Origin of the sequence: Actinomadura sp. NPDC023710 (assembly GCF_040639875.1) — a bacterium.
GTDB lineage: Bacteria > Actinomycetota > Actinomycetes > Streptosporangiales > Streptosporangiaceae > Spirillospora > Spirillospora citrea.
This window is the reverse complement of the sequence record NZ_JBFAGB010000010.1, coordinates 57,672-173,014: the sequence shown is the minus strand read 5'-3', so window position 1 is coordinate 173,014 and position 115,343 is coordinate 57,672. Positions and strand designations below refer to the sequence as shown.

The 115,343-nt window shown below is 72.2% G+C and carries 88 protein-coding genes (2 of these 88 cut by a window edge); 47 read left to right on the top strand and 41 right to left on the bottom strand.

Going from position 1 to position 115,343, the window contains the following annotated elements; translation table 11 throughout:
- The 3 genes from AB0H37_RS14205 to AB0H37_RS14195 all read left to right on the top strand — a co-directional run.
- A protein-coding gene (locus AB0H37_RS14205) for a DEAD/DEAH box helicase (protein ID WP_360612895.1) crosses the window boundary here: on the top strand, nt 1–5,948 show its 3' portion. The gene continues 661 nt to the left of window position 1, outside the view; only the last 5,948 of its 6,609 coding nucleotides appear in the window; its start codon lies beyond the left edge, outside the window; its stop codon occupies nt 5,946–5,948.
- The gene (locus AB0H37_RS14200) at nt 5,945–8,182 is read left to right on the top strand and encodes a UvrD-helicase domain-containing protein (RefSeq protein ID WP_360612893.1); all 2,238 of its coding nucleotides are present in this window, start codon (nt 5,945–5,947) and stop codon (nt 8,180–8,182) included. Before AB0H37_RS14205 ends, AB0H37_RS14200 begins: the two co-directional genes overlap by 4 nt.
- Before the next feature lie 120 nt (nt 8,183–8,302).
- Nucleotides 8,303–9,106 carry an abortive infection family protein gene (locus AB0H37_RS14195; protein WP_360612891.1) on the top strand — a complete coding sequence of 268 codons (804 nt, stop codon included), beginning with the start codon at nt 8,303–8,305 and terminating at the stop codon, nt 9,104–9,106.
- On the opposite strand, the gene AB0H37_RS14190 is transcribed toward AB0H37_RS14195, so the two are convergent.
- Complete coding sequence (locus AB0H37_RS14190; RefSeq protein ID WP_360612889.1) at nt 9,091–11,169, bottom strand: DUF262 domain-containing protein; 2,079 nt, start codon at nt 11,167–11,169, stop codon at nt 9,091–9,093. The two genes, AB0H37_RS14195 and AB0H37_RS14190, sit on opposite strands and share 16 nt — an antisense overlap.
- 306 nt (nt 11,170–11,475) lie before the next feature.
- Between AB0H37_RS14190 and AB0H37_RS14185 the strand changes: the two genes are divergently transcribed.
- Genes AB0H37_RS14185 through AB0H37_RS14175 form a run of 3 tightly spaced genes read left to right on the top strand, consistent with a single transcriptional unit; the run spans nt 11,476 to nt 16,729 of the window.
- On the top strand, nt 11,476–12,615 hold the full coding sequence (locus AB0H37_RS14185; protein WP_360612887.1) for a hypothetical protein: 1,140 nt from the start codon (nt 11,476–11,478) through the stop codon (nt 12,613–12,615).
- A 35-nt stretch (nt 12,616–12,650) separates the two neighbouring features.
- Nucleotides 12,651–15,578 (top strand): AAA domain-containing protein, encoded by a 2,928-nt coding sequence (locus AB0H37_RS14180; RefSeq protein WP_360612885.1) that lies wholly within the window; start codon nt 12,651–12,653, stop codon nt 15,576–15,578.
- Nucleotides 15,575–16,729, top strand: a complete 1,155-nt coding sequence (locus AB0H37_RS14175; RefSeq protein WP_360612883.1) for a hypothetical protein — start codon at nt 15,575–15,577, stop codon at nt 16,727–16,729. The genes AB0H37_RS14180 and AB0H37_RS14175 overlap by 4 nt, the downstream gene beginning before the upstream one ends.
- 422 nt (nt 16,730–17,151) lie before the next feature.
- On the opposite strand, the gene AB0H37_RS14170 is transcribed toward AB0H37_RS14175, so the two are convergent.
- Complete coding sequence (locus AB0H37_RS14170) at nt 17,152–17,796, bottom strand: helix-turn-helix domain-containing protein (RefSeq protein ID WP_360612881.1); 645 nt, start codon at nt 17,794–17,796, stop codon at nt 17,152–17,154.
- Nucleotides 17,797–17,964: 168 nt separating this feature from the next.
- On the opposite strand from AB0H37_RS14170, the gene AB0H37_RS14165 reads away from it, so the two are divergent.
- Both AB0H37_RS14165 and AB0H37_RS14160 read left to right on the top strand, forming a co-directional pair.
- Nucleotides 17,965–18,930, top strand: a complete 966-nt coding sequence (locus tag AB0H37_RS14165) for a zinc-dependent alcohol dehydrogenase family protein (protein WP_360612879.1) — start codon at nt 17,965–17,967, stop codon at nt 18,928–18,930.
- 106 nt (nt 18,931–19,036) lie between these two features.
- The gene (locus AB0H37_RS14160; protein ID WP_360612877.1) at nt 19,037–19,516 is read left to right on the top strand and encodes a GNAT family N-acetyltransferase; all 480 of its coding nucleotides are present in this window, start codon (nt 19,037–19,039) and stop codon (nt 19,514–19,516) included.
- A gap of 138 nt (nt 19,517–19,654) precedes the next feature.
- Here the strand turns inward: AB0H37_RS14160 and AB0H37_RS14155 are convergent, their stop codons facing one another.
- From AB0H37_RS14155 to AB0H37_RS14110, 10 genes are all read right to left on the bottom strand, one after another.
- Nucleotides 19,655–20,527: a hypothetical protein gene (locus AB0H37_RS14155; protein WP_360612875.1), complete on the bottom strand. Its 873-nt coding sequence runs from the start codon at nt 20,525–20,527 to the stop codon at nt 19,655–19,657.
- Entirely contained in the window at nt 20,524–20,868 is a 345-nt protein-coding gene (locus AB0H37_RS14150) for a PadR family transcriptional regulator (RefSeq protein WP_329088689.1), read from the bottom strand. Before AB0H37_RS14150 ends, AB0H37_RS14155 begins: the two co-directional genes overlap by 4 nt.
- Nucleotides 20,869–20,965: 97 nt before the next feature.
- A complete protein-coding gene (locus AB0H37_RS14145; protein WP_360612873.1) occupies nt 20,966–21,493 on the bottom strand; it encodes a hypothetical protein in 528 nt (175 codons plus the stop codon).
- 10 nt (nt 21,494–21,503) lie between these two features.
- A complete protein-coding gene (locus AB0H37_RS14140) occupies nt 21,504–22,064 on the bottom strand; it encodes a hypothetical protein (RefSeq protein WP_360612871.1) in 561 nt (186 codons plus the stop codon).
- Nucleotides 22,065–22,251: 187 nt separating this feature from the next.
- On the bottom strand, nt 22,252–23,043 hold the full coding sequence (locus AB0H37_RS14135) for a methyltransferase domain-containing protein (RefSeq protein WP_360612869.1): 792 nt from the start codon (nt 23,041–23,043) through the stop codon (nt 22,252–22,254).
- Nucleotides 23,044–23,546: 503 nt separating this feature from the next.
- The gene (locus tag AB0H37_RS14130) at nt 23,547–23,834 is read right to left on the bottom strand and encodes a hypothetical protein (protein WP_360612867.1); all 288 of its coding nucleotides are present in this window, start codon (nt 23,832–23,834) and stop codon (nt 23,547–23,549) included.
- A gap of 560 nt (nt 23,835–24,394) precedes the next feature.
- Entirely contained in the window at nt 24,395–26,611 is a 2,217-nt protein-coding gene (locus AB0H37_RS14125; RefSeq protein WP_360612865.1) for a hypothetical protein, read from the bottom strand.
- A gap of 651 nt (nt 26,612–27,262) precedes the next feature.
- Nucleotides 27,263–27,457, bottom strand: a complete 195-nt coding sequence (locus tag AB0H37_RS14120; protein ID WP_360612863.1) for a DUF397 domain-containing protein — start codon at nt 27,455–27,457, stop codon at nt 27,263–27,265.
- Nucleotides 27,454–28,335, bottom strand: coding sequence for a helix-turn-helix transcriptional regulator (locus AB0H37_RS14115; RefSeq protein WP_360612861.1), 882 nt, complete (start codon nt 28,333–28,335; stop codon nt 27,454–27,456). Before AB0H37_RS14115 ends, AB0H37_RS14120 begins: the two co-directional genes overlap by 4 nt.
- A gap of 310 nt (nt 28,336–28,645) precedes the next feature.
- Nucleotides 28,646–29,011 carry an MTH938/NDUFAF3 family protein gene (locus AB0H37_RS14110; protein WP_179835974.1) on the bottom strand — a complete coding sequence of 122 codons (366 nt, stop codon included), beginning with the start codon at nt 29,009–29,011 and terminating at the stop codon, nt 28,646–28,648.
- Nucleotides 29,012–29,044: 33 nt separating this feature from the next.
- Here AB0H37_RS14110 and AB0H37_RS14105 point away from each other — a divergent pair, with 33 nt between their 5' ends.
- On the top strand, nt 29,045–29,236 hold the full coding sequence (locus tag AB0H37_RS14105) for a hypothetical protein (RefSeq protein ID WP_179835973.1): 192 nt from the start codon (nt 29,045–29,047) through the stop codon (nt 29,234–29,236).
- A 178-nt stretch (nt 29,237–29,414) separates the two neighbouring features.
- Here the strand turns inward: AB0H37_RS14105 and AB0H37_RS14100 are convergent, their stop codons facing one another.
- From AB0H37_RS14100 to AB0H37_RS14090, 3 genes are read right to left on the bottom strand one after another with little or no spacing between them, the layout of a single operon-like run.
- Nucleotides 29,415–29,915: a hypothetical protein gene (locus AB0H37_RS14100; RefSeq protein WP_360612859.1), complete on the bottom strand. Its 501-nt coding sequence runs from the start codon at nt 29,913–29,915 to the stop codon at nt 29,415–29,417.
- Nucleotides 29,915–30,361 carry a hypothetical protein gene (locus AB0H37_RS14095; protein WP_360612857.1) on the bottom strand — a complete coding sequence of 149 codons (447 nt, stop codon included), beginning with the start codon at nt 30,359–30,361 and terminating at the stop codon, nt 29,915–29,917. The genes AB0H37_RS14100 and AB0H37_RS14095 overlap by 1 nt, the downstream gene beginning before the upstream one ends.
- Nucleotides 30,348–32,306, bottom strand: coding sequence for a hypothetical protein (locus AB0H37_RS14090; protein WP_360612855.1), 1,959 nt, complete (start codon nt 32,304–32,306; stop codon nt 30,348–30,350). Before AB0H37_RS14090 ends, AB0H37_RS14095 begins: the two co-directional genes overlap by 14 nt.
- Before the next feature lie 687 nt (nt 32,307–32,993).
- Between AB0H37_RS14090 and AB0H37_RS14085 the strand changes: the two genes are divergently transcribed.
- Both AB0H37_RS14085 and AB0H37_RS14080 read left to right on the top strand, forming a co-directional pair.
- Nucleotides 32,994–33,419, top strand: coding sequence for an ATP-binding protein (locus AB0H37_RS14085; protein WP_360612853.1), 426 nt, complete (start codon nt 32,994–32,996; stop codon nt 33,417–33,419).
- Nucleotides 33,416–33,982 (top strand): hypothetical protein, encoded by a 567-nt coding sequence (locus AB0H37_RS14080; protein ID WP_360612851.1) that lies wholly within the window; start codon nt 33,416–33,418, stop codon nt 33,980–33,982. Before AB0H37_RS14085 ends, AB0H37_RS14080 begins: the two co-directional genes overlap by 4 nt.
- Nucleotides 33,983–34,213: 231 nt before the next feature.
- On the opposite strand, the gene AB0H37_RS14075 is transcribed toward AB0H37_RS14080, so the two are convergent.
- Nucleotides 34,214–35,638, bottom strand: coding sequence for an alpha/beta hydrolase (locus tag AB0H37_RS14075; RefSeq protein ID WP_360612849.1), 1,425 nt, complete (start codon nt 35,636–35,638; stop codon nt 34,214–34,216).
- A gap of 61 nt (nt 35,639–35,699) precedes the next feature.
- On the opposite strand from AB0H37_RS14075, the gene AB0H37_RS14070 reads away from it, so the two are divergent.
- Nucleotides 35,700–36,065 (top strand): hypothetical protein, encoded by a 366-nt coding sequence (locus AB0H37_RS14070; protein ID WP_360612847.1) that lies wholly within the window; start codon nt 35,700–35,702, stop codon nt 36,063–36,065.
- Between the two features lie 36 nt (nt 36,066–36,101).
- Here AB0H37_RS14070 and AB0H37_RS14065 read toward each other — a convergent pair whose 3' ends face one another.
- Nucleotides 36,102–37,040 (bottom strand): hypothetical protein, encoded by a 939-nt coding sequence (locus AB0H37_RS14065; RefSeq protein ID WP_360612845.1) that lies wholly within the window; start codon nt 37,038–37,040, stop codon nt 36,102–36,104.
- A gap of 644 nt (nt 37,041–37,684) precedes the next feature.
- On the opposite strand from AB0H37_RS14065, the gene AB0H37_RS14060 reads away from it, so the two are divergent.
- Entirely contained in the window at nt 37,685–37,987 is a 303-nt protein-coding gene (locus AB0H37_RS14060; protein WP_179835964.1) for a trypco2 family protein, read from the top strand.
- Between the two features lies 1 nt (nt 37,988).
- Complete coding sequence (locus AB0H37_RS14055; protein WP_360612843.1) at nt 37,989–40,628, top strand: tetratricopeptide repeat protein; 2,640 nt, start codon at nt 37,989–37,991, stop codon at nt 40,626–40,628.
- A 132-nt stretch (nt 40,629–40,760) separates the two neighbouring features.
- Here the strand turns inward: AB0H37_RS14055 and AB0H37_RS14050 are convergent, their stop codons facing one another.
- Both AB0H37_RS14050 and AB0H37_RS14045 read right to left on the bottom strand, forming a co-directional pair.
- A complete protein-coding gene (locus AB0H37_RS14050) occupies nt 40,761–41,153 on the bottom strand; it encodes a PPOX class F420-dependent oxidoreductase (protein ID WP_360612841.1) in 393 nt (130 codons plus the stop codon).
- 18 nt (nt 41,154–41,171) lie between these two features.
- Nucleotides 41,172–41,666 carry an NUDIX domain-containing protein gene (locus tag AB0H37_RS14045; RefSeq protein WP_329088736.1) on the bottom strand — a complete coding sequence of 165 codons (495 nt, stop codon included), beginning with the start codon at nt 41,664–41,666 and terminating at the stop codon, nt 41,172–41,174.
- 146 nt (nt 41,667–41,812) lie between these two features.
- Here AB0H37_RS14045 and AB0H37_RS14040 point away from each other — a divergent pair, with 146 nt between their 5' ends.
- Complete coding sequence (locus AB0H37_RS14040) at nt 41,813–42,118, top strand: PGPGW domain-containing protein (RefSeq protein WP_360612838.1); 306 nt, start codon at nt 41,813–41,815, stop codon at nt 42,116–42,118.
- 412 nt (nt 42,119–42,530) lie between these two features.
- On the top strand, nt 42,531–43,346 hold the full coding sequence (locus tag AB0H37_RS14035; protein WP_329088740.1) for an SGNH/GDSL hydrolase family protein: 816 nt from the start codon (nt 42,531–42,533) through the stop codon (nt 43,344–43,346).
- Here AB0H37_RS14035 and AB0H37_RS14030 read toward each other — a convergent pair.
- The gene (locus AB0H37_RS14030; RefSeq protein WP_360612836.1) at nt 43,292–44,461 is read right to left on the bottom strand and encodes a Cmx/CmrA family chloramphenicol efflux MFS transporter; all 1,170 of its coding nucleotides are present in this window, start codon (nt 44,459–44,461) and stop codon (nt 43,292–43,294) included. The two genes, AB0H37_RS14035 and AB0H37_RS14030, sit on opposite strands and share 55 nt — an antisense overlap.
- Nucleotides 44,462–44,730: 269 nt before the next feature.
- Here AB0H37_RS14030 and AB0H37_RS14025 point away from each other — a divergent pair, with 269 nt between their 5' ends.
- Nucleotides 44,731–45,303 carry a TetR/AcrR family transcriptional regulator gene (locus tag AB0H37_RS14025; protein WP_179835958.1) on the top strand — a complete coding sequence of 191 codons (573 nt, stop codon included), beginning with the start codon at nt 44,731–44,733 and terminating at the stop codon, nt 45,301–45,303.
- Nucleotides 45,293–46,102 (top strand): amidohydrolase family protein, encoded by an 810-nt coding sequence (locus AB0H37_RS14020; RefSeq protein WP_360612833.1) that lies wholly within the window; start codon nt 45,293–45,295, stop codon nt 46,100–46,102. Before AB0H37_RS14025 ends, AB0H37_RS14020 begins: the two co-directional genes overlap by 11 nt.
- 19 nt (nt 46,103–46,121) lie before the next feature.
- Here AB0H37_RS14020 and AB0H37_RS14015 read toward each other — a convergent pair whose 3' ends face one another.
- From AB0H37_RS14015 to AB0H37_RS13995, 5 genes are all read right to left on the bottom strand, one after another.
- Nucleotides 46,122–47,168, bottom strand: a complete 1,047-nt coding sequence (locus AB0H37_RS14015; protein ID WP_360612831.1) for a lysylphosphatidylglycerol synthase domain-containing protein — start codon at nt 47,166–47,168, stop codon at nt 46,122–46,124.
- A 103-nt stretch (nt 47,169–47,271) separates the two neighbouring features.
- Entirely contained in the window at nt 47,272–48,192 is a 921-nt protein-coding gene (locus AB0H37_RS14010) for an oxygenase MpaB family protein (protein ID WP_360612829.1), read from the bottom strand.
- Between the two features lie 190 nt (nt 48,193–48,382).
- On the bottom strand, nt 48,383–49,576 hold the full coding sequence (locus tag AB0H37_RS14005) for a beta-ketoacyl synthase N-terminal-like domain-containing protein (RefSeq protein ID WP_360612827.1): 1,194 nt from the start codon (nt 49,574–49,576) through the stop codon (nt 48,383–48,385).
- A 100-nt stretch (nt 49,577–49,676) separates the two neighbouring features.
- On the bottom strand, nt 49,677–50,735 hold the full coding sequence (locus tag AB0H37_RS14000; RefSeq protein WP_329088754.1) for a low specificity L-threonine aldolase: 1,059 nt from the start codon (nt 50,733–50,735) through the stop codon (nt 49,677–49,679).
- Nucleotides 50,736–50,768: 33 nt separating this feature from the next.
- Nucleotides 50,769–51,332 carry a hypothetical protein gene (locus tag AB0H37_RS13995; protein WP_329088756.1) on the bottom strand — a complete coding sequence of 188 codons (564 nt, stop codon included), beginning with the start codon at nt 51,330–51,332 and terminating at the stop codon, nt 50,769–50,771.
- A 519-nt stretch (nt 51,333–51,851) separates the two neighbouring features.
- On the opposite strand from AB0H37_RS13995, the gene AB0H37_RS13990 reads away from it, so the two are divergent.
- Nucleotides 51,852–53,300 carry a GAF domain-containing protein gene (locus tag AB0H37_RS13990; protein ID WP_360612824.1) on the top strand — a complete coding sequence of 483 codons (1,449 nt, stop codon included), beginning with the start codon at nt 51,852–51,854 and terminating at the stop codon, nt 53,298–53,300.
- Here the strand turns inward: AB0H37_RS13990 and AB0H37_RS13985 are convergent.
- On the bottom strand, nt 53,284–54,009 hold the full coding sequence (locus tag AB0H37_RS13985; protein WP_360612822.1) for a histidine phosphatase family protein: 726 nt from the start codon (nt 54,007–54,009) through the stop codon (nt 53,284–53,286). The two genes, AB0H37_RS13990 and AB0H37_RS13985, sit on opposite strands and share 17 nt — an antisense overlap.
- Nucleotides 54,010–54,112: 103 nt before the next feature.
- Between AB0H37_RS13985 and AB0H37_RS13980 the strand changes: the two genes are divergently transcribed.
- Together AB0H37_RS13980 and AB0H37_RS13975 are read left to right on the top strand one after the other, a co-directional pair.
- Complete coding sequence (locus AB0H37_RS13980) at nt 54,113–54,478, top strand: hypothetical protein (RefSeq protein ID WP_179835949.1); 366 nt, start codon at nt 54,113–54,115, stop codon at nt 54,476–54,478.
- Between the two features lie 172 nt (nt 54,479–54,650).
- Entirely contained in the window at nt 54,651–55,058 is a 408-nt protein-coding gene (locus AB0H37_RS13975) for a hypothetical protein (protein WP_179838855.1), read from the top strand.
- Nucleotides 55,059–55,112: 54 nt separating this feature from the next.
- Here the strand turns inward: AB0H37_RS13975 and AB0H37_RS13970 are convergent, their stop codons facing one another.
- Complete coding sequence (locus AB0H37_RS13970) at nt 55,113–55,880, bottom strand: nuclease-related domain-containing protein (RefSeq protein WP_360612819.1); 768 nt, start codon at nt 55,878–55,880, stop codon at nt 55,113–55,115.
- A gap of 287 nt (nt 55,881–56,167) precedes the next feature.
- Here AB0H37_RS13970 and hrpB point away from each other — a divergent pair, with 287 nt between their 5' ends.
- On the top strand, nt 56,168–58,663 hold the full coding sequence (gene hrpB / locus AB0H37_RS13965) for an ATP-dependent helicase HrpB (RefSeq protein ID WP_360612817.1): 2,496 nt from the start codon (nt 56,168–56,170) through the stop codon (nt 58,661–58,663).
- Here hrpB and AB0H37_RS13960 read toward each other — a convergent pair.
- Nucleotides 58,650–59,399: a TetR/AcrR family transcriptional regulator gene (locus AB0H37_RS13960; protein WP_179835946.1), complete on the bottom strand. Its 750-nt coding sequence runs from the start codon at nt 59,397–59,399 to the stop codon at nt 58,650–58,652. The genes hrpB and AB0H37_RS13960 overlap by 14 nt on opposite strands.
- Before the next feature lie 93 nt (nt 59,400–59,492).
- Here AB0H37_RS13960 and AB0H37_RS13955 point away from each other — a divergent pair, with 93 nt between their 5' ends.
- Nucleotides 59,493–60,449, top strand: coding sequence for an ATP-binding cassette domain-containing protein (locus AB0H37_RS13955; RefSeq protein WP_329088768.1), 957 nt, complete (start codon nt 59,493–59,495; stop codon nt 60,447–60,449).
- Nucleotides 60,446–61,288, top strand: coding sequence for an ABC transporter permease (locus AB0H37_RS13950; RefSeq protein ID WP_360612815.1), 843 nt, complete (start codon nt 60,446–60,448; stop codon nt 61,286–61,288). Before AB0H37_RS13955 ends, AB0H37_RS13950 begins: the two co-directional genes overlap by 4 nt.
- Here AB0H37_RS13950 and AB0H37_RS13945 read toward each other — a convergent pair.
- The 3 genes from AB0H37_RS13945 to AB0H37_RS13935 form a co-directional block, all read right to left on the bottom strand.
- Nucleotides 61,285–62,001, bottom strand: a complete 717-nt coding sequence (locus AB0H37_RS13945) for a hypothetical protein (protein ID WP_229810515.1) — start codon at nt 61,999–62,001, stop codon at nt 61,285–61,287. The two genes, AB0H37_RS13950 and AB0H37_RS13945, sit on opposite strands and share 4 nt — an antisense overlap.
- 73 nt (nt 62,002–62,074) lie before the next feature.
- A complete protein-coding gene (locus tag AB0H37_RS13940; RefSeq protein WP_360612812.1) occupies nt 62,075–62,800 on the bottom strand; it encodes a zf-HC2 domain-containing protein in 726 nt (241 codons plus the stop codon).
- The gene (locus AB0H37_RS13935) at nt 62,797–63,285 is read right to left on the bottom strand and encodes a sigma-70 family RNA polymerase sigma factor (RefSeq protein ID WP_218826319.1); all 489 of its coding nucleotides are present in this window, start codon (nt 63,283–63,285) and stop codon (nt 62,797–62,799) included. Before AB0H37_RS13935 ends, AB0H37_RS13940 begins: the two co-directional genes overlap by 4 nt.
- Nucleotides 63,286–63,723: 438 nt before the next feature.
- Here AB0H37_RS13935 and AB0H37_RS13930 point away from each other — a divergent pair, with 438 nt between their 5' ends.
- On the top strand, nt 63,724–64,404 hold the full coding sequence (locus tag AB0H37_RS13930) for a hypothetical protein (protein ID WP_360612810.1): 681 nt from the start codon (nt 63,724–63,726) through the stop codon (nt 64,402–64,404).
- A gap of 64 nt (nt 64,405–64,468) precedes the next feature.
- Nucleotides 64,469–64,894, top strand: coding sequence for a PPOX class F420-dependent oxidoreductase (locus AB0H37_RS13925; RefSeq protein WP_360612808.1), 426 nt, complete (start codon nt 64,469–64,471; stop codon nt 64,892–64,894).
- Nucleotides 64,895–64,912: 18 nt separating this feature from the next.
- Here the strand turns inward: AB0H37_RS13925 and AB0H37_RS13920 are convergent, their stop codons facing one another.
- Nucleotides 64,913–65,689 carry a class I SAM-dependent methyltransferase gene (locus tag AB0H37_RS13920; protein WP_329088778.1) on the bottom strand — a complete coding sequence of 259 codons (777 nt, stop codon included), beginning with the start codon at nt 65,687–65,689 and terminating at the stop codon, nt 64,913–64,915.
- Between the two features lie 70 nt (nt 65,690–65,759).
- On the opposite strand from AB0H37_RS13920, the gene AB0H37_RS13915 reads away from it, so the two are divergent.
- Complete coding sequence (locus AB0H37_RS13915; protein ID WP_179835941.1) at nt 65,760–66,323, top strand: CGNR zinc finger domain-containing protein; 564 nt, start codon at nt 65,760–65,762, stop codon at nt 66,321–66,323.
- A 55-nt stretch (nt 66,324–66,378) separates the two neighbouring features.
- The gene (locus AB0H37_RS13910; RefSeq protein WP_329088781.1) at nt 66,379–66,828 is read left to right on the top strand and encodes an SRPBCC family protein; all 450 of its coding nucleotides are present in this window, start codon (nt 66,379–66,381) and stop codon (nt 66,826–66,828) included.
- 131 nt (nt 66,829–66,959) lie between these two features.
- On the opposite strand, the gene AB0H37_RS13905 is transcribed toward AB0H37_RS13910, so the two are convergent.
- From AB0H37_RS13905 to AB0H37_RS13870, 8 genes are all read right to left on the bottom strand, one after another.
- On the bottom strand, nt 66,960–69,407 hold the full coding sequence (locus AB0H37_RS13905) for a GMC family oxidoreductase (RefSeq protein ID WP_360612805.1): 2,448 nt from the start codon (nt 69,405–69,407) through the stop codon (nt 66,960–66,962).
- 3 nt (nt 69,408–69,410) lie between these two features.
- Nucleotides 69,411–70,505: an alpha/beta hydrolase gene (locus tag AB0H37_RS13900; protein WP_360612803.1), complete on the bottom strand. Its 1,095-nt coding sequence runs from the start codon at nt 70,503–70,505 to the stop codon at nt 69,411–69,413.
- 134 nt (nt 70,506–70,639) lie between these two features.
- Nucleotides 70,640–73,573 carry an AAA family ATPase gene (locus AB0H37_RS13895; RefSeq protein ID WP_329088787.1) on the bottom strand — a complete coding sequence of 978 codons (2,934 nt, stop codon included), beginning with the start codon at nt 73,571–73,573 and terminating at the stop codon, nt 70,640–70,642.
- Nucleotides 73,574–73,825: 252 nt separating this feature from the next.
- Nucleotides 73,826–75,259, bottom strand: a complete 1,434-nt coding sequence (locus AB0H37_RS13890) for a rhamnulokinase family protein (protein ID WP_360612801.1) — start codon at nt 75,257–75,259, stop codon at nt 73,826–73,828.
- A 50-nt stretch (nt 75,260–75,309) separates the two neighbouring features.
- Nucleotides 75,310–75,930, bottom strand: a complete 621-nt coding sequence (locus AB0H37_RS13885; protein WP_329088791.1) for an LUD domain-containing protein — start codon at nt 75,928–75,930, stop codon at nt 75,310–75,312.
- Nucleotides 75,927–77,381: a LutB/LldF family L-lactate oxidation iron-sulfur protein gene (locus AB0H37_RS13880; protein WP_329088793.1), complete on the bottom strand. Its 1,455-nt coding sequence runs from the start codon at nt 77,379–77,381 to the stop codon at nt 75,927–75,929. Before AB0H37_RS13880 ends, AB0H37_RS13885 begins: the two co-directional genes overlap by 4 nt.
- Nucleotides 77,378–78,091, bottom strand: a complete 714-nt coding sequence (locus AB0H37_RS13875) for a (Fe-S)-binding protein (RefSeq protein ID WP_329088795.1) — start codon at nt 78,089–78,091, stop codon at nt 77,378–77,380. The genes AB0H37_RS13880 and AB0H37_RS13875 overlap by 4 nt, the downstream gene beginning before the upstream one ends.
- Complete coding sequence (locus AB0H37_RS13870; RefSeq protein WP_329088796.1) at nt 78,088–79,170, bottom strand: substrate-binding domain-containing protein; 1,083 nt, start codon at nt 79,168–79,170, stop codon at nt 78,088–78,090. The genes AB0H37_RS13875 and AB0H37_RS13870 overlap by 4 nt, the downstream gene beginning before the upstream one ends.
- Nucleotides 79,171–79,471: 301 nt before the next feature.
- Here AB0H37_RS13870 and AB0H37_RS13865 point away from each other — a divergent pair, with 301 nt between their 5' ends.
- The 17 genes from AB0H37_RS13865 (at nt 79,472) to AB0H37_RS13785 (ending at nt 113,315) form a co-directional block, all read left to right on the top strand.
- Nucleotides 79,472–81,010: a sugar ABC transporter ATP-binding protein gene (locus tag AB0H37_RS13865; protein WP_329088799.1), complete on the top strand. Its 1,539-nt coding sequence runs from the start codon at nt 79,472–79,474 to the stop codon at nt 81,008–81,010.
- A 4-nt stretch (nt 81,011–81,014) separates the two neighbouring features.
- Entirely contained in the window at nt 81,015–82,103 is a 1,089-nt protein-coding gene (locus tag AB0H37_RS13860) for an ABC transporter permease (protein ID WP_179835930.1), read from the top strand.
- The gene (locus AB0H37_RS13855; RefSeq protein ID WP_360612797.1) at nt 82,100–83,089 is read left to right on the top strand and encodes an ABC transporter permease; all 990 of its coding nucleotides are present in this window, start codon (nt 82,100–82,102) and stop codon (nt 83,087–83,089) included. Before AB0H37_RS13860 ends, AB0H37_RS13855 begins: the two co-directional genes overlap by 4 nt.
- A 104-nt stretch (nt 83,090–83,193) precedes the next feature.
- Nucleotides 83,194–84,279 carry a rhamnose ABC transporter substrate-binding protein gene (gene rhaS / locus AB0H37_RS13850; RefSeq protein WP_179835928.1) on the top strand — a complete coding sequence of 362 codons (1,086 nt, stop codon included), beginning with the start codon at nt 83,194–83,196 and terminating at the stop codon, nt 84,277–84,279.
- Nucleotides 84,280–84,338: 59 nt separating this feature from the next.
- Entirely contained in the window at nt 84,339–84,668 is a 330-nt protein-coding gene (locus AB0H37_RS13845; protein WP_179835927.1) for an L-rhamnose mutarotase, read from the top strand.
- A gap of 28 nt (nt 84,669–84,696) precedes the next feature.
- Nucleotides 84,697–85,863: an L-rhamnose isomerase gene (gene rhaI, locus AB0H37_RS13840; RefSeq protein ID WP_329088806.1), complete on the top strand. Its 1,167-nt coding sequence runs from the start codon at nt 84,697–84,699 to the stop codon at nt 85,861–85,863.
- Nucleotides 85,864–85,917: 54 nt separating this feature from the next.
- Nucleotides 85,918–87,969, top strand: a complete 2,052-nt coding sequence (locus tag AB0H37_RS13835; protein WP_360612795.1) for a bifunctional aldolase/short-chain dehydrogenase — start codon at nt 85,918–85,920, stop codon at nt 87,967–87,969.
- Between the two features lie 308 nt (nt 87,970–88,277).
- Nucleotides 88,278–89,693: an L-fucose/L-arabinose isomerase family protein gene (locus tag AB0H37_RS13830; RefSeq protein ID WP_329088812.1), complete on the top strand. Its 1,416-nt coding sequence runs from the start codon at nt 88,278–88,280 to the stop codon at nt 89,691–89,693.
- Nucleotides 89,694–89,760: 67 nt separating this feature from the next.
- Nucleotides 89,761–93,723 (top strand): family 78 glycoside hydrolase catalytic domain, encoded by a 3,963-nt coding sequence (locus AB0H37_RS13825; protein ID WP_360612792.1) that lies wholly within the window; start codon nt 89,761–89,763, stop codon nt 93,721–93,723.
- Nucleotides 93,720–97,442, top strand: a complete 3,723-nt coding sequence (locus AB0H37_RS13820; RefSeq protein ID WP_360612790.1) for a glycosyl hydrolase — start codon at nt 93,720–93,722, stop codon at nt 97,440–97,442. The genes AB0H37_RS13825 and AB0H37_RS13820 overlap by 4 nt, the downstream gene beginning before the upstream one ends.
- Before the next feature lie 103 nt (nt 97,443–97,545).
- The gene (locus AB0H37_RS13815; RefSeq protein WP_360612788.1) at nt 97,546–100,290 is read left to right on the top strand and encodes a family 78 glycoside hydrolase catalytic domain; all 2,745 of its coding nucleotides are present in this window, start codon (nt 97,546–97,548) and stop codon (nt 100,288–100,290) included.
- An 11-nt stretch (nt 100,291–100,301) separates the two neighbouring features.
- Nucleotides 100,302–103,481, top strand: coding sequence for a family 78 glycoside hydrolase catalytic domain (locus AB0H37_RS13810; RefSeq protein WP_360612787.1), 3,180 nt, complete (start codon nt 100,302–100,304; stop codon nt 103,479–103,481).
- Complete coding sequence (locus AB0H37_RS13805) at nt 103,478–106,432, top strand: glycosyl hydrolase (RefSeq protein WP_360612785.1); 2,955 nt, start codon at nt 103,478–103,480, stop codon at nt 106,430–106,432. The genes AB0H37_RS13810 and AB0H37_RS13805 overlap by 4 nt, the downstream gene beginning before the upstream one ends.
- A 91-nt stretch (nt 106,433–106,523) precedes the next feature.
- A complete protein-coding gene (locus tag AB0H37_RS13800) occupies nt 106,524–108,566 on the top strand; it encodes a trehalase family glycosidase (protein ID WP_360612783.1) in 2,043 nt (680 codons plus the stop codon).
- 75 nt (nt 108,567–108,641) lie between these two features.
- A complete protein-coding gene (locus AB0H37_RS13795) occupies nt 108,642–111,836 on the top strand; it encodes a family 78 glycoside hydrolase catalytic domain (RefSeq protein WP_360612781.1) in 3,195 nt (1,064 codons plus the stop codon).
- Between the two features lie 95 nt (nt 111,837–111,931).
- Nucleotides 111,932–112,384 carry a MarR family transcriptional regulator gene (locus AB0H37_RS13790; RefSeq protein ID WP_360612779.1) on the top strand — a complete coding sequence of 151 codons (453 nt, stop codon included), beginning with the start codon at nt 111,932–111,934 and terminating at the stop codon, nt 112,382–112,384.
- 139 nt (nt 112,385–112,523) lie between these two features.
- Nucleotides 112,524–113,315, top strand: coding sequence for an aldo/keto reductase (locus AB0H37_RS13785; protein WP_179838851.1), 792 nt, complete (start codon nt 112,524–112,526; stop codon nt 113,313–113,315).
- A gap of 12 nt (nt 113,316–113,327) precedes the next feature.
- Here the strand turns inward: AB0H37_RS13785 and AB0H37_RS13780 are convergent, their stop codons facing one another.
- Nucleotides 113,328–114,131: an SAM-dependent methyltransferase gene (locus AB0H37_RS13780; RefSeq protein WP_329088830.1), complete on the bottom strand. Its 804-nt coding sequence runs from the start codon at nt 114,129–114,131 to the stop codon at nt 113,328–113,330.
- A 117-nt stretch (nt 114,132–114,248) separates the two neighbouring features.
- Here AB0H37_RS13780 and AB0H37_RS13775 point away from each other — a divergent pair, with 117 nt between their 5' ends.
- Nucleotides 114,249–114,467: a hypothetical protein gene (locus tag AB0H37_RS13775; protein ID WP_360612776.1), complete on the top strand. Its 219-nt coding sequence runs from the start codon at nt 114,249–114,251 to the stop codon at nt 114,465–114,467.
- Nucleotides 114,468–114,506: 39 nt separating this feature from the next.
- Nucleotides 114,507–115,343, top strand: partial view of a ribokinase gene (locus tag AB0H37_RS13770; protein WP_360612774.1) — the 5' portion only. Its footprint extends 69 nt past the window's final position; 837 of the gene's 906 nt are visible here — the first part of the coding sequence; its start codon is at nt 114,507–114,509; its stop codon lies beyond the right edge, outside the window.

The window sequence follows — 115,343 nt, the reverse complement described above, 5'->3', positions numbered from 1 at the left end:
TGGTCGTGGACGAGTTCCACACCTACGACGGCGCGCAGGGCACCGACGTGGCGATGCTGCTCCGTCGGCTGGCGGCGGCGCTCGGGCACAGCGAGCCGGGCAGGCCGCTCGGGGGCATCTGCCCGGTCGCGACGAGCGCGACGCTGGGGGAGGGCGGCGACGGGGCCGCGATCCGGCGCGTCGCCGAGACGGTGTTCGGGACGCCCTTCGGCCCCGACTCGGTGATCGGGGAAGACCGGCAGAGCACCGACGAGTTCATCGAGCAGGACGGGATCGACTACACGCTCCCCCTCCCCGACCCGCAGGAACTCGCGCTCCTCGCCGACCCGCACGAGGACGGCGGCGCGATGGCGCAGATCATGCAGGCCGTGACCGGGCGGGACGCGCTCACCCCGCAGGAGCTCGGCGCGGTGCTGCGGCGGCACATCCTCACCAGCGCCGTCCTCGAAGTGCTGGACGGAAAGCCGCACACCCTCGGGGAGATCCTCGAACTCCTCCCGCGCAAGGGCGCCTACAGCTGGGGCAACGCGATCCGCCTCTCGCCCAAGCACGCCGCGACCGCCCTCGCGCGGTTTGTCGCCCTGCTGTCCGAGGCCCGCGACCCGGACGACGCGGACCGCCCCTTCCTCCACGTCGAAACGCACCTGTGGGTCCGGTCGGTGACGCGGCTGCTGCGCGCGGTCGCCCCCCGGCCCGGGTTCGCCTGGTACGGGGAGGCCCCGCCCCCCATGGACGCGGAGACCACCCTCACTGGCGGTGGCCGCGAGGCCCTGCCCGCCGTGTACTGCCGCCACTGCGGGCGGTCAGGATGGGCGGCGATCTCACCGGAGCGCGACCCACACGACCTGGTCAGCGACGCCGTCCGGATCTACCGGTCTGGCATCTCGGAGAAACGCCTCGTCCGACCGCTCATGACCGCGACGCGGCGCGAGGTCGAGGCGCGGGCGGCGGGGGGGCAGGGCGGCCCGAACGTCCTGGTCCTGGCGGCGAACGGCCGGCACGTCCGGCCGCTCGACCCCGGCAAGGACCTGGAGAACTCCACCAGGAGCGACTTCCGGGACGTGTTCGTCCTCGCCGACGTCAGCCACTCCAAGGAGAGCAACCGCGACGCCGAGAACGACCGGTGTCCCGCCTGCGGCATGGAGCAGGGGACGCGGTTCCTCGGCTCCGGGCTGGCGGCGCTGGCGTCCGTCGCGGTGACGGAGCTGTTCACCGGCGGCCAGCTCGAACAGCGGGAACGCAAGACACTCCTGTTCAACGACTCCGTGCAGGACGCCGCGCACCGGGCCGGGTTCGTCGCCAACCGGTCGTACGGCTTCTCGCTGCGGCTCCTGCTGGCGTCCCAGCTCGACGGTGCTGACGGGCCCAAGCCACTGCACGAGTTGATCTCCGAGACGGTCAAGGAGGCCAGCGACCCGCGCCACCTCCCCTCGGTGGTGCCGCCCGACCTGCACGACCGCGACGACGTGGACGCCCTGCTCGCGGGTGAGACCGAAGGGTCCGCGCGCACCTGGACGCTGATCGGAGAGCGGCTCGCGTTCGCGTCCGTCATGGAGTTCGGCCTGCGCTCCCGGCAGGGCCGCACCCTGGAACTCACCCGGACCGCCGCCGCCGAGGTCGCCGTCCGCGACATCGACCGGATCGCCGGACTGGCCCGCGACCTCCAACTCGCCGGACCCGCCGCGCTGACCGGCCTGCCCGGCCACGACACCTACGTCGCGTACGTGCGGGGGCTGCTGGAACGCATGCGCATGCGCGGCGCCGTCAAGCACCACTGGCTGGACGCGTGGATCGACGGCGCCGGCACCAAGCGGTACATGACCATCTGGGGCAAGCGCCCGGATGGGATGCCGGCGTTCCCACGCGGGCTGTCCGCGCCGCGGTTCGTGCTGGGCGCGCCGAAGAACCGCAGCGAGTTCGACGGGATCACCGGGCGGCAGTCCTGGTTCCAGGACTGGACCGCCCGCTGCCTCGGCATCGAGCCCGGCGCGTCCGGCCACTACCTGTCCCGGCTGCTGGACGTCCTCACCGGTGAGGACGTGATCGCGCGGCGCACCGCCGGTGACGGCGCCACCCCGGTGTACGGGCTGCTGCCCGGCCACGTCCAGGTATGGAGGCTCGAAGACGACCAGGTCGAGGACGCCGGAGTGTACTGCCCTGTCTGCAACGGGCAGCAGACCGTCCACCCCGACAGTCTGCGCGAATGGGTCGAGGCCCCCTGCCCGCGCTACCGGTGCACCGGGCGGCTCGACACCGACACCCGCCGCGGCGACCGCTACGAGCACGACTACTACCGCGGCCTCTACCGCAGCGCCCGCCCCTTCAGCGTCATCACCGCCGAGCACACCGGCGCCCTCACCCGCGAGCAGCGCGAGACCGTCGAGCGGCAGTTCCGCGACGGCACCCGCTACAGCGACCCCAACGTCCTGGCGTGCACGCCGACGCTGGAACTCGGCATCGACATCGGCGACCTGTCCGCCGTCGTCCTGGCGTCGCTGCCGCGTTCCCCCGCCAACTACGTCCAGCGGGCGGGACGGGCCGGACGCAGGACCGGCAACGCCTTCCTGCTCACGCTCATCGGGCGCAACCCGCGCGACAGGTACTACCTGACCGATCCCACCGGCATGATCGCGGGCGACATCGTCCCGCCCGGCTGCCACCTGTCCGCCGTCGAGATCCTCCAACGCCAGTACGTCGCGCACCTCGCCGACCTCGCCGCCCGCGGCCGCTTCGAGGGACTGCCGCCGATGCCGCGGGTCGCGTCCGCGCTGTTCGGCGACTCCGGTTGGCTGAGCGCCTTCCAGGACGCCGTCCTCACCCGGGGTGGCAACCTGGCCGGCGGCTTCCTCGCCCTGTTCGCCCAGGGTGACCCCGAGACCGGCGTCACCGAAGACGCCGCCCAGCGGCTGCGCGACTTCGCCGCCACCGGGCTCAAAGAGAGCATCGACGCCGCCGCCCGTACCTGGGACGAGCGGCTCGCCGACCTGCGAGCCCGGCTGGAGGTCATCGACGCCGCGATCGCCGAGATGATCGACTCCGACCGGGAGCAGCGCGACCGCCGCAACGAGCTGCGCGCCGAGCGCCGCGCCGTCCAGGCCCGCATCGGAGAGATCGGCCGCGCCGCCGCGCACGGCGCCCTCGTCGAACTCGGGCTGCTGCCGAACTACTCCCTCATCGACTCCGCCACCGCCCTCGAAGCCACCATCACCTGGGAGGAGCGCGTCGGCGACGACACGGGCGAGGTCCCCGCCCCGGCCGATCGGCAGCGCACCGACCGGGCGCGCGGCGACCGGCGCTTCCACGGTGAACTGCGCGAGTACGAGCGGTCCGCGTCCCTGGCCCTCACCGAACTGGCCCCCGGCAACCACTTCTACATCCGCGGCTACCGCCACGAGGTCACCGGCCTCGACATCGGCACCCAGCAGCGCCCCGCCTACGGGCAGTGGCGCGTCTGCCAGGAATGCGGCTACGTCCGCACCACCGCGGCCCGCGAGGACCACAGCCCCTGCCCGCGCTGCGGCAACGAGCGCATCGGCGACAGCAGCGGCCTGCACACCGTCCTCGTCCCCACCCGCGTCACCGCCCACGACCTGCGCGAGGACGCCCGCATCCGCGACGACCACGACGAGCGGCAGCGCCGCTTCTACGAGACCGCCGTCGCCGTCGACATCCCCCGCGAGGAGATCGCCCCCGGCGCCTGGCGGCACGCCCGGCAGGTGTTCGGCGTCGACTTCACCCGCCGCGCCGTGATCCGCCGCTTCAACCTCGGGTCGCTGCGCATGGAACGCCCCGCGGGCGACCCGTTCGCCGGGGACCTTCGCCGCATCAACCCCTTCCACGTCTGCCGGACCTGCGGCGGCGCCACCGCCGACGGCCCGCCCGACGGCGACGGGCGGCTCGGTGGCACCTCGTCCGGCTACGACGCCTCCCGCGGCCACCACCGGCCCTGGTGCCCGCAGCGGCGCGGCGGCGACGTCGAGCACGAGCCGCTGATCCTCGCGCACGAACTGCGCACCGAGGCGCTGCGGATCCTCGTCCCCATCGCCACCACGATGATCCCCGAGCGGACCGTCACCTTCGAGGCCGCGCTGATGGCCGGGATCGCCCGCCGCTACGGCGGCGACCCCGCCCACCTGCGGATCGTCACCGCGACCATGCCCGACCACCTGCACCACAGCGGGCACCGCCGACGCTTCCTCGTCCTGCACGACACCCTGCCCGGCGGCACCGGCTACCTGCACCGCATGTCCACTGAGGCGGGGTTCCGCGATGTGCTGGAGCAGGCCTACGAGGTCGTCTTCCACTGCCCGTGCGCCAACGAGGAGGGCAAGGCCGCCTGCCACCGGTGCCTTCTGTCCCACGTCCGCGGCGAGGAGTTCGACAAGGCCGACCGCGGCCTGGCCGTCACGATGCTGGGCGACCTGCTGGAAGAGTGGGAGACCGCGTCCGTCGCCAGCACCGACGAGATCTCCCTCGTCAACCAGGTCGAAAGCGAGCTGGAGGCCCGGTTCCTGGACGCGCTCCTGCGATGGGCGGGCCGCCCCGGCGCCGGCCGCGCCATCAGCCCCGGCCCCCGCCTGAACGACCGCCGCACCGCCCACCTGCGCATCGCCGCCGGAGACGAGGTCGTGCACTGGCAGGTCATCCTGCAGAACACCATCAAGGGCACCCGACCCGACGTCTACTTCAAACGCCTCGACGGCGCGCCCCTCGAAGTCGCCGTCTATCTCGACGGCTACAACTACCACGCCGCTCCGCACGCCAACCGCCTCGCCGGCGACGCCGCCAAACGCGAGCGGTTGCGCGCCCACGGCCGCACCGTCTTTCAGATCACCTGGGACGACGTCGCGCACTGGGAGGACTGCCGGTTCCCCGAAGCGCCCGCCTGGATCCCCTACCAGGGCAACGCGCAGGCGAGAGCCCGTGAAGGCTACCTGCGCGGCGGCGGCGACCCCGCCGAGCTGGCCGACCTGATCTGGGCCAACCCGATCCAGACGCTGCTGGCGTTCCTGTCCGACCCCGACGGCGAACGCTGGAGGCGCCGGGCCGAGGCGGCGGTGACCGGCCTCGTGATGCCCGGCGCCGAACACCGCCAGGCGGCCGCCGAAGGGATCGGCGACGTCCTGGCCGCCGCGGTGCGCGGCGACGACCTGCCCACCCCGCCGCGCGGCGACCTGAACCTCGTCCGGACTCGGGACGCGAGCGGCTGCCCGCTGACCGTCGTCGCGAATGGCCGTACCCGTGCCTGGACGGCGCTCACTGTCATCGACGACCGGACCTCCGTCATCGAAGCCGACGAGGACGCCCACCGCCGCCGTTGGCGCGCCTGGCTGTACTGGTCCAACCTCCTCCAGTTCCTCTCCTACGGCGCGGGCGACGGGGTGCAGCTCGCCTACACCGCCCTCGACGGCTTCGACCCGTCCGCGCTCGCCGTCACAGGAGGCGACGGGCTCCACTCCACTCTCAGCCTGTTCCCGCTCGGCCCCGACGACCTGCCGCCCGGCAGCGCCCACGACGCGAGGCCCGAACCGGACGCCGTCCCGCCGGACATGCGGCACTCCGCCGGCGCGTCCACACCGCCGCCCGTCGAGCGCACCGCGGCCACGACGGTCCCGGCGCAGAGCCCGGACGCGACGCCGGCGCCTGACCCCGCCTGGGCCGAGGTGCTCGACCTCCTCGACCCCGATGAGCGGGGTCTGGGGGAGCTGGCCCGCGGCCTGATGGCGCGCGGGGTCCCCGTCCCCGAGGTCGGCTACGAACTGGGCCAGCAGGCATGGCAGGCGGAACTGGCTTGGCCGGACGCCAAGGTCGCCGTCGTCCTGGCGGGCAACGACGACGAGGCCACCGGCCGCTACCGCGCCTACGCGCGGGGGGGCTGGGAGACGCGGGCCGCGACCTGGTGGGACGTGGACGAACTGGCGGAACGGATCAAGGCGGGGAACCCATGACGACTCAGGGCGAGGCAACGCTGCGGCTGCTCGACAAGGCCGACAAGGAGATCCAGAAACTGCCCCGCGTCGTCAAGGGCGCCATCTACGAGTTCCAGCACGACTTCCGCAAGAACCCCGACGCGCGCGGGCTGCGCCTCAAGCAGCTCCAGGGCCACACCCGCCTGTACTCCGCTCGTGTCAGCGCCGAGTACCGGGCCCTGCTCCTGCACACCGGCGACCGCGACTACATCCTCGTCGCCGTCCGGCACCGCAAGGACGTTTACGACAACCTCGACCGCTACCAGTACAAGATCAACGATGTCACGGGCGCGATCGAGTTCGTCGACCTCGTCAGCGTCGAGCAGAGCGTCTCCACACCCCGCGCGGCAGGCCCCGCGCCGTCCGGCCCGGTCGTCGAGAAGCCGGAGCGACCCGGGCCGGCACCCGCGCTGGCCCGCCCCCTGTTCGCCGACCTCACCGACGAGCAACTCCTCCAACTCGGCGTCGCCGCCGTCCTGCTGCCCCTGATCAGGACCATCACCACCGAGGCACAGCTGCTCGGCCTCACCGAGCTGGCCCCCGCCCTCACCGAGGAAGTCCTGCTGGAGCTGTACTTCGGCAAGACCTTCGACGAGGTCCTCGACCTGGTCACCGCGCCCGTCCAGGCGGCCGAGACCGTCGACACCGAGGACTACGCGACCGCGCTCACCCGGCCCGCCACCCGCGTCACCACCTCCGACACCGACCTGCAGGCCGTCCTGGAGGACGACTTCGGCCGCTGGAAGGTCTTCCTGCACCCCGGCCAGCGCAAGATCGTCGAACGCGCGAACAAGGGCTCGGCCCGCGTCAGCGGCGGCCCGGGAACCGGCAAGACCATCGTCGCGCTTCACCGCGTGAAGCACCTGGTCGACCGGCTCCCGCCCGGCGACGACAAGCCCGTCCTTCTCACCACCTTCACCAAGAACCTCGCGGCCGACCTGCGCAAACGCCTCCTCGAACTCGGCGGCCCCGAGACCGTCTCCCGCGTCGAGATCGTCAACATCGACAAGCTCGCCGCCGACGTCGTCGCCCGCGCCGAACCCGGCGGCAAGCGCCGCTGGATCGACGATGCCAAGGCCATCCAGGAGTGGCGCGCCATGCTCGCCGACCTCGGTGATACCGACGGGGACCCCGAATTCCTGCACGCCGAATGGACCCACGTCATCCTCGGCATGGCGGGCCACTCCCGTGCCGACTACTTCCGCACCCGCCGTCCCGGCCGCGGCCGCAGCATCAGCCGCGCCCAGCGCGCCGAGATCTGGCGCCTCGTCGAGAAGTTCCGGCTCCGCCTCGACGAGAAGAACCTCTGGACCTACCGTCAGGTCGCCGAGCAGGCCGCGCGCCTCGAACAGGAACGCGCCGAACGGATCAGGAGGCACCAGGAGAACGGCCTCAACATCCACCGCGAGGACGCCTCCGTCGCCCGCGTGCGCCCTCGCTTCCAGCACATCGTCGTGGACGAGGCGCAGGACCTCGCCGCCGCGCACTGGAGGATGCTGCGAGCCATGGTCCCCGAGGGCCCCGACGACATCTTCCTCGTCGGCGATGTCCACCAGCGCCTCTACGACAACCACGTGTCGTTGAGCGTCCTCGGCATCAACATCCGCGGCCGCCGCTCGACCCGCCTCACCCTCAGCTACCGCACCACCCACGAGATCCTCGGCTCCGCTGTCCGCCTTCTCGGCGAGGAGCCCTGGGACGACCTCGACGGAGAGACCGAGGAGATCACCGGCTACCGCTCCGTCCTGCGCGGCGCCGCGCCCGTCCTGCACGGCTCCGCCTCCTGGCAGGACGAACTCGACCACATCGCCTCCCAGATCAGCGAGCTGATCGACGGACCGGCGCCGTCCATCGCGGTCTGCGTTCCCGAACGTGCCATGGTCGCCGAAGTGGAGGCCCGCCTCGCCCGCGCGGGCATCCCCGCCACCTCCATCGGCCCCGACGGCCCGCGCCTCGACGACGTGGTACACGTCGGCACGATGCACCGCTTCAAGGGCCTGGAGTACCAGCACATGATCATCGCAGGCGTCTCCGGTGACCTCGTCCCGCAGCCCTACCTGCGTAGGTGGGAGCACTCCGACCCGGCCCGCTACCGCCGCGAACTCCAGCGCGCCCGCGCCCTGCTCTTCGTCGCCGCCACTCGCGCCCGCGACACCCTCCACATCACCTGGCACGGTACGCCCAGCCCGTTCCTGAGCGACCCTCGGACGTGACCCCCCCATTCCGGCCGCGCCTCGCCGTTGCCGTCCTTGCCGCGGCCCCTCGAAACCAGCACCGTCGTACGCCCCGCCGGGTGGTCTCTCGAAAGGTAAGGAATGACTGGACCAAGGCTTTTGAGCGATGCGTCGGTCGGCGCGATCGCCGACCTCGCCCGCTCGGCTTCCGATGTGGCGCGGGTCCTCGCCGATACCGGAATCACGTTGGAGGAGCTGCCTCCGGTCCGTGACCAGGGGCGAGTGATCGTCCCGAACGTCCGGCAGCGCCTGGTCAGGACTCTGAAAACGCTCGACCTGACGGACCGTTTGACCGCGAACTCGGTCCTGGCGGCCGCAGCCAGGCTCGCTCAGATCTACGAGAACGCACCGAACGCCAAACAGGCGCGCCTCATCCGGCTGCGCGACTGCCTCGCCGCCGACGGGTATCACCTCAACAAGGCAGGCGACCCTATGGCAGCCATCCGCGCGCTCTCAGACGCCGCTGGACGGGAACTCGCGGACGCGTCGGCGATACGCGCGGAACTCGCCCGGCTGGAGAAGAACCTCGACGCCGACCCCAGCCAGGACATCGGAGCGGCCAAGCGGCTGATCGAGTCCACCGCCAAGATCATTCTGGTGCGCGCGGGGGTCTCGGTCGGTCGAAGCCCGAGGGTGCCCGACCTGGTCGAGAAGGCGATGCAGAGCGTGGGCGCTTGGTCGACGACCAAACCCCGACACGTCCTGGAGATGATGGACAGTCTGAAAGCCCTCGCGTGCAGCGTAAACAGGTTGCGGAACGAGGCGGGCGACGGGCACGGCGGCGTCACAGCCGTCACGGGCGTGGACGACCGTGACAGCCGCCTGGCCGTCCGCGCCGCCATCGCCTGGTGCGCCTACCTGCTGGACGCCCTCGCCGACATGCCGGCTCAGTCCGCGGACTGACCCTGCCCCGTATGCCGCATGTACTCCGCTCGCACGCTCGTCAGAGACCGCAGCACACCATCGACCGGAGTGTGCCAGAAGTCCCACCCATTGCCTCTCCCGCCCACTGCGGATGACGCGGCGGTGGGCGTGTCATATGTCTCGCCTTCGATCTCGATATGTCCCTCCGACGTGACCACCGCGGTCGCCGCTTCGTCCTCTGGACGACGGTCGACGAGTGTCGCGCCGACCTCCAGGAATCCGCGCTCGACGAGGTCGGAGACAGAGACACCGTGGTAGACGCGGCGACCGGGGATCACACCCTGCCCGTCGGGAGCCGGATAGTCGGGCGAGTAGTCGGGATCGCTGAGAAGTCCGAACGCGTCCCGGATGACGGCGGCCATCCCCTCCTGCCGTGCCCGCAGGTAGTCGTGGTATCCCATCTCTTCCCAGCCCTCTGGCAGGGCGTGCAGATACCGGTGTCTGCGAAGGTCGTCCTCGGTAACGCCGGACGCCCGGACCTCCAGCGGCCAGTAGACGGCCGGGTCGTCCGCTGAGGAGGCCCCTGTCCATTCCACGAGCGTCATGTTGGCAATCCGGTTACTCAACTGCGTCGTGACCTGAAATTTGTCCCGAAGATGCGTCCTTGGGAACAGATGGCTTCGCCGCATGCCGTCTCTGCTGGTCGTGGCGGGGTCGAGGACGGTGCGCACGCTCGTACGCGAAAGGAGTAGCGGAGCGTCGTGAATATTGAGGGCCGCCAGATAGGCGGAAAGGCTTGGTGACCTTGAGGCAGAGGTGGCCAGCTCGTTGGGCAGCCTGATGCCCCAGAAGTCATTGGTCAGGGTGGAGTCGATGACCCGGTCGAGGACGGCGCAGAAACCGTCCGCATCATCGTCACCGAGATCGACGAACATCGCGAAGTCGCGTTCGGCCTGAGTCTCGAAGGTTCCCGAATAGCGTCCCGTCATGTGCGCCATGAAGAACCAGCGGGCGATCACCGCGTGCAGCCGCCGGTCAGGCACCGCGAAACGGGTGCGTCCGAACAGCCATATCGCATAGGTGAACAGCACCGCGTTGTCGCTCGTGACCATCTTCGCGCCGCGGAAGCCCGCCCGCTCCAGACACTGCAAGAACTTGTGCCAGTTGCCGAGATCGAGCACGTGTGACTGCGCCTCAGCGAGAAGCGCGAACTGCTCGTCCCGGGGCAAGCCTTGCCCGCCCTTGCCACGAAGCAGCTGGTAGACCTGCTTCAGGACGGCCCGTCTGAACGCCAGCGCCACGCTGACACGGAGCAGTTGGTCGGGCTGTGGCCGGAGATACCAGTTGAACGCCGTTCCCCCGTCGACAGTGGGCTGCCTGGCCCCGCGGCAGAAGTCTTCGAGATCCCGCCGGCCCTTTTCCCAGAAGACGCTCATCAGGGTGAGGATGAAGTCTGCCTGGTTGAGTGTCACGCCCTCACTGTTGATCCGGACGAAGATCTCGGCAACCTGCTCCTCGTCGATGGACCGCGAGAGCTCCATCACCTTGAAGGAGTAGTTGCTCAGATCCCGGCACCGGTCCAGCGCCTCGGTCAGCCGGTCTTGCTCCTCCTGGGAAACCTCCCGGCGGCTTGCCAGCCTCTCGGTGAACGCCCGGACGACACCGTGAAAGCCCCCACCTGCCCACAGCACGCTGATGTCGGGGATGAACTCAGGATCCTTCTCGATGGCCGCGTCCGTGACCTCGAACCTGCCGTCCGCGGGCCGAAACGCGATGCGGATCCGGGTCTTGTCGTAGTTCTCGCGGACGACGTCGAGGCCCTTCATGACCGCGTACAGGGAGGTGAGCCGCTGCTGCCCGTCCACGATGAGGTTCCGTGGTACCGCGTCCCCGCTTCCGATCCGCCGCGCACCGGGCTCCGCGTCGGTCTCCCAGAACAACAGGAACCCCACCGGAAAGCCTTTGTACATCGAATCGAAGAGCGATCGCACCTTCGTCGTCTTCCACACGAACGGCCGCTGGATGTCGGGAAGGGCGACGTCTCCGCGATCGACGGCCTCGACGAGATGCGCGACCGAGTAGTCAGTGGTCCGGAACAGCATCGAAGTCACGATCACCTACACGCGCTCGGGTCTCTGAACGCTGCGATCCTATTCCGCCCCCCAGCGAGGGATGCTCTTGCCGGGAACTGTGTCCACAAGATGCCAGAACTTCCGCTGTGACGGACGAATAGAAGTCCGCCATCACCTGCTCCGAAAGACTGCGGGAGCGGACGTCGGGTGGCTTCGTTCGTTGTGCACCGTCCGGGTTTGGTTCGTTACGCTGTCCAGGTGTCTGCCTCGGATCGGACTCGGCGTCGGCTGTTCGAGCGCGGCGGTGGGCGATGTGCGATGTGTCAGCGGTCGCTAGTGATCGACCCTGGGCCGGAAGGTGGCGAATACCACATCGCCGAGGCCGCGCACATCGTCGCGGAGAAACCCGATGGCCCGAGGGGCGCGGCAGATAGGCCGGCTGACATCGACGGACTCGCCAACCTGGTGCTGCTGTGCCCGTCCGATCACCGCATTATCGACAAGGGTGCCGGGGCGAGGCTGTGGCCGCCTGCCAAGCTGCTCAAGCTCAAGCGCGACCACGAGTCGTGGACGGCGGTCCTCGCCGGACGCCCGGAGCCTCGGCGGCCCACTCAGCAGCAGGTACCGGCACCTCTCCGGCCCGGCGACGTCGTCGTGGTGGATGGAGAGCCGTACCGGCTGTGCGCTGACGCCGTCTCACCGAAGAATGCCGACGACCATGTCGAGGGTGCTTTTGAGGTCCTGGCGTGCGGTGATGGCACCTGGATCCAGGCCCACGCGTACTGTGAGGGCGCCACCGGCGGCCATGTGTGGCTGCGCCGGTCGGAAGCGGCCCCCGGCCTCCGCGCCGCGCTCGCCGACGAGGCCGCGCTGCTGGTGGACCTCCCTCGGCTGCCCGGCCTGCCCTCCCTTCTGGGCGTGGACATGACACCGGCGACGATCACCCTGGTCACGGCGGCGTCGCCGACGTCCGTCGGCGACCGGTTCCGCGGCGCCCGGCAGACCCCTGGGCATGACGAACTGCTCCTGCTCTCTCGCGCTCTTCCGAGCCTGGCCGCCGCGCTCGCGGAACTCCACGGCCGCGGCCTCGCCCACCGGGCGCTGAGCCCTGGGGCGATCCTGGCACCTGACGCGCGCACGCTCGCCCTTCGCGACCTGGGCTTGGCGACCGTCCCCCCGCGGGCGAGGGAGCGGGACGATCCGTATCACGCGCCCGAGCAGGCGATGGGCGGCGCGCCGCCCGGGCCGCCCGCAGACGTCCACCGGCTTGCGCGGGTCCTTTACGAACTGGTCACTCGGCGCCCGGCGGGCCGCAGGGGACGGCACGTGGCGCCGTCCGTTCTCAACCCCGCCGTCCCTGCGGCCTGCGACGCCGTGTTCGCCGCGGCCCTGGCAGCCGACCCGGCCGGGCGGCCAGGCGCGCACGCTTTCGCCGACGGTTTCGGGGCGGCCTGCGGTGCCCCGTCTGGCAACTGAACTGAGGAACCTCGACCCCGGGAACGGAGAACGCGTTGCAAGACCCCCACGTCGATCTGCCAGGCATCGTCCACCTGGTCTCGTCGCTGCGCTTTTTGGAGAAACTGGCCGAGCAACGGGCCCGGTACCCATTCCTCCCGGATGTCGAAGGCATCCGGCGGGACCTGCTGGAAGTCGCCTCCCGAGGTCCGGTCCCCGCGAGGGTGGAGCGCGGGCGGGGCGGTCGCGCCGACTTTCTCAAGGTCTACATCGACGGCCGCTACCTCCTGACCCTCAACGTGACCAAGCATGGCAACGGGTACCAGGTGACCGGCGCGTTCCCGATGGGCTTCGAGGACCACAACAGGATCGTGCGGCGGGCTCTTTGGCTCCGCGCCCGGGGGTGGGTCTACCACCACCGAATCCAGGACCTGCCATTTGAGGACGACGCCGGATGGGATCTCCTGCGGGCACGCTGGCGGCAGCTCACCGAAAACGCCGCGACCCCGGCGGGCGCGAGCACACCGAAGGCACACGAGGAGTTCCTGGACGTCCTCGACAAGGTGATCGAGGAGGGGCGCCGCGTCGAACTGGCCGCCGCCCGCACCGACACCATGATCTCCTACCGCCGGGTGGATGCGTCGGCCGCCCGTCGCCGGTCCGCCCGCGGCGTGCACGACTTCCAGCTCGTCGGGAGTCGGCGGCCCGTCGCCGGCACCCGGTTACACGTCCGAGGTGAGCCGGACCTGCGCGGTCGCGTCGACCTGCTTCGCGGGACGCTGATGACGGTGCGCTTCGAGCGTCCCGTGGACTTCGATGCCATTCCGAAGGTCGGCGCTTTCGTCGAATCGCCGTCCACCATCCCCTTCGATCGGCAGGCGGAGGCCGTGCACATGTTGCGTGACGGCGAGTCCGCCAACCCGCACCTGCTGGACGCAATGGCCGGGCACACGTTCCGCCCTTTCACGCCCGCCACCGCCGAGCCCGCCCGCCCGCTGGACGCCAGCCAGAGGTCGGCGTTTCGCAAGGCCCTCGCGGTCCCGGACGTCGGACTGATCCTCGGACCGCCCGGCACCGGCAAGACCCGCACGATCACAGAGATCGCCCGCGCCTGCGCCGCGGCGCGCGAACGCGTCCTCATCACCTCCTTCACCAACCGCGCGGTCGACAACGTCCTCCAGGAGCTCCCCTCCGACCTGGTGATCCTGCGCGTCGGTCGCGACGACGGCGTCACACCCGGCTGCGAGCACCTGACCCTGGAGGCACAGGCGGAGACGCTCCAAGGCGAGATCCTGCGCCGCACCGATCCGGCCGCTCGCGACTACGAGCCCGCACGCGACGAGGCCGGCGCGTGGCTCCGCCAACTCGACACCTCGCTCGACGCCCTCCGCGCGGCCGAATCGGCCGAACGCCAGGCGACCGGCGAACTGGACGAACACACCGCCCGGCTCACCGCCCCGATCGAGCAGCACGCGCGCCGCCTCACCGAAGCCGCCGAAGCCCACCAGCGCGACCTCGCTGAACGCGACGCCGAGCTCGAGATCCTCGCCCGGCGCCGGGGCCGTGCCGAAGCGCGCTCGCGGTGGCCGCTCATCGGCCTCCTGCTGCGCGGGCCCGCGGGCCGTCTCGCCGACGAATACCGGCAGCATCACGCTCGACGCGAGCAGGTCGACGCCACGCTGACCGCCGCCCTGCGGGACCGGGACGCCGCCCAGGCGAAGATCACACGAATCCGCGAAACCGCACCAGAACTGGCGGAACACCGCCGCGCACTGGACGACGCGCGGAGCGCCGTTCGCGACCGGGTGAAGGCGGCAGCCGAAAACGCAGGAGATCTCCGCGGTCTCCTGCTCGGCGTGCCGGTCCCGCCGCGACCCGGTGCCGACCTCGCCGCGCTCGTCACGTTCCGAGACCGGGCCGCCGCGGCGCTCGATCTGATGCGCCGCCGCCTGGACCTTCTGACCGAATGGCGCGACCATCTGCGCAGCCGCACCGAGCAGCTGTACCCCGAACTGGCCCGTTACGCCGATGTCATCGGCGCGACCTGCATCGGGACCGCGACCACCCGCGCCCTCGACGGCCTCGACTTCGCCCTTGCCGTCGTGGACGAGGCCGGCCAGATCAGCACGCCGAACGTTCTGGTCCCTCTGGTCCGGGCACGCCGCGCTGTCCTCGTCGGCGACCACAACCAGCTTCCGCCTTTCGTCGACCCGCAGGTGCTGGGCTGGGCCCGTGGCGACGCCCGGACGTCCGACCTCGTCACGAAGAGCGCCTTCGAGCTTCTCTTTCCCGCCGTCCCCGACGGGCATCGCGAGCTTCTCCGATACCAACGCCGTATGCCGCCCGTCATCGCCCGGTTCGTCTCGCAGTGGTTCTACGACGGCTTCCTCGAATCGGACGTCGAACACCCGCACCGCGACGCCCTGTTCGCCTCCCCGCTGGTGTTCGCCGACACCGCCGGCCTGCCCTTGCGCGCACGCCGCGAACGCCCCCCGCGCGCGGACGAGGGATGGGCCGACAAGGGCTATGCCAATGATGCCGAGGCCCACCTGATCACCGACCTCATCGCCCATTACCAAGGGACGGTGGCCGACTGGGCGGTGATCCTCCCGTACCAGGCCCAGGTCGGTCTCGTCACCGAGATGCTCGCCCGGCGCCTCGGCGACGACGAGGCAGCCGCGGCCGGGGTGGGCACCGTCGACTCCTTCCAGGGCGGCGAACGCGACCTCATCGTCTTCGGTTTCACCCGCAGCAACGCCTCCGGCTCTGTCGGATTCCTCAACGAACTCCGCCGCGCCAACGTCGCGTTCTCCCGCCCCCGCCGCCTACTGATCCTGGTCGGCGACTCCGTGACCCTGACACAGGCCCGTGACCCCGGCTTCCGGGCCATGGCCGACGCATTGCTCGACCACGTCCGCGCCCACGGCGACTTCCGCGACGGACGTGAGGTCAAGAAGCTGATCGCTCAGGAGGGCGAACGGTGAGAGATCCGCTCTACGACCCCGCGCGCGCCCTCGAAGACGCGGCGGCCCTGCCCGGAGTCCGCCCCGTCCGGCTCCACCGGATCGGCCTGCCGTTGTTCGCCGTCGAGATCGACGCGCTATTCGACGAGCGGCAGCCCTACGACCTCCTCGACCGCTTCGTCGGCCGTGCGATCGCCGAGGCGCAGCTGCGCACCGTCCCTGAGATCGCGGGCTTTCTCGGCCTGGACGAAGCGATGGTGGACCGCGTCCTGCGCTTCCTCGGCGGCGTCGGTCACGTCGCCTCCCGCCCCGACGGCACGGTGGCCCTCACCGGCCTCGGCGTCCGCGCCGTCCGCGACGACACCCGCTACGTCGCGAAACGCGACCGCCAGAAGCTCTACTTCGACGGGGTCATCGGCGAGCCCCTACCCGCCGCCTACTACGGCCGCAGAGTCGTCGTCTGGAGCCCCGAACAGGCCGACGACCAGAAATGGCACCGGCTCATGACCCACGCCTGCGCCTTCCGCAACGATGCCTTGGCCCGCCTCGCCTCACGTCCCGACCGGCGCGACTTCAACATCCCGGACGAACTCCGAGAGGTGGCCTTCCGCTCTACGAGCCATGCCTACCTGCCCTGCTACGTCCTGCGTACCGAAACCCCACGGGGTCCGTCCCTCCTGACGTATACCGCGGTTTCAGAGGGCCACGACGAGCATTTGGAGAAGCTCTGCCGCGAGTGGCCGGCCCTGACCGCCATCCTGAACGCGGGCGACTCCGACGATGTCCGCGCCGCGTTCGGTCCTTGGCTCGTCGAACGCGACATCGACCCGGCCCGTCTCTCCTGGACCGCGGACGGGACCCTGCGTCTCACGCTCCCATCTGCGGACTTCGCCGCAGGAGGCCGCAAGGGCACCTTCTCGATCGTTCGCTTGGGCTCCTACGTGACGGCTCGAAGCCACGTCCTGCAACTGTGGTGCGACGACCGTTCCTTGCGTGGCCAAGCCGTCCTGGAACGCGCCCTGGCCCGGGTAACGGCGTCGCGCAACATCCAACCCGCCGAGGCCGAAGCCTTCCTGAATCGCCTCTGCACCCGACTGGAGACCGAGGCCCTGACCCTCGACGACCTACGCCGCCATGCTTACCAGACCGGTCAATCTCCACTCCCAGTGTGAGGCTGGGAAGCAACGCCCACACGGCGGCCCTCACGGATCGCCGCCCCGGCATTTCCCTCGAACCGTCGCATGTCGGGCACATGGGCCACCGGTTGTCGGCGCGTCGAGGACGCACATATCGAAGCTTTCGGCTTCTGAAGCAATCGGTAGAGCGCCTCCGTCCAGTGCCGTCCGGCTGGTGCTTCTTCGGCACCTCGGATCGTGGGGCGACCGAGGACACTGCGACACCGGGATGGTGCGGGCCCAGCCAGGCCTGGACGGCCTTTCCGGTGAGCGCGCAGGCGAATCGGTGGTCACCTGGGCGCAGACCCTGTCTTAGACGGCGCGCCCTGCGGCGCCAAAGTCCTCTGGGGTCGTGACGTCGCGGACGCGTTCGCCCACCACTGCGCGCAATGGGTGTTCGCGGAACACTCCTGACGCGTCTACGGCGTGGTGGGCGGGTGGGCGAGCTGTAGGCGTGGCGCCGGCGGCAGCGGCGCGGGCGCCCCCGTCTCCGGAACGGCGTGGAAGGCCTCGATCATGTAGGCGGCGAAACGGCGGGACGCCTGGAGCCGGGCGTCGTGCGGTGCGTCCTGGATGCCCCGGTGGGCCATGAGCATGAGGACCAGGTCGTCGACGACGAAGCCGGAGCGCAGCCGGCCGGTCTCCTGGGCGCGGCGGGCCAGTTCGGCGACCGCCCGCAGAGTCCGCTCCCGATCGACGGCGAAGTCCATGGCCTCGGGGAAAGCCGTCATGAAGGCGTCGGCGAATCCCCGGCTGAGGGCGTGGAGTTCGCAGATCCGCTCGACCAGGCTCCGGAATCCGTCCCACGGGTCGGGGTCGGGGAGGGCGTCGCGGATGATGGCTCGGCAAGCTCGCCGCTGCTCGGCGAAGGCCTCCGCGATCAGAACCTGCTTGGTCGGGAAGTGCCGGTACAGCGTGGCCGGGCCGACGTCCGCGTGCCGGGCGACCTCTCGCATGGGCGCTCCCAGGCCTTCCTCGCCGAACACCGCGCGGGCCGCGGCCAGGATGCGGGCCCGGTTGTCGCGGGCGTCGGAGCGCGTGGTGTGAGGCAAACGGCCGGTCATCGCCTCTCACTTTAGCCAAACGGACGGGTGCGTCCGTTACGGTCCGATGACGGTGGCCCCGCCCGGGCCCCGGTACTCGGCCGGTGATGCCTCGGGCTTGGAGGGCCGGTTCGCCATCCACGGCCGCCGCGGCCGTGGCCCCGCCACGTACCGTCCCGAGGAGCCAGGATGAGAGCCGTCGTGATCAGGAAGTTCGGTGCCCCCGAGGGCCTGGCGGTCGTCGACCTGCCCGTGCCCGTCCCCGCCCCGGGCCAGGTGCGGATCGCCACGGAGGCCATCGGGGTGGGCGGTGTGGACGCCGTGATCCGCCGGGGGGCGCTCGCCGCCCACGGCTTCCGGGAGGGCCATCTCCTCGGCAGCGAGGTCGCGGGACGCGTCACCGCCGTGGGAGAGGGCGTGGACGCCTCGTGGACTGGGCGGCGGGTGTGGGCTTTCACCGGCCTGGCAGGCGGGTACGCCGAGCAGGCCGTCGCGGCGGTCGAGGACGTCGTGCCCCTGCCCGACGGCCTGACCGGTACCGACGCGGTGACGCTCGGCGGCTCCGGCGTGGTCGCCCATTTCGCCCTGGGCCGGGCCCGTCTCGCGCCCGGCGAGGCGTTGCTCGTGCGAGGCGCGGCGGGCAGCATCGGGATCACGGCGGTCCAGCTCGCGGCCGGGTTCGGCGCCGGCACGGTGGCGGTCACCACCTCGTCGGCGGAGCGCGGCGCCCGCCTGCGCGACCTGGGCGCGACGCACGTCCTCGACCGTTCCGGCGAGGGCGGCGGCCCCGGCGCGCCATCGGGCTTCGATGTGGTGATCGATGTCGTGGGAGGCCCCCGGCTTCCTCATTTCCTGGACAGGTTGAACCCCAACGGGCGATTCGTGGCCGTCGGAGTTGTCGGCGGGCAGCCACCGGAGGATTTCGGCATGCGGCTGATGGACGCCTTCCGCAGGTCGCTGTCCTTCGCCACCTTCAGCTCCGACACAGTGCCCGGCCCCGACAGGCAGGCCGTGCGGTCGTCCCAGTTCGCCGCGGCCGCGAACGGGGACCTGCGCACGGTCGTCCACGAGGTGCTGCCACTGGATCGAGCAGCACAGGCCCACCAGAAGATGGACGCCGGCGAGGTCTTCGGCAGAATCGTCCTGGCCCCCTGAACCAGAGACGGAACCCGCGCCCCCGGAGCTGCTGGAGTTGCGACGCCAGCGCCAGGACGCCGAAATTCGCTCGCGCGGGACCTTGCCCGGGCGTCAGACTCTGGAGGTGATCGAGGTAGCCCTGAGCCCCCTGGACGAGCCCGCGCTGGCGCGGCTGCTCGACGCGGCCGTGGACGGCGCGGACCCTCTTGAGGTGATGCCTCCGGTCAACGGCGCGCCCGGCTGGACGCCTGAGCGCCGGACGGCGTTCCTGGAGTTCCACCGCGCGAGGTGCCTGAACCCGGCGACGGCGGTGGAGCGCACGTGGGTGGTCGACGTCGACGGGGAAGCGGCCGGGGCGGCGCGCCTGCAGTCTCACGGAGACGCGGTGGAGGCGGGCATCTGGTTGAGCCGCGTTCGTCGTGGCCGCGGGATCGGCACGCGGGTGACGGCATTGTTGCTGGCCGAGGCCCGGTCGACCGGAGCGGCGAGGTTCCTCGCCTCGACGACGGCGGGCAACCGCGGCGCCCGCGCGTTGCTGGTGAGCGCGGGCGCCGCGCTCACCACCGAAGGGGATGAGGTGACCGCGGAGCTTCCGCTCGGCTGAGCTGCCGCGCCTGGAGCCGGACCGGCGGCACGGTCCGCGCGGTGCGCCGGAGACGGCACCCGGCGATCCATGCTCGCGGACGGCTCCGGCGTCCAGGCCCCTGGATGCGCTCGCCGGCCCCGGCGTTCCGCGGTCCGGCTATCGCGGATGGCGGCGTTCGGGGACGGGCTGGGGCCGCCATGCTGTCGCGGCCATGGCCAGCAGGAGCCCGGTGAGGGTCAACCAGTAGCCGGTGTCTTGCGCGTTCGACGGCGGGTTGGTCAACGGGGAGGCCACGGCGGGCAGGACGTAGATGGTCGCGGCCAGTGCCCAGCGCGGGCTGCGCGCGATCGCGGTGGCCAGCACTCCGGCGAGCAGGAGGACGCCCTCCGTGCCCGCCCTGACCAGTTGCCAGGTCTCGCCGTACTCCCGGCTCCCGGGCATGGCGGTGAGCGCCAGCGCGGCCGCGGGGATCACCAGCCACCACAACGGCCGCGCCCGCAGATTCCCCGCCCGGACCGCCGCAAGTGCCATGGCCCCGATCGCCAGAACGCCGTAGGGGGCCAGCGAGGCCCAGTTGTGGTACGCCGGTCCGAAGAACTGCGGCGGCCAGGACGTCGTCTCCGCCCCCACCAGCATGGCCCGGCCTGTCGAGAACGCCACGGCCAGGGCGAGCGGCAGGACCATCAGTGCCCAGCCGCGCAGCAACGCCACGACGAGCACTGCCGAAGCGGCCAGCCACCCGGGGGACGCGTGGTCGCCGATGCCGTACGCCAGATTCGCCAGCGCCAGCATCAACAAGCCGAGGTGCACACCGTCCGCCCACCACGGCCCGGCCTCCCCGGCGGCCGCGCGGGCCCGGGCGGCGAAGCCCGCGGTGAGGAGCCCGGCCGTCTCCCGCGGCGAGGGAGCGCGGCGTGAGGTGTCGTTCAGCAGCGTGTCGAGCATCTCGGCGCCGTACTCGGCGCGGTGAGCGGGCGGGAACGTCCGCAGGAACAGCCGATACCAGCCGCGGGTGAATGCTCCGCTCATGCTCCGGCGTCCCCCGTCATCGGGGAGATGTGGCCCGTGACGACCCGGGCCGCCTGCTCCAGGCGCAGGGCCTCCCGGTGGACGGCCAGGCGCCCGTCCTCGGTCAGCCGGTAGTAGCGGCGCGGACGGCCCTGGACGGTCTCCTCGCCGTCCACGACGATCAGCCCGCCGCTCGCCAGCCGGTCGAGTGCGCCGTAGAGGGTGCCGACGGCCAGCCGGACGCGCCCGTCGGACAGCGCCTGCGCCCTCTTGATGATCCCGTAGCCGTGCACGGGCCCGTCCAGCAGCGCGGCCAGCACGAAGTACGTGGGCTCGCTCATCACCGTGGTTCGTTTGACCATACGGCAGACGATATATCACCCGACGAAGTATCCGCCACCCCCCCGGCTCGGGCGAGGCGACCGATCACGATGGTGCGTGGGAGGCGGCCGGCCGACGTCACTTCTTGTACGGGGCCACCTTCTCTCGCAGTTCCTGCATGGTGCCCTGGAGGAGCTGCCGGAGCCGGTCGCGGTCGGCGCCGTCGGCGTCGGCGTAGTCGTCGATGTCGATGAGCTGCTTCTTGGTGGCGGTGATCGAGTTGAGCTGGTGGTCCAGCTTGATGTCACCGAACCACGGGCTGCGCAGCATGTTCGCCATGTCGGTGCGGAACATCGCCACCAGATCGTCGGGGTCGGCGATGTGGTTCTTGACCTCGGCGACGAACGTCAGCGTCGCCTTGCTGCCGAGCACGGCCTGCTGCAGCACGCCGTCCCCGGTCTTGCGGTCCAGCACGATCGTGAAGCTGTACAGGACCGCGTCGCCCACCGGTTTGAACCGCACGTACTGCAGGTCCCCGCCGGACTTGATCCCGATGACGGGGCACCCCAGGTGGGCCATGGTGAACACCATCTCGCCGATGAGGGCCTCGTCCTTGCTCTCCCGCTCCTCGGCGTTGTTCTTGAACTTGTTGATCATCGAAAGCATGGCGGTCCTCTCAGGCGGCGATGCGGCCGTGCAGGTACTTCGCGCAGGCCTGGGTGACGGCGGCGATGTGCTCCTGGAGGACGGGGTACTTCACCGTGTAGTGGTCGGCGAAGTACTGGTCCAGGTCCAGCAGCAGGGGCACCTGCACGTAGACGTAGCCGGTGGCGAGATCTGCGTCGACGGTGAGCACGCCGGGTTCCCCGACGTCCAGGAAACCGCTCTTCACCTCGGACTTCAGCGCCTGCCACACCGTCCGCGCGTCCCGCACGTACTCGCCGTAGGCGATCGTCACGGCCGCGTGCTGGCCGAGCGTCTTGGCGGCCGTGACGGTGCCGGCCCGGTGCGTGAGCTGGAACATCAGGCGGTGCTTGCGCTCCCGGTGCTGGAACCGCAGGTAGTGGTGGTTGCCGTCGGAGTTCAGGTCGATCAGCGCGTTGCCGTGGGCGACCGCCGCGGTGATCACGGCGCCGACGAGCAGATCGTCGATCTCGCGGGTGTGGAGCTCTTCGGAGAAACGCTGCCAGCTGCGGTTGACCAACTGGCCGAAGACCTGGTCGAGCTGCTCGGTCACGATCACCTTCCGTCGAGGGGGATCAAGGAACGGAGATGAGACTCCCGAACCGCCCATCCGGTTTCACGACCTCCCGGTTCCGCCGGGCACAGGCCTGAGCTCGGGGAAAAGAAGAGCGCGGGCGGATCCAGTGGATCGCCCGCGCTCGACCGTACGCCGGGTCCCCGTGCGGAGGGGACCCGGAAAATCACTTGCCCGGCACCTCAGCGACCGCGAACACGTTCTGTCCGAAGCGCAGGGGCAGCCCGTCGAGCGGCCGGCTCAGCGGAACGACCAGGCGGTCGTACAGCCTCACCAGTCGCGGGTCGGCGTAGCCGACCGTGCGGTCGACCATGAACCGGTTGAACAGCCCTCCCAGGAGGTTGATGGGTCGGCTGAACTTCACCCGCAGCCCGGCGGCGCGGAGCAGCCCGCCGAGGTCGTCCGGCGTGTACCGCACACGGCGGCCGGCCTCGAAGCGGTCGAAGGGGCTGTACAGCTCCGGGTAGCCGGCCTCCCAGACGATGAAACGGCCGCCCGGCACGATGACCTTGGCCAGGGCCTCGATCGTCTTGGCCTCGTCCGAGAGATGCCCGAGAACGTTGACCATGAGCACCGTGTCGACGGGCTCGATCTCGGGAGTGCTCGGGAGGTGCAGGCGCAGGACCTCGGCCTTGGTGAAGCGGCCACGCAGGTGGTCGACCCACCCTTGCTCCTGGTCACTCAGCACCAGGCGTTCGAGGTTGGCGCCCAGCAGCTTCACGAGCCGCTCGGAAACCTCCCCCGTCTGCGCACTGACGTCGAACAGCGAGTGACCGACGACGTATCGGGCCACTCGCGCGGCCTGGTAGTCGTGGTACCGGTCGGCGTCCCCACTGGACGTCCACGACGAGATCGCCGCGGGATCCAGGTGGCCGTCGCCGTCACCGGCGGTGGGCTTGACCGGCTCCCTCGTCTCGATGAACGGGCGGAGAGAGTCCGGCAGAGGCACGCGTGCCATAGTGGTTCTCCCTTTCGTTTGGGTGCGCCCCGCTGGTTCTTTTACCGGCAGGGACACACATGCTTCCCCAATAACAGTCGGCGGTTGCCCCTGAAGCGCAACCCGAGGTCAGAAATCAGAACCCGCCGAGCACACGCCTGCGAGCCATGCAAGTGCGCACATGTGAACTTGCGCCTGGCGGACGCAGAGGTGCGGCAGGCGTTTGCGCTGCGTCTCAGCATTAGGGCTGTTGCCCATTCGCACTGATGGCGGGACGGCCGAAGGGGCCGCCCGGACCCCTTACTCGACCGGTCCTCGGCCCTCGCGACGGCTTCGTCGAGATCGGTCTTCTCCAGGCGATGCGTCCGTCCACCTCGCCTGAAGGGCGGCCGTGCGGTGGTCGACGGGACGAGCCCGACGGTCACGATCACGCAGGTCGTGGGCGCCTCTGTGCTCTTCAGGTGCCGTGGAGAGAGCGTGGCGCTTGGATCGGCCAGTGCGTGCACGGCGGCGATGCGCCTCGTTTACGGGACGGCGCGCCCGACGAAGGATTCGATCAGCTCCAAGGTCGTCGAGAGCGCGGTCAGGCGGTCGTGGAGTTCGTCCTTCCAGCACGCGCGCGGCGCAGGGTTGTCGCCCGCGACGTCGGGCGCCGACGGATTCGCCCGGAACTCGTCCGGGGTCGCATGGCCGATGATGGCCACGCGCGCTTTCGGGACGGTGGCGCGGTCGGCCTGTTGCCCTGCAGCGCAGTGCGCGGGTTCTGCCCGAGCGCGCCGTCGATACGGGAACGCCGCATCACCTTCGCCCACTCTTCCTCGATCATGAGGGCGGGGGAGCCGGGGCACGGGTCGGGATCCTCGCCGGCGTCCTCGACCCAGCCGGCCTCGCCGGCCATGGCCACCAACGTGCCGACGAGTCTCGCGCCCGAGGGGGCCGTAGCGGATGCGGCGTTCGCTGAACGCGGCCAGCACCTCGACGGGATCGCCCTAGATGAAGGGTGCAGCGCAGATGTCCCCCGTCCCGTCGCCGAGGTGGCCGCGACTCGGCGCCGGAAGGCGGCCGCGCCCTCCGGCGTACAGGCCCTCGTCCCCGTCGCCGGGGAATGAGCTGTGCGCCGGTCCTACATTCCTCCGGCCCTCGTCGTCCGCTCATTCCAGAATGAAATCAAGTTCCGCGGCGACGTCCTCGAATTCCCCAGAACCGCTCGCGAAAACCTGTTCTCATACGGTTCGTCGCGCCGGGCGCGAAATCGCCTCTTCATAGATATCGTCGATGAGAACTCGCGCCCGCCGAAACGTCGAGCCCTTCCCGTGCTCCTCGTAGGCGCGCGTCCAGTCCGGCCGAGGATCTTCCGTGATCCGCCGGTCGATCAGTTTCGTGAGCCGCCTCGTGAGGGCGCTCGAGATGTCTCCGACGATGGCCTCCTGTTCGTCGGCGTCCGGCTCGCGGTCCGTCCACCGGACCGGTTTCTGGAGCATCCGGTAGAGCGCGTACTCCAGGCCGTCCGCAGGCTCGTCGCGGGACGCAGATCCTTGTACTCGTCGGTGTGCCCCTCGGAGAGGAGCCTGGTCAGCGCCTTGATGCTGGACCAGTGCTTCTTCGGCACCTCCGACTCCAGGGAGAGCCCGAGGGCGCCGCGCCACCGGATGTGGAAGGCCCGGACCGCCTCGACGACCGCGTCCGTCAGCTGCCCGCTTTTGCAGACGGGGCGCGCCGGCCCCGTCTCTACCTGGACCGCCTCCTCGGTGAGCGCTTCGAGGAGCCCGTTGAGCTGCCGCATCGTGCGCAGGGACGCCTTCGGCCTGGCCGGGTCGATCCTTTCGGGATCGAGAACCCGGTCGATGCCTCCGACGAAGAAGCGGGCCTCGTCCAGGCGGCGGCGCAGGATTCGCTCGGCCAGTCCGAGCTCTTCACGGACCTCGCTCAGCACATTCTCAGCCGATCCGAGGACGTGCCGTTCGCGGTCGGAGAACGACCCGAGGTTGTCGCCCTTGACGAGGTCGAAGTGCGTGAACAGGAAGAACAGCTTCTCGCCGTTTCCCGTGGCGGCCGCCGTCCGCATCACCGCGACCGGCGCCGCCTGCATCGGCTGCTGGGCGTTGTCGACGAGCACGACGGAGTCGACCTCGTCCAGGCGCTTGCGCAGGGGAGTGGAGACCCCGGCGATGGAACCGGGCGTGTGCCCCAGCCCCTCCCCGTCGATCAGGACGAGCCGCGCCGCATGCTCGGCCCAGACCGGACGGAACGGTCCCGCCACCCGGATGGCGTTCACCAAGGGGGTCAGGAGCCTGCCGAAGAACGCGGCCTGGTTGCTGGAGAACCTGGTGATGACGCGGAGGAACTCGGCCCGGTCCGCGCACTCCCAGGACCAGGACACCGGCCACCCGCCCGGATCGCGCCGCAGATCGCCCTCCCCGAGCAGCGCGAACCGGTTCTCGACGGCGTGCAGGAACGCGTCGACGATCCGCTCGCAGATGTCGGAGCGCCGAACGCGCCTCTCGAGCTCGTCCTCGATGTACTCCTCGATGGGGCGGCCGTCCTCCCCTGCCCCGTCCGCGTTCTGGATGCCGACCAACTGGGTCGCCACCACATGCTTGAGGGCGCGCACCGCGTTCTGCACCAGCGCCGTCGTGCCCGGATCGGTCGCGCGGGCCGCCGGCGGGGCCGCCTGGCCGTCGTCCCACTCGTCGTCCAGGTCATCGTCGAGGTCAGGCCCCGCGTCGGGGAGGGCGGCGCGACCGAGCAGGTAGCTGAACCGGTAGCGCTGGCCGACGTGGTCGAGCAGCCTGTTCTGGATCACCTCCTGAGAGCGGCTCTCGAACGCCGCCCGCGCGGCCTCCCAGACGTTGTCGCGCAGATGATCGGCGATCTCGTCGCGCCCGGCGAAGGTGACGGCGGCACGGAACGGACCCTCACCCGTGAGGATGATCTCGGTGTCGGCCACGGTCGTCTTCGCGGTCGAGGTGGAGGGGAACCGCTCGGTCTCCGGGTCCGTGCCAAGCAACTGGCGGACGACCGTCGTCTTCCCCGCCCCCGTCGTGCCCAGCAGGAGCACATGCCGGTATCCGTCGGCGTCGCCCGGGAGTGGGAGCAGCTCGTCTCGAACAGCCGGAAAATCCCTGTGCGCGCCTCGTGTGATCGCCTCGCCCGCGGTGGGCCGCTCGGTGAGCTGCCATTGCCGCTCGACTGCGCCCGCCAGGTCGGCGGGCATCCGCCAAAAGCCGACGATGTGCGGGGCGGGCACGGGTTCGGCGAGTGGGACCGCGTCCGCCAGCTTCCAGTGGATGAGCCGCCTGTCAGCCCAGGGACCGCAGTCGCACGCCCTTTCATCGCACACGTCCGCCAGCCGGGCCACGGCGATGATGGCGTTGCGCTCTCCACAAAGGGCGTCGAGGCTCTCCGGCGAGCGGCCGGTCAGCCGATTGGTCAACCGCTTCAAATCGTCGTCCATGTAAGAGCCCGCGCAGATCGCGACCCAGCCGCGCTGATCTGTGCCGCTCTGGCGGCTGTAGACGGCTTGGTGGCCATGGGCGACCGCCCACGCGGCCGGCTGAGGGACGGTCAGAGCCCAGGAGAGTTCCGCCAATTCACATCCTTCGGTAGGGGTCCCGAACCAGGACCAAAGAATGCCTGTGGCACGTGGGACGCCCCGGACCCGCCACCGGTTGCCCAGGGGGCGGCACGTCCAGGGAAACCTCGGGGTCATTCGTCCGGCCTTGGGCTCAACAGTCGCCGAGAGGGATGCGGTGACCTCGCCGGACCACATCAAGCCGCGCAGTTCGACGACCCCGAGTTTCGTGCCCGGGGGCGTCGTAGAAGAGCTTGCCCTGACCGAACTGCGGGGGTTGATCTGCTGAGAAGTACGCGAAGTCCTTATCCGTCCACGGCGACGCGACCCGGGGTACTTATCGAACCTGCGTCCCCGAGGTTCGATAAACGTCTGGCCATAAGTGAATGCTCGAAGTCCTGTCGCCCATAGGGGTGGTGCACCATCGCCAAACAGAAATGTGCGAGTTTCGACGCAACGAACCCGAGCGGTTCGTGCGGACGAGCGGGGCGATTCTGGCCATCTATGACGTGTCGTCGCGGGCGATGAGACCGACGCGCAAGAAGGATTCGCTCCGGCTCCGGAGGAAGGGGCGACGCCACTCACAAAGATGGACAGTGGGCCCCTGGGAAATGCCATCGGCCTTGAGTTGGACAGGCTCGTCTCAAGGCCGATGATGTCCGTAAGGGGTCAGTGAGCCGCTGAACGAATCTTGCGGAGGAGAGTGCGCCATTCGTCCTCGGTGAACTCCAGGGTTGGCCCGGTGCCCTCAAGCTTGGTGTCCCGGACGCCGATGGTGCCGTCGGCGGCACGACCGGCTTCGATGCATCCGCCGTTCGGTTCGCTGTGGCGTGACTTGCGCCAGCTGTGGAAGCTCTTGGTCATGTCCTCGATCCTGTCTGGTCGGCGAGCCTGTTGGCTACCTGATCGAGGAAGGTCATGCTGTCTTCACGGGACAGGGCGGCCGCCCGTACACGATCGTAGATTCCGGCGTAGCGTTCCACCTCTTCCTTCTGTGTTAGGACGAGGTCAGTGGTGACGGTGTCGATCACCGCTATTGGTGAGTCGCCCGCCTCGGCGAATGTGTAGAGGTAGAAGGCTGACTTGGGAAGGAAACCGCCCGGGAGGACGGCGTCGTACCGGAGTACACGAACACTGACCCGTTCCGTCTCCGAGACCACTCCGATCATGTGCCGTAACTGGGCGATCTTCGCCTGGGCTGGTACGGCCAGCCGGTGAATCACGCACTCGTCCAGGACGGTCTCGTAGGAAGGGCCGTCCGGCCGAAGCAGTTCGCTTTGCCGCCGCATGCGCGCTTCGGTCATGCGCTCCGGAACGTAGTCGAGCTTCCCTTGGCACCTGTCCAGATCGACGAGCGCGGCGATGAACTCAGGAGCCTGCAAGACGGCAGGCATCACAGTCTGGTTGTACTCGCTTACGGTGTCGGAGTTGTATTCGAGGTCGGCGTAGAGCTTCTGACGAGGCCCCATGGAGACTCCGTACCGGTCCCACCAGCCCTTCTGCCCAGCTTCCCGGGCGAGCTGGCAGATCCGGTCATACTGGGTGCCGGTGACGTCCAAAGCTTCGAGCAGGTTCATGATCTCGATGAGGTCGGGGCGAATCTGAGCGTTCTCCAGGCGCGTGATCTTAGTCCGGGAGTGGAAGACGAGGCGGGCGAGGCCATCGGTCGTGAGGCCGCGGCTCTCGCGCAGTTTGCGGATCTCGACCGCCAGCCGGCGGCGGCGGACGTAGGGGCTCGGCATGGCCGTCCTCTCGATATCGCATCGGACGCGGTCCGTACTGATCGCTAACGCTCTGCAATCGAACGCGTCCGGCAATACTAAAGTCACGCCCCAACAAAATCCCGCCACGCCCACGCGGGGCCAAAATCCGCACATGCGGAAATCGGGAGTGCAGCCCTCGCCAGTCCGGTTCGGCCGTTAAGCCCTTATTTGCAAACGCCCACACCTGCGCGTATCGGAGATATGCGAGAAGTTCCGAGGAGTCGAGCCACCTCTTCCTCGTGATGCTTCCGCCCGCGTCGCGGCTAGAAAACCTCTTTAACCGTGCTGGTCAGCACGTTGAATGGAAGAGGCCACCGACGAGCTGGGCGTGGGCCAGGTTGTTGTAGAGCTCGACGGCTGCGGTCGTCTCTTCGATGTGAACCTGGATCCTGTGGTCTTCCAGGATCTTCAATGTCTCGGGCATGGTCTGCAGGCGTAGTTCCATGCCGCGGCTGAGTACGATCACGGTGCAGCCGTGGTCGAGGAGTTCTTGGACGTCGGCGGGTTGGATGCCTGGCTCGTGGCGGGTGCCGTGCTCGGACCAGTCCCAGGCGCGGCCGCCTCCTGGATACAGCTTGAAGTCCTTGCCCGATGCCAGGCCCTCGACTTCCATGCGGCCCCACGAGATGTGCGTGATCAGGGGCGACTTGTCCATCAGTGGACTCCTTGCGGCGCATACCAGTTCGAAATGTTCTGGATCGTAGGCCCGCCCGAGGCGTTTCCCAAACATCAGACCGGTCTGGGCGTGATCATGAGCGTTGCTGAGGCACCTATCGCTACCAACGCCGCGAGGATTGAGTCTCGCTCGCTGGATGAGTACGCCCGTGTCGATGCACTCACCGTGTGGCCCGATTCCGGCCTGGCCTCCATAGCTGCCTGATTCCGAGAGAAAGTGGCCCGTCCCGCCGGTGTACCAAAGGGCAAACCCGGTCCCGAACGACCACCCGGCTCCAAGAACCGACATCCCGCACCCCGCCACGATGTTGGCAAACGATCAAACGCGAGACCACCGTCGCCTACCCGATTCACGCAGGAAGGTGAAAGAACAAGTTCAGGGGTTACGAGGAGGCCGACGTGGAGGCTTCGGCTCGCCGTGCCGCGAGCCACTGCTCTGTGTAGGCGGTGACCTCGTCGATGAACTGCTCCAAGCTGGCCCGATCGAGATCCATCTCGGCGACAAGGTAAAGCATGATGAAGATCTGGGCGTTCAGCACAGTTCGCACATCGTCTGGCCCGGTTTCCTGGAGTGGCGATGCGCCAACGACGCGGCGGATCAACGCCTCGGCCGCGAGAGTATTGATCACCCCCGCATCATCGCCTGCCTTGATCCGCATGTCGGCCACGAGCCGGACGATCTCGCCGACGTTGTACGTGGGCGAAAAGCGTCGACGCAGTGCGACATAGAACGCTCCGTAGAGCAGCGACATATAGCCGGCTGCTGTCTCGTCGTCTACCTGGATTTTGTCTTCCAGAGGCGCCCACGCCTCCGGCCCCTCCAAGAGGAAAGACCGCAACGCGAGAATGTTCTCCTCTCGAATTTTTATGGCGGAGTAGTCCATTATGCCAGTAGTTGGTCGGCAAGGAACCTTGCTTCGACAAGGAACGCGTCGAGCTGTTCGTCTGTAAATTGCTCCCTGCCCACCAGTGAAGCCAGCAAGACTATCTGGTGGCCGAAAATCTTGTTCTTATCGGCGTCGACCAAGTCACCCTTCTTGAGTAGGTAGAGAATCAGGCCCTCGCTGATCTGGGGGTCGATGATGCTTGCCATCTCGTCATCAGTTTGCCGCACGTCAGCTACGAAGTCGATTACCTCTGATGCTTCGGCGGCGTGCCCGTTCTTGAGGAATCTTCGCTCAACAGCCTCAATAAATGCTCCGGCCACTAGGGCAGCGTATTCATTATTGGCTTCTTCGGGGGTGAGTTGAGCTGCCAATTGTTGGTGTTCTTCATCATTCCCTTTGAGTTGTGCACGCAAAGTCGCTACCTGGTGATCAGTTACTGGCATGCTCTCTCCTGCTAATCACGCGTCGTGCAAATGAAACGGTACGACGTCCTGTCTCGGTCAGAACTATCACTCCGCCGATAATTCCAAGTACAGCGCTACCTGCCTGCACCTGCTGATCGGGGGCCTTGAATTGATCGTTTTTGCTGTTGGGTCCGCTATGCTGACCCGTCGGTTGAACTTTCTTCAGTTCTTTTTGAGCTGGTTTGCCATATTCTTCCATAGCGTCTCTGGCGTTATCGGGTTTATTGAAGATTCGTTTATATAGGTCAATTTCCCGAGACCTGCGCTCCGGGCTGGTGCGATTGTAGTCGCGGCCTGCGGGATCGTCCTCAGGGTCGCGGAGTTCACCGCGGCCGGGCTCGCCGCCTCTTGCTCCGACCGGGTCGAGGTCTTCACGGGTCGGGAGTTCTGCCGGTTCTGTGGTCTCTGCTTCGTTTCGTAGGGGGTCGCTGCCGGTCTCGTCGGTTTGCTCTCGTCCGTATCGGGGTTCGACGTGTACCTGGCCCTGGCTGTCGGTGTAAACGTCGGAAAGGATGGGATTGGAGCGAACCTCCGGTTTTGATTCATCGATAGCTTCCGGATTCGACTCGGCGCCGTCGCCTTCGGCATTTCTACCATGGGCGTCGGTCTGTTCACCGAGAGCCTCTGGGGGCGTGGCGTTCTCGCCGGTTCCTTCGGGAGGGGGCGTGGTCTCGTCGCCGGGTTTCGGGGCGTCTGTCTCGTTGCCCGTGGTTCCGTCGTCAGCCTTGGGCTCTGGGGGCTCGGTGCCCTGATCGGTCGTTTCGGGGCCGACAGAGGATGCTTCGCGGCCGGTTTCGGCGGCGGGCTCGGTCGGTTGGCCGACCTCTGGGCCCGGCAGCGTCTCGTTCCTCTCGTCCCGAGTGTGGTCGTCGGCGGGTGGCGAGCCGTCTGCTGGTGGTTCGGCCGGTGGGTCGCCGCTGTCGTCGCCCGAGTCTGAGGAGTCCTGCGGGACGGGGGGCTCGTGCTCCTGATTTTGCGGACGCGGTGTCTCTTGCGCCGGGGGCTCGGCCTCTGCTTCGGGGGTCGCAGGTGCGGGCTGGTCGCGACCGCCGGAACCTTCACCATCGCCGGACCCGTCGCCGCCGCTGGAGGTGTCGCTCTCGCCGGTAGTGCCGGGCGGTGTCTCGGTGCCTGGGGGTTGTGGTTCCGGTCCGCGCTCGTCCGACCCCGTGTTCTCGCTCTGTGGCGGCGCACCGCTGTCGCGGCTTTCGCCGGCGGTTCCTTCGCCGGGTCCGTTGGTGGTCTGGGCGTCCTGGAATATGGCTCGCCGTTCTTCCGCGGTTTCCAGTTGGCTTTCTCGGGCGGCGGCGAGGCTTGCACGGCGGGACTCGGGCGGGAACTGAGGAGCCTCGGCCGGGCGGGTGCTCGGCTGCTCGGAGGACGCGGGGGCGTCGGCGGTGGTGCCGTTGTCCTTGCTGCCGTCCTGTCCTTCCGCCTTGCCCGGCTCGGCCTGATCGGTCTTGGACTCGCGGTCGTTGGTGCCCCGCTGGCCCTCGTCTTGCCTAGGGTCCTCGGTCTTGGCCTGGCCGGGCTTTTCCGCTTCTGTGCCGCCGTTGTCGTGGTCGCGATCTTCGTCCGGCCGGGAGTCGACCTCGGTCTTGCCGGTCTCCGACTCCTTCTCGGTCTTCGGCTCGGCTTCGGACGGCGGGTCACCCGGGGTTCGCGGCTTCTCTCCGGCCGGGCCGGTGGAGGAGGAGTCGGTGGAGGGTTCGTTGGATTGCGCCTCGCGGTCGCCGCGTTGTTCGGTGCCGGCTTCCGGCCGTCCTGGAACCGGCTGGCCTGCTGCCTTGTAGCTGTCTATACGGGGCGTCCCCGATGTGCCGGGAGCGTCGGCCGGGGGCTTGTCGTCGGTGCGTGGCGGGGTGGGCTTGTCGGGGGTCTCGGGACCTTTGCCCGGCCTACCAGGGGGGTTGTCCACGCCCACGCTTGCAGCCCTTTCATCCGGGGGAAGGCGAGCCGGTCGGCCAGACGGTTCGCCGGGTGCGTCCGTGGCGTGCGGGGCCAACGCCGGATCACACAGGCCCCTATGTAATCGCGCACGTGCGAACTTTGCACGTGCCGATATTCCACTCACCTCCTCCTGGCGCGCGTATCGTGCGACGCTGTGTCGGTTTCCCGCTGATTCGTCTACTTGTTTGGACCGGTCGGATCGGAGCGGCTTCACGCGGCGAGTCATTCAAGCGTTCCGATGGTGCGGCCTTCATGCCGAGATAGGCGTTATGGATGCTTGGGGGGCGTGCGCGACCCGCCGCTTCTCGCGGCCTGGCGGTGCCGCGACGGACGTCTTTGACGCCGCGCCGTGGTGTCGCCACTCATCTGCGTTCAGGGTGATCTGGTCATCCGGTCCAGGCGGCCACGGGGTGGCGTGATCGTCGAAGACGGACCTGCCTCCTCGGCCCTTCGTCCGAGTGCGGCAGCTGAGCGTGCGCGAATTCCGCACGTGCGGAGGTCGGACCTGAGACCAGCACACGTTCTAAATCCCTTGCCGGGGCAGGTGGCGCTCTGATCCTCCGTGCTCGATTGGCGACCGAGTGTGACGATGTGCGTGCGGAACAAGGATCGACTCATCAGATCCGCAACGGCTACGTCCATCACGACCCGAGGTGCTCTGATGTCTCTGACGATGCTCCCGTCAGCACAACCGGTGCCGCTGTGCTGGCGGCGCTCCTTCCCCAGCGGGCCCGAGCAGGCCCGCAACGTCCGCCGGTTCGCGGGCTGCCTGCTGGCCGGCTGCCCCTTCCTCGACGACGTCCTGCTCGCCGCCGACGAGCTGGTCGTCAACGCGCTGCGGCACACAAAGTCGGGCCAGATGGGCGGCTCGTTCACCGTCGAGGTCGTGCGGGACGGCGGCCTGGTCGCGGTCTCGGTCACCGACCAGGGCGGGCCCGGCGAGCCCGCCGCGCTGGACGCCGACGCGCTGGCCGAGTCCGGCCGGGGCCTGCGCACCATCTCGCTCACCGCCGCGAGCTGGGGATGGCACGGCAACGGCGAAGGCCGTACGGTCACCGCCGTGTTCGCGGGGGAGTGGGCCGCGTGACCGAGCCCGCCTCCTGGACGCACGATCAGGTCCACCTGCGCGTCCACGCCGCGATGACCGTGGCGATGCGCGCCGACCCCCACTCCATCGACGCCGCGCTCGTCCAGACCAGAGGTCTCGACCCGTCCAGCCGGGAGTTCGTCGCCCATTCGCGGCGCCTCGTCCTGGCCTGCACGGCCGCGCTGACCTGCGTCCTCGCCTCCCACCGCCCCGGCGAAGGCTCGAACGGCGAACAGATCTGCCGTGGCTGCGGGACGTCCGAGTGCCGGACGCTGCGCGGCCTCGCGCACGTCTTCACGGCCTACAGCGTCCGTCCGGCACCGGTCGACCGGGCCGAGGCGTGGCGGCGCGCGGACGCGCACTTCTGGCGCGGCGGCCGCCCCGTCCCGCTGATTGTCGAGGATTTCCCGGACGGGTTCGTCGCCCGTGCCGCCGACGGCTCCAACGACGAGGCCGCCCCACTGCTGGTCGTCGACCGGCACACAGGTGCGCTGAGCCGCTGGCCGTCCATGCCCTTCGACGTCCTCGTCTGCGAATACACCCGCTACCGGGCGGGACTCTGACCGGCTCATAAAGGAGCGCCGAAGCGACCTCGTCGTCGATGGACGGATCATGCGCGACCTTCTCGACGCCGCCATCGCCCAGGCGCGGTGCATCACCACCGGCGACCGCCCGGATTACTTCGAGGTCACCAGCCTGCGCGCCAACGACCTGTGACCCGTTACGCCCGAGACTCGATCCAAGAACACGGGCCTTGATCTCTGACCCCCGCGCGCCCTCCGCCGACCTCGGTCCTATGTCCGCGGGTCGGCGGGGCAGGAGTTGATGTTCGGGAGCGCGCCGGTGACCAGGTAGCGGTCGATGCTGGTGGTCGCGCAGCGGTTGCGGAGGTAGGCGGTGTGTCCGTCGCCGTCGTAGGCGAGGACCTTCGAGCCTTGGATGCCGCGGCTCAGCCTCTTCGCCCATCCCAGGGGAGTGGCCGGGTCGTGGGTGTTGCCCACCAGCAGGACGGGAGGTGCGTTGCGGATGTGCACCGGCCGCTGGGGATCGGCCGGGCGGACGGGCCAGCCGATGCATCCGGTCGTCATGTCCCAGAACTCCGACGTCCCGCCCATGTGCGGAGCCCGCTGCCGGACCATGTGCTCACGCCTGCGCAACTCGCCGAAGCCGGACACCTGGGGGTCGATGTCCTGGCAGAGGATCGCCCGATAGGCGGCCGTGCTCGTCGGGTCGTACAGTGCCTGGTCGCGCATCTGCGCCAGCAGTGAGGCATCGTTCCCGTCGGCTTCGGCGATGCCCCGCGCGAGCCCCTGCCCGAACTCGGGGAACAGCGTCAGCATCGCGTAGACGCTGTAGCGCAGTTCCTCGGCGGTCAGCGGCCGGCCGCCCGGGACCGGCAGGGGGCGGTGCTCGGCCCTGTGAACGAGGGCGTCCCACACCTTCGTGACCGGGCGCCCGTGCAGTTCGCAATCGGCTGTCCGCGCGCACCAGGCCGCAAACCGGTCGAAGGAGTCCTCGACGGCCGATGCCGCCTGGCCCACCATGCGGCGCGACGGCATGCCGTGGTCCACGACACCGTCCAGTGCCATGGTGCGGATGCGGTCGGGGAACAGCCGCGCGTACTGGGTGCCGAGCATGCTGCCGTACGACCGTCCCAGGTAGCTGACCTTCCGTTCCCCCAGAGCGGCGCGCACGGCGTCGAGATCGCGCGCCACGCTCACGGTGTCGACGTGCCGGAGGAGCGGATCGCAGCTTTCCCCGACCGCCCTGTTGCGGGCCACCATGCGCTCATACTCACGCTCGCTTCTGGGGAACTGTGTCACTTCCGGATCGTGGACGGGCATCCCGCAGGAGATCTGTTCGCTGCCGCCGACACCGCGCGGGTCGATGCCGACGATGTCGAACCGCTCCCGCAAGCGGGGTGAGAAGAACTGCGGTGCCCAGTCTCGGACCAGGTCGGCGGCGCCCGTCCCGGGGCCGCCGGGGTTGTACAGCAGCGTGCCGGCACGGGCCTTGGTGGCCTTCCGGCGGGTCACGGCCAGCGCGAGTTTCTGCCCGCCAGGGTGGGACCAGTCCACGGGCACCGTGACCGTCCCGCATTCGGCGCCGGTGGTCCCACAAGCCCGCCAGGCGATCGTGCTTGCCGCCGCGCTGCCCGGGACGGCCATCATGGGCGGGATGGTCAGGGCGAAGGCCGCCAGTACCGAGGGTCGCTTCATGTGTAACGATCTTGCTGATGCGGCGCGGTCGGCGTATCGGCCGGACGGTCGCCTACCGCTGGTGAGCATCGACCGTTCGGAGGAGGCTCATGCCATCGGAAGGCGGTCGCCGCGTTACCGTTCGGAGGATGTCCCCGACTATCTGGGAGGAGTCGCGGTGAGACCGCCGGACTGCTTCATCTGCCAACGATCCCTTCGCGACGGCGCCCCGTACTCGTCGTTCACGGACGTCTGGTTCGCGCTCACCCCCGAGGAGGAGGCGATCCGCCGGGAACAGGACCGGCAGGGCTGGGTCGGTCATCCTCCGGAGGTGGAATGGTTCTGCGACAAGCACTCCGCATTGGCTGAGGAGCATGCGCATCTGCACTGGCGAGAGGCTCTCGAACTGCTGGCACGGCAACGCGGGCAGCTCGGCGAGGCGCGCTGAAACCGGTCTCGGCGAGGCGGGCGCGCGGGCGCGGGGTCATGACGGCCGGTGGCCGGGTGGATTCGGGGGCCAGGCGGTCCCCCTGGCCATCAGGCGGAGGCCGCTGAGCCATGCGGGGTTGGTCGCGAGCACCACGCGTATCGAGACCGGGATCGCCCCGGTCCGGTTGGTCGGGAACTCGCCCGGCGCGGCGGCTCGGGCCAGGTAGGCGAGGCCCTGCCGCAGAAAGGTGCGCGGCCCGGGATCGAGATGGCTCGCCCACGGCGGCTCGGCCTCGCCGCGCAGCCAGGCGTAGCAGGCCATCGCGTAGCCGAACTCGCGCTCCGTCAGATACCCGAGCCGTGAATAGTCGTCGTGACGGGCCGCGTTGAGAGTGCGCTCGTCCAGATCGCCGAGTGGCTGGACGGAGAAGCCGCGGGTCGTCTCGCCGAATCTCAGCGCGGCGTTCGTGCTGAAGACGCCGAAGCCGAAATAGACGGTGAGGAGGTCGGTCAGCCGCTCGTGGTCCTTGCGTTGGTTGGTGATCCGCTCCTCGCCGAGGAGGCGGACATGGCACAGTTCGTGCGCGATCACGGCGATCAGGTAGGCGGCGTCGGACGCCTCCGTCACGTCCAGCCCGATGACCGCCCTGCCGTCCTCGACGTAGTAGTGCCCGACCGCGCGCCTCCCCTCGCGCGCCGCCGGGTCCTCGCCCTCCCGGTCGAACAGCTCCACGGTGAGCTCGGACCGGTCGATCTCCATCAGCCCGCACACCCACGCGACCACGTCGTTGATCTGCTTCGGGGTGCCGGTGTAGGCGGCGGAGCGAAGATCCGGCCGGGGCAGGACGATCGGCCGCAGCGCCGGGTCGCGGCCGAACTCGCGGACGAACCAGGTGATCGACGTCTCGATCCACGCCTGATACGCGACGCCGACCGGGCACTCGGCGCTGAATGCCGGAGACCAGGGCGGGGGCGTCTCGCGCCTCTCGTTCATAAGGGTTCCTGACGGTCGTCTTCTCGCGGCTCCGTCCCTGCGGAGCCGCACTGGAAAGCAGTGGCCCGGCCAGGCGGAACGGCGTCCCTGCCGCCGCTCATTCGGATGCGCTTCCATCGCCGGGTCGGCCGTGCACAGTTTTTATCACGCACTCCGATCGCCTCGCCATCATTGATCATGAATGGCCTGCAGATTTGGCCAGAATGGCGTTGGTCCGAAAGTTGAGTGACCAAACCTCGCCTGCCCGCGCGTTTGGCATCCGAAGCTCGCACGTGTGCGATTTCGGATGTGCGAAGCCTGCCTGTGTCGGGCCGCCCCCTCGGGCGGCGACCGTGGGTTCGTGATCAAGACACGACCGTGGCCTGGTGCGGTGTCGGACTCCGAGCTCCGGGCGGGGGTGTCGAGCCGCGGCCCACCTCTTCCGTGGCGCCGGCCCCCGCTCCAGAATGATCTCCTCCCCTGACGGCACGCGAATGGCCTTTTCCGGCCGCGCGGCCAATACCTCTCGTCACGACCGCTGAAGTTCATGGAGGATTGCAGTCCGGGCCGCATGGCGGCGGAAGGCGTCCTCCGCCCGGAATTGAAGATCATCCGGTGTGGTCGCCCGGCCGCCCTCGACGGAACGCGGATACGGGAGGGGATTCATGGGTGAACTCGGTCTTGCCGAGAGCATCGCCGCGCTTCGCGCGGAGTTGATGGAGGCTCTGGAGGCGGGGAAGGAGTCGGAGCTCGCTTTCGGCGTCGGTCAGATACAGCTGGAGTTTCACGTCGGCGTCACGCGCCAAGGCGGGGCGTCCGGCAAAGCGAAGTTCTGGGTTCTTGAACTCGGCGGCGACGGGTCCTACCGGCGCGAGGAGATCCAGCGCGTGACGGTCACGCTGGAGCCGCCGCGCGACGGTGACGGCCGTCCGATCAAGGTGACCCGCGGTCTGGCGGACAAACCCTGAGATGCCCGAGCTCACGGCCCGTGCGGTCGAGATCCTGCGCCGGGGCCCCGGCGGCCGGTGGAACGTGGGCTCCGGCTACCTGGTCGGGCGGCGGTGGGTGCTGTCAGCGGCGCACAACGTCATGGACGCCGAGACGCTGCTCGTCCGGCGGGTGGACGAGACGGAGCATCCGGCCGAAGTCGTCGTGGTGGACGAGCCCGGAGACATCGCCTTGCTGGCGGTGACGGGGGATTCCTTACCGGACGACCTGGCCCCGGTCCGTTTCGCCCGAGTCGATCGCTCCCGGACGGGCCAGGTCGGCCCGTGCTGGGCGATCGGCTTCCCCAGGTGGAAGGAGCGCCCGCGGGGGCCGGAGGAGGTCCCGCAGCGTGAGAGCGCTCAGGTGAACGGTTTCATCCCGACGGGCTCGAACCTGCGCACGAACCTCATGGAGCTGGGCGTTTCCCTGATGCCGCGTTCGGCGGGCGGGCGAGGCGTAAGTGAATGGCAGGGGATGTCCGGGGCGGTGGTATTCGCCCAGGACGGATCGGGCGACGAATTCGCCATCGGCGTGGTGGTCGAGCATCATTTATCAGAGGGGCCGTCCGTCCTCACCGTCGCCCCGCTGGACCACTGGGCGGACACGGTCCGCGACACGCCCTGGGGACGGGAACTCGGGTTGGGGAACCTGGCGCGCCTTCCGCGCCCGCAACGCCCTCGTCCGTTCTCCTCGGGCCATGTGAACCTGAGCAGATCGCTTCCGGACTTCACCGACAGGGACGAGGCGATCGCGAAAGCGGGGACCCTGCTCACCGACCGGCTGACCGAGACGTGTCCGCTGGTCGTCCTGCACGGCATGGCGGGCGTCGGGAAGACCGAACTGGCCAACGAGCTCGCCCACAGGCTCGCCGCCACGTTCACGCATGCGCGGATCCGGGTGGACGTGGCCGCGGCCGCCACCGCGGACGCCGCCATGGTGGAGGTCCTGGCCGCGTTCGGCCTGCCCAGCGACGCGATGCCGCGCGATCCCGGGCAGCGCCGGCGCGAGTTCCAGTCGCGGCTGAGGCAGGGGCCCAGCCTGCTGCTGCTCGACAACGTGTCCGAGGCGCGGCAGGCCGCCCCGCTCCTGCCCGAGACGCCCGGCACGGCCGTGATCGTGACCAGCAGGACCACGCTGGCCTCGATGGACGGCGCCGACCGGCTCCGGCTCGACCCGCTGCCCGACCCCGAGGGGCTCCGGCTGCTCGAACGCATCGTCGGCGCCGGGACGGTGGGCCGCGACCGCTCGTCCGCCCTCAAGATCGTCGAACTCCTGGCCGGACTTCCGCTGGCCATCCGCATCGCCGCCGCGCACCTGGTGATGAGACGCACATCGCCGGCCCGTTACCTGTCGGAACTGCAGGACGAGACCAGGCGTATATCCCGTCTCCAAGGCGAAGATAGGGGAGTGCGCAGCAGCTTTGAACTCAGTTACCGGTCACTGCGGCCCGACACGGCGAGGCTGTTCCGCCATCTGGGCGTTCTGGCGGGCCGGGATTTCACCGCCGAAATGGTCGCGCGCACCGGTGACGTGGACGACGAGGACGCCGAGCGCATGCTCGGCGAACTGACGGACCGGCATCTGACCGAGATCGCGGGAGAGGACCGCTACCGCCTCCACGACCTCCTCCGGCTCTACGCCAGAGAACGCATGGCGGACGAGGAGTCGGCGTCCGCCCGGCGGGAGGCGTTCCGGCGCTCACTGAACTGGTACGGCGACCGCCTGCACGAATGGATGGCGCGGCCGGGTGCGCACGAGCAGCCCCCGGCCGATGCGATCGCGTGGTTCGCCCACGAGTCCCTGAACGTGCGGGCGAGCCTGCGGGCCGCCGCGGAGGCGCGGGAGGACCGGCTCGTCGTCAGGATCGCGGAGTCGCTCTACGGCCTGATCTTCTACCGCGCGCACTGGGAGGAGATGGAGGCGGTCAAGGCCCTCGCGGTCGAGGCGGCGCGGCGCGTGGGGGACGCCCCGGCCGAGCTGGGATCCCTGATCCACCTGGCCGAGGCGCGCCGGCTCCTCGGGCGCGGGGCTGAGGCGCCGCCCCTCTACGAGCGGGCGCTGGAGGTGGTCCGCTCCATGGACGATCCCGGCAAGGAGGCGTGGGTGCTGACCCATTTCGGCGATTTCCAGTGCGACCTCGACCAGCCCGAGCGGGCCCTCGACCGCTATGCCGAGGCGCAGGCGATCTACCGGGGCAGGGACGACACGGCGGGCGAGATCTGGCTGGCCGCGCACATCGCCGACGCGTACGGCCAACTCGGCCGGTACGCGGACGCCGCCCGCGTCCTGGAGGACGCGATGGCCGTGAGCGAGCGGCGAGGCGATCGCGACGAGATCGTCTGGTGCGCGTGGCATCTCGCGCTGGCCTATGACGGCCTGGGCCGTTTCGCCGACGCCGAAGCGGTGCTCCGACCGGCCGTCGCCTTCCACCGGGAGATCGAGAACGAGGCCGGTCTGGCCACCATGCTGTGCATTCTGGGCGGCGTGCACCGCCACGCCGGACGTCCGTCCGACGCCCGGCGGGCTTACTCCGAGGCGCTCGACCTCCTCGTGGAAATCGACGCTCCCACGCGGGTCACCGAAGTGCGGCAGATCCTCGCGGACCTCTCCGGAGAGGACTGAGACGCCCGCCGCCCCCCGGGAGCGTCGGCCTGGAGTCCCTCGCCCACGGCGACTTCGGGCCGTCGCCGGCCCTCGACCGGCTCGCCGAGGTGGTCGGTCCTGTACGCGGGCGCGAGATTGCTGCGACCGGGGTTATTCGATGGTGCGCTTGGTCATCCCGTCGGAGCCGGGGTCGATGCCCCAGCTGAAGACGGTGTGCGGGTGGATGCGGATGACGTCGCCGCCGAAACGGGAGCCCTCCGCGACCGCGGCCTCGGCGCGTCCGCGGATCTCGATGCCCCGCACCCGCCACGGCTTGACGGAGGCCAGGTCGTCCACGACGAAGGCGACCTGGTCGTTGTGGCGGAGGTTGCGGTACTTGCGGGATTCGGCGAGGTTCCAGCCGCCGATGTCGATCGTGCCGGTCTCGGCGTTGTAGTCGAACCCGACCGGGTTGTTCTGCGGGTCGCCCTTGGGGCCGACCGTGGCGAGGCGGCCGAGGCGCTGGGTGGAGAGGTATTCGCGTTCGAGATCGGTGAGGCTCATGCCGTCCAGGTTGCAACCTCAACCTTGGCTGAGGTCAAGCGAGGCGAGGACGCTGCGGAGACGGGGCGACATCGCGTCCGGGAGCGCGTCGACAGGCCACCAGCGGGCCTCCAGGATCTCGCCCGCGTCCAGGTCGAGCCGCCCGCCGACGACCCGCGCCGCGTAGTAGGCCTCGACCCGGTGCCGGAATCCGCCGGCGACGTGGAGCGGCGGCGCGGTGACCTCGACCTCCAGGGCCGTCTCCTCCCGGACCTCGCGCGCGACCCCGTCCTCGAGCCGCTCGCCGGCGTTGACGTATCCGCCCGGCAGCCCCCAGGCGCGGTAGGCGGGCCACAGCCGGTGCCGGAGCAGGAGGATCCTCCCCTGGTCGTCCCGGACGATCCCTCCCGCGTACACCAGGAACGTCTGATGCCGGAGCCGCGCGAGACGCCACTGCGCCCGGCCGCTCAGCCGCCTCCACACCGGCGCGGCCAGGACCCCGAGACGGGCCCGCGCGCCGAACGGGATCCTCATTTCCGCGATGCTAGCGGGCCGTGCGGGGCGGGCCGCCGCCCTGGGGAACGGGTTGTGACTCTGGCCACACCGCACCGGATCGGGGATCTTCGGTGGCCTGCCGGTTCGTCCCAGAAGAAAGCCGTGTACGCAGATCGGGGGACGATGTGACCACGACCGCCATGGACCGTGCCGGGACGGACGCCGACGCGGCGCCCGCGAGCCGGCGCGGCGCGCACGTCCGGCTGCTACGCAAGATCGGCGTCGCGGTCGCCGGAGCCGCCCTGATCGTCGCGGGCGTCGCCATGCTCGTGCTGCCCGGTCCCGGCATCGTCGCGATCCTCGCCGGACTCGGCCTCCTCGGCACCGAGTTCCCGACCGCCCGCCGCATCAGCACGAGCGTGAACGGTCACGCGCGCGCCGCGTGGCACCGGATCCGGGGCGGGGCCTCCCGCGTCGGCCGAAAGGGCTGAACTCCGGCTGCCGCCCGGCGCTCAGGATGCCTTTCCGGCGCCCTGCCCCATCCGCCGCGAATCACCGCCAGATTGGGGATTATCCCCGCATGGTCCTTCCTCTCGGGGAAGGGCCATGCTTCCTTCCGCGCCCGAGCGGCCGATCAACGGAAGGCGGCTCCGCCGGGCTGATGGGGGTGGGCGGGCTCGGCGGCGAGCAGGGAGGCGTGGTGCGGGACGGGCTCCTGGGGCCGCGGGGAAGAACGCCGGAATGGTTGTGAGGTCTTGGGGTCGACCGCCCTGAGATTTTGGCTGTTTCGGATGGCAATGGCGAATCATGCCAAACAAAGTTGATCAGTCTTGAGCTTGGCGTAATGGCGGTTCGGGTATAGGACGGAAGACACAATTCGATACGTCGCTCCGGAGTGTGCCGATGCGTCTGTCCCGCCCCTGTCTGGCCGCCTTCGGTGCGGCGACCTTCACCGCCGCCTCACTGCTCGGGTCCGGGACCGCTTCGGCGGCCGGGCCCGCCTACGTCGCCCTCGGCGACTCCTACTCGTCCGGCACGGGGGCCGGGAACTACGATCCCGGCAGCGGAACGTGCCAGCGCAGCGCCAACGCCTACCCGAACCTGTGGGCGGCGTCGCACGCCACGTCGTCGTACAAGTTCGTCGCCTGCTCCGGCGCGACGACCACGACCGTCGCCAGCGGACAGCTCGGCGCGCTCAGCTCCTCCACGACGCTCGTGAGCGTCACCGCCGGCGGCAACGACGCCGGATTCGCCGACGTCATGCAGACCTGCGTCCTTCAGTCGACCTCCTCGTGCCAGAGCAAGGTGACGCAGGCCGAGACCTACATGAAGAACACGCTTCCCGGGCAGCTCGACTCGCTGTACGGCAAGATCCGCGCGAAGTCCCCGTCGGCGCGGGTGGTGGTGCTCGGGTACCCGCGCCTCTACATCATCGTCGACTGGTGCGCCGGGCTGAGCAACACCAAGCGCACCGCGCTCAACCACGCCGCCGACACCCTCGACGGCGTGGTCTCCGCCGCCGCGGGGCGCGCCGGGTTCACGTGGTCGGACGTCCGGGACGAGTTCTCCGGGCACGAGCTGTGCTCCGGCGACGACTGGCTCAACGCGGTCACGATCCCGATCGGCTCGTCCTACCACCCGACCGCGCTGGGCCACCGGTCCGGCTACCTGCCGGCGCTGACGGGCTCGGCCAGCCTGGCCCTCCAGAAGCAGGCCTGACCGGCGAGCACCGCGATCGCGCCGGCCATCAGCAGCGCGCTCACCCACACGGGCGAGCGGTAGCCGAGGCCGGCGCCGATCGCGGTGCCGCCGAGCCACGGGCCGAGCGTTCCGCCGACGTTGAACGCCGCGGTGGCGAACCCGCCCGCCAGCGTCGGCGCCGCGGAGCCCTGTTCCAGGACCCGTGAGATCAGCGCCGGGCCCGTCCCGAACGCCAGCATCCCCTGGACGAACACCAGCACGACCACCGCCGCCGGGCTCCCGGCCGTCAGCGCGAGGACGGCCCACCCGGCGGTCAGGGACGTCATGCCCGCCGCGATGAGCGCGGCCGGATGCGCGTCGGCGATCCGTCCGCCGATGGTGACGCCCGCGAGGGACCCGGCGCCGAAGAGCGCCAGCAGCGCCGGCACCCAGGCGGAGCCGAACCCGGCGACGTTCGTGGCGAGCGGCGCGAGGTAGGTGAACGTGCAGAACGTCGCGCCCTGGAACAGCGCGTTGGCGGAGAGGGTGAGCAGCAGGCGGCCGCCGGCCAGGGCGCGCAGTTCACTGCGGGCGCTGCCCGCGGACGGGCGCTCCTCCGGGATCGCCCTGGCGATCGCGACGACGGCGGGCAGCGAGACCAGCGTGACCGCCCAGAAGGCGGCCCGCCAGCCCCACGCCCCGCCGAGCAGCGCGCCGGCCGGGACCCCGGCGACGCAGGCGACGGTGACACCGCCGACCACGACGGACGTGGCGCGGGCACGGGCGGCGGGGGGCACGAGCGCGGTCGCGGCGGCGAGCGCGACGGCCCAGAACCCGGCGTTGGCCAGGGCGGCGGCGACGCGGGTCGCCAGCAGCACCGCGTAGCTGGTGGTGAGGGCGCCGACGACGTGGACGGCGACGAAGGCGGCCAGGAAGATCAGCAGCGCGCGGCGGCGCGGCCACCGGCGGGCCAGCAGCGTCATGGACGGGGCGCCGATCACCATGCCGACGGCGAAGGCGGAGGTGAGCAGGCCGGCGGCGGGGATGGAGACCCCCAGGTCCGCGGCGATGCCCGGGACGAGCCCGGACAGCATGAATTCGGAGGTGCCCTGGGCGAAGACGGCGAGCCCGAGGACGTAGACGGCGAAAGGCAAGGGGAGACTCCCGAGACGGCGAACAGGTCGGCTGTCGTTGGGGGCTGCGCCGAGATGGCCGTCCGGCATCGGCACGGACGGCGACGGCAGAGAAAGATCCCTCGGATGCGAGGGCGAGGAAGGCAGCCCGCCTCAGGCGGCCCGCACGAAGGGGAGCCGCCCGGGAGTCAGCGTCTGTCGGACTCGGGGCTGGACATGGCCACGAGGCTAGCAGGGGTCCGGACGGACCCTGTCCAGAACATTGTTCTGGCGTGGCAGAATAATGTTCTATGAAGGAGGCCGGACGGGAGCGGATCCTGCGGGCTGCGCTGGAGCTGTTCGGGCGCGACGGGGTCGCCGGGACCACGCTGAGCGGGCTCAGGGCCGCGAGCGGGGTGAGCGTGGGCAGCTTCTACCACCACTTCTCCGGCAAGGAGCAGGTGGCGGAGGCGCTGTTCGTCGAGAGCATCGGGATGTACCAGGACGCCTTCCTCGCCGAGCTGAAGGGCCATGGCGCAGCGCGGGAGGCGGTGACCGCCGTCGTGGCCTTCCACGTGCGGTGGTGCGGGGAGCATCCCGGCCGGGCCCGGTTCATGTTCACCGAGCGCCCTGCCGGGAGCGAAGGGCTGGCCGAGCGCAACGGCGCGTTCTTCCGCGAGGTGCGCAGCTGGTGGCGCGTGCAGGCGCGGCACGGGGCGCTGCTCGACGTGGACGCGGTGACCGCTTTCGTCCTGTGGCTCGGGCCCGCGCAGGAGCTGTGCCGGCTGTGGTTGAACGGCCAGAGCCCCGAACCGGACGGCGAACAGGTCGCATTGCTGAGCGAGGCCGCATGGCGGTCGGTGGGAGGTCCCCATGGTGATTGACGCGTGGATGCAGCACGGGACGGTGCGGTTCCTGCGGCACGAGATGCTCGACTCGCTCTGGAGGTGGACCGGGCAGGAACCGCCGGCGGAGGAGATCCCGGTCGGGACCACGGTCGCGGCGATGGACGCCGGGGGAGTGGACATGGGCCTGATCAGCGCCTGGTACGGGCCCGAGGGCGCCCTCGTGAGCAACGACGAGGTCGCCTCGTTCGTCCGGCAGGCCCCCGACCGGCTCGCCGGCATCGCCTCGGTCGACCTGCGCAAGCCCATGGAGGCGGTGCGGGAGCTCAGGCGGTGCGTGGGGGAACTGGGCTTCAAGGGGCTGCGCGTGGTGCCGTGGCTGTGGGAACTGCCTCCCACCGACCGGCGGTTCTACCCCCTGTTCGCCGAATGCGTGGAACTTGGCGTCCCCTTCTGTACGCAGGTCGGTCACACGGGCCCGCTGCGCCCGAGCGAGACGGGCCGGCCGATCCCGTACGTCGACCAGGTGGCGCTCGACTTCCCCGAGCTCGTCATCGTGGGCGGGCACATCGGCTACCCGTGGACGGAGGAGATGGTCGCGGTGTGCCGCAAGCACCCGAACGTCTACATCGACACGTCCGCCTACACGGTCCGCAGGTATCCGCCGGAGCTCGTCCGGTACATGGCCCAGGACCGGCACCACAAGGTCATGTTCGGCACCAACTACCCGATGCTGACCGCCGAGCGGGCGCTCACGGGCCTGGACGACCTCGGCCTCGGCGAGGACGCGCGCGAGGCGTTCCTGTCGGGCAACGCCAGGAAGGTCTTCCGCCTGTAATTGATCTACAATGTAAAGGTCACCGCCGGAGCGTCCGGCAGGCGAGCACCCCCAGGGGAACGGGCGCCCAGAACGTGACCGCCCGGAACAGCAGGACGGCGTGCAGGGCGGGGCCCGCGGCGATGCCGAGCGCGGCGAGCGCGGCGACGAGGGCGGCCTCGGTGGAGCCGACGCCGCCGGGCGTCGGGACGGCCGAGCCCGCCGCGGCCCCCACCAGGTAGGCGGCGAGGAGCGCCAGCGCGTCGGCCGGGCCCACCGCCGTCCCGGGGACGGCGAGGACGCTGAGGGCGAACGCGACGCCGAGGACGAACGTGGTCCCCGCGGACGCGGCGAGGGTGACCGCGAGGTCGCGCGGGCGGCGGCACAGGTCGGCGAGCCCGCCCGCGGCGCTGCGGGCCGCGGTGGAGCGCACCGCGCGGCGGCCCCACAGCACGGCGGCCGGCAGCAGCACCCCGCCGGAGACGAGCAGCGGGAGCGGCGGCACGAGGTCGGCGGCCCGGGAGGCGTGGTGGCCGAGGGCGTCCAGCATCCGGTCGTTCCCGCCGTCCGGGGCCAGGACGGCGCCGAGGCCGAGGACGGCGCCCATCAGCAGCAGGTCGGCGGGGACGCCGGCCACCTGGAGGACCGCCACGGCGACGGCCGCGCGGGGCAGCGGCAGGCCGCGGCAGACGAGGTAGCGGGTGTTGACCGCCGCGGCGCCGAGGCCGCCGGGCGTGACGCGGTTGGCGGCCGACGCGGTGAGCTGCGTCATCGTCGTCCTGACCAGCGGCAGCGGGCGGCCGGCGGCGCCGCGCAGCGCGACCGCTGAGAGGACGTAGTGCAGCAGGGACAGCAGGACCAGGCCCGGCAGGAACCCCCAGCGCATGTGGCCGAGCGCCGCGAGGGCCGGCCGCAGCGGCCCGGTGGTCGCCGGCACGGCGGTGACGAGGACGGCCAGCAGGAGCCCGGCGACCGCCCAGCGGGCCCGGTGGATCCGCTGGGTGAGGGAGAGCGTCGCGGCGTCGGCGCCAAGGTCGGGGAGCTTGGCGGCCGCCGCGTGGTCGGCGCCGGCTGTGATCGTCTCCACACCTCAGTGTTCGGCTACTCGCCTGAAGCGTATGCGACCTCCGGGCCCCTTCGACAAGAACGTTGCGTGACCTGCGGGCCCCGGGCCCGCAGGTCACGGCGGTTCAGGCGGCCGGGCGGTAGCGGTTCTGCCGGGTCTGGGCGCCGATGTAGCGCAGCATGCTGCGCAGGGCCCAGTGGTTGAGGCCGGTGGGCATCATGCGGTAACCCTGCCGGTTGGCCAGGGCGAGCGCGGAGAACTGCGCCTGGTCGAGCGGGGACCAGGGGATGTCGAAGCGGTCCCGGACGACCTGCGGCAGGCAGCCGAAGGTGATCAGGCGGAGCGGGCGCTCGATGACGAGGCGTCCGGCGCGGTCGATCCGGGGGCCGCCGACGGGCAGCAGGGTGACGGTGCCGGAGCCGTGCTTGGCGATCTCCAGGGCGCGGGCGGCGGCGGGGGTGAGTTCGAGGGTCCGGGTGCAGACATGCCAGAACCTGGACTGGAAGGCGGCGTAGTCGGCGGGGACGGGGCGCATGCTGACGCCGTAGCGGGAGTACCAGGTGACGGTCTCGGCGTACATCTGCTCGTGGTCCTCGGCGGTGAGGGTGCCGGGGTGGAAGGTCTCGGCGGCCTTGAAGATCTCCCAGGTGAACGTGGCGTGCGCCCACCAGAACGTCTCGGGCTCCAGGGCGTGGTAGCGGCGGGCGTGCTCGTCCACCCCGCCGATGACGCGGTGCAGGTCGCGGATGGTGCGGGCGCGGGCGGCGCCGTCGGGGGCGAGGATCGTCGCCCAGATCTGCGGGACGGACCGGTGGATCCGGTCGAAGGGGGCGTCGAAGAACGCGGAGTGCTCGGTGACGCCGGCGCCGACGCCGGGGTGCATGAGCTGCATCAGCCCGGCGGCGGCGCCGGGGAGCAGGGAGCGCAGGTCGGCGGCGTGCCGCCAGAGAAGGGTGCCGGGGCCGAGCGGGGCGAGGGCGCCCGTGCGCGCGGGCCTGCGGGCGGCGGCGGTGACGACCGTCGGGGGCGAGGGCGGGGCGGGCATCGCACCTCCTGACCAGTGACCACTTACTTCACCGTAGCCGCTGTGAGACAGAAGTCAATCTTTGTCGCATGCCGGAGGGCGGGGCCCGGAGGGCGGCGGCCCGGCCGCCGGCCTCCGCCGCCTCTCCGAGGACCCCGTGTGACCTCCGTCGACCTGCGCGAACCCTCCTGACCCCGTGCCCTCTCGCGGGTCAGGCGGTCGCGGGCTTGTACACGGCGACGGCGCAGGCGCTGCCGAGGCCGATGTTGTGCTGGAGGGCGACGCGGGCGCCGTCCACCTGGCGGGCGCCGGCCTGGCCGCGCAGCTGCCAGGTCAGCTCGGCGCACTGGGCGAGGCCGGTGGCGCCGAGGGGGTGGCCCTTGGAGATGAGGCCGCCGGAGGGGTTGACGACCCACGTGCCGCCGTAGGTGGTGGCCTCGTCGTCGACGAGCTTGTGGCCCTCGCCGACGTCGGCCATGCCGAGCGCCTCGTAGGTGATGAGCTCGTTGGCGCTGAAGCAGTCGTGCAGCTCGATGACGTCGACGTCGTCGATGGACACCTGCGCCTCGTCCATCGCCTTCCGGGCGGCGCGCCGGGAGACGCCGAAGCCGACGACCTGGATGGAGGAGTGGTCGGCGAAGCTCTCCTGCGTGTCGCTCGCGATGTGGTGGCCGGCGATCTCGACGGCCTGGTCCCACAGGTCGTGCTCGTCGAGGAACCGCTCGCTGACGACGAGCGCGGCGCCGGCGCCGTCGGAGGTGGGGGAGCACTGCAGCTTGGTCAGCGGGTCGAAGATCATCGTGGCGTTCTTGACGTCGTCCAGGGAGTACTCGGTCTGGAACTGCGCGTAGGGGTTGTTGACCGAGTGCTTGTGGTTCTTCCAGCCGATCCAGGCGTAGTGGTCGGGGGTGGAGCCGTACTTCTCCATGTGCTCACGGCCGGCGTTGCCGAACATCTGCGGCATGGGCGCCTTGTCCAGCTCCCACTCGCGGCCCGCGGTCATGGAGCGCAGGTGGTGGTCGATGATCGTGACCTTGGACTCGCCCATGCCGGCGCCGAGCGAGCCCTTCTTCATCTTCTCCATGCCGAGCGCGAGCGCGCAGTCGGCGAGGCCGCCGCGGACGGCCTGGCGGGCGAGGAACAGCGCGCTGGACCCGGTCGCGCACGCGTTCATGACGGTCATGACCGGGATGCCCGTCATGCCGGTCTCATAGAGGGCGCGCTGGCCCATCGATCCGTACATCGAGCCGGCGTAGGCCATCTCGACGGCGTCGTAGCCGACGCCTGCGTCCTCCAGGGCGTTGCCGACGGCCTCCTTGGCCATGTCGGGGTACTCCCAGTCGCGGGAGCCGGGCTTCTCGAACTTGGTCATGCCCACGCCGACGACGAAGGTGCGGTTGGCCATCGGGCTCGCCTCCTGTTACCGAATCCTGTTCGGTCACACCATAACCCGCGGGCCGCCCGGCGGGCGGGGTCGCTCTCGATGATCGGGATGACCGGGCCGGTCAGGCCGCCATCTCCTCGGCGAGCGCGGCGGCGAACGCGTCCACGTCGTCCTCGGTGGTGTCGAAGGAGCAGACCCAGCGGACCTCGCCGGTCGCCTCGTCCCAGGTGTAGAAGGGGAACCGCTTGCGCAGCCGCTCGGCCGCGTCCTTCGGCATGAGCGCGAACACCGTGTTGGCCCGCACGTCCTGGGTGATCTCGACGCCGGGGACGGCGCGGGCGGCGCCCTCCAGGCGGCGGGCCATGGCGTTGGCGTGCGCGGCGTTGCGCAGCCACAGGTCGCCGTCCAGCAGCGCGATGAGCTGTGCCGACACGTACCGCATCTTGGACGCCAGTTGCATGCTCGACTTGCGCAGGTACGCCAGCCCCCGCACGGCGCCCGGATCGAGGACGACGATCGCCTCACCGAGCAGCAGCCCGTTCTTGGTGCCGCCGAACGACAGCACGTCCACGCCCGCGTCGGTGGTGAGGGCGCGCAGCGGCAGGCCGAGGGACGCGGCGGCGTTGGCGATGCGGGCGCCGTCCATGTGGACCGACAGGCCGCGCTCGTGCGCCGCCGCCGCGACGGCCGCCGTCTCCCGCGCGGTGTAGACGGTGCCGAGCTCGGTGCTCTGGGTGATCGACACGACGGCCGGCTCCCGCCGCTGGACGTTGCCGAAACCCGTGGCGTACCGGTCCACCAGTTCGGGGGTGAGCTTGCCGTCCGGGGCCGGAACCGTGACGAGCTTCAGCCCCGCGATCTTCTCGGACGCGCCGCACTCGTCGGTGTTGATGTGCGCCGACTCCGGGCACACCACCGCGCTCCACCGCTCCGACATCGCCTGCAGCGACACCACGTTCGCGCCCGTCCCGTTGAACACCGGGAACACCTCGGCCTGCTCGCCGAAGTGGCGCCGGACGACCTCGCGGAGCCGGCCGGTGACGGCGTCGTCGCCGTAGGCCGGCTGGTGGCCGGTGTTGACCGCGGCCAGGGCCGCGAGGACCTCCGGATGGACGCTCGCCTGGTTGTCGCTGGCGAAACCGCGCGCGGCGGACGGACGGATGTCGGACGGCTGAGTCATGCGCCCATTCTCCAGGACGCCGCCGATGTCCCCTTATGCCAGGCGGTCGGTGAGGTTCTGCACCGGGGCGGGCACGGCGTCCGGCGGCGGCTCGGCGGTGCGCAGCGCCATCCGGGCGCGCATCGCGTCCAGGTCGTCGCCGAACCTGGTGACCGTGGACTGCAGGTCCCGCCAGAGCCCGGTCCGCTGCTCCAGCGCCGCGACCTTGGCGCGCAGGTCGGCGACGCGCCGCTCGGCGGCCTCCAGCCGGGTGTGGTTGCCCGCGGTCTCGCGGCCGGTCCGGATCAGGCTGGTGGCGACCGCGGCCAGGTCGCGCTCGGTGTCGTCCATGCGCTCGTCGAGGCGCGGCAGAAGCCGGTCGTTGAGCTGCCCGACCAGCGAGTCGAGCTCGATGCGGATCGTGCGCAGTTCGGCGTCCTGGACCCGGACCGACTGCTCTAGGATCGACAGGCGCTCGACGAAGGAGGGCAGCAGCCGGAGGATCTCGGCCGACCGTTCCAGATCCCGCCCGGCTCTGACGAGGACGCCGGCGCCCTCGCGCAGATGGTGCTCCACCTCGGCGGCGGCGCGGCGGACAAGACCCGGTATCACGGTCATGGCGCTCCCTTCCGGGGCCAGTGGGTGGAATCTCCTTAAACTGTAGGCGAATCGACCGTGAACGTTTTGTGAACCGACCGGTTTATTTCGGGGTCGGCGCGCCTTTCCGGACGGGCGCTTGCCGCCGCGGGCGGGTGGACGGCGCGCTGCAGGCGCACAGGCCCTGCCGCACGATGAGCGAGGCGCGTTCGGCGGTGTAGTCCGCCCGGCTCGCGGCGGGTCGAACGCGGTGGCAGGTCAGGCAGAGCATGGGTCGTTCGTCCTCCCCGTAGCGCCGGGAGCGGGCCGTCCCGCACGCATTCCCCCCGGACGCGTGCGGGACGGCGGACCCACAGGATGGTCCTTCGACTCCCCGGCGCCGCTCACGGTAGGCGCACCCACGTTGCATGCACGTTGCGATCATCCGGTCACGGATCGTGTCGCGATCCGGCCGTGCGGGATCCGGCGAATCGGTTGCGCCGCCCCGGTGATGGATCGATGCTCGAACGGAGCCGGATTTCCCTCCGGGAGAAAGGGCTGATGGTGGTGCGCGAGCCGGTGACCGTCCGGGCGCCGATCGCCGAGTCGTGGCGGCGCTCCAAGGACGCCGACGTCGACGCGGGCATGGAGGCGGCGCCGCTGGTGTTCGATCGGGACGCCCTCGCCGACGCCCGCGGCGCCCACCCCCTCGAACCGCACCTGCCGATGCTGGATGCGCTGCTGCGGCGGGTCGCCGACGAGGCCGAGCACCTGATGGTGATCAGCGACGCCGCCGGGCACGTCCTGTGGACGCAGGGCCCGGCCTTCGCCCGCCGCGCCGCCGACGCGATCGGCCTGACCGAGGGCTTCCTCTGGTCGGAGGACGCCGTCGGAACCAACGGCATCGGCACCGCGCTCGCCTCCGGGCGGCCCGAGTACGTGTACGCCGCCGAGCACGTCGCGCACATCCTGCACTGCTGGTCGTGCGCCGGCGCGCCGATCACCGATCCCGACTCGGGACGCGTGGTGGGCTGCATCGACGTCAGCGCGACGGTGGGGGCGCTGCATCCCGCGACCGTCGCGCTCGTCGCCGCGGCGGCGCGGCTGGCCGAGGCGCGGATGGAGAACGAGATGCTGGGGCGCGACCAGCGGCTGCGCGAGCGGCTCCTGCCGCACCTGCGGGGGCTGCGCGGCACCGGCGTCCTCGCCACCGCCGCCGGCCGCATCCTCGCGGCACCGGGGGGCGGGCTGGTCGGCCGGCGCGTCGCCGTCCCCGAACCGGGCGGGACGGTCGTGCTGCCGGACGGCCGCACGGCCATCGCCGAGCCGCTGGGCGAGGCGTTCCTCCTGCGGATCCCGGGGGCGCGCGGCCGGGTCGACGAGAGCGCCCCGCCCGAGCGCGGCCTGGCGGCCAGGCCCGCGGCCGCCGGGGCGCCGCTGCTGACGCTGGCGCTGCTCGGCGACGGGCCGCACGCGCTGCTGGACGGGCGGCGCTTCGACCTGACGCTGCGGCACGCCGAGATCCTCGCGCTGCTGGCGCTGCATCCGCGGGGGCTGAGCGGCGACCGGCTCTCGCTGTACCTGTACGGCGACGAGGGCAGCGCGGCGACCGTCCGCCCCGAGATCCACCGGCTCCGCCACCAGTTCGGCGACGTCGTGCGCGCCCGCCCCTACCGGCTCGGCTGCGCGGTCGACGCCGACTTCCTCGCCGTCCGGCGGCTGCTGGACGAGGGGGACGTCGCGGGCGCCGTGCGGCTGTACGGGGGCGAGCTGCTGCCGCGCTCGGACGCGCCCGCTGTCCGCGTGGAACGCGACGAGCTGGCGGTGCGGGTCCGGCGGCAGGTGCTCGACCGGGGCGGCGCCGACGTGCTGTGGGTCTACGCGCAGACCGAGCCGGGCCGCGCGGACCTGGAGGCGCTGGAGCGGCTGCGGGGCGTCCTGCCGCCGGGGGATCCGCGGCTGGCCGCCGTGACCTCGCGCAGCGCCCGGCTCCTCAGCGGCGAGCCGTAGGCGGCGGCACCGCGGCGGTGGCGAGGTGGGCGCAGTCGTTGTAGCAGACGGGCGCGAGCCCGGTCCCGTCGTGGCGCCACCGGGTGACCGACGCGTTGGCGACGGGCTCCTTCTCGATCCGCATGACCTCCTGCTCGGTCAGCTCCTCCACCAGGTAGCGGGTCATGACGATGATCGCGTCGTGGGCGACGACCAGGGCCCGGCCGCCGGGGGCGCCGGCCTCCAGGTCGCGGTAGAAGCTGCGCAGCCGCAGCGCCAGGTCGGCCCACGACTCGCCGCCGGGCGGCCGGTGGTAGAACTTGCCGAGCTGGCGCAGCCGCTCGGCCTCGCCCGGGTACCGGGTGCGGACGCCGCGGGGGGTGAGCCCCTGCAGGACGCCCTGCTCGCGGTCGCGGATCCGCTCGTCCACCCGGATCCGCGGGACGGCGAAGGAGGTCTCGGCGAGCGCGATCCTCGCGGTGTCGTGGGCGCGCACGTAGGGAGAGGTGATCACCGTCGTGGGCCGCTCGTCCTCGGGGAGCGCCTCCAGCCACCGGCCGAGCGCCGCCGCCTGCGCCCGGCCGGTGTCCGACAGCGGGACGTCGGCGTCCCGCTCGGGGATGTCGACCTCCTCGGCGTCGGTGCCGAGGACGGCCTGGTAGGCGAGATTGCCGGTGCTCTCACCGTGCCGGGTCAGGGTCAGCCATCGCAGCGCGTTCACGCCCGCCATGCTGCCATGCCCCGCCGCTTCCCGGCCCCGCGCCGGGGGGCGCCGTGCCCTGCCCGGCGGCGGCGTCGCGGTTGCTCTACAGCCGGTAGTACTCTTTGGTGCCGTGACGAACGTGCTGTCCACCACGACCATCGTGGTGGCGCTCCTGGCCGCCGGCTACGCCCTGGTGACGGCGCTGCGCGGCCGGGCGATGGGCGCCGGCGACCTCGCCGCGTTCGGCGTCCTGGAGGTGCTGCTGGTCGCGCAGGCCGTGGTCGCCTTCGTCAGGCTCTCCGGCGGCGAGGGCCCGGACGGCCCCGCCACCTTCGTCGGCTACCTGCTGGGATCGCTGCTGGTCCCCGTCGCCGGTGCCGGGTGGGGGCTGCTGGAGCGCACCCGGTGGGGCCCCACCGTGCTCGTCGTGGCCGGGGTGGCCGTCGCCGTCATGATCGTGCGGATGAACCAGCTGTGGAGCGGCACCGGTGCCTGACCCCGAACACGAGCCCGTCCGCGAGACCGAGCCCGTCCGCGAGGACCCGCCCGCCCCCGAGACCGCGGTCCGGGGGCCGCTGACCCGCGCGGACGACGGCGCCCGCGCCGGCGCCGAGGCCCGCACGGGCGACGGTGCCCGCCCCGGCGCCACCGCCGGCGGGCCGGGACGGCTGCTGGTCGCCGTCTACGCGATCTTCGCGCTCGCGGCCGGCGCGCGGGCGGGCGTGCAGATCGCCACCCGCTTCTCCGACGCGCCCGTCGCCTACCTGCTGTCGGCGTTCGCCGCCGCCGTCTACGTCCTGGCGACGGTGGCCCTGGCCCGGGGCGGCCGGACCTCGTTCCGGATCGCAGTCGCCGCCTGCGCGACGGAGCTGGCGGGCGTGCTCGCCGTGGGCACGCTCAGCATCGCCGACCGCGCCGCGTTCCCCGACGAGACCGTCTGGTCCGTGTACGGACGCGGCTACGGGTTCGTGCCCCTGGTCCTGCCCGTGGTGGGCCTGCTGTGGCTGCGCCGCACCGCCCGCAGAGGTGGCGGAACCCCCGCGGGCGGTGGGCGCCCTGTGAGCGGCGGCGTGTGAGCCCTCCGGCCACAGGTGTCTGTCGGTCATGCCGTCCTCCTGCGAGGGGGCGGGTCACACCGCGGCATGGGCCGAGCCGTGGGATCCGACGGGGAGGGCGCGCACGGCGGCCCGCGTGATCGCCTCGATCTCCTCGGCGGAGCGGTCGGCGGTCGGGTTGCGGCGCATCCAGCGGATCAGCTTCAGCGGCGGCGCGAACACGATGCCGTCGGCGGTGAACGGCGTGCGGGCGAGCTTGCCGCCGTGCACGGCCAGCACCGGCGTCACCGTCACCGGCGTCCCGGCGGCGCGGGAGATCGCCGCGGCGGCGGCCTCGGCCCGCGCGGTCAGCCCGGCGACGAGTTTGGACTGCGTCCGGCCGTCGATGAACAGACGGCCGCCGTGCTGGGACACCTCGGCCCCGGGCGACCACGCCTCGTTGTGCACGAGCCACACGCCGCCGGGCCCGACCACCAGTGCGTCGGCGATCCCGTGCTCGGGGACCGTCCGGGCGTGCAGCACGCGGTGCCCGCGCCGCTCCAGCGTGTAGCGGAGGAAGCGGTTCATGCGCTGCTCGCCGCGCAGCCCGAGCCGCCACACCCGCGACGCGCTGTAAATGCGCCAATGGACGAGCGTGTCCGCGGCCGCCACCACAACGGCCATCACGACTCCGAAAACGGCGTTGACGAGCAGCCCGCACAGCACGAGCGTCGCCGCCGCCAGAAAGGCGCGTGTCCGCAATCGCCCTTTTCGGCCCCGCTGCCAGAGTTCCTCGTACACCGCCTGCGGCGAGCCGCCCGTGAAAGCGGGGCGGTCCCTGAGGTAGATGGAGCTGCCGAACATGTCCGTCCTCCCAGCACCTGCGGCGACGCCACCAGTATGGGGACGCTCCGGCATTCCCGCCACACTTTGCGAGGTGACTTAAATCAAACTCCCGCGCCACTTCTTGGGCCTGGGGCATTGCTCACCTGCCCGTTCGCGCATGATTGGTGCAACGATTCGTGGGAACTTCGGAGAAGAGCCGCCGGAGATTGGCTGAAAGGCGCGGTGCAACTATCACCGCAACATTCAAATCCCTTTTCATTGCAATTGATTGCCCGGTGGTACGGGCGGCGCGGCACACTGGGACGATGCACCTCAGCGCCGCCGAAGGCCTCCCCGTCCGCCACGCCGTCCCCGCCCTGCGCGCGGCCTTGGACGAGCACGGCGCGGCGGTGCTGGCGGCGCCCCCCGGCACGGGTAAGACCACCCTGGTCCCCCTCGCCCTCGCCGGGCTCGCCCTCGACGCGCCGCCCGCGCCCGGCAAGGTTCTGGTCCTGGAGCCCCGCCGCCTCGCCGCCCGCGCCGCCGCCCGCCGCATGGCCTGGCTCCTCGGCGAACGCGTCGGCGGCCGGGTCGGCGTCACCGTCCGCGGCGAGACCCGCCCCGGCGCCCGCGTCGAGGTCGTCACCACGGGCGTGGTCCTCCAGCGACTCCAGTCCGACCCCGAGCTCGACGGCGTCGGCACGGTCATCCTGGACGAGTGCCACGAGCGGCACCTGGACGCCGACACCGCGCTGGCGTTCCTGCTCGACGTCCGCGCCGCGCTGCGCCCCGACCTGCGCCTGGTCGCCGCGTCCGCCACCGCCGACACCGGCCCGTGGTCGCGCCTGCTCGGCGGCGCCCCGGTGGTGGAGACCGCGGCGGCGCTCCACCCGGTCGAGACGGTCTGGGCGCCGCCGCCGCGCCCCGTCCCGCCGCCGCACGGCATGCGCGTCGACCCGGGGTTCCTCGCGCACGTCGCCGCGACCGCCCGCCGGGCGCTGGCCGAACGCGACGGCGACGTCCTGTGCTTCCTGCCGGGGGTCGGCGAGATCGCCCGCGTCGCCGGGCTGCTGTCCGGCGCGCCCGCCGAGATCCTGCAGATCCACGGCCAGGCGCCGGGGCGCGTGCAGGACGAGGTGCTCGCGCCCGCCTCCCGCCGCCGGATCGTCCTCGCCACCTCGGTGGCCGAGTCGAGCCTCACCGTCCCCGGCGTCCGCGCGGTCGTGGACAGCGGCCTCGCCCGCGAGCCGCGCACCGACCACGCCCGCGGCCTCGGCTCGCTCACGACCGTCCGCGCGTCCCGCGCCACCGCCGACCAGCGCGCCGGGCGCGCCGGACGCGAGGCCCCCGGCGCCGTCTACCGGTGCTGGACGCAGGCCGAGCACGACCGGCTCCCCACCCGCCCCCGCCCCGAGATCGAGCTGGCCGACCTCACCGGCTTCGCCCTCCAGGCGGCCTGCTGGGGCGATCCCGGCGCGACCGGCCTCGCCCTGCCCGACCCGCCCCCGGCCGCCGCGATGGAGGCCGCCCGCTCCACCCTGCACGCCCTCGGCGCCCTGCGGGACGGCCGCGCCACCGACCGCGGCCGCCGCCTGGCCCGCGTCGGCCTGCACCCCCGCCTCGCCCGCGCCCTCCTGGACGGCGCCCGGCGGGTCGGCGCCCGCGACGCCGCGCAGGTCGTCGCCCTGCTCTCCGAGCCGCCGCCCCGCTCGGCGGGCGACGACCTCACCGCCGTCTGGCGGGCCCTGCGCGGCCGGAACCGGCCCGCCGACCCGCACACCGCGCGCTGGCGCGACGAGGCGGCCCGCCTCCAGAGGTCGCTCGCCCCGGGGGGCGCGAGCCCGGCCGGGCTCGGCGACGACCACGTGGCGGGGACCGTGGTGGCGCTGGCGTTCCCGGAGCGGGTGGCGCGGGCGCGGCGGGGGAGCGGCTACCTGATGGCGTCGGGGACGGGGGCCGAGCCGGCGGAGGGGTCGGCGCTGGCCGCGGCGCGGCCCGGCTGGCTCGCGGTCGCGGCGGCCGACCGTCCCGCCGGGGCGGCGTCGGCGCGGGTGCGGCAGGCCGTGGTGATCGACGAGGAGATCGCGCGGTCCGCCGCGGCGCCGCTGGTCGAGACCGTCGAGGAGGTCGTGTGGCGCGACGGCGAGGTGGTGGCGCGCCGCGTCGAGCGCCTCGGCGCGATCGAGCTGGAGGCGCGGCCGCTGCGGGAACCCGATCCCGGGCTGGTGCGCGCCGCCCTGCTGGACGGGGTCCGCGCGGAGGGCCTCGGGCTGCTGCGCTGGACCCCGGCGGCCGTCGCGCTGCGGGAGCGGCTGGCGTTCCTGCGCGGAGCCCTCGGGGAGCCCTGGCCCGCGGTCGACGACGCGGCGCTGCTGGAGCGGGCGCCGGAGTGGCTGTCCGGCGCGCGGCGGCGGGCCGACCTGGCGAAGGTGGACGTCGCGGGCCTGCTGCGCGGGCTGCTGCCGTGGGACCTGGCGAAGCGGCTGGAGGAGTACGCGCCCGAACGGGTCGAGGTCCCGTCCGGGTCGCGGATCCGGGTCGACTACTCGGGGGAGCGGCCCGTCCTCGCGGTGAAGCTGCAGGAGCTGTTCGGGTGGGACGCGGCGCCGCGGCTCGCCGGCGGGCGGGTGCCCCTGGTCGTGCACCTGCTGTCGCCCGCGGGACGCCCGGCGGCGGTCACCGCGGACCTGGCCTCGTTCTGGCGCGAGGGGTACCGCGCGGTCCGGGCCGAGCTGCGCGGCCGGTACCCCCGGCACCCGTGGCCGGAGGACCCGGCGGGCGCCGTGGCGACGAAGCGGACCAAGCGGGCTAGCGGGAGCTGATCAGCATGTCGATGCCGTCCAGGACGCGCGCGAGGCCGAACTCGAAGGCGCGTCCGGGCGCGATGGCGGCGCTGTACTCGTACCCGACCGCGGCGCCGACGCGGGTCCCGAGCGGGTAGTCGTCCTCGGTCACCAGCTTTTCCAGGAGGGGGGCGCTCGCCTCCCACCACTGCTCGTCGGTCATCCCGCTGCGGCGCTCGGCCTCGGCGGCGTTGACCGACACGCGGGCGGCGCTCTCGGCGAAGCCGGTCACGAGCGCGACGACCGAGTCCATCTCCAGGTCGCTGAGGCCGAGGCCGTCCACGGCGCGCAGTTCGAACTCGAACCTGGCGCACGTGTTCGGGCCGAGCGGCGGCCGCGCCATGGTGATCTGCAGCAGCCACGGGTGCCGGTGGAACAGCGCCCAGTCGTCGCGGGCGATGTGCTCCAGGCGGGCCCGCCAGGAGTCGTGCCCGGGCGGCGTCAGCTCGCCGAACGCGCGGTCGACCATGACGTCGATCAGCTCCGCCTTGCCCGGCACGTAGGTGTAGATCGACATGGGGGAGACGCCCAGCTCCTCGGCGATGCGCCGGATCGACAGCCCGTCCAGGCCCTCGGCGTCGGCCAGCCGGATCGCCGCCCGGACGATCTCCTCCGCGGTCAGCCGCGGCTTGGGCCCGCGCCGGGGGCGCTCCCGGACGTCCCACAGCAGCTCCAGGGTGCGCTTGGGGTCGCCCGCCCCGCTGTACTCGGTCACCGGCCGATCCTCTCAGGGATGAAACTCTGTACTGCGTACGTTATATTGGCCGCGATGGTAAATCCGTACTGCGTACATAGTTTTGGAGGACGGGTGACGGAACCACGGTTCGCGGTCGTCGCCGAGGGGCTGCGCAAGCGCTACGGCGGCACCGAGGCCCTCGCCGGGCTGGACCTGCGCGTCCCCGCGGGGACCGTGCACGGCCTGCTCGGCCCGAACGGCGCGGGCAAGACCACCGCCGTCCGGATCCTGACCACGCTGGCCCGCCCGGACGGCGGCAGCGCCCGCGTCGCCGGGCGCGACGTGGTCCGCGACGCGGTCGAGGTGCGGCGCCGCATCGGGCTCGTCGGGCAGCACGCCGCGGTCGACGAGGTGCTCGGCGGGCGGCAGAACCTCGTCATGTTCGGCCGCCTGCACCACCTCGGGGCCCGGCACGCGCGGCGGCGGGCGGACGAACTGCTGGAGCGGTTCCGCCTCACCGACGCCGCGACCAGGCCCGCCGGGGAGTACTCCGGGGGCATGCGGAGGCGCCTCGACCTGGCCGCCTCGATGATCCTCGCGCCGCCCGTGCTGTTCCTGGACGAGCCGACCACCGGCCTGGACCCGCGCAGCCGGGGCGAGGTGTGGGACGCGATCCGCGACCTGGTGGGCGGCGGCACGACCGTCCTGCTCACCACCCAGTACCTGGAGGAGGCCGACCGGCTCGCCTCCGGCGTCTCGGTGATCGACCACGGCCGCGTCATCGCCGAGGGCACTCCCGACGCCCTCAAGGCGCGGCTCGGCGGCGACCGCGTCGAGGTCGTCGTGGACGACCCCGGGGCGCTCGCCGCCGTCGCCGAGGTCGTCGGCCGGGTCGCGACCGGCGAGGTGGACGTCGACGCCGAGGCCCTGCGGGTCGGGGCGCCGGTGTCGGGGCGGGCGGCCGCGCTGACCGAGGCCGTCCGGGCCCTGGACGAGGCGGGCGTCGCCGTCGCCGACATCGGCCTTCGCCGCCCCACGCTGGACGAGGTGTTCCTGCACCTCACGGAGAAGGAGGAAGTGCCCCGATGAGCGAAGCGAACTGGGGGGCCGTCCCCCCGCGGGGCGGACGCGTGAGCGTTCAGGCGGCGCGGTGGGCCGTGGCCGACGGGTGGGTCCTGACCTCGCGCGCTCTCGCCCACTGGGCGCGCAAGCCGGGCGAGGTCGCCGTCGGGCTGCTGTTCCCGGTGATGGTCGTGCTGATGATGGGCTACCTGTTCGGCGGCCAGATGGACGTCCCCGGCGGGGGCGGCGGCTACCGGGCGTTCATCGTCCCCGGCATGTTCGCGCTGACGATGGCGTTCGGGGTCGAGACGACGTTCGCCGCGATCGCGAGCGACGCGAGCAAGGGGGTGACCGACCGGTTCCGGTCGATGCCGATGGCCTCGTCCGCCGTCGTCGTGGGCCGGGCCACGGCCGACATGCTCCACTCGGTCGTCGCGCTGGCCGTGATGGCGGCCTGCGGGGTGCTGATCGGCTGGCGCGCCCACGACGGCGCGGGCAAGGCCCTCGCGGGGCTCGGGCTGCTCCTGCTGCTGCGGTTCTCGCTGGTCTGGCTCGGCGTCTACCTCGGCCTGGTCGCCAAGGGACCGGAGTCGGTCGCGGCCGTCCAGGTCCTGGTCTGGCCCATCGGGTTCCTTTCCAGCGCCCTGGTGGCGCCGAGCACGATGCCGGGCTGGCTGGGCGCGATCGCCGAATGGAACCCCATGTCGGCGACCGTGACGGCGTGCCGGGAGCTGTTCGGCGAGCCGGCCGCCGGCGGGTCGTGGGCGGCGCAGCACAGCGTGCTGATGGCGGTGGTGTGGCCGCTGGCGATCGCGGCGGTGTTCCTCCCGCTGTCGGTCCGCCGCTACCGCGCCCTCGGCCGCTAGGGCAGGAGGGAGGCCCGGTGCCGGGCCAGCGCCAGCGCCGGGTAGCACGCCTCGGGCAGGGACGCCGTGCCGCCGCGCTCGGTGCCGAGCGCGGCGCGGAGCCGCGCGCCCACGGCCGCCGCGTCGTAGGGCTGGACGACGCACAGCTCGGCCTGCATCGCCTGCCGCGCCGCCGCCATCAGCGCCGGGACGTCCCCGACGACCACGATCTCGGCGGGGGCGTCGCGGTAGGAGAGCCGGACGGCGAGGGCGTGCATCCCGGCGGTGCCGGCGCCCTCGTAGCGGAACTCGCAGACCAGGCGGTCGCCGTCCAGCGGCCCCTCCTGGATCAGCCACGCCTGGCCGGGGACGACCCGCCCGAGCGACTCCTCCCAGGGCGCCGCCGGGACGCCGGCGAGGCGGTCGGCGGCGCGGGCCGCGGCCGCGCGCCCCTCGGCCGGGCCGATCGCGGCGAGCGCCCGCAGGAAGGCCCGCGCGCCCGGGGTGGCCGCCGCGTGCAGGCAGCCGATCAGGTCGCCGAGCGCGGCGCGCCGCGCGGCGGCGTGCGGGGCCGCGGCCTCCAAGCCGCCGAGCTGCGCGGACGTCCACATCTCGGCCTGCAGCGGGCCGGGCTGCGCGGGCAGGGCGTCGGCCTCCCGGACGTAGGCCGCGTACACCTCGCCGAGCCCCGGCAGCATCAGCTCGGGGCCGGCGGACGGTCGGGTCGCACTCACCACCTCAGCCTATGAGACACGGGAGGGCGGCCCGGCCGTCCCTCCCGGAGCCGTGCGCCCCGGGCCGCCGGGCCTACGCCGGGACGGTCAGCAGCGTGCGGCCCTCGCCGATCGTGCGGACCTCGAACCGGCTGATCTCCTGCGGCCGCAGCGCCGTGCCGCCCTGCAGGGCCAGCTGGGGCTGCGGCGACCCCGGCAGGCCGTAGCCCTTGTCGGGGACGGACCAGCCGACGACGGTGTGCGCCTTGCCCCGCTTGTCCACGGCGACCAGTTCGCACGTGAGCGGCCCGTCGACCTTGCTGAGCCGCAGCGCGATCCGGCTGCCCCACGCCTTCTGCTGCATCGCGACCGTCCCGGTGACGCCGGTGCCGGCGTCGGCCGCCGACATCGCCCGGCCGTCGCGCAGCAGCTGGGCGGTCCCGCCGTCCGGCGCGGAGGCGGCGGGGCCGCGGTCGGCCCCCAGCGTGTACCCGGTGCCGAGCGCCCCGCCGAGCAGCACGACCCCCGCGGCGGCCGCGGCCAGCGCCCGCGCGGTCCGGTGCCGCCGCTCCCGGCGGATCCGGTGCCGGATCAGGTCGGTGACCGCCGCCGGATCGGGCGGCGCGGGCATCGCCTCCACCGGATCGGAGATCGGGCCGATGCCGTCCAGGGTCTGGGCGAGCCCGCTCAGCGCGCCGAGCTCCTCGTGGCAGGAGAAGCACGACGCCAGGTGCGCCTCGAAGGCGCGGCGGTCGGGCTCCTCCAGCAGGCCGAGGGAGTAGGCGCCGACGTCGACGTGCGGCATGTCCGGCGCTCTCATGGCGTCACGCCCCTCTCCTCCAGGGCGACGCGGAGTGCCCGGAGCGCGTAGTAGACCCGGGACTTCACGGTGCCCACGGGGATGCCGAGATGCTTGGCGGCCTCGTTCACCGAGCGGTCCCGGAAGAAGGTCTCGTTGAGGACCTCGCGGTGGGCCGGAGACAGGGCGAGGAGGGCTTCGGACACGACGACGGAGCGCAGCAGATCCTCCAACCCGTCGGGCACGCGCATGTTCTCCAGCGGGCCCTCGCCCGCCTCCTGCGGCCGTGCGTTCTTGCGGCGCTGGTCGTCGATGACGATCCGGCGGGCGACGGTCGCCAGCCAGGGCAGCAGCGAGGTCGCGTTCTCGTCGAGCTGGTGCGCGCTGCGCCAGGCGCGGATCATCGTCTCCTGGACGACGTCCTCGGCCCAGTGCCGGTCGCCGCCGGTCAGGCGCAGGACGAACGACAGCAGCGGGCGGCCGTACACGCGGTACAGCTCGTTCACGATCACCTGGTCGTCCACGCCGCCGGCGGGCCGCGGGCCGCGGAACCAGCTCCACGGTCCGGGAGGGCGTTCGCGGGTGGCCGGCGCGGCGGCCGGTGATCTGTGGGCCATCGGGGGTCTCCGGCGGGGTGCGAGGGGTGCGGGGCGACGCGGTGACCGTGGGTGTCACGTTGGGAGGCAGTACGGGACCCCTGCGCCGCGCGGTTCAACCGAGACCGTTTCGTGGGGGATTTTCCGCATTGCTCCTTACTTGTTCGCCACCTTCTCCTTACCGCTCGGGCCCAGGGATCATCGAGGTGCGTCTCAGGGGCGAACGGGAGGCGACGACTCCGACCCGCGCATCGGAACCTTCGCCGGGCAACACTCACTCCACGCATTGGAGCGAATGCGGGCATAGGGCCCATTTGCCCACAGAAACCGAGGGCGGGGATCGGAACGGTGAAGGAGAACGGGGAAGTACAGCTCAGCTACCGCCTGCTGCTGGCGGTGGACATCCAGGGGTACAGCAGGCGCGACACGCGCGAGCAGCTGCGCGCGCAGCGGCTGCTGTCGGACGCGCTCGACGGCGCCGCCCGCGGCGTCGGCCTCGACCGCGACGGCTGGGACAAGCAGGTCGGCGGGGACGGCGAGCTCGCCACGCTGCCGGAGGGCGTCGACCCGGCGACGGTGGCCGGCGACTTCGTCATCCTCCTCGACGAGGCGCTGCGCGAGGTCAACCGGGACGCCGGCCGCTTCCGGCTGCGCGTCCGGCTCTCGCTGCACCACGGCACGCTCACGGCCGGGCCGTTCGGCCCCGCGGGCGACGCGCCCATCGTCGTCCAGCGGCTGCTGGACGCGGCACCGCTGCGCCGCCAGCTGGCCGACGACGCGGACCGCGACCTGGCCTACGTCGTGTCGGACTCGCTGTTCGACGACGTCGTGCGGACCGGGTTCTGCGCCCTGCCGCCGCGCGGCTTCCGCGCCGTCAGGGTCGTGGCGAAGGGCGCGGTGTTCCGCGGCCACATCCTCACCGGCCGCGCCGTCGGCGAGGACGCGGGCGAGGACGCGGGCGAGGACGCGGGCGGGCCGGGAGCCCCGACCGCCCGGGTCCTCGACTTCCCGGCCCTCGCCCTCGGCTGACGGGGAAGCGATCGGCGCGCCCCGCGGTTGACGCCGGTAAGGCCGACGACCGATGGAGGCGGACATGGCGGACGACACGGCGCTGGTGAAACTCCTGGCAGGGCGCGACATCGGAGTGCTGGCCACCCTCAAGCGCGACGGGCGGCCCCAGCTGTCCACGATCAACTACCACTTCGACGAGGGGCGCGGGCTCGTCCGGATCTCGATCACCAGCGACCGGGCCAAGGCCCGCAACCTGGCCCGCGACCCGCGCGCGAGCCTGCACGTCGGCTCGCCGGACGGCTGGTCGTGGGCGGTCGCCGAGGGGACCGCCGAGCTCTCGGCGGTCGCCGCCGATCCGGGCGACGCCGCCGTCGAGGAGCTCGTCGCGGTCTACCGCGACATCAGCGGCGAGCACCCCGACTGGGACGAGTACCGCCGCGTCATGGTCGAGGACGGGCGCCTCGTCGTCCGCCTGCACGTCGAGCACCTCTACGGACAGGCGCGCTGACGGCGGGCGGGGCGCGGGCTAGGCCCCCAGCAGGGCGGCCAGGAGGCGGTTGTCGCCGCGCTGCCAGAGCGTCCCGGTCTCCTCGAACCCCGCCTCGCGGAGCGCCGCGACGTGGGTGGACAGCAGCTCCGACTCCGACCCGTGGTGGCCGGTCGTCTCGTCGCGGGCCACCGCCCGCAGCTCGGCCAGGTCAGGGTCGGCGGCGATCGCCTCCCACCACTGGTCCCACCCCTCGGGACGATCACCGGCGAACCGGCGTGCCTGCTCGCGCTCGCGCAGGGCGACGTCGAGGGCCGCGAGGCCCGGCGTCCGGTCGTCCACCCCCAGGTTGTCGCCGTTGAGGAACAGCCCGCGGGGCCGCAGCACCCGCGCGAGCTCGCCGTAGGCGACGCGCAGCCGCCCGGCCGACAGCCAGTGCAGGGCCGTGGTGCTGACGGCGGCGTCGGCCTGCCGGTCCAGCCGAAGCCGGGCCGCCCAGCCGGGCTCGCGCAGGTCCAGCTCGGCGAAGGTCAGGCCCGGCCGGCCGGCGTGCACGGCGCGGCCGAGCGACAGCAGCAGCGGGTCGGCGTCGACCGCGACCACGGTCGCGCCGGGGAGGCGGTCCAGGATCCGGCCGGCGAGCGACCCCGGCCCGCAGCCGAGGTCGAGGACGAGCGGGTCGGGCCGTCCGGTCGCGGCCTCCAGCGCGTCGAGGAGGGCGGTGAACCGCTCCTCGCGGTCGGGGATGTAGCCCTCCTGCTGGACGTCCCAGCGGGCGGTCCACGCGCTCGCGACCTCGTGGCTGAGCATGGTCATGATCTCTCCTGTGACTGTCGTATAAGCTTTGGACAGTCACAGTGTGAACCCGGAAGGCGTAACTGGTCAAGTGGAGTTCAACAGTCATACCGATGCGGTGGTGCAGGCGGCCGCCGGCCTGGTCAACGAGCTGACCCCGGGGGAGCGGCGCGGCCGCGCCTACACCCCGCCCCCGCCGCCCGCACTCGCCGCCGCCGTCACCGACGTCCTCCGGCGCGTCGGCCGCGGATCGCGCGCCACCGAGGCCGAGCTGCCCGCGCTCGCCGCCGTCGCGCGCGAGCTGCGCGCCGTGTTCGACGCCGTCGCCGCCGGCGACGTCGACGGCGCCGCCGAGCAGGTCAACCGGCTCCTGGAGAAGACCGAGGCCCGGCCCCGCCTGGAACGCCACGACGGGCACCCGTGGCACGTCCACTACCACGGCTCCGACGAGAACGACTGGGCCGGCCCGTGCGCCACCGGCCTCGCCATCGTCATCGGCAGCGAGCTGCACGACCGCCTCGGGGTCTGCACCGCGCCGCACTGCGATCGCGTCTACGTCGACACCTCCCGCAACGGCACGCGCCGCTTCTGCTCCACCGCCTGCCAGAACCGCGTCAAGGCCGCGGCGTTCCGCGCCCGCGCGCAGTCGTCCTGACGGGGCCCCGAAACCGGGCCTGCCGCTGCCGTCGGCGTGGCTGTAGCGTGTGGCGATGATCCAGGCCACCGCCACCACCGCCGCCTCGCCCGAGGACCTCTTCCGGCACCTGGCCGTCCCCGAGGCGTGGGGCGCCTGGGGCAGGTTCCCCACCCCGGCGCGGCGGACGCGCGCGGGCGACACCGCCCCCTACGGCGTCGGGACGGTCAAGAAGATCTGGCCGGCCAGTGAGCGGACCGTCGCCTACGAGCCCTACGAGCATTTCGGGTACGTCGCGCTGGCGGGCCTGCCCGTGCGCGGTTACCGGTCGGACGTCCGGCTGGAGCGACGGGACGCCGGCACGTTCCTGCGCTGGGAGGCGACGTTCGAGCCGCTGATCCCCGGCACCGGACCGGTCGTCGGCTTCGCGCTCCGGCAGATGCTGAGGGCCTTCACCCGTTGGCTGCCCGCCCACGTCGAGCACTGCCCGCCGGACTGCCCCGCCCGCAGGGCCGAGGGCATCTGACCCGGCGGGGCCTCCGGCCCCCGGCGGAAGGTCTGAGCCGGAGACCGTGCGACCCCCCGCACGGCCTCCGGCGAAAAGGTGCAGGCCGAGAGCACCCCGCAGTTCCCTCGGCCTGCACGACCATGGACCCCTCAGGCGGGGTCGGGACCGTAGACCTCCCACAGCTCCCCGGCGAAGAACCTGCCGAAGTCGAGCAGCTTGCCCGCCCCGTCGGGCCCCGTCGTGCGGAAGGTCGTCAGCTGCCGCGCGAAGTCGGTCAGCTGGATGTGCAGCACGCCCGCCGCGACGACCTGCGCGCCGTCCTCCTCGTCCTCGGCGACGTGCCCGTCCAGCAGCCGCACGTAGAGGGTGGAGGTGTCCGGCCAGATCCGCGTCGGCGGCCCGTGCAGGACGTTCTTGTGCCCGCTCAGCGTGCGCCGCCGCCCCTCCCCGTCGGTGTAGAACAGCCGGTACTTCATCAGCCGCCTGTCCTCGGGCGCCTCCGCGACGAACAGGTTGAACGCGCCCCGCTCGACCGGGCGACGCCCCCCGTGCCCGGTCGCGTCGACCCATCCGGCGGCCGTCGCCTCGTGGTCCGGCTCGGCCAGGAAGCGGTCGGTGTCCGCCGCGGTGATCGTCAGGCGGAACGACAGGGGCCGGCGCCCCTCGGCCAGCTCGCCGATCCGCGTGTCGGTCTCGCCGTAGGTGACGAACCCCTTCATCTCCTCGGTGAACGACAGCGACGTACGGCCCGCGACCACGGTGGACGGTCCCCGTGTCCCGCCGTGGCTCCCCGATGCCGGGCCGTACGTCGAGCCGTTCCCCGCCCCGCCTGGCGAGCCGGCTCCCCCGGCCGGCTCGGCCCCCGTGGCAGGCGGGGCGGTCGGTCCCCCCGCCCCCCGGCGGGCGGACGTCTTCTCCAGCAGCCGCGTGGCCAGCCGATCGGCCTGCGCGGCGATGGTGAGCGAGGGGTTCGGGCCCACCGGGCCGGGCATCGCCGCCCCGTCGGCGATGTAGAGGCCCGGGAACCCGAACACCTCGCCGAAGGCGTCGCAGACGCCTTCGCCCGGGTGGTCGCCCATGGGGGCGCCGCCCAGCGGATGGACGGTGATGATGCGCTTGCGGAACCACATCGGGTTGTCGGCGTAGTCGGCGCCGAGCACGTCCGCGATCCCCTGCATCGTCTTGCGGACGCGGTTGAACAGCTCCTCGCTCGTCCGGGCGTTCCAGTCGGCGGCGAGCCGGCCGTCCTTGAGGTGCAGCCGCCCGTCGGCGGTCTCGCGGCCCATGCCGAGCAGCGGCAGCGAGCTGACCGTCAGCGCCCCGTCGCCGATCAGGTCCGAGAGCTCCTTGGACAGGTTGGTGTCCGGCGCGTCCTTGAAGAACTCGGTGAAGCGGCCCCACAGGAACTCCACCGCGCGCTCGAACTCGCCGCGGACGTCGAAGCCGTTCACGATCCAGTCGGTGAACCCGGGGTAGCCGCCGTCCTGGATGTAGGCGCCGGGGCCCGCGCCGGGCACGCCGTCCAGGTCGTCCGGCAGCCGGATCGCCGTGGTGATCACCGGTCCGCGGCTGGCGTTCAGCGGGCGGACCCGGTTGCGGTCCTTGGCCCGCAGCAGGAACGTCAGCAGGTCGCCGTTGCCGCAGAACCGGGTGCCGAGGGCCGAGCTCAGCCCGGGGAACGCCTTCCGCGACTTCAGCAGCAGGTACGTGGTGCCGTACGTGCCGGCGCCCAGCACCAGCCGGTCGCAGGTGATCGTCCGGATCGGCGGGCGGCGCTTCCTGGCGGTCAGGTCCGTGTGGTGGACGTAGTCGACCTCGTATCCGCCGCCCCGCCGGGGCCGGATCGCCTTCACCTCGTGGGAGGTGCGGATGTCGGCGCCGTGGTGCGCCGCCGCCGACAGGTAGTTGTGGTCGAGGCTGTTCTTGGAGCCCTCGTTGCAGCCGATGTCGCACTCGCCGCACAGCTTGCACGTCCGGCGGGGGGCGCCGTGCAGGTTGCCGTACGCGGGGTCGGCGATCGGCAGGCTCACCCCGGGCGCGCCGCCCGGCTCGGAGGCGAAGCTGACCGCGAGCGGCGGCAGCGTGCTGTGCAGGCCGAGTTCGGCCGCCGCGTCCTGCATCGCGTGGGTCTTCGGGGTGTCGTCGTAGGGGACCTGGTCCAGCGGGTACGGCGTCGCGCCCATCATCCGCTCGACGGCGTCGTAGTGCGGGTCCAGGTCGTCGCGCGAGACCGGCCATGGCTGGTGCCCCCCGCCGGGCACCGGCCGGTCGTGCACGAACCAGCGCTCGTCCTTGCGCAGCAGCACGTTCGCGTAGATCAGGGAACCGCCGCCGAGGCCGGCGGACACGACGGAGTCGCAGCCCTTGAACCCCCACACGTCGTACATCCCGTACAGGCCGGCGGCCGGGTCCCAGAACGCCCGGCCCATCTCGGCGGGGGAGCGCGGGAAGCTGCCGGGCGGGTACGGCTGCCCGCGCTCCAGCAGGACGACCCGCTGCCCGGCCTCCGCCAGCCGGTAGGCGGTGACGGATCCGCCGAATCCGGATCCGATCACGACCGCGTCGGCGTGCTCGGCCGCGCCGCTGCCTCCGGTCATCGCTCAGCCCGCCTTCCGCTTGAGGAAGTCCACGACCTGCGGGAACACCTCGGTGTCGGAGGCGGCGCCCATGAACGGGTCCTGGTGGCCGTAGCCGGGCAGGACCGCCAGCTCGTGCAGCCCGGGAGTGATCTTCTCCAGGGTGCGGTGGCAGACGATGTTGGAATCGGTGAACACGTGGTTGCGGTCTCCGGTGAGGAACAGGATCGGCGTCGTGACCGAGGCGGCGCGCGAGAGGTAGTCGTCCGGCAGCGCGGCGGAGCGGGGATCGCGCGGGTGGCGCTTCACCGCGCGGCCGGCCTTCACCATCGCGTGGAGGTGCCGGTAGTAGTTGACGTTGCAGGCCCCGAACAGGTCGGGCAGCCGGCCGTGCGTGACCGGCGCCATCTTGGCGTGCGTGAAGATCGGTTTCCCGCCGCCCCACATGAAGCTGAGCATGTGGCAGGCGGGCTCGCCGCACTCGCGGTGGAACGGCGCGACGGCCTTGGCGAGCATCCAGCCGCGCGTCAGCAGCGGAGCGTTCGCGTACCGGGGGTCCAGATGGCAGGGCCCGAGGACGTACTCCATGAGGGCCGGCCCGTACCCGAGCTTGATCTTCGACCAGCGCGGGGTGCGCGGGGTGAGCGAGACGCTGTTGCAGACCAGGCTGGTGACGCCGGTGACGGTGGCGGCGAACAGCGCCATCGAGAACGAGATCGCGCCCACGCAGTGGGAGATCACGTGGACCCGCCGGTCCCCGATGTGGCGCCGCAGCTCGGCGAGCATCGCCGGGTGGTCGTGGAGCGCGATGGCGTCCAGATCGTGGCGCGTGGCCTCGGAGTTGTAGGGGAACCGGCCGCTGATCCGCAGGTCGACCGCCCACACGTCGCCGAACCCGGCGTCGTGCAGGTGGTTCACCAGGTTGGTGTGCTCCGGCATGATGTACATGTCGCTGGACGTGGTCAGCCCGTGCACGAGGAGGACGACGTCGTCGCAGTCGTTCCGGCGGAACCGGGTCAGGTTCAGGCCGAGGCCGTCACCGGTCGCGAAGGGGTGCACGGACACCTCGGCGTCCGCGACGCCCGCGTGCGTGAAGCGCGCGATCCGCTGCTGCTCCATGTCCATCTCCTCCGCTTCCTGACGGTCCAACCCTGCCAAACGCGGATATCGGCGCGGCATCGTGGAGAACCCGTACTTACGGGTGCGGGCTCGCCCGCCCGACGTACGGGACGTACGTGAAGTAAGAGTCGGATCTACTCGGAACGGTTCATCGCGGTCGCGACGCCGACCCGGGAGGACACGCCGATCTTGCCGAAGACGCGGGAGAGGTGGGTCTCGACCGTCCGGACGCTGAGGTACAGCCGCTCGGCGATCTGCTGGTTGCTGTTGCCCTCGGCGACCAGCAGCGCGATCTCGTGCTCGCGCGGGGAGAGCCCGAACGGCAGGTCCTTCCTGCCTTTGGCGCCCCTGGCGGGGGTCCCGGGGGAGGGCACCCGGACGCCGAGCCGGCGCTGCTCGCGGACGACCTGCGCCAGCAGCCCCTTCATCCCGCACGACTCGAAGACCTCCGCGGCGGCCCGCAGCCGGTCCCGGGCCCGGGCGCGGTCGCCGGCGGCGGCGTGCGCGAGCCCGGCGGCCAGTTCCGCGCGGCCGGCCTCGGGCCGCCGTCCCGCCTTGGCGAGCAGGTCGGCGGCCTCCGCCGCCAGCGCCGCGGACCCGGCGGGGTCGGCGGGACGGAGCGCGTGCGCGCGGGTCAGCCGGGCCAGGCCGGCGTCGCCGGTCAGCAGCGGGTCGGCGATCGCTTCGGCGATGTCGGCCCAGTTCGCGGCGTCGGCGGAGTCCAGCTGCGCGGCGCGGACCGCCGCCAGCGCCTCCGCGCAGATCACCAGCGTGCTGAAGTCCAGGCCGGAGGTGCCGTCGCCGCAGGCGGCGATCAGCGCGGTGGCGCCCTCCTCCAGCCGGCCCTCGTTGATCACCGCGACGGAGCGGGCGACGTGCGCCATGTGCGTCCACCACTCGCCCGACCCGGTGTCGTTGGCGACGGCCTCGTCCCCGGCCCGCAGCGCCCGCTCGTGGTCGCCCGTCCAGGACGCGATCAGGCACTGCTGGATCAGCCCGTAGGCCAGCACCTCCTGCGAGCGCAGGTCGCGCCCGACGGCGGTGGCCTCGTCGGCGACGGCGGCGGCCTCCTCCAGCCGCCCCAGCTGGGCCAGGACGCGCGACTGCCCGGCCAGCATGTAGCCGAGCACGAACGTCTGCCCGGTCGTGCGGGTGATCGACACCAGCCGCTCGGCGTGCCGCAGCGCCTCGTCGTACATGCCGAGGAACGACTCGGCGAACACCAGCCAGGCGAAGCAGTCCAGGCAGTCGGCGAAGTCGTTGTCGGACGCCGTGGAGAACAGCCGGTCGGCGGTCTGGGCGTGGGCGATCGCCTCCGCGACCTCGCCGCGCCCGTAGGCGACCATCGGGCGCATCGCCGCGACCGCCGCCGTCAGGCCGAGGCCCCACCCGGGGGCGCTGTCCGGGATGGTCTCCAGGATGGCGTGCGAGCCGCGGGTGTCGATCCGCTGGATCCGGTCGGCGACGAGCCGGATCCGCAGCAGCACCGCCTCGGGGGTCTGCCGGTCGGTGCTGCGGCGCAGCTCGTCCAGGACCAGCGCGCGGGCCTCGTGGATCCGGCCGAGCTGCCGCTCCATGATCGCGCACATGTGCACGGTGCGGGCGCGGCGGACGGTGTCGTCCGGGGGCAGCAGCCCCAGCAGCGTGCGGGCGGTCTCGCGGCCCTCCTCGGCGTGGCCGCTGACGGCCTGCACCTGGGCCAGCTCGACCAGCAGCTCCACCCGGCCGGGATAGGCGTCGCCGGCGGCGCCGGGCATCAGGTCCAGCGCGGCCTGCAACCAGTACGCGGCGGTGGCGGGCGCCTGCTGCGCGACGGCACGGGCGGCCTCCACCAGCGTCCGGATCGCCTCGGCGTCGCCGAAACGCGCCGACCGCACCACGTGGTGGGCGCGCACGGCCGCCGGGGCGCCCAGCTCGGCGAGCCGCTCCGACACCCGCGAGTGCGCGGCGATCCGCCAGCCCGCCGCCGTCGAGGCGTAGGCGACGTGCCGCACCAGGGGATGCCGGAACCGGAACCGGCCGCCCGGCGCGGGACGCACCACGTCGTGGCCGGTCAGCACGTCCAGGGCGGTGAGCGCGGCGTTCTGCTCCATCTCCGCCGCGACCGACGCGAGCGCGGGCTCGAACACGTCCGCGGCCACCGCCGCCGCCTGCGCCAGCAGCAGCGCCTGCGGCGGCAGCGCGCTCAGTTCGACCTGCAGCGCCGCCCGCACCGCCGCCGGCACCTCGGTCAGGTTCGCGACGCCCTTCTCCCAGTGCCGGTCCAGGCCGGTACCGGCCGCGGGCGCGGTCCCGCCCGCCATCCTGGCCAGCGCCTCCAGGTAGAACGGGTTGCCGCCGCTGGCCTTGAACAGCGCCTCGCACCGCGCGCGTCCGACGTCCGGGCCGAGGAACTCGCGGACCTCGCTCTGGGTGAGCGGATCGACCGTCACCCGCGCGCCCTGCGGGCCCGCCGCGTCCACCAGCGCCGCCAGCCGCGGCGACGCCTGCGCGGGACGGTAGGCGACCGCCAGCAGCACCCGGGCCCGCGGCGGATGCCGGACCAGATGGTCCAGCAGCTCGATCGTCGCGTCGTCGGCCCAGTGCAGGTCGTCCAGGATCAGCACCAGCCCGGACGGCTCGGCCAGCGCCTCCAGCAGGTGCCGGACGGTGCGGTGCAGCTGGTAGCGCGCCACCCGCGACTCGGGCGAGGCGGCGGGCGGGTCGCCGGACAGGTCGGCGAGCGCGGGGAACACGGTGCCGAGCAGGCGCAGCGCCGCCGGCGGCAGTTCGAGGGCGTGCTCTTCGAGGCGGTCGTCGAGCGCGTCGACCACGGCGCCGAACGGCATCTCCTGCTCGAACTCCGCCGCGCGCCCCGCGACGAACGGCAGCTTGCGGGAGATCGCGCCGTCGGCGAGCTCGTTCAGCAGCCGCGTCTTGCCGGCACCGGGCTCGCCGACCAGCGCGACGAGGCCGTAGCCGCCCTCGACCGCGTCGAGAGCGCGGTCGATCCGCTGCAGCGCGTCCCGGCGCCCCACCAGCGGCGCGTTGCCGGGACTCCCGGCGGCGTGGGCCGCACGACCCTCCATGTCCACACCCCAACAGCGACAGGCGGCCGATACGCCGTGACCATGCTTCTTGTTGTGGTACCTCTGAACGAGCGGGATTTACCTTATCGGGTGGAACGTCAATAAGGCGGAACAACACACCCTGCCTGCGCCTAGCCCACCCGCGACGGCGTCCTCTGGACCGTATGTACATAGCTATGAACGGCCCTGGCGGGTCCCATGTCAACCTTGGGAGGGTAAACCGTCCCGCGACCGTGACATCCCGCCGCCGGGTCAGCCGTCCAGGCCGATCCGCCGTGCGGCCTCGCTCCAGCGAGCCTCGTCGCCCGACGGGGTGTAGCGGCGGAGGTCCTGCGTGGCGGCGACCAGGGCGCGGGACTCGGCCAGGTCCGCGACGGCGCCGTGCGCGCGGGCCTGCGCCAGGACGTTGCCGAGGGCGGTCGCCTCGACGGGCCCGGCCACCACCGGCAGCCCGCTGGCGTCGGCGGTCAGCCGGCACAGCAGGTCGTTGCGGCTGCCGCCGCCCACCAGGTGGACGACGTCGATCTCCCGTCCCGACAGGCGCGCCGCCTGGCGGAGCGTGGCACGGTGCGCGAGGGCGAGGCTGTCGAGGATGCAGCGCACGGTCTCGGCGCGGGTGGACGGCTCGGGCAGCCCCCGGCGGCGGCAGTGCGCGGCGATGCGGGCCGGCATGTCGCCGGGCGGCAGGAACTCGGGGTCGTCGGGGTCGATGAGGCAGCGCAGGCCGGGCACTTCCGCGGCCGCGGCGAGCAGGGCCGGCAGGTCCGCCTCGCCCCAGGTCCGCAGGGACTCCTGGAGAAGCCACAGGCCCATCACGTTGCGCAGGTAGCGGACGGTCCCGTCGACGCCGCCCTCGTTGGTGAAGTTGGCCTTGCGGCTCTCCTCGGTCAGCACGGGGGCGTCGAGTTCCACGCCGACCAGCGACCACGTACCGCAGGAGATGTAGGCGAAGCGGTCCGTGGCGGCGGGAACGGCGGCGACGGCGGAGGCCGTGTCGTGCGAGCCGACGGCCGTGACGCGCAGGGCGCCGTGGCCGGTCTCGGCCCCCACGTCCGCGCGGAGCGTCCCGATGTCCGCGCCGGGGTCGTGCAGCGGCGGGAAGATCCGCGCGGGAAGGCCCAGCCGGGCGACGAGGTCCGCCGACCAGGTGCCGCCGCGGACGTCCAGCAGCCCGGTGGTGGAGGCGTTGGTGCGCTCGGCGCCGATCTCCCCGGTGAGCCAGTAGGCCAGCAGGTCGGGGATCAGCAGGAGCGTCGCGGCCCGGGAGAGGTCGTCGGCCGCGAGCTGGTAGATCGTGTTGAACGGGAGGAACTGCAGGCCCGAGGACTGGTAGAGGACGTCCTCGCCCAGCTCGGCGCGGACCCGGTCCATCACGCCGTCGGTGCGGGCGTCGCGGTAGTGGACGGGGTTGCCGAGCAGGGCGCCGCCTGCGTCCAGCAGCCCGTAGTCGACCGCCCAGGAGTCGATGCCGACCGAGGACAGGCCGCGCGGGGTGGAGCGCAGCCCGTCCAGGACGTTGCCGTAGAGGCCGAGGATGTCCCAGTGCAGGGTGCCGTTGACCCGGACGGGACGGTTGGGGAAGCGGCGGATCTCCTCCAGGGCGAGGGTGCCCGGCCCGACGCGCCCGGCCATCACCCGCCCGCTGGACGCCCCGAGATCGACGGCCGCGAACATCGCTCCGCTCATGCTGTGTCCTTGTGGGGGGGCGACCCCCCACGCCCCCCGGTTCGCTCCGCTCATGTGAGGATCAGCACCTCCAGAGTCCTGGGCCCGTGCACGCCCTCCACACGCGACAGCTCGATGTCGCTGGTCGCGGACGGGCCCGACACGAACGTCAGCGGGCGCCGCGGATCGAGTCGTTCGAGCGCCTCCGGCACATCGGCGGCGACCTGGCCGGCGTGGACGACGATCAGGTGGTAGTCGGGCACGAGCGACAGGGCGCGCGGCCCCTGGGCGGCGCCGTGGTCCAGCACGATCGTGCCCGTCTCCGCGACCGCGGCCGCGCAGGCGGTGACCGCCCCGGCGAGACCGTCGAGGGAGGCGACCGACGGGTCGCGCACGAGCGCCGCGCCGGTCGCGGACGTCCACTCCTCTGGGAGGCCGGAGGGGATGCCGTAGGTGCCGGGACGGGCCGCGAGCCGTTCGGCGACGGTCGAGGCGACCTCGGACGCGGCGGCGCGCAGGACGGTCGCGCGGTAGTCGGCGACCCGTTCCGCGAACAGGTCGAGGATCGCGTCCTCGTGGTGGCGGCGCAGGTAGCCGCGGTCGATCCGGTCGTAGGAGGCCGCGACCTCGGCGGCGGGGCGGGCGGGCGCGGCCCGCTCGATCCGGCGCAGGATCTCCTCGCGCGCGTTCACCGTTCCCCCTCCTCGTGCCCGCCGCCGGTCCGGGCCCACCAGGCGCGGAACGACTCGGGCGGCGGCGCGGGCGCGTCCCGCGTCTCGGTCCAGGCGCCCAGCGGCCCGGGCAGCCGCCGGATCCGGCCGCCGCGCGCCACGACGCGGCGGCTCGCGGACGCGGCGCGCTGCGCGAGCGCGAGCCGGGTGGGGGAGCGCAGCGTCCACCCGGCCGCCGTCATCGCCACCCGCTCCAGCGGATGGCGGGGCCCCTTCTCCACGGCGCGGGCCCGCAGGTGCACGAGCACCTCCGGGATGTCGATGGCGACCGGGCACGCCTCGAAGCAGGCCCCGCACAGCGTCGACGCGTACGGCAGCGACGCGTCCACCTCCGACCCGATGCCCCTGATCTGCGGGGACAGGATCGCGCCGATCGGGCCGGGGTAGGGCGAGCCGTAGGCGTGGCCGCCCGCGCGCTGGTAGACCGGGCACACGTTCAGGCACGCCGAGCAGCGGATGCAGCGCAGCGCCTGCCGGCCCACCTCGTCGGCCAGGGTGGCGGTGCGGCCGTTGTCCAGCAGGACGAGGTGGAAGTCGCGCGGGCCGTCGCCGGGGGACACGCCCGTCCAGGCCGAGGTGTAGGGGTTCATCCGCTCGGCGGTGGACGAGCGGGGCAGCAGCTGAAGGAACACCTCCAGGTCCCGCCAGCTCGGCACGATCTTCTCCACGCCCATCACCGAGATGAGCGTCTCGGGGAGCGTCAGGCACATCCGGCCGTTGCCCTCCGACTCCAGCACGACGAGCGTGCCGGTGTCGGCCACGGCGAAGTTCACGCCCGACACCCCGACCTTCGCCGACAGGAACTTGGCGCGCAGGTGCCGCCGGGCCGCCTCGGCCAGCTCGGCGGGCGCGTCGGTCAGCCCCTCCGGCGCGTCCTCCATCGCGCGCAGGAAGATGTCGCGGATGTCGGAGCGGTTGCGGTGGATGGCCGGGACGAGGATGTGCGACGGCCGGTCGTCCCCGAGCTGGACGATCAGCTCCGCCAGGTCGGTCTCGTAGGCGGTGATCCCCTCCTCGGCGAGGAACTCGTTGAGGCCGATCTCCTGCGTCGCCATCGACTTGACCTTGACGACCTCGGTCTCCCCGGTCGCCTTCACCAGGTCCGCGACGATCCGGTTCGCCTCGGCCGCGTCGCGGGCCCAGTGCACCGTCCCGCCGGCCTCGGTGACCTTCTCCTCCAGCAGCCGCAGGTAGTGGCCGAGGTTCGCCAGGACGTGGTCCTTGATCTGCTTGCCCGCCTCGCGGAGCGCGGGCCAGTCGTCCAGCTCGGCCACCGCGGCGGCGCGGCGCCCCCGGATCGTGGTGGTGGCGTGCGCGAGGTTCCCGCGCAGCCGCGGGTCCGCCACCGCGCGGCGCGCGGCGTCCGGGAACGACGGCATTCCGAGATAGGTCGGCATCGCGGGCGAGGTCATGCGGGCTCCTCCTCCGTCGAGGCGAGGATCTCGGCCAGGTGGACGGTCCGCACCCCGGCGCGGGTGCGGGTGAGGGCGCCGCCGATGTGCATCAGGCAGGAGTTGTCCGCCGCGCACAGCGTCTCGGCCCCGGTCGACCGGACGGCGGTGACCTTGTCCGCGCACATCGCGGCCGACACCTCGGCGTTCTTCAGCGCGAACGTCCCGCCGAACCCGCAGCACTCGGCCGCGTCCGGGAGCTCGACCAGGTCGATGCCGCGGACCTCGCGCAACAACCGCAGCGGGCGGTCGCCGACGTGCAGCATCCGCAGCGAGTGGCACGTCGGGTGGTAGGTGACGCGGTGCGGGTAGTAGGCGCCGACGTCGGTGACGCCGAGGACGTCCACCAGGAACTCCGTCAGCTCGTACACGCGGGAGGCGACCCCGGCGGCGCGCGGCGCGAGCCGGGGGTGCCAGTCGCGGATCATCGCCCCGCAGGACGCGGACGGCGTCACGACCGCGTCGTAGGGCTCGAACGTCTCCGCGAACCCCTTCACCAGGGGCAGTGCCTGCCGCCGGTAGCCGGTGTTGAGGTGCATCTGCCCGCAGCAGGTCTGCGACTCGGGGAACTCGACGTCGTGGCCGAGGCGCCGCAGCAGCCGCACCACCGCCTTGCCCGTCCCCGGAAACAGCGTGTCGTTGACGCAGGTGAGGAACAGCGCAACTCTCACAGTGCGTGCCTCCCGAGGGCGGGGCCGCCCAACGCGGAGCGGCTGGACTCGCGGACGACCAGCTCGGGCTGGAACATCACCTGCTGGTGGGCGTGCCCGCCCGTCTCGTCGCACTCCTCCAGCAGCAGCTCGGTCGCGATCCGGCCGAGCTGGTAGGTGGGCTGCCGCACCGAGCTGAGCGGGACGGCGGCCGCGGCCGAGAACTCGATGTCGTCGTACCCGATCAGCGCGACGTCATCCGGCACCTTGATCCCGGCCTGCAGCAGGACGCGCAGCACGCCGAGCGCGAGCAGGTCGTTCGCGCAGAAGATCGCGTCCGGCAGCGGCGGGCCGGCCTCCAGCAGCCGCCGGGCCGCCTCCTGCCCGGCCCGGGCGTTCATCGCCCCGACGGCGACCTCGCGCATCGCGTCGCGGCCGAGCCCGGCGGCGCGCACCGCCCGCAGCGCGCCCTTGCGCCGGTCGGCGCACTGGCGCAGCACCGTCGGCCCGGTGACCAGCGCCAGCGTCCGGGCCCCCGCATCCAGCAGCTCGGCGGCCGCGAGCTCGCCGCCCGCGACATCGTCAACGGCGACCGAGCACTGGTTGGCGCGCGGCGTCGGGTGGTCGAGCAGCACCACCGGGACGCCCCGCTCGCGCAGCCGGTCGGTGGCCTCGCCGTCGTCGCCGACCGGGGTCAGCAGGACCCCCCGGACGCGCTGCTCGGCGAACACCCGCAGGTTGCGCCGCTCCCGCTCGTCCGACTCGCCCGAGGAGGAAAGGATCACCGAGTAGCCGCGCTCGCTCGCGATGTCCTCCACGCCGCGCGCCACGTCGGTGAAGAACGGGTTGGCGAGGTCGAGGACCATCAGCCCGATCGTGCTGCTGTGGCCGGCGCGCAGCGTGGACGCCGAGCCGTTGCGGACGAAGCCGAGATCGCGGATCGCCTGCTCGACGCGGACGCGGGTGGCCTCGGCGACGCGCTCGGGCCGGTTGAGCACGTTGGACACGGTGCCCGGCGAGACGCCGGCGTGCGCCGCGACCTGCTTGATGCCGACCGTCCGGCCCGGCGGCGCGGAGCGGCCGGTCTCGTCTGCGCCCAATCTGTGTGCCCCCGAGTCGTCCGCTGGTGTGTCGCCGCTCACTTTGGGTCATTCGATTAAAACGTGTCAACCCGGGATCCGGATGAACCGGGCGCGAAACCCGAGCGGCCGGTCCCGGCCGCGATCGACTTCTGAACGTCGCCGACCCTTGTGCGTACGGGCTTTCCGCAGCGTCGGACGGGGACCGCGGCACATTCCCCTCTTGACGGGTGCTCCGGGTCACATCTAGCGTCCTCCGCAACATCCTGTTAAAACGTTTTTTATCTGTTCGTCACAGACGTCCCCCGCGAGGAGGGCCGCGATGGGTGCACCGGGCCGCTCGGCGCCGCCGACATTGGCACTGGTCAACGTGAGTAAGTCGTTCGGCGCGGTCCGCGCGCTGCAGGGGGTCACCCTGGAGCTCCACGCGGGCGAGGTGCACGCCCTTGCGGGCGAGAACGGCGCCGGCAAGTCCACAGTCGTAAAAACGTTCGCAGGCGTGCACCGCCCCGACGCGGGCGAGGTGCGGGTGGACGGCGAGCCGGTGGCCTTCCACGGCCCCGCCGACGCGCAGGCCGCCGGCGTCGCGGTCATCTACCAGGAGCCCACGCTGTTCCCCGACCTGTCGGTCGCCGAGAACATCTTCATGGGCCGGCAGCCGCGCGGGGCGCTCGGCCGCATCGACCGCCGCGCCATGCACGCCGAGACGGCGCGGCTGTTCGAGCGGCTCGGCGTCGCGCTGGACCCGCAGCAGCCCGCCCGCGGGCTGTCGATCGCCGACCAGCAGGTCGTCGAGATCGCCAAGGCCATCTCCCGGGACGCGCGGGTGCTGATCATGGACGAGCCGACCGCGGCCCTCACCGGCCAGGAGGTCGCGCGCCTGTTCGCCGTCACCCGCAACCTCCAGGAGCACGGCTGCGCGGTGCTGTTCATCTCGCACCGGCTCGAGGAGATCTTCGAGCTGTGCCGGCGGGTGACGACGCTGCGCGACGGCGCCTACGTCGGCACCGACATGGTCGCCGGCATCACCCCCGACGACCTCGTCCGCCGGATGGTCGGCCGCGATCTCGACGCGCTCTACCCCAAGCAGGACGTGACGCCCGGCGAGGTCGCGCTGAAGGTGAGCCGGCTGACCCGCGAGGGCGCCTTCACCGACGTCTCCTTCGAGGTCCGCCGCGGCGAGATCGTCGCGCTGGCCGGGCTGGTCGGCGCCGGCCGCAGCGAGGTCGCCCGCGCCGTCTTCGGCGTGGACCGCTGGGACGCCGGGGCCGTCGAGGTCGGCGGGCGCGCGCTTCCGGCGGGCAGCCCCACGGCCGCGATGTCGGCCGGGCTGGCCCTCGTCCCCGAGGACCGCCGCCAGCAGGGCCTGGTCATGGACATGTCGATCGAGCGGAACATGGGCCTCACCCAGCTGCGGACGCTGCGCCGCGAGACCGGGCGCGGGGGCCTGATCTCCCGGAAGGTGGAGCGGGACCGCGCCGCCGACTGGGGCCTGCGCCTCCAGTTGAAGTACGCCCGGCTCAGCGACGCCGTCGGCGTCCTGTCGGGCGGCAACCAGCAGAAGGTCGTGCTCGCCAAGTGGCTGGCCACCGAGCCGGCCGTGCTGATCGTGGACGAGCCGACCCGCGGCATCGACGTCGGCACCAAGGCCGAGGTGCACCGGCTCCTGTCGGAGCTGGCCGCGCAGGACCTGGCGGTACTGATGATCTCCTCCGACCTGCCGGAGGTGCTCGGCATGGCCGACCGCGTGCTCGTCATGCACGAGGGCCGGCTCACCGCCGAGATCGCCCGCGCGGACGCGACCGAGGAGAGCGTGATGGCCGCCGCGACCGGCCGCCCCGGAACCGGAAAGGCGGCCTGAGCCGATGACCGTCCTCACCCAGTCCCCGGCCAGGCCGGAGTCGGGCGGACCGCCGGGCGGCGGGCGCCGCCTCGTCGACATGGTGCTGCGCGCCCGCGAGCTGAGCATCCTCGGCGCGCTCGTCGTCCTCGTCGTGGGCACCACCATCGCCAACCCGCGGTTCATGTCCGGCCAGGGCATGAAGGACATCTTCCTCAACGCCTCGATCCTGGTGCTGCTCGCCGTCGGGCAGAGCATGGTCGTCGTCACCCGCAACATCGATCTGTCGGTCGGGTCCGTCGTCGGGCTCGTCGCGTTCAGCGCCGGGAGGTTCGCCTCCGGCGGGGACCGCAACGTCGTGCTGGTCGTGCTGGTGGGCGTCGGGATCGGCCTGGTCTGCGGGCTCGTGAACGGGCTGCTCGTCAGCTTCTGCCGCGTGCCGGCCCTCGTCGTCACCCTCGGCACGCTGTACGTGATCCAGGGGCTGGACTACCGCATCGCGCACGGCGACCAGATCGGCGCCGCGGACCTGCCGTCCTCGCTGCTGAGCCTCGGCAACGACGGGATCCTCGGCGTCCCCTACCTGCCGATCATCACCGTGGTGGTGATGCTGGCGGTCGGCTACTACCTGCGCTCCTACTCCTCCGGGCGCGAGTACTACGCGATCGGGTCCAGCCCGGAGGCCGCGATGCTCGCCGGCGTGCCGATCCGCCGCCGCGTCCTCACCGCCTACCTGGTCAGCGGCGCCCTCGCCGGGCTCGCCGGGGTGCTGTGGCTCGCCCGGTTCGGCACCGTCGTCGCCGACGCCGCGAACGGCTGGGAGCTGAAGGTCGTCAGCGCCGTCGTCGTCGGCGGCGTCGCCATCACCGGCGGCGTCGGCACCGTGTACGGGGCGGCGCTCGGCGCGCTGCTGCTCACCACCATCGGCAGCGTGCTGGTGGTGCTCAAGGTCAACTCGTTCTGGCAGGACGCGATCACCGGCGTCCTGCTGCTGCTGGCCATCAGCGTCGACCGGCTGCTGGCGCTGCGGGTCACCCGGGCGCTGAAACAGCGGTCCCTGGCGTCGGCCGCGCACCGCGCCGCCGCGCCGGAGAGCAAGGAGGGACGGTCATGAGCCGCCTGATGCGGTGGGAGACCGCCGTCACCGCGCTGCTGGTCGTGGTCTTCGCGAGCGGCGCCGGGTTCTCGCCGGACTTCGCGAACAACGACAACCTGTCGTTCGCGCTGGACGACCTCAGCGAGATCGCGCTGATCGCGCTGCCGATGACGCTGCTGGTCGTGTGCGGGCAGGTGGACCTGTCGGTCGCCTCGGTCCTCGGGCTGTGCAGCGCCCTCACCGGCAAGCTGTGGGACGGCGGCATGGCCATCGAGGCGATCATCCCGCTGGTGCTGGTCGTCGGCGTCGTGTGCGGGCTCGTGAACGGCCTGCTGGTGACCAGGCTCGGGCTGCCGTCCCTCGCCGTGACGATCGGCACGATGACCCTCTACCGGGGCCTGGCGTACGTGACGCTCGGCACCGGGGCGATCTCGGAGTTCCCCACCGCCTACACCGACCTCGCGACCTCCTCCATCCCCGGCACCCCGATCCCGTACCCGGTCGCGCTGTTCGCCGTGCTCGCCGCCGTCACCGGCGTCGTCCTGCACGCCACCGGCGTCGGGCGGTCGCTGTTCGCGATCGGCGCGCAGGAGGACGCCGCCTACTTCGCCGGCATCCGGGTCAAGCGCCTGAAGCTGATCCTGTTCGCGGTGTCCGGCCTCGTCGCCGGGTTCGCCGGCATCGTCTTCACGCTCCGCTACGGCAGCGCCCGCGCCGACAACGGTCTCGGCCTGGAGCTCACCGTCATCGCGGCGGTGCTGCTCGGCGGCGTCGACTTCGACGGCGGCAAGGGCACCCTCGGCGGCGTCATCGCGGCCGTGCTGCTCATCGGCCTGCTCCGCAATCTGCTGATGCTCAACGACGTCTCCACCGAGGTCCAGTCGATCGTCACGGGCCTGCTGCTCATCATCAGCGTCCTCACGCCGCGGCTGATCGCCGTGGCGCGCGAGGCCCGAGGCCGGCGGCGGGGCGCGAGACCCGCGGTCCCCGCCGCCGCATCCTGACCACACCGCACGACCACCATCACACCGCACGACCACCCACCCCCGCCCCCCGCCGTATGTCCACCCACCCCGGAGCACGACCCGGAACTGTGAAAGGCACCCTGATGACCATTCGTTTGCGCGCCCCGCGCCGGCTGGCGGCCGCCGCCACGGCGGGCGCTCTGGCCCTCAGCCTGGCCGCCTGCGGCGGGACCACCAAGGACTCCGCGTCCGGCTCGGGGGACGCCAAGTCCGGGGGGAACGCCTCCGCGGACCCGAACGCGCCGCTGAAGAAGGGCCTGAAGCTGGCGTTCCTGCCCAAGCAGGTCAACAACCCCTACGAGACGATCGTCGACAACGCCGGCATCGCGGCGACCAAGGAGTTCGGCGGCGAGGCCAAGGAGGTCGGCCCCTCCGACGCCTCGGCGTCCTCGCAGGTCTCCTACATCAACACGCTGATCCAGCAGCGGCACGACGCGATCCTCATCGCCGCCAACGACGAGAACGCGGTGTGCGGGCCGCTCAAGCAGGCGCGGTCCAAGAACATCAAGATCGTCGCCTACGACTCCGACACCAACCCCGCCTGCCGCGACGTGTTCATCAACCAGGCGAGCTCGGAGGAGATCGGCCGCAGCGAGGTCAAGCTGCTCGCCGAGCAGATCGGCTCCGAGGGCGAGATCGCGATCCTGTCGGCGACCGCGAACGCCACGAACCAGAACACCTGGATCAAGTTCATGCAGGACGAGCTGAAGAAGCCCGAGTACTCCAAGATGAAGCTCGTCAAGGTGGCCTACGGCGACGACGACGACCAGAAGTCGTTCCAGCAGACCCAGGGCCTGCTGCAGGCGTACCCGAACCTGAAGGGCATCATCTCGCCCACCACGGTCGGCATCGCCGCCGCGGCGCGCTACATCTCCGGCTCCAAGTACAAGGGCAAGGTCGCGCTGACCGGCCTCGGCACCCCCGACCAGATGCGCAAGTTCGTCAAGGACGGCACGGTCAAGGGATTCGAGCTCTGGGACCCGAAGAACCTCGGCTACCTCGCCGCGTACGCGGCGGCGGCGCTGTCGTCCGGGCAGATCACCGGCGCGCAGGGCGAGAAGTTCAAGGCCGGCAAGCTCGGCGAGCGCTCGATCGGCGCCAACGGCGAGGTGATCCTCGGCCCGCCGACGGTGTTCGACGCCAAGAACATCGACCAGTACCACTTCTGATTCTGAGCGAAGCGAACCGGGGGGTGGGGGTCGCCCCCCCGCAAGGAGACGATCCCTCCATGTCCGGAAGCACGAAGCGCGTCTGCTTCCTGCTGAAGGTCAGGCAGGACCGCCTGGAGGAGTACAAGCTGCGCCACCAGGCGGTCTGGCCCGACATGCTCAGCGCTCTGCGCGACACCGGCTGGCACAACTACTCGCTGTTCCTGCGCGAGGACGGCCTTCTCGTCGGCTACCTGGAGACCGACGACTTCGAGGCCGCCCAGGAGGCGATGGCCCGTACCGAGGTGAACGCGCGGTGGCAGACGGAGATGGCGCCGTTTTTCGAGGACCTCGACGGCCGCCCCGACGAGGGGATGCGGACGCTCCCCGAGGTCTTCCACCTGGACTGACCAGGTGACGGAGAGAAGAGAGGCAAGCGTGAACGACACCAGCGCGGTGAAGGACGCCCTGCGCCGCCAGCAGATCGAGACTCCCTCGTGGGCGTACGGGAACTCGGGGACCCGGTTCAAGGTCTTCGCCCAGCGGGGCGTGCCGCGCACCCCGCGGGAGAAGATCGACGACGCCGCGCAGGTGCACCGGTTCACCGGCGTCGCGCCCAGCGTGGCGATCCACATCCCCTGGGACCGGGTGGACGACTACGCCGCGCTGGCCGCCCACGCGAAGGAGCGGGGCGTGCGGATCGGGGCGGTGAACACCAACGTCTTCCAGGACGACGACTACATGCTCGGCAGCGTCACCAACCCCGACCCCGCCGTCCGCCGCAAGGCCCTCGACCACCTGCTCGAAGCGGTCGACATCATGGACGCCACCGGGTCCCGCGACCTGAAGCTGTGGTTCTCCGACGGCACGAACTACCCGGGGCAGGACGACATCCGCGACCGGCAGGACCGGATGGCCGAGGCCCTCGCCGCCGTCTACGAGCGGCTCGGCGACGACCAGCGGTTCCTGCTGGAGTACAAGCTGTTCGAGCCGGCGTTCTACATGACCGACCTGCCGGACTGGGGCGCCTCCTACGCGCACTGCCTGAAGCTCGGCCCGAAGGCGCAGGTCGTGGTGGACACCGGCCACCACGCGCCCGGCACCAACATCGAGTTCATCGTGGCGTTCCTGCTGCGCGAGGGGAAGCTCGGCGGGTTCGACTTCAACTCCCGCTTCTACGCCGACGACGACCTGATGGTGGGCGCCGCCGACCCGTTCCAGCTGTTCCGGATCATGTACGAGGTGGTGCGCGGCGGCGGCTACGACGCCGAGACGGGCGTGGCGTTCATGCTCGACCAGTGCCACAACATCGAGCCGAAGATCCAGGGCCAGATCCGCTCGGTGATGAACGTCCAGGAGGCCACCGCCAAGGCGCTGCTGGTGGACGCCGCCGCGCTGCGGTCGGCGCAGCGGTCCGGTGACGTCCTGGAGGCGAACGCCGTGTTCATGGACGCCTACAACACCGACGTCCGGCCCCTGCTCGCCGAGTTGCGCGAGGAGATGGGCCTGCACCCGGACCCGGTCGCCGCCTACAAGGCGTCGGGCTACTACGAGCGGATCGCCGAGGAGCGCAAGGACGGCCAGGCTGCCGGCTGGGGAGCATGAGCGTCCTTCCACGCCGCACCTGAGGCCACGCACGCACACATGAGGAGATATCCGATGACCGCCACTCCACCCGAGGTGGAGCATCTGCTGGAACGCGCCAACACTCTCGGCTCGGACCCGCGCAACACCAACTACGCGGGCGGCAACGCGTCCGCGAAGGGCACGGTCACCGACCCCGTGACGGCCCGCGACGTCGAGCTGATGTGGGTGAAGGGCTCGGGCGGCGACCTCGGCACCCTCACCGAGAAGGGCCTGGCCGTCCTGCGGCTGGACCGGATGCGCGCCCTCGTGGACGTCTACCCGGGCGTCGAGCGCGAGGACGAGATGGTCGCGGCGTTCGACTACTGCCTGCACGGCAAGGGCGGCGCCGCGCCGTCCATCGACACCGCCATGCACGGCCTCGTGGAGGCCGCGCACGTCGACCACCTGCACCCCGACTCCGGCATCGCGATCGCGACGGCCGCCGACGGCGAGGAGCTGACGCGGCGGATCTTCGGGGACCGGGTGGCGTGGGTGCCGTGGCGGCGTCCCGGCTTCCAGCTCGGCCTGGACATCGCCGAGATCAAGCGCGCCAACCCCGGCGCCGTCGGGGTGGTCCTCGGCGGGCACGGCATCACCGCGTGGGGCGAGACGAGCGAGGAGTGCAAGGCCAACTCCCTCGACATCATCCGCACCGCCGAGGCCTACATCGCCGAGCACGGCAGGGCCGACCCGTTCGGCGAGGTCGTCCACCCGGCGCTGCCCGAGGACGAGCGGCACGCGCGCGCCGCCGCGCTGCTCCCGCTCATCCGGGGCCTGGCGTCCACGGACCGGCCGCAGGTCGGGCACTACACCGACGGCGAGGCCGTCCTGGACTTCGTGTCCCGCGCCGAGCACCCCCGGCTCGCCGCGCTCGGCACGTCCTGCCCGGACCACTTCCTGCGCACCAAGGTCGCGCCGATGGTGCTGGACCTGCCGCCGGACGCACCCCTCGACGACGCCAAGGCGCGCCTGAGGGAACTTCACGCCGCCTACCGCGAGGAGTACGCCGCCTACTACGACCGGCACGCCGGCCCGGACTCGCCGCCGATGCGCGGTGCGGACCCGGCGATCGTGCTGGTGCCGGGCGTCGGGATGTTCTCCTTCGGGGCGAACAAGCAGACCGCCCGGGTGGCCGGCGAGTTCTACGTCAACGCGATCAACGTGATGCGCGGCGCGGAGGCGCTGTCGTCGTACGCGCCGATCGACGAGGCGGAGAAGTTCCGCATCGAGTACTGGGAGCTGGAGGAGGCCAAGCTGCGCCGGATGCCGGCGCCGAAGCCCCTGGCGTCCCGCGTCGCGCTCGTCACCGGCGGCGGTTCCGGCATCGGCGCCGCCACCGCCCGCCGCCTCGCCGCCGAGGGCGCCTGCGTCGTCGTCGCCGACCGGGACGTCGCGGCGGCCGAGAAGGTCGCCGCCGAGATCGGCGCCACCGCGGCGCGCGCCTCCGACGTCGCCGTCGCCGCCGGTGCGGACGTGACCTCGGAGGACGAGATCGCCGCGGCCGTCCGGGAGGCGGTCCTGGCGTTCGGCGGCGTGGACCTCGTCGTCAACAACGCCGGCCTGTCCATCTCCAAGCCGCTGCTGGAGACGACCGCCGCCGACTGGGACCTCCAGCACGACGTCATGGCGCGCGGCTCGTTCCTGGTCTCCCGCGAGACCGCCCGCGTCATGGTCGAGCAGGGGATGGGCGGCGACATCGTCTACATCTCGTCCAAGAACGGCGTGTTCGCCGGGCCGAACAACATCGCCTACGGCGCGACCAAGGCCGACCAGGCGCACCAGGTGCGGCTGCTGGCCGCCGAGCTCGGCGAGCACGGCATCCGCGTCAACGGGGTCAACCCGGACGGGGTCGTGCGGGGCTCCGGGATCTTCGCCGGCGGCTGGGGCGCCAAGCGCGCCGCCGTGTACGGCGTCGAGGAGGAGAGGCTCGGCGAGTTCTACGCGCAGCGGACGCTGCTCAAGCGCGAGGTGCTGCCCGAGCACGTCGCCGCCGCCGTCTTCGCCCTCACCGGCGGGGACCTGACCCACACCACCGGACTGCACGTCCCCGTGGACGCCGGCGTCGCCGCCGCGTTCCTGCGCTGAGGAGGACCCGCCCCGTTCGAAGAAGGCCGGCCGGCGGCCCGGACCGCGCGGCCGCGGCGCTCACCCCGCCGCGTCCGTGCCGTCCCCACCCGGGCCGCCGGCCGTCCCTGCTGGGCCCGCTCGACCAAGTGAACCCGAAGGGATAACGATGCCGCCGGCTGAGAAGTTCGCGCGCCCCTACGTGTCCGTCGTCACCTCCCCGGCCCTGGGCCCCGCAGCGGGCGGATCCGGCGTCGGCGGGCATGTCCCCATGGACGGGGCGTCCGCCGGGCGCCACACCCTCACAGCCCGTTAGGAGAGGACAAGCAATGGCAGACACCACAGCACCGCCGGTGAAGGTCGGCCTCGTCGCCGGCGGGCTCGGCGCCTACTGGCCGCAGTTCCCCGACCTGCTGCCGCAGCTCAAGCGGTCCGCCGAACGCGTCTCGGAGCGGATGCGCGGGCTCGGCGCCGAGGTTGTCGACGTCGGGTTCATCTCCGACGCGCAGGAGGGCGCGGCCGCGGCCGAGCGGCTGCGGGCCGCGGGGTGCGACATCATCGTCGGCTTCCTCACCACCTACATGACCGCGACGATGCTGGTCCCGGTGGCGCAGCGGGCCGACGCGCCCGTCCTGCTGATCAACCTGCAGCCGACCGAGTCGATGGACCACGCCACCTTCGACACCGGGCAGTGGCTCGCCTACTGCGGCGCCTGCCCGCTGCCGGAGATGGCGAACGCGTTCGCGCGCTGCGGCGTCCCGTTCCGCTCGGTGTCGGGCTACCTGGAGGACGAGCGCGCCTGGGCGCGGATCGGCCGCTGGGTGCGCGCCGCCGGGGTCCGCGCGGCGCTGCGGCGGGGTCGGCACGGGCTGATGGGCCACCTGTACCCGGGCATGCTCGACGTCTCCACCGACCTCACGCTCGTCAGCGCCAACTTCGGCGGGCACGTCGAGGTGCTGGAGTTCGACGACCTGCGGGTCCGGGTCGAGAAGGTCACCGATGCCGAGACGGCCGCCAAGAAGGCCGAGGCGGAGAAGATCTTCGAGCTGGACGCGTCCGTCAACGACGACGACCTGACCTGGGCGGCCCGTGTCTCGGTCGGCCTCGACCGCCTCGTCGAGGACTTCGGGCTCGACAGCCTGGCCTACTACCACCGCGGCCTGGACGGCGAGGTGCACGAGCGGCTCGGCGCCGGGATGATCCTCGGCGCGTCGCTGCTCACCGCGCGCGGGATCCCGGCGGCCGGGGAGTACGAGCTGCGCACCTCCCTGGCGATGCTGGTCGCCGACCGGCTCGGCGCGGGCGGCTCCTTCACCGAGTTGCAGGCGCTGGACTTCCACCGCGGCCACGTCGAGATGGGCCACGACGGGCCCGCGCACCTGGCGATCAGCGCCCGCCGCCCGCTGCTGCGCGGCCTCGGCGTCTACCACGGCAAGCGCGGCTACGGCGTGTCCGTCGAGTTCGACGTCAAGCACGGCCCGGTCACCGCGATCGGGATCATCCAGCGCCGCGACGGCCGGTTCGCGCTCGCCGCGTCCGAGGGCGAGACCGTGGACGGGCCGCTGCTGCGGATCGGCAACACCACCTCCCGCGTCGACTTCGGCTGCGACCCCGGCGAATGGACCGACGCGTGGTCGGCCACCGGCATCTCCCACCACTGGGCCCTCGGCACGGGCCACCGCGTCGCCGACCTGAAGGCCCTCGCCGACCTCCTGGAGATCGAACTGGTCCACGTGAACCCCTGACGGAACCCCTCACGACGCGACGCCGCCACCCCCCACCCCCCCGCGCAGTTCCGAAGGATGTCCCGTCATGCCCAAAATCCCCCTACTACGCGGTGCCGCGTGCGGTGCCGCCCTCTGCCTCTCGCTCACCGCCGTCACCGCCCTGCCCGCCCGCGCGGACGCCTCCGGGCTGCGCGCCACCGGACTGCGGACGGACGCGCTCGACGACCCCATCGGCATCGACGACACGACGCCCACCCTGAGCTGGCGCCTTTCGGCCCCCGGCCGCGGCTCCGCCCAGGCCGCCTACCAGGTGGTCGCGGCGACGTCCCGGGACCGGCTCGGCAGCGCCGACCTGTGGGACTCCGGCAAGGTGTCCTCCGGCGCCGCCGACGCCGTCTACCGGGGCACGGCGCTCACCTCCCGCCGCCAGGTGTGGTGGCGGGTCCGGGTCTGGGACGGCTCGGGGCACGCGTCGGGCTGGAGCGCCCCGGCCCGGTTCGAGACGGGCCTGCTCGCCAAGGACGACTGGTCCGCCAAGTGGATCGGCGACGAGCGCTGGCTGAACCGGGCGCCGACCCCCGCCACCGTCGTGCTGCCCGCCGGGACCAAGGCCCGCCACCTGCGGCTGGACGTGACGAAGCTGGGCCTGCCGGTCAAGGAGGGCGGCTCGCTGCTGTCGCGGCTCCAGCTCGCCGAGATCGAGGCGCTCGACCCGTCCGGGGCGAACGTGGCGAAGGGCGCGAAGGTCACCGCGTCCGAGGTCCGCGAGTACCCCGGCAAGTGGATGCCCGAGTTCGTCGCCGACGGGTCCCTCACCACGCAGAAGGCGCCGTTCGGGTACACCAGCCCCGCCTACGGCTCCCAGGACCCCGGCCACCACGTCTGGCTGCAGCTCGACCTCGGCGCCGTCAAGGACATCGCGACGGTCAAGCTGTACCCGCGCACGGACCTGATGACGAGCGACGGCAGGACGCCGAACTTCCCCGTCGACTACACGCTGCAGACCGCCGACTCGGCGGACGGCCCGTTCGCCACGGCCAAGACCGTCACCGGTCAGGAGCCTCCGCCCGCCTACCAGACGGACCTGCCCCGGCTGCCCCTGCTCGCCCGGCAGTTCTCGCTGAAGGACGAGGTGCGGTCCGCGCGGCTCTACATCACCGCGCTCGGCATCTACGACGCCACCCTCAACGGCCGCCCGGTGAGCGACGCGGTCCTGGAACCGCCGAACACCGACTACCGCAAGCGCGCCGAGTACGCGGCCTACGACGTCACGAAGCTGCTGCGGCGCGGCGGCAACGCGATCGGCGTCCGGCTCGGCAACGGCACCTACAACGTCACCTCCACCAGCGACCGCTACACCAAGTACGTCGGGACGCAGGGCGCGCCGAAACTGCTCGCCCAGCTGGAGGTCACCCTCGCGGACGGGACGACCGCCCGGGTCGCGACCGACTCGTCCTGGCGCACCGACCTGGGCCCGACCACGTTCACGCACTGGTACGGCGGCGAGGACGAGGACGCCCGTCTCGCCCGCAAGGGCTGGGACGAGCCGTCGGCGGACCTGGCGTCCTGGCGCCCGGCGGCCGAGGCGCCCGATCCCGGCATCGCGCTCACCGCGCGCATGTCACCCGCGATCGTGCCCGTCGACCGCCGCAGGACCGTGAAGGTCACGCAGCCGAAGAAGGGCACCTACGTCTTCGATCTCGGAGAGAACGTCGCGGGCTGGCCGCAGATCCGGGTCCGCGGCCCGCGCGGGACGGAGCTGGCGCTCAAGCCGGGGGAACGGCTCGGCGCGGACGGCCTCGTCGAGCAGGGCACGATGATCGCCGGTGGCGCGCAGCGCCCCCCGATCGAGGACCACTACACCCTCTCCGGTGAGGGCACCGAGACCTGGCATCCCCGCTTCGTCTACCACGGCTTCCGCTACCTCCAGGTGACGGGCCTGCCGTCCGCGCCGGACGCGGACACCGCGTCGGCCGTCGTGCTGCGCGCGGGCAACGCCTCCGCCGGATCGTTCGAGAGCTCCGACCTGCTGCTGAACGGCATCCACACGATCATCGACCGGTCGATCCAGGGCAACATGTTCAGCATCCTCACCGACTGCCCCGACCGGGAGAAGCTCGGCTGGCTGGAGGAGACCCAGCTCGTCCAGGGGTCGGTCACCCGCAACTACGACGTCGCGGCCTACTACCCGGCGCTGCTGCGCAACATGGCCGAGGCGCAGACCTCCGACGGGCTCGTCCCCGACATCGCGCCCGAGTACGTCCAGTTCTCCGGCGGCGTCCGCGACGACCCCAACTGGGGCAGCGCCATCATCCTGGCCGCCTGGCAGCACTACCGCACCTACGGCGACATCCGCCCGCTGCGCGACTTCTACCCGAACATGCAGCGCTACCTGGACTACCTGACCTCCAAGGCGAAGGGGAACCTGCTCGACTACGGCCTCGGCGACTGGGCCGCCGTCGACAAGACCACGCCGCGCGGGGTCGCCGCGACCTACGGCTACCAGCGCAGCGCCGCCGCGCTCGCCTCCGTCGCCGGACTGCTCGGCAAGGACGACGACGCCGCCCGCTACCGCAGGCTCGCGGGCGACATCGCGGGCGCCTTCAACGCCGAGTACCTGGACGAGGCCGGTCACACCTACGGCTCGGGCAGCCAGGCAGGGGACGCCTTCGCGCTCGACCTCGGCATCGTCCCGGAGGCGAACCGGCAGGCCGTCCTCGACCACCTCGTCGCCTCCATCAAGGGCAAGGGGTACCACCTCACGGTCGGTGAGATCGCCCTGCCCGCGCTGTTCCGGGTGCTGTCGGCGGCCGGGCGCGACGACGTCATCCTCGGCGTCGCGCAGCAGGTCACCGACCCCAGCTACGGCTACCAGGTCGTGCACGGCGCGACCGCGCTCACCGAGTACTGGGACGGCCCGACCGGCTACGGCTCCCAGAACCACTTCATGCTCGGCGCGATCGACGAGTGGTTCGGCGCCGGGCTCGCCGGGATCGGCCAGGCCGCCGACTCGGTCGCGTTCGGCAAGCTCGTGGTCCGGCCCGCCGTCGTCGGCGACCTGACCCGCGCCTCCTCCGCCTACCGGACGCCGCGCGGCACGGTCTCCAGCGCGTGGCGCCGCTCCGGGCACGACCTGCGGCTCGACGTGACCGTCCCGCCGGGCGCCCCCGCACGCGTGGAGGTGCCGCTGCTCGGCGCGGCCGGCGCCAGGGCCCCGGCGGGCGCCCGATCCCTCGGCGTCCAGGACGGGCGAGCCGTGTACGAGGTCGGATCCGGGTCCTGGACGTTCACCGTCCGCACCCCCGGCTCCGTGCGACAGGACTGGACCCAGCTCGCCGTCGAACCCCCCTTCGGTGCCGACGTCCCCGTCATCGACGGCGAGTCCTCGAAGGCCCGATTCCGCGTCACCAACCTTGAGCGCCGCGCCGTCACCGTCCCGGTGAAGGCCGCCGCGTCGGACGGCTTCACCGCCGCCGCCCCGGGACGGGTCACGATCCCCGCGGGCGGCTCCACCGAGGTCCCGGTCACGATCGGGCGCACCGGCGGCGCGACGGACGGGACCGTCACCCTCACCGTCGACGACGAGAGCGTGCGGGCTCCGGTGCGCGTCACCGGCAACCTGGTGCGCGTCGCCGAGATGTCGGCCTCCAGCACCCACAGCGGCTCGTCGCCGACGTGGACCAACGACGGCGGCACCGACTCGGGCGTCTGGCTGAACGGCGTCGGCGGCTGGAACGACGACACCGCCGGGGACTTCCCCGACACCCTCACCGCCACCTGGGACGAGCCGCGCCGCGTCGGCCGCGTGAAGGTCTTCACGCTCGACGACCCGGCGCACCCGGCGGCCAAGACCGGCATCCGCGACTTCGACCTCCAGGCCCGGGTGGACGGGACGTGGACGACGGTCGCGACCGTCACCGGCAGCACCGCCGGGACGGTCGAGAAGACCTTCGCGCCCGTCCGGGCGTCGGCGCTCCGGCTCCTCGTCCACGACTCCAACGACCACAACTACAGCCGCGTCATCGAGCTGGAGGGCTACGCCTCATGACCCATTCCAAGGCCCGGCTGGTCGCGCTGCCGGCGGCCGCGCTCCTGGCCCTGTCCGGGCTCGCGATCGCCGGGGCGGCCGAGGCCGCTCCGCCGTCGGGGCCGGACGCGCCGGCCCTGACCCGCGGGACCTTCGCCGACCCCCCGGCGTCCGTGCGGCCCAAGTACCGCTGGTGGCAGCCGCTGGCCCACACCGACGACAAGGAACTGGCCGACGAGCTCGAACAGATCAGGAAGGCGGGCGGCGGCGGAGCCGAGGTCGCCCCGTTCAACGTGGAGGGCACCGGCAACAACTCCCCGGAGTTCCTGAAGACCTACGGCTGGGGCACCCCGCTGTGGGCGCAGAAGACCCGGACGATGCTGGCCGCGGCCAAGTCCAAGGGGCTCGGCCTGGACTTCACCATCGGCCCCCGCTGGCCCGCGACCGTTCCCACCGTGAACGACGTCAACGATCCGAGCGCGCAGCAGCAGGTCGTCTTCTCCCACGAGTTCCGCAAGGGCGGCACCAGCAGGTCCGGTGCGCTGCCGGCCAACTTCAACGTCGCGCCGCCCGCCGGCGCGAAGAAGACGCTCATCGCCGCGCTCGTCGCCAAGTGCTCCGACGCCGACTGCGCCACCTCCACCGGCTCGCGGATGCTGGATCGCGCCGGCGTCACCGACGTCACCTCGAAGGTGGACGCGCAGGGCGGCCTCACGGTCGACTTCCCCGGCGACGGCGAGAGCACCTACGCGCTGATCGCCTTCTACCAGACGCCCAGCGGGCAGTCCCTGTCCGGCTACACCGCGACCGGCACCAACTACGCCCTCGACCCGTTCAGCGAGGCCGGCGCGAAGGCGACCACGGACTTCTACGACGAGCACATCCTCACCCCCGACGTGCGGAAGCTGCTCGCCCAGATGGGCGAGAGCGACCTGTTCGAGGACTCGCTCGAACTGGGCACCACCCAGAAGTGGACGTCCGAGCTGGTCGACCAGTGGACGAAGCGGCGCGGCTACTCCCCGGTCGAGGTGCTCCCCGCCCTGGCGGGCGCCGGCGACCAGGGCATCACCGACAAGCCGTTCTTCGACTTCGGCGGCGGCGTCGGCGCCCGGGTCCGCACCGACTACCGGCAGACCCTCAGCGACCTCTACATCCGCAACCGGCTCGACGTGCTGCGCGAGTGGGCCCACAAGCACCACATCACCACCCGCATCCAGCCCTACGGCATCCCGGTGGACGTCGCGGAGGCCGCCTCGCACGTCGACGTGCCCGAGGGCGAGTCCCTGGCGTTCGGGCAGTCGGTCGGGGCCTACAGCAACGTGCAGGACTACCGGGTCGTCGCCACGGGCGCGCACGTGTCCGGGCAGCCGGTGGTGTCCGACGAGTGCTGCGCCTTCTCCGGCTCGGTGTGGGGCTCGACGGCCGGCGCCGGATCGGACGCCTCGAACCTCCAGGCGGTCTACCGGGGCCTCGCCGGCGGCGTGAACCAGGTCGTCTGGCACGGCTTCCCCTACCTGAGCAGGGGACCCGCGGGCGCCGGGCCGCAGTCGGCCTGGCCCGGCATGACCTACGGCGGCAACACCTCCTACTCGGAGGCGTTCGGTGACAAGGGCGGCCCGAACTGGGCCGACTACCGCGCGGTCAACGACAACCTGGCCCGGATGCAGCTCGTGCTGCGGCAGGGCAAGCCCCGGTTCGACCTGGCCGTGTACTGGCAGGACTTCGGCATGAACGGCACCGGCACCACCGGGAGCGGGTCGAACAAGCTGATCCAGAGCTCCTCGGCGCTGGCGTCGGCCGGATACACCTACGAGTACCTCAGCCCGGCGCTGCTCCGCCGCAAGGACGCCGCCTACTCCCGCGGCGCCCTGTTCGGCGACCGCTCCGCCTACCACGCGGTGCTGCTGAACGACCAGAAGACGATGCCGGTGGACGCCGCGGAGAAGCTGGTGCGGCTGGCGCGGCAGGGGCTGCCCGTCGTCATCGTCGGGGACATGCCGAGCACCGTGCCCGGTGGCGGCGACGCCGTGCGGCAGGACGCGCGGCTGAAGTCGGCCATGACCGAACTGCTCCGGCAGCGCGGCGTGGTGCGGGTCGCGAGCGAGGCGGACGCGCCGGACGCGCTGCGGCGCCTGCGCGTCACGCCGGCCGCCACTCCGCACGACGGATCGGGCGCGATCCTCGACGTGCGCCGCCAGGCGGGCTCCACCGACTACTACTACCTGTACAACCAGACGAACACCGCGACCGCGCAGAAGATCACCCTGACCGGCGACGGCGTCCCCTACCGGCTGGACACCTGGACCGGCAAGATCACCCCGATCACCGACTACACGTCCGGCCACGGCACCGTCACCGTCCCGGTCCGGCTGGCCGGGAACGACGCCACGGTCATCGCGGTCACGCCGCGGCACGACGCCACCTTCACCGGCAGCCCGCACAGCCCCCGCCCGGCGGGCGGACAGCGTGCGGCGGCCGTCCCGCAGCCGGTGAAGCTCGACGAGTGGTCGCTGGCGGTGGACTCCTGGGGCCCCGGCCCCTCCGGCAAGCCCGGTGACACCGCGCACAGGGCGCTCGGGCCGGTCACGGTGAAGGCCGGGGCGGGCGGCGCGCTGCCCGCCTGGTCGGCGATCACCAAGGCCAACGGCCATCCCGTGGACCTCGCGGACGTCTCGGGCGTGGGCACCTACACCGCGCACGTCACCCTGGACGACGGCTGGAAGGGCATCGACGGCGCCGCACTCGATCTCGGAACACCGGTGGACACCGTCCGCGTGAACGTCAACGGGCACGACCTTCCGCCGCTGAACCAGGCGGACCTGCGGCACGTCGAGGTGGGCCGGTACCTGCGGCCCGGGGCCAACACGATCACCGTGCGGGTCGCCTCCACGCTGCTCAACGCGGTCCGCGCCGCGCCCGGCACCGGGGCCTCGTCGCGGGCGCCGATGGACTACGGGCTGTTCGGCCCCGCCACCCTCACCCCGTCCGGCGGCGACCGGCCGGTGCTGACCGTCGAGGCGCTCGAACCGGAGCTGCCGCTGGCGGACGGCGGCTACAACCGCGCGACCGTGCTGGTCACCAACGCCTCCGGGCGCGCGGCGAACGTGACGGTCGCCGCGTCCGCCGCCGAGGGGATCAGCGCCGAGCCGGAGCGGGGCCGCGTCACGGTTCCCGCCGGCGGCTCGGTGACGGTGCCCGTCGGGCTGCGCGACAAGGGGGTCGCGTCCGGCGCGAGCACCCTGAAGGTGACCGCGCGCAGCGACGCCGGGCCGTCCGCCGCCACGGCGGTGACCCTGCGGCACTCCGGTGACCTCGCCCTCAACCCGGGCGGCACGCCGTTCCCGCGGGTGGTCGCCGACGCCGGCCAGGACCGGTACCCCGCCAAGCTCGCCGTGGACGGGTCGCCGAGCACGTTCTGGGTGTCGTGGGGCCGCGCCGCAGGCCAGGGACCGACCCTCGCCGACCCGGTGCGCTACGGGGTCGACTTCGGCGCGCCGGTCGAGTTCGGCTCGGTCGTCGTGGGCGGGCGCTCCAACTACGGGCCGCGCGACTACGGCGTCCAGGTCTCCTCCGACGGCCGGACGTGGCGCACCGTGGCCACCGCCGCGGACACGCCCAAGGAGGGCGGGACGACGACCTTCGCCAAGGTCAGCGCCCGCTATGTGCGCCTGGACATCACCAGGAGCTGGGACGGCGTCGGCGCGAACGTCCAGATGAGCGGGTTCTCGGTACGGCCGTAGGTCGGAAGGGCCGGGGCGGACGACGCCCAAGGCGGGCGTGGTCCGCCCCGGCCCCGTCCGGCGGGTTCTGCAAGCCGCAGCAACGAACTGGAGGTTGCTTCTCGTGATTCGCCGTGATGTGACGGGTTCCGCCGATCGCCGTGTCGTCGCCGTCGCCGTCGCCGTCGCCGCCGTGACGGCGGCGGTCGTCACCGGGCTGCCGGGGACCGCGCAGGCCGCGTTGAAGGCAGGGCACGCGCCGCAGGCCCCGGCGGGGCTGACCGTGGGAGACCAGGCCCGCCCGCTGAGTGTGGAGGGGGCGCCGCTGTTCGGGTGGACGCCCCGTGACCGCGACCCCGGGGAGGTGCAGAGCGCCTACGAGATCACCGTGCGGGGGCCGTCCGGCAAGGCGGTCTGGGACAGCGGGCGGGTCCGGTCGGGGAGCCAGGAGTACGTGAGGTACGCCGGGCCGTCGCTCGCGCCGGAGACGTCCTACACGTGGACGGTCCGGACCTGGGACGACTCCGGAAAGCGCTCTCCGTGGGCGCGGCCCGCCGCGTTCGACACCGGGCTCGCCGACCGGGACTGGCAGGCCACCTGGATCCGGCGCACCACCGCGGAGGCCGACGACTACACCCTCGCTCGCAAGGACTTCACGGTCGGCGCGTCGAAGGTGGTGCGGGCCCGCGTGCACATCGCGGCCGGTCAGCAGTACGAGCTGCACCTGAACGGCGAGGCCGTCGACCGCGGCCCGGCCTTCGAGTACGCCGACGACGGCTTCTACAAGACCGTCGACGTCACCTCGAAGGTGAAGGCCGGGCGGCCCGCCACGATCGGCGCGCTCTACCACTGGTACGGGTCGGGGCAGGGGCGCCCGAAGGGCGAGCCCGGCCTGCTCGTCAGGCTGGTCATCGACCACGCCGACGGGACGCGCCAGGTCGTCGTCACCGACGGGACGTGGAAGGTGACGCGCGCCCCCTGGAAGAAGGCGCCGAAGCGCAACGGAGACGCCGGCGACTACGTCGAGGACATCGACGGCACCGCCGCCCCGCTCGGGTGGGACGAGCCGGGCCACGACGCGTCCGCCTGGCAGGACCCCCAGGTCGTCGGGGTCCATCCCGCGTCCGGGTTCCAGCACCTGCACGGACAGGAGACCGCGCTGTCGTACCGGACCGTCCGGCCGGTGAAGGTCACGCGGCTGGGCTCGGGCACGCTGGTCGCCGACTTCGGGAAGGTGATCCCCGCCGTGCCGGTGGTGCGGTTCCGGAACGGCGTCGCCGGACGGCACGTCGACCTGCACGCCTCCTACGTCCTCAACGACGACGGGACGGTCTCCCGCTCCAAGGACGACAACCAGGACACCGACCTCAGCTACGGCTACACCCAGCGCGACGGCGACCAGACCTTCCGGCCCCTCACCTATGTCGGCTTCCGCTACCTGGAGATCGCACCGGACTCCGGGGCCGGGGCGGACGACGTCTCCGCCGTCCTCCAGCACAACGAGGTGACCCGCAACAGCCGCCTCCGCACGTCCAACGCGGGAGTGAACGCCGCCTACGACCTGATGGCGCGGTCGGCGCTATACGGGTCGCAGTCCCAGTTCCTCGACACGCCGACCCGTGAGAAGGGGCAGTTCCTCGGCGACTCCGCCGACACCTCGCTGGCCATGATGGGCGCCTACGGGGAGCGTCGGCTGACCCGGCAGGCGATCCGCGAGTTCATCGCCTCGCAGGCGCGGTACTGGCCCGACGGGCGCCTCAACGCCGTCTACCCGAACGGCGACGGCAAGCGCGACATCCCCGACTACACCGAGATGTTCCCCGGCTGGATCTGGGACTACTACGAGCAGTCCGGCGACTCGTCCACCCTGGCGGAGGCGTACCCCGCGATGAGCGCGGTCGCCGGCTACGTCCGCCGCTACATCGCGGAGGGGACGGGCCTGGTCACCAACCTTGAAGGGGGCTCCGGGCAGTACAGGTACGGCATCATCGACTGGCCCGCGACCATGCGCTACGGGCACGACATGGACACGGCCGCCCGCACGGTCGTCAACGTGCTCGGCGTGGACGTCCTGAACGCCACCGCCCGCGCCGCCGAGGCGCTCGGCAGGACCGGGGACGCCGAGGCGCTGCGCAAGGACGCCGGGACGCTCACCGGCAACATCAACGCCAGGCTCCGGCGCCCGGACGGCGTCTACGTCGACGGCCTGACGAGCGACGGCGCCCAGAGCGCGCACGCCTCGCAGATCGCCAACGCCTACGCGCTCGCCTACGGCGTCGCCCCCGCGGGCGGCCGGGACGAGGTCGAGTCCTACATCGCCGGGCTCGGCATGCAGATGGGGCCGATGACCGCGCACCGGCTCCTGGAGGCGCTCGGCGGGCGTCCCGCGGACGTCGTCACCCGCCTCACCGACGTGGAGGGGCCGGGCTGGGGCAACATCCTCGCGCGCGGCGGCACGTTCACCTGGGAGTCGTGGGACGCCCCCGAGACCGGGCAGAGCTTCTCCCACCCGTGGGGCGCGACGTCGCTGGTCGAGGTGCAGCGGACCCTGCTCGGCGTCTCGGTGACCGCCCCCGCCTCGGCGGCCGTCCGGATCAGGCCGCCGCTGACCGGGCTGGACCGCGCGTCCGGGACCGTCCCGCTGCAGCGCGGAGACGTCGGTGTCACCTGGAAGCGGGACGGGCACGGCTTCTCGCTCGACACGGACGTCCCGGTCAACGTCCGCGCCGAGATCCACGTCCCCGCGCTTTCGGCCGGTGACGTGCGCGTTTCCGGACCGGGCGGCGCCCGCTTCACCGGCATGGAGGACGGCTACGCCGTCTTCGAGGCCGGCTCCGGGCACCTCACCTTCCGTTCCGAGCACCGCTGAGGAGCCGGGCGATGACCGAACGAATGAGCGGGATGAGCCGGCGGGGCTTCCTCGGGGCCTCGGTGGCCGGAGTGGCGGGCACGGTCGTCCTCGGGTCCGCCGGCGGCGCCGCGTCGGCGTCGTCGCCGGCGGCCCGGACGCCGTCCGGGCTGCTGACCTCCCTGATGCCGGACGGCCTCGGCGTCACGGCCCGGCCGAGGCTCAGCTGGCAGGTCGCCGACCTGGGCCCGGGGACGAGGCAGACGCACTACCAGGTGCAGTTCGCCACCACGCCGGCCCGCCTGGAGCACGGCCCGCACGCGTGGGACAGCGGGAAGGCCGCGTCGGCGGCGTCCGTCGCCGTGCCCTACGGCGGCCCGGCGCTGTCGCCGCGGACGGCGTACTGGTGGCGGGTCCGGACGTTCGACGGGCACAGGGCGTCCCGCTGGTCCGAGCCCGCCCTGCTGGCCACGGGCGTCGGCGAGTGGTCCGCCGAGCCGATCTGGACGACGGCCGCGCGGGCACCCGGCGACGGCGTCCTCAGGGCCCGGCTGCAGATCACCTCGGTCGCGGCGAGCCTCTGGTTCCGGGCGTCCGGGACGAGCGCCAACTACCTGTGGCAGCTCCGCGCCGGATCTCCGGGCGTCCTGAAGAAGCACGTCTGCGTGAACGGCGCCTACCAGGTGCTGGAGGAGAAGCGGCTCCCGATGCCCATCGAGACGGGCCGCTGGTACGACGTGGCGGTCGAGATGACGGGCTCCACCTTCCGGACGTCCGTCGACGGAGCCGAGGTCGACACCGCCACCGACGCCACGCACCGGACGGGCACGGTCGGGATGCGCAACGGTTCCACCGAGGCCAACGTGTGGGACCGCGTCACCTTCACCGGCCCGGACGGCGAAACGATCCTCGACGAGGACTTCGCCGACGGGCGCGGCACCTTCGGCGCCGGCACGGTCGCCGGCGGCGCCCTGACCCTCGCCAAGGGGCAGTCGACGCTGTCCTCGGCCGGGTCGCCCGACGACGACTGGGCGTTGCTGCGCACCGAGTTCGTCCCGGAACGCAAGCCGATCGCGGCCGCCGTGCTCCATGTCGCCGCCCAGTCTCCGGCGGCCATCCGCCAGTATCCGGCCAAGATCTGGGTGAACGGCGAGGTGGCCGGCTTCGCCTCCATGCGAGGCGGGGCGGGGGCGCCGAAGTACCACTCCTTCGACCTGACCGAGGCGCTGGAACCGGGCCGGCGCAACGCGCTCGCCGCCCTGGCGTACACCACCGAGGACAAGCGCTTTCTCGCCGAGCTCGTCGTCACCTACGCCGACGGGACGTCCACCACCGTCGGCAGCGGCCCGGCGTGGAAGGCGCGCCGCCAGGCCGGGCTGCTGCGCGACGGCGGGACGATCGGCTCAGGCTTCTACGTGGGTCCCCAGGAGTACTGGGACATGCGGCAGGAGCCGGCCGGCTGGACGGGGCCCGGCTTCGACGACTCCGGCTGGGAACCGGCGGCGGTGAAGGCGGTCATCGACGGGCTGGAGCCCGCGCTCGTCGAACCGGTCGGGCTGCACGACGCCGAACCCGCGTCCGTGCGGAAGGTCTCCTCCGGCACCTGGCTCGTCGATCTCGGACGGGAGATCGCGGGCGGTCTGCGCCTGTCCGTGCGGGGCAGGGCCGGGCAGACCGTCGAGGTCCGGCTCGGCGAGGAGCTGAACGCCGACGGGACCGTCAAGCACGCGCTGCGCGCCGGCGTCACCTACAAGGAGGTCTGGACGCTCCGCGACGGCCTCCAGACCATCGAGCACTGGGGCTACCGAGGGTTTCGCTACGCGCAGCTCATCTGCGACGACGCCCTCGACCTGTCGCAGGCCGTCACCGGACGCGCCTGGCGGGCCGCCTGGCGCGACTCCGACGCGTCGTTCTCCAGCTCCAGTCCCGACCTCGACCGCGTGTACGAGCTGTGCCGGTACTCCATCGAGGCGACGCGCGGCGACCTCTACACCGACACGCCGACACGCGAACGCGGCCCCTACGAGGGCGACGCGCTCATCAACCAGGCGTCCGAGTACGCGGTGCAGCGCTCGTTCGCGCTGGCCCGCGCGTCCGACGCCCACCTTGCCCGCAACCCCACCTGGCCGACCGAGTACCGGCTGATGAACGTCATGTCCGCCTGGCAGGACTACCTGCACACCGGTGACCCGGAGCAGCTCGCCGCGGACTACGCGATCCTCGCGGCCAAGCACCTGACGTCGCACCTCGGCGACGACGGGCTCGTCCACAAGAACCCCGGCTCGCCGACCCAGGATCTCGTCGACTGGCCCACGTCCAATCGCGACGGGTACGTGTTCACCGACGTGAACACGGTCGTGAACGCCTGCCAGTACGCGGCGTTCACCGCCATGGCCGACATCGCGAACGCCCTGGGCAAGACGCCCGACGCGAAGGGCTGGCGGCATCGCGCCGACACGCTGGCCAAGGCGATGAGGGAGAAGCTGCTCGACGCGTCCAACGGGCGGTTCTTCGACGGAGTGGATACCACCCACAGCGCGCAGCACGCCACCGTGTTCCCGGTCGCGCTCGGCGTCGCGGGGCCCGGCGCGGTTCCCGATTCCGTCGTCCGCGCCTTGGGCGAGACCCTCGCGGACGGCGGCATGAAGGTCAGCGTCTACGGCGCGCAGTTCCTTCTGGACGCCCTGTTCGCCACCGGCCAGGCCAAGGCGGCGATCGCGCTGATGACGGCCACCGGCATGAGCTCGTGGCTGCACATGCTGGACGACCTGGGCGCGACCATCGTGGCGGAGGCGTGGGACCCGTCCCTCAAGCCCAACATGACGTTCTCGCACGCCTGGGGCTCGGCGCCCGCGAACGTCATCCCGCGCCATGTCCTCGGTGTGCGGATCACCGCGCCGGGAGCCGCCGAGATCGAGGTCCGGCCGCGTCCCGGCGATCTGAGCCGGATCTCCGGGCGGGTCCCGACGATCCGCGGCCCGGTCTCCGTCGCGCTCGACCGCGGCGAGCGGTACCTCCTGGACGTGGACGTGCCGCCCGGCACGGTCGCCCGCGTGGTCGTGGAGCTCGGCGACGACGACCCCCGCGCGTTCCGCGTCACCGGACCCCAGGCCCGCGCCCCCCGCGCCACAGGCCGGGACGCCACCGGCCGCCTCCTCACCATCGGCCCGGTCGGCTCCGGCCGCACCACAGTGACCAGGAGAAGACAGTGAACGACGAACGCACGGGGCAGGGGCTCACCCGCAGGCGCGCACTCCAGATCGGCGCCGCGGCCGCCGTCGTGGCGGGCGCGGGCCCGGTCCTCGGGGGCGAGGCGTACGCCGAGGCCGCGCCCGGCCTCCCTGCGGGGCCGGCGGCGGGCGGGTTCGCCCGCCCCGGCGCGGCGGTGCGGCCCCGGTTCCGCTGGTGGTGGCCGGACGGCCTGGTCGACCCGGCGGAGATCCGGCGCGAGATCGACCAGATCGCGGACGCCGGGTTCGGCGGCGCGGAGATCGTCGCGGTGCACCACAGCATCCGCGACAAGTCCGTCCTGGACCCGGCGGGCCACGGCTGGGGCACCCCGGCCTGGAACGCCGGCGTGGAGGCCGCGCTCGACCAGGCGGGGCGGCGCGGCGTGACCGTCGACCTGACGATCGGCCCTGCATGGCCCGCCGCCGTCCCGACGATCACGCCGGACGACGAGGCGGCCGTCCAGGAACTGGCGTACGGGACGGTGCCCGTCGCGGGCGGCGCCACCCATGACGGCCCGGTCCCCGAGCCGGTCACCGCGCCCGAGGGCGGCGTGACGAGGCGGCACCTCGTCGCCGTCCACGCCGTGCGGACCGCCGCCGCGAACGACACCCGCAAGGAGACCGGCCTCGACCCCGCGTCGTTCACCGACCTGACCTCGAGGGTCACGGGGGAGCGGATCACCTGGACGGCCCCGGAGGGCGGCGACTGGCTGCTGTTCTCCTACTGGCGGCGCGGCACCGGGCAGCGGCCGGAGTCCGGCCCGCACTCCTCCCCGGACAGCTGCGTCGTCGACCACTTCAGCCGCGCCGGGACCCGCGCCGTCACCGCGTTCTGGGAGGCGCGCCTGCTCACCCGCGACATCCGCAAGCTGATCAGGCGGGCGGGCGCGACGCTGTTCGAGGACTCGATCGAGCTGGAGACGGCTGCGCTCAACTGGACGCCCGACCTGCCCGCCGAGTTCCGGCGCCGCCGCGGCTACGACCTCATGCCGTACCTGCCGGTGATCGTCCGCCTCAAGGAGAACACCAGGTTCGCCTACGACGCGGCGACCACCGCCCACGTCCGCCACGACTTCTGGCAGACGGTCTCCGACTTGTTCAACGAGTTCCACTTCGAGGCAATCGCGAAGTGGGCGCACTCGATCGGGCTGGAGTACCGCGCGCAGCCGTACGGGCTGGAGACCGACGCCATCCACACCGCCGCGATCCTGGACGTCCCGGAGGGCGAGTCGCTCGGGTTCAAGAACCTGGACGACTACCGCGCTCTCGCCGGAGGCCGCGACATGGGGGGACGGAAGGTCCTCTCCTGCGAGGCGGGGGCCTACCAGGGCGGCGCTTACAACACCACCTGGGGCAAGTTCCTCCGCACCATGGGCGGAGCCTATGCGGCCGGGCTCAACCAGACCGTCCTGCACGGCTTCTCCTACGCCACCGCGCCGGGGGCGGCGTGGCCGGGATTCGCGGCCTTCACCCCATACAACGGCGGCGTCGGGTTCTCCGAGTCGTGGGGGCCGCGCCAGCCGACCTGGCGGCACGCCCCCGACGTGGCCGGCTACCTGGCGCGCGTCCACCTGGCCATGCAGGCCGGCACGAGCCGCATCGACGTGGCCGTGTTCCGCCAGAAGGGTTACACCAAGACCGGTATCGGCGCAGGGTGGTTCACCAAGAGCGGCGTCCCGCTGGGCTGGACGCACCAGCTCATCAGCGCGCCGCTGCTCGACCTGCCGTCCGCGACCGTGTCCGGCGGGCGGCTCGCCCCCGGCGGTCCCGCCTACAAGGTCGTGTTCGTCGAGGGCGACCGTTTCGGTGGCAACGAGTGCACGCTGCCGCTCGGCACCGCCCGCACCATGCTGAGGCTGACGAAGGCGGGCCTGCCGCTGGTGTTCCTCGGCGACTGGTCGGCCGCGACCGTCCCCGGCCTGGCGCGCGACGGCGAGAACGAGCAGCTGCGCGCCGTCCTCGCGCAGGTGTTCGCCCAGCCGCGCGTCCGCGTCGTGGCCGCCGAGGCCGACGTGTCCGGTGCGCTGGCCGACCTCGGCCTGCGCCCGACGGTCGCCTACGCGGAGGCGTCCACGCTCCTCACCGCCCACCGGCGGGACGGCCGCGCCGACTACTTCTACCTCTGCAACGGCAAGCACGCCGAGACGGTCAAGCCGCCGGTCGCCGCGATCGACCACGAGGTCACCTTCACCCGGTCCGACCGCGAGGCCGTCCCGTACCGGCTGGACCTGTGGACGGGCGAGACCGAGCGGGTCGCCGTCTACCGCGAGGAGGGCGAGACGATCACGCTGCGGGTGGCGCTGCAGCCCGCCGAGGCCACCGTGATCATTCTGGCGCGCGGCGGGGAGGCCCCGTCCGCCACCGCCTCGCAGGCCGAGCTCCGCGTCGACCGGCAGCGCCTGGTCGCCCGCGCGGGGGCCGCCGGCGCCTACTCCACCACGCTGCCCGGCGGCCGCACCGTGCGGACGGTGATCGGCCCCGTGCCCGAGGCGCGGACCCTCACCTCCTGGCGGCTCCAGGTGGAGGACATGACGCCGGACGGCGTGAAGCGGCACGACCTGGAGCTCGACGGGCTCAAGCCGTGGCCGGACATCCCCGAACTCGCGGACGTCTCCGGCATCGGCACCTACAGCACCACCGTGGACTGGACGGGCGGTGGCGCGGTGCTGGAGCTCGGCGAGGTCCTCGACACCTGCCGCGTGACCGTCAACGGCCACCGGCTCCCGGTCAGCGTGATCGTCCCGGTCGTGGACATCGGCCCCTGGCTGCGCCGCGGCGCCAACACGATCGAGGTCGAGGTCGCCACGACGCTGAACAACCGGCTCCGCGTCTCCGATCCCGGTGTGTACAGCGGCGCGTCCCGCCAGAGGTACGGGCTGATCGGGCCGGTCCGGCTCGTCCCCTACGGCGAGGCGGTGGTCCCCGCCCGCTGAACCCCGGACGTGCGGGAGGGCGTTGGCCCGCCCTCCCGCACGGTGGACCCCTCATCCCCTGTCCCGTCAAGACCGGAATCGCGAGGAACCCATGCACACCAGCGTATCCAGGCGCCGCCGCGGCGTAGTCGCCGTCGCTCTCGGACTGTCCGCCCTCACCGCCGCCCAGGCGGCCCCGCTCGGCACCGCCTACGCCGAGCCGGGCCGCGACGCGACCCCGTGGCAGCGCTACAACTTCTCCCCTTCGTCACGGACGCTCCACCCGGTGTCGGTCTTCAGGTCCAGCGGCACCGTGGCGGACCCGGGCGCCGTCCTGAAGGGCGGCACGACCACCCTGGCCGGGGCCGGATCGTCCGTCACGCTCGACTTCGGCAAGGAGGTCAGCGGACTCACCACGCTGCACTTCGCAGGGTCGGACGGCCCGCAGAAGGTCGGCGTCGCGTTCTCCGAGTCGTCCACCTACGTGGACACGACGAGTGACGCCTCGACCGGAGGCCCCCGCAGCCGCGACGGCGCCGTCTCCGTGGACGTCGACGGCGCCACGTCCTACACCACGCCCCCCGAACTGCTCCGGGGCGGCTTCCGCTACCTGACGATCTTCCTGTCCTCCGGCGGCCGGGTCGACCTGGACAAGGTGTCGCTGTACTTCACGCCCGCGCCGACGATGAAGGACCCGTCGAAGTACGCGAACTACTTCTATTCGAGCGACGAGCTGCTCAACCGCATCTGGTACGCGGGCGCCTACACCGTCCAGCTCAACACGATCTCCCCGAAGACGGGCCGGGTCTGGGAGCCCCCGGCGGCGCTGTGGGACAGCACCGGCGACATCGGCGTCGGCGACACCATCCTCGTGGACGGCGCCAAGCGCGACCGGACGGTCTGGCCCGGCGACCTCGGCATCGAGATCCCGAGCGCCTACGCGGCGTTCAACGACACCGAGTCCGCCCGCAACGCGCTCACCACCGTCTACCAGCACCAGCGCGACACCGGCGAGCTGCCCTACGCCGGGCCCGAGCTGGACAAGTGGGGCTCGGACACCTACCACCTGTGGACGCTCGCCGCGAGCTGGGACTACTACCGCTACACCGGCGACACGGGCTGGGTGTCCGGCGTCTGGGACCGGTACCGGAAGGGCGTCGACTTCATCACCCGGAAGATGGACGACAAGGGCCTGGTGTCCATCACCGGGACGTCCGACTCCGTCCGGATCCTGGCCAAGGGCGAGAACCTCATCGCGAACGTGCTGATGTGGCGCGTCCTCGACACCGGCTCGCAGCTCGCCAAGGCGCAGGGAGACGACTCCCTGGCCGCGTCCTACGCCGAGCGGGCCGCCGCGCTCCGCACCGCCATCAACGCGAACTTCTGGGACGAGGCCGCCGGCGCGTACAAGTTCTATCCGAACTCGACGATCCACCCGCAGGCGGACAACTCCCTCGCCGTCTGGTACGGCCTCGCGGACCGGCGGCAGGCGCGCCGCATCAGCGAGTCCCTCAAGGGCAACTGGAACGAGATCACCTCGACCGCCCCCGAGAACAAGGGCAACCCCGGCGTCTTCTCCGGATCCATGGAGGTGAACGCCCACTTCGCCGCCGGCGGCCAGGCCGCCGACCAGGCCGGCGTGGACATCATCCGACGCCAGTGGGGCTACATGCTGAACCACCCGGAGGGGACCGGCAGCACCTTCTGGGAGTCGTTCCGCAACCCGGGGGACGGGTGCGTCTTCTGCAGTTCCTACGTCAGCCTCGCGCACGCCTGGGCGACGGGCCCGACACCGGCTCTCACGTTCTCCGTGCTCGGCCTGAACCCCACCGGCACGGGCGGACGGTCGTTCGACTTCGTCCCGCACCCGGCCGACCTCACGTTCGCGCAAGGCCGCATCACCACGCCGGTCGGCGCGGTCGACGCCTCCTGGAAGGTCGCCGGCGGGACGTACACCGCGCACCTGAAGGCTCCGGGAACCACCGTCGGCCGCGCCGGCGTGCCGACGTTCGGCGCCCGGATCGAGGTCCGCGTCGACGGACGCCTCGTCTGGGACGGCACCCGCGCACGCGCCAAGGGCGTCCACACCGACGGCGAGTACGTGTACATCGAGGGCCTGCGCGGCTCGCACCGACTGCAGAGCGACCGCGCTTGACCGCCACCTCTCCTGCCGCCCCCGTCCGTCCCGCTCACTTCACCCTCCGCTCCACCCACCCCTGAGGAGCCCAGCATGAACGAGTTGTCGCGCAGAAGGTTCGTCCAGGCCGGCGGTGTCGCCGCCGCGGCGGTCACGGCGAGCGGCGCGGTCGCGGCGCCCGCCCTCGCGGCGCCCGCGGCCGCCCCGCACTGGGCGCTGCGCCCCATCGACCTGCGGGTCGACCATCTGCCGTCGCCGCTCGGCATCGACGACACGGCGCCGACGCTCGGCTGGCGTTTCGCCGCCGGGCCGCGCGACGCCGTCCAGACGGCCTACCAGGTGCGGGTGGCGAGCGCGGACGCCCGCCTCGCCCGCCCCGACCTGTGGGACTCGGGCAAGGTCGCCGGGGGCGCCGTCTCGACCGTGTACGCGGGACGCGCGCTGAAGTCCCGGCAGCGGGCCTCATGGCAGGTCCGGGTGTGGGACGGGCAGGGCCGCGCGTCCGCGTGGAGCGAGCCGTCCCACTTCGAGATGGGCCTGCTCGCCCCCGCCGACTGGACGGCCGGGTGGATCGGGAACGCGGTGTGGTCGGCCGACCCGGAGCCCGCGCCCGCGACGGTCGCGTTCGCCGCCCGCACCGCCCGGTACGTCCGGCTGGACGTGACCCGGCTGGGGCTGCCGCTCAAGGAGGGCTGGCCCTACAAGGTGTCGCGGCTCCAGCTCGCCGAGGTCCAGGTGCTCGACGGGGCGTCCGGCCCGAACCTGGCGGCGAAGGCGCCGGTCACCGCGTCGGAGAGCTACACCGTCGGTGGCCAGTGGGAGCCGAGGGCCGTCACGGACGGCAACCTCACCAGCGACGCCGCGCCCTTCGGCTACACGAGCCTGGAGCGCAAGGACCAGGCCCTCGACGCGCCCATCTGGGTCCAGATCGACCTCGGCAGGGAGCAGCGGTTCGACCGGGTCCTGCTCTACCCGCGCACCGACGAGACGACCGACGACGGCAGGACCCCCAACTTCCCGGAGGACTTCACCGTCCAGACCTCCAGCGACGGCACGGCGTTCGACACGGCCGCCACGGTCGAGGGACAGCAGGCGCCGCCGCCGCTGCGCCGGCAGCCCGAGGCCCTGCCCGTCTTCAGGCGCGAGTTCACGATCGGCAGGCGCGTCCGCGCGGCCCGCCTCTACGCCACGGCGCTGGGCGTCCTGGACGTCACCGTGAACGGGCGGCCCGTGAGCGACGCCGTCCTCGAACCGCCCTACAGCAAGTACAAGGAACGGATCGTCTACACCACCTACGACGTGACCGGCCTGCTCCACCGGGGCGGCAACACGGTCGAGGTGGAACTGGGCACCGGCATGGCGCACGTGCCGCCGACGCCCGGCCGCTACGAGAAGCTGACCCGGTCGGACGGCAAACCGGCGTTCCTGGGCCAGCTGGAGATCACCTACACCGACGGGTCGCGCGAGGTCGTGGCGTCCGACGCGTCCTGGCGCACGGCCCTCGGCGCGACCACCTTCACCAACTGGTACGGCGGCGAGGACCACGACGCGCGCCGTACCCGGCGGGACTGGACGGCCGCGGTGCGCGTCGCCGCGCCCACCGCCCGGCTCGCCGCCCGCATGGCGCCGGCGATCGTCCCCGTCGGCACCCTGCGCACCAAGAAGATCACGAGCCCGAAGGACGGCGTCCACGTCGTCGACCTCGGCACCAACTTCGCGGGCTGGCCGCGGCTCAGCGTCAGCGGCCCGGCCGGGACGAAGGTGACGATGCGCCCCGGCGAGCTCCTCAACGCCGACGGGACCGTCAGCCAGCACACCACCGGCTCGCCCATCTGGGACACCTACACCCTCTCCGGCGACGGCACCGAGACGTGGCATCCCCGGTTCTGCTACCACGGCTTCCGCTACCTGCAGCTCGAAGGGCTGCCGGGGGAGCCGGACGACGGCACGGTCACCGGGATCGTCCTGCGCGCGGGCAACGCCAGGGCGGGCTCGTTCACCAGCTCGCACGGCCTCCTCAACGACATCCACAAGATCATCGACCGGGCCGTGCAGAGCAACATGTACTCCGTCCTCACCGACTGCCCGCACCGCGAGAAGCTCGGCTGGCTGGAGCAGGCCAACCTGGTGTTCCCCGCCGTCGCCCGCAACTACGACGTCACCGCCTACTACGGCGAACTCGTCCGCGACATAGCCGAGGCCCAGACCGGGGACGGCCTCGTCCCCGACATCGCGCCCGAGTTCACGGTGTTCTCCGGCGGGTTCAGGGACGACCCCAACTGGGGCAACGTCATCGTGTTCGCGCCCTGGCAGATGTACCGCGCGTACGGCGACGAGGCGACGCTGCGCACCTACTACCCGAACATGGTCCGCTACGTGGACTACCTGTCCGCGAAGGCGGAGGGGCACCTGCTCGACTACGGCCTCGGCGACTGGATCACCTTCGACGACAGCACCCCGAAGGGGGTGACCGCCACCTTCGGGTACCACCGCGCCGTCACCGCCCTCGCACGGATCGCCAAGGTCGTCGGAAAGGGCGCCGACGCCGCGCGTTACGAGACGCTCGCGGGGGAGATCGGCTCGGCGTTCGACGCGAAGTACGCCACCGGCGACACCTACGGGTCCGGCAGCCAGGCGTGCGACGCCCTCGCCCTCGACATGGGCGTCGTCCCGGCGGGCAGGAGGGAGGCCGTCCTCGCCCACCTGGTGAAGAGCATCGAGGCGAAGGGCTACCACCTGACGGTCGGCGAGATCGCGCTGCCGTCGGTGTTCCACGTGCTGTCCGCCGCCGGGCGCGACGACGTCATCCACGCGGTCGCGACCCAGACCGGCAACCCCAGCTACGGCTACCAGGTCGTGCACGGCGCGACCTCGCTGACCGAGAACTGGGACGGGCCCACCTCGGGCGCCTCGCAGAACCACTTCATGCTCGGCGCGATCGACGAATGGTTCCACGCCGGCCTCGCGGGGCTCGGCCAGACCGACGACTCGATCGGGTTCGCGACGCTCCTCGTCCGGCCGGCGGTCGTCGGGGACGTCACCCGCGCCGCCGCGACCTACGAGACGCCGCGCGGGCACGCCGCGTCCTCGTGGCGCCGCACCGGCAAGCAGCTCCGCATGGACGTCACCGTCCCGCCGAGCACGCGGGCCCGCGTGGAGTACCCGCTCCTCGGCGGATCCGCGAGGCCGAAGGCGCCGAAGGAGGCCACGTGGATCGGCGTCCAGAACGGCCGCGCCGTCTTCGAGGTCGGCTCGGGCGACTGGACCTTCGAGGGGAGCGTGTCCTGACGGCCGGATGAGCCGGTTCGCGTCCGCCTCCGGTGCGCTACAGTCACGGTTATTGACAGTCAAAGGTCTTGACCGTAGTGCATCGGAGGGAACGCATGGACGCCGGGCGAGGGGAGCCCGACCTGGGCATGCTGGCGGGTCGGCTGACGCGGGCGCTCCAGGAGGAGCTGTTCCGCCGGCTCGCGAAGGAGGGGCACCCCGACGTCCGGCCGCGCCACGGCACCGTCCTGGCCTTCCTCGAACCGGAGGGCGTGCGCGCGACCGAGCTGTCGGCCCGCTCGGGGCAGCACAAGCAGATCGTCGGCACGATCGTGGACGAGCTGGTGGAGCTCGGGTACGTCCGCCGAGAACCCGATCCGGGCGACCGCCGCGCCAAGCGGGTCGTGCCCACCGAGCGCGGCCGCGACGAGATCACCAAGGCCCGCGCGATCCTCTCCGGCATCGAGGACCGCCATCGGCGGGCCCTCGGCGACGAGCGCTTCGGCGTCTTCAAGGACGCGCTCGTCGAGGTCGCCCGGTCCCAGAGCGACTGGAACCGGGGCGCCTAGCCCCGCGCGCGGGCCGGGCGCGCGATCGGCCCGGCCATGTTTGGCGGCACGTCTCCGGGCAGGAGAGCGCACGGCACACAGTCGAGGAAGGAGGGACACCGTGACCGTACCGAACGTGGATCTCATCGACGGGACCGCGATGCCGCAACTCGGCTTCGGGGTCTTCCAGGTGGGCGACGACGAGGCCGAGAGCGCCGTGACGATCGCCCTGCGGAACGGCTACCGCAGCATCGACACCGCCAGCGCCTATGGCAACGAGGAAGGCGTGGGGCGCGCGCTGCGCGCCTCGGAACTGCCGCGCGAGGAGCTGTTCGTCACCAGCAAGGTCTGGAACAGCGAGCAGGGCTACGACGACGCGATGCGCGCCTACGACGCGAGCCTGCGCCGCCTCGGCCTGGAGTACCTCGACCTCTACCTGATCCACTGGCCGATGCCGGGCCGCGACCTGTACCTGGAGACCTGGCGGGCGCTGGAGCGGCTGAAGCACGACGGGCGGGTCCGGTCGATCGGCGTCTCCAACTTCACCGTGCCGACGCTGCGGCGCGTCATCGACGAGGCCGACGTCGTCCCCGCCGTCAACCAGATCGAGCTGCACCCGTACTTCCAGCAGGACGGAATGCGCGCCTTCCACCGGGACCACGGCATCCGCACCGAGGCGTGGGCGCCGCTCGGGCAGGGGCACGGGCTGCTGGACGACCCCGCGCTCGACCGCATCGCCCGGGCCCACGGCCGCACCCCCGCGCAGGTCGTGCTCCGCTGGCACCTGCAGATCGGGAACGTGGTCATCCCGAAGTCGGCGACGCCGTCCCGGATCGCCGAGAACATCGACGTCTTCGGCTTCGAGTTGACGCCGGACGACCTGAAGACGCTCGGCGAGATGGACAAGGGCATCCGGTTCGGGCCCGACCCGGCGACGCTCGAGACGGACTAGCCGGCTCCAGGATCAGCGCAGCTCTCCGACGCCGACGAGCCCGGCGAACCGCTCTCCGTCGGTTCTGACGCCCCCGTCCAGCCATTCGCGCGGCCCGGTGAGCCCCGGGTGCAGCAGGTCGAACCCGTCGAAGAACTCCAGGATCCGGGCGCGGGGACGGGCGCCGAGCCGCGCGCTGGCGCCCTCGTAGACGCGCTCGGCCTCTGCCATCCGCTCGGGGAAGGCGTCCGAGGCCAGGTGCGAAAGGATCAGCCGGCTGCCGGGCGCCAGCGCGTCCCGGTAGCGGGCGACGAGCGCGTGCGGGTCCTCCGCGTCGTCCACGAAATGCAGCACCGACACCAGGAGCAGCGCCACCGGTTCGGAGAAGTCGAGCAGGCGGGCGACGACCGGATGGCCGAGGACGTCGTCCGGCCGCCGCAGGTCGGCCTCGGCGAACCCGACGTTCCCCGCGTCGGCGAGCAGGGCGCGGCCGTGCGCGCAGACGACCGGATCGTTGTCGACATGGACGACCCGCGCGTCCGGGCGGGCCCGCGTCGCGGCCTCGTGCACGTTCTCCCGCGTCGGCAGTCCCGACCCGAGATCCAGGAACTGCCGAAGGCCGGCTTCGGCGGCGTCCCGCACCGCGCCGCCGAGGAAGGCGCGGTTGAGCCGGACGCCCCGCACGACGCGCCCCTCGGAGATCTTCACCACGCGCTCGGCGGCCTCCCGGTCGGCGGCGAAGTTGTCCTTGCCGCCGAGCCAGTAGTCGTACATCCGCGCCACGTTGGGCGAGGACGTGTCGAGACCGGCGGAGGCGCCGTCCGAGAAGTCGGTCACCGGGTCATGATCGGACAACCGCCCCCGCGCGGCAACACGAACGCGGCACTCCGGCCGGTCGCCGCCGCCGGACCCCCAAGATCGTGACTGTGTGCGACTGAGCGTAACGTTCCGTGCATGGGGGAGGATCGGGGGAGCTGGACGGGGCCCGGCGGCCTGCGGGTGACGGCGGTGCGGCTGACAGGCGCGCACCGGGCGTGGGCCGAATTCGCCGGCGTGCGGGGGGCCACGGCGCTGCTGGTGACGCGGGACGGCGTGCCCGTCGGCAGCGGCTACTACCCGTCGGTCGAGGATCTCGCCGAGGTCGTCGACCTGGCGGAGCTGCGCTCGGGCTAGCGGTTGCGCGGACGCCCTCGCGCGTGTAGTCGGTTACTGGTGGGACAGCGCAGGTGTGACGTCGCCGTGGTGGGATCGCTCAACGCCGACCTCGTGGTGGGCGTGGAGCGGCGGCCCGCGCCGGGGGAGACCGTGCTCGGATCCGACCTGGCCACGCACCCGGGCGGCAAGGGCGCCAACCAGGCGGTCGCCGCGGCGCGGCTCGGCGGCCGGGCCGCGATCGTCGGCCGGGTCGGCGACGACGGGCACGGAGCCCTGCTGCGCGACGCCCTGGCCGCCGACGGCGTGGACCTCGCGCACCTGGCGGCCACGCCGGGCGTCCCGACCGGCGTCGCGCTGATCACGGTCGGCCCGGACGGCGACAACAGCATCATCGTCTCGCCGGGCGCCAACGCCAGGCTCGGCCCCGCCGACGTCGAGGCGGCCCGCGCGCTGATAGAGAGCGCCCCGGTCGTGTCGTTCCAGATGGAGGTGCCGCTGCCCGCGGTGGAGGCCGCCGCCGGCGTCGCCGCCCGGGCGGGCCGCCGGGTCGTGCTCAACCTCTCGCCGTCCGCGCCCGTCCCGGACGAGCTGCTCGCCCTCTGCGACCCCCTCGTCGTCAACGAGCACGAGGCCGCCTTCCTGCTCGGCGGGGACGGCGACCCCGGGCGGATGGCGGCGGCGCTCGCCGGGTCCGGGCCCCGCTCGGTGGCGGTCACGGTCGGCGCCGACGGCGTCGTCGTCGCCGACGGGCGGGGCACGACCGCCCTTCCGTCCCCGCGGTCGGAGGCGGTCGACACCACGGGCGCCGGGGACGCCTTCACCGCCGCGCTGTGCCTGCGCCTCGCCCGCGGCGACTCCCTGCGGGACGCGGCCCGGTACGCCACCCGCGCCGGC

What these genes read in the sequence shown, in the direction of transcription:
- AB0H37_RS14200 (WP_360612893.1), top strand. Translation starts at nt 5,945, where the DNA reads ATGACGACTCAGGGCGAGGCAACGCTGCGGCTGCTCGACAAGGCCGAC.
- AB0H37_RS14190 (WP_360612889.1), bottom strand. Translation starts at nt 11,169, where the DNA reads ATGCTGTTCCGGACCACTGACTACTCGGTCGCGCATCTCGTCGAGGCC.
- AB0H37_RS14170 (WP_360612881.1), bottom strand. Translation starts at nt 17,796, where the DNA reads ATGACCGGCCGTTTGCCTCACACCACGCGCTCCGACGCCCGCGACAAC.
- AB0H37_RS14165 (WP_360612879.1), top strand. Translation starts at nt 17,965, where the DNA reads ATGAGAGCCGTCGTGATCAGGAAGTTCGGTGCCCCCGAGGGCCTGGCG.
- AB0H37_RS14155 (WP_360612875.1), bottom strand. Translation starts at nt 20,527, where the DNA reads ATGAGCGGAGCATTCACCCGCGGCTGGTATCGGCTGTTCCTGCGGACG.
- AB0H37_RS14150 (WP_329088689.1), bottom strand. Translation starts at nt 20,868, where the DNA reads ATGGTCAAACGAACCACGGTGATGAGCGAGCCCACGTACTTCGTGCTG.
- AB0H37_RS14145 (WP_360612873.1), bottom strand. Translation starts at nt 21,493, where the DNA reads ATGCTTTCGATGATCAACAAGTTCAAGAACAACGCCGAGGAGCGGGAG.
- AB0H37_RS14135 (WP_360612869.1), bottom strand. Translation starts at nt 23,043, where the DNA reads ATGGCACGCGTGCCTCTGCCGGACTCTCTCCGCCCGTTCATCGAGACG.
- AB0H37_RS14120 (WP_360612863.1), bottom strand. Translation starts at nt 27,457, where the DNA reads ATGACCAAGAGCTTCCACAGCTGGCGCAAGTCACGCCACAGCGAACCG.
- AB0H37_RS14115 (WP_360612861.1), bottom strand. Translation starts at nt 28,335, where the DNA reads ATGCCGAGCCCCTACGTCCGCCGCCGCCGGCTGGCGGTCGAGATCCGC.
- AB0H37_RS14110 (WP_179835974.1), bottom strand. Translation starts at nt 29,011, where the DNA reads ATGGACAAGTCGCCCCTGATCACGCACATCTCGTGGGGCCGCATGGAA.
- AB0H37_RS14105 (WP_179835973.1), top strand. Translation starts at nt 29,045, where the DNA reads ATGTTCTGGATCGTAGGCCCGCCCGAGGCGTTTCCCAAACATCAGACC.
- AB0H37_RS14100 (WP_360612859.1), bottom strand. Translation starts at nt 29,915, where the DNA reads ATGGACTACTCCGCCATAAAAATTCGAGAGGAGAACATTCTCGCGTTG.
- AB0H37_RS14095 (WP_360612857.1), bottom strand. Translation starts at nt 30,361, where the DNA reads ATGCCAGTAACTGATCACCAGGTAGCGACTTTGCGTGCACAACTCAAA.
- AB0H37_RS14085 (WP_360612853.1), top strand. Translation starts at nt 32,994, where the DNA reads ATGTCTCTGACGATGCTCCCGTCAGCACAACCGGTGCCGCTGTGCTGG.
- AB0H37_RS14075 (WP_360612849.1), bottom strand. Translation starts at nt 35,638, where the DNA reads ATGAAGCGACCCTCGGTACTGGCGGCCTTCGCCCTGACCATCCCGCCC.
- AB0H37_RS14065 (WP_360612845.1), bottom strand. Translation starts at nt 37,040, where the DNA reads ATGAACGAGAGGCGCGAGACGCCCCCGCCCTGGTCTCCGGCATTCAGC.
- AB0H37_RS14060 (WP_179835964.1), top strand. Translation starts at nt 37,685, where the DNA reads ATGGGTGAACTCGGTCTTGCCGAGAGCATCGCCGCGCTTCGCGCGGAG.
- AB0H37_RS14055 (WP_360612843.1), top strand. Translation starts at nt 37,989, where the DNA reads ATGCCCGAGCTCACGGCCCGTGCGGTCGAGATCCTGCGCCGGGGCCCC.
- AB0H37_RS14050 (WP_360612841.1), bottom strand. Translation starts at nt 41,153, where the DNA reads ATGAGCCTCACCGATCTCGAACGCGAATACCTCTCCACCCAGCGCCTC.
- AB0H37_RS14045 (WP_329088736.1), bottom strand. Translation starts at nt 41,666, where the DNA reads ATGAGGATCCCGTTCGGCGCGCGGGCCCGTCTCGGGGTCCTGGCCGCG.
- AB0H37_RS14035 (WP_329088740.1), top strand. Translation starts at nt 42,531, where the DNA reads ATGCGTCTGTCCCGCCCCTGTCTGGCCGCCTTCGGTGCGGCGACCTTC.
- AB0H37_RS14025 (WP_179835958.1), top strand. Translation starts at nt 44,731, where the DNA reads ATGAAGGAGGCCGGACGGGAGCGGATCCTGCGGGCTGCGCTGGAGCTG.
- AB0H37_RS14020 (WP_360612833.1), top strand. Translation starts at nt 45,293, where the DNA reads ATGGTGATTGACGCGTGGATGCAGCACGGGACGGTGCGGTTCCTGCGG.
- AB0H37_RS14010 (WP_360612829.1), bottom strand. Translation starts at nt 48,192, where the DNA reads ATGCCCGCCCCGCCCTCGCCCCCGACGGTCGTCACCGCCGCCGCCCGC.
- AB0H37_RS14005 (WP_360612827.1), bottom strand. Translation starts at nt 49,576, where the DNA reads ATGGCCAACCGCACCTTCGTCGTCGGCGTGGGCATGACCAAGTTCGAG.
- AB0H37_RS14000 (WP_329088754.1), bottom strand. Translation starts at nt 50,735, where the DNA reads ATGACTCAGCCGTCCGACATCCGTCCGTCCGCCGCGCGCGGTTTCGCC.
- AB0H37_RS13995 (WP_329088756.1), bottom strand. Translation starts at nt 51,332, where the DNA reads ATGACCGTGATACCGGGTCTTGTCCGCCGCGCCGCCGCCGAGGTGGAG.
- AB0H37_RS13990 (WP_360612824.1), top strand. Translation starts at nt 51,852, where the DNA reads ATGGTGGTGCGCGAGCCGGTGACCGTCCGGGCGCCGATCGCCGAGTCG.
- AB0H37_RS13985 (WP_360612822.1), bottom strand. Translation starts at nt 54,009, where the DNA reads ATGGCGGGCGTGAACGCGCTGCGATGGCTGACCCTGACCCGGCACGGT.
- AB0H37_RS13970 (WP_360612819.1), bottom strand. Translation starts at nt 55,880, where the DNA reads ATGTTCGGCAGCTCCATCTACCTCAGGGACCGCCCCGCTTTCACGGGC.
- hrpB (WP_360612817.1), top strand. Translation starts at nt 56,168, where the DNA reads ATGCACCTCAGCGCCGCCGAAGGCCTCCCCGTCCGCCACGCCGTCCCC.
- AB0H37_RS13950 (WP_360612815.1), top strand. Translation starts at nt 60,446, where the DNA reads ATGAGCGAAGCGAACTGGGGGGCCGTCCCCCCGCGGGGCGGACGCGTG.
- AB0H37_RS13940 (WP_360612812.1), bottom strand. Translation starts at nt 62,800, where the DNA reads ATGAGAGCGCCGGACATGCCGCACGTCGACGTCGGCGCCTACTCCCTC.
- AB0H37_RS13925 (WP_360612808.1), top strand. Translation starts at nt 64,469, where the DNA reads ATGGCGGACGACACGGCGCTGGTGAAACTCCTGGCAGGGCGCGACATC.
- AB0H37_RS13920 (WP_329088778.1), bottom strand. Translation starts at nt 65,689, where the DNA reads ATGACCATGCTCAGCCACGAGGTCGCGAGCGCGTGGACCGCCCGCTGG.
- AB0H37_RS13910 (WP_329088781.1), top strand. Translation starts at nt 66,379, where the DNA reads ATGATCCAGGCCACCGCCACCACCGCCGCCTCGCCCGAGGACCTCTTC.
- AB0H37_RS13905 (WP_360612805.1), bottom strand. Translation starts at nt 69,407, where the DNA reads ATGACCGGAGGCAGCGGCGCGGCCGAGCACGCCGACGCGGTCGTGATC.
- AB0H37_RS13900 (WP_360612803.1), bottom strand. Translation starts at nt 70,505, where the DNA reads ATGGAGCAGCAGCGGATCGCGCGCTTCACGCACGCGGGCGTCGCGGAC.
- AB0H37_RS13895 (WP_329088787.1), bottom strand. Translation starts at nt 73,573, where the DNA reads ATGGAGGGTCGTGCGGCCCACGCCGCCGGGAGTCCCGGCAACGCGCCG.
- AB0H37_RS13890 (WP_360612801.1), bottom strand. Translation starts at nt 75,259, where the DNA reads ATGAGCGGAGCGATGTTCGCGGCCGTCGATCTCGGGGCGTCCAGCGGG.
- AB0H37_RS13880 (WP_329088793.1), bottom strand. Translation starts at nt 77,381, where the DNA reads ATGACCTCGCCCGCGATGCCGACCTATCTCGGAATGCCGTCGTTCCCG.
- AB0H37_RS13865 (WP_329088799.1), top strand. Translation starts at nt 79,472, where the DNA reads ATGGGTGCACCGGGCCGCTCGGCGCCGCCGACATTGGCACTGGTCAAC.
- AB0H37_RS13860 (WP_179835930.1), top strand. Translation starts at nt 81,015, where the DNA reads ATGACCGTCCTCACCCAGTCCCCGGCCAGGCCGGAGTCGGGCGGACCG.
- AB0H37_RS13855 (WP_360612797.1), top strand. Translation starts at nt 82,100, where the DNA reads ATGAGCCGCCTGATGCGGTGGGAGACCGCCGTCACCGCGCTGCTGGTC.
- rhaS (WP_179835928.1), top strand. Translation starts at nt 83,194, where the DNA reads ATGACCATTCGTTTGCGCGCCCCGCGCCGGCTGGCGGCCGCCGCCACG.
- AB0H37_RS13845 (WP_179835927.1), top strand. Translation starts at nt 84,339, where the DNA reads ATGTCCGGAAGCACGAAGCGCGTCTGCTTCCTGCTGAAGGTCAGGCAG.
- AB0H37_RS13835 (WP_360612795.1), top strand. Translation starts at nt 85,918, where the DNA reads ATGACCGCCACTCCACCCGAGGTGGAGCATCTGCTGGAACGCGCCAAC.
- AB0H37_RS13830 (WP_329088812.1), top strand. Translation starts at nt 88,278, where the DNA reads ATGGCAGACACCACAGCACCGCCGGTGAAGGTCGGCCTCGTCGCCGGC.
- AB0H37_RS13825 (WP_360612792.1), top strand. Translation starts at nt 89,761, where the DNA reads ATGCCCAAAATCCCCCTACTACGCGGTGCCGCGTGCGGTGCCGCCCTC.
- AB0H37_RS13820 (WP_360612790.1), top strand. Translation starts at nt 93,720, where the DNA reads ATGACCCATTCCAAGGCCCGGCTGGTCGCGCTGCCGGCGGCCGCGCTC.
- AB0H37_RS13810 (WP_360612787.1), top strand. Translation starts at nt 100,302, where the DNA reads ATGACCGAACGAATGAGCGGGATGAGCCGGCGGGGCTTCCTCGGGGCC.
- AB0H37_RS13800 (WP_360612783.1), top strand. Translation starts at nt 106,524, where the DNA reads ATGCACACCAGCGTATCCAGGCGCCGCCGCGGCGTAGTCGCCGTCGCT.
- AB0H37_RS13795 (WP_360612781.1), top strand. Translation starts at nt 108,642, where the DNA reads ATGAACGAGTTGTCGCGCAGAAGGTTCGTCCAGGCCGGCGGTGTCGCC.
- AB0H37_RS13790 (WP_360612779.1), top strand. Translation starts at nt 111,932, where the DNA reads ATGGACGCCGGGCGAGGGGAGCCCGACCTGGGCATGCTGGCGGGTCGG.
- AB0H37_RS13785 (WP_179838851.1), top strand. Translation starts at nt 112,524, where the DNA reads ATGCCGCAACTCGGCTTCGGGGTCTTCCAGGTGGGCGACGACGAGGCC.
- AB0H37_RS13775 (WP_360612776.1), top strand. Translation starts at nt 114,249, where the DNA reads ATGGGGGAGGATCGGGGGAGCTGGACGGGGCCCGGCGGCCTGCGGGTG.